The organism is Rothia uropygialis (assembly GCF_004137765.1).
Taxonomy (GTDB): Bacteria; Actinomycetota; Actinomycetes; order Actinomycetales; family Micrococcaceae; genus Rothia.
The window spans coordinates 461,372-576,714 of the sequence record NZ_NOIS01000002.1 but is presented as its reverse complement, the minus strand read 5'-3'; the positions used below and the strand labels follow the sequence as shown (position 1 = coordinate 576,714).

Here is a 115,343-nt window from a genome sequence, read left to right as displayed (position 1 = left end):
CGTGGCTCTCGGCTTTCTTCATCGTCATCGCAAACTCGTGGATGCAACACCCGGTTGGTTACGAAATCGTCAATGGCAGGCCGATTCTCAACGACATCGTCGCAGTACTGACCAACAACACCGCGATCGTTGCTATCATCCACACGCTTTTCGGCTCTCTGGCCGTCGCTGGCTCTTTCCTTCTCGGCATCGCCTGGTACAAGCTCTGGAAGCGACGGGCTAAGGGTATTGACACGGTCGACGCCGAGGGTCGAGTCGTCGTCGGCGATTCGGGTCACGGGGCCCAGGATAAGAAGGACCACACGGTGTGGTTCCGTTCCCTGCGCGTCGGAATCCTCGTCGGCCTCATCGGATTCTTGGGTACAGCGTTCAGCGGGCACATCCAGGGTCAGCTGATGTTCGAACAGCAGCCGCTCAAAATGGCCGCCGCAGAGGCGGCGTGCCACGACGGCACTGCCTTCTCCGTAATGACAATCTCCGATCTGGGATCTCAGAACTGCGACGACGTCAACACGTTGATCGAGCTCCCCGGGTTGCTGTCCTTCCTCGCTCACGACGACTTCACGACGAACATCCCGGGTATCACGACGCTGATGCCCGAGTACCAGCACATGTACGGGACCAACCTCGCCGATAAGTCGCTGTACGGGGACCGTGCAGGATCGGAGATCAGTTATCTTCCGCTGATGGAGGTCACCTACTGGGGCTTCAGAATCATGATCACCTTTGGCGGTCTGGCGGCCGCGTCCTGCGTCTTCGCGTGGTGGGTAACGCGCAAGGGCACGGTTCCACAAGCCAAGTGGCTCATGCGTCTCGCCATCTTTGGAATCTTCGCGCCCTTCGGTGCAAATATTGCCGGTTGGATCTTCACCGAAATGGGCCGCCAGCCCTTCGTCGTGGCGCCCAACCCCGATTTGCCCCTGAGTCAACGTATCTACATGTTCACTGAGGCGGCGGTATCGCCCAATGTGTCCGCGGGCGAGCTGTTGTTCTCGCTCATTGCCCTGGTTCTGATCTATGCCGTGCTCATGGTTGTGGAGGTCTTCCTGATCTCCAGATACGTCAAGACCGGCGTCGTCGCTGCTATGCCGGAACTGGTCAAACCTCACAAGGACAACGACGACGACCCCGACGACCACAAGAACGACGACGTTCTGGCTTTCGCCTACTAGGAGCGACCCATCATGTTCGAAGAATTTGTTGGCCAACCCGGCTTGCCGACCCTGTGGTTCCTGGTGGTCGGGGTCCTGCTCATCGGTTACGTCATCCTCGACGGTTTCGACTTGGGTGTCGGGATGTTGATGGGTCGGATCTTCTCCCGCAATGAGAAGGAGCGACGCCTGCTGCTCAACACCATCGGGCCCGTTTGGGACGGCAACGAGGTGTGGCTGGTGACGGGCGGCGCGGCGATCTTTGCGGCGTTCCCCATGTGGTATGCCGCCTTGTTCTCGGCCTTGTACATTCCGCTCACGTTGATTCTGCTGGCACTGATCCTACGGGCCGTCTCGATCGAGTACCGCGGCAAGCTGACCGGTCCCCGGTGGGAACCTCGATGGAACGCTCTCATGTCCGTGGCGTCGTTCTTTATCGCTTTCCTCATCGGTGCCGCTCTGGCCATCACGACGACGGGGCTCCCGCTGAACAGCAACGCCGACCGAATGGGCGGGCCTTTCGCCTGGCTGACCGTTCCTGCAGTGCTCGGTGGCCTGGGCATGGTCGGATTCAGCCTTGTGCACGGTCTGGCCTTCTTGGCGCTCAAGACCGACGGCGAGGTTCGGCATCGTGCACGGAAGATGATGGTGCGAGCGCTGCCGATTGCCCTGCTGCCCATGGCGGCCTGGGCGATTTGGCTCCAGTTCATTGGGGCGACTCCCTTGTCGCTCACGCTGCTTGTCCTGGCAGTCATCGCGGCCATCGTCTCCTGGGTCATGGCCGCCCGTGGCCGCGAAGGCGTGGCTTTCGCCGGGATCGCGGGGTTTGCGCTCTTCGGGGCTCTTGCGATCTTCATGGCCGCCTACCCCAATGTTCTCCCGACCACGCTTGCGGACGGCACGACCTTGACGATCAGTAACGCCTCATCGTCGCCGTACACCCTGAAAATCATGACGATCGTGGCCGCCATCGGTTTGCCGGTTCTTTTCCTGTACCAGGGATGGACGTACTGGGTGTTCAGGAAGCGTCTTTCGGCGGAGCACATACCCGAGGCCCACAGCGTCACGGACCTGGCCAATCATCCGAACGCGAACTGAACCAGCTCATTGAGCACACACCCCAAGAAACCGAGGACTCAGCGCCGGAGCAGTCAGCCTCCGCCGCTGGGTCCTCATGCTCGCCGGGTCATCCCTGTGCTTGGGCTCATCAGCGCCCTCAGGGCAGTCGGTTTGGTGGGATTCGCCGCGGCCGTGGGTTCATTGCTCGCGGCCCTCGCGAAGGCCGCGTTCGACGCGATCTCGCGCGGTCATGGCAGCGAGGCTTCGTCGGGCTGGGCCGATTTTGTGGGTTCCAAGTCGGCCGGCGTGGACGGACTGTTCCCGCACTGGTTGCTCGGCGGGGACGGGGGAGCATGGTCCTGGGGCGTGGTCGCGGTCGGGCTGTCATCGCTTGCGCTTCGTGCCGCCGCTGACTGGGGGTTGTCCGTCGTCTCACAGAGAGCCGCTACGGAAACGAAATCCACCATTCGGCGAGGGCTGCTCGAACGTGTCCTCTCCGCGCCTCGGGGTTCTTCCCCGGACGGGGAAACAACAGGCGACGGCGCCGTGGCAATCCTGGTATCGAGAGGCCTCGATGCCCTGGACGACTATTACGTCAAAACCATCACCGCCTTGGTCTCTACGGGCGTGATCCCAGCGATCCTGCTGGTCGTGATTCTTTGCGCCGACCCGTTGAGTGCACTGGTCCTCGTTCTCACGTTGCCGCTCGTGCCGATTTTCATGATCCTGATCGGGAAGACGACACAGAACGATACGCGAGAAGCGCAGTCTCAGCTGCTTCGACTGTCGCAACATATCGTGGAGCTTTCCCGGGGCCTGCCGGTTTTGTTCGGGCTCAAACGGGAGAAAGCACAGGCTCAAGCGCTCTCCGAACTGGGCGAGCAATACCGCCGTCGGACCATGACGACGTTGCGATCGGCTTTCCAATCTTCTCTAGCCCTCGAGCTCATTACGACGATCTCGGTCGCGTTGGTCGCCGTGTTCATCGGACTGCGACTCGTCCACGGTGAGATCGGCCTCGATACCGCGCTGCTGGTCCTCTTGCTGGCCCCGGAATGTTTCCAGCCCCTCCGCGATGTCGGAACGGCCTTCCACCAGTCACAGGACGGCGTGGAAGCCCTTCGTCGTTCCGAGGAACTCCTCGACGAGCCCGTCGGCCGATCCGTGGTGACCAAGCACGGCTTCGGTTCCGTATCCGTGGACGGGCTGACCGTCGGATACCCGGGCCGTGGTCAGGTTCTCCGGGACATTTCCTTCACACTCGCCGCCGGGACGACGACCCTCCTCACCGGCCCCTCCGGAAGCGGGAAAACCACTCTACTCAAGGTCCTGGGTGATCTGGTACGCGCTGAGCGCGTCGGACCCGACTCGAAAGGACCAACCATGAGCGGGAGTATCTCGACGCCGGGTGCGGTGGCGTGGATCGGACAGTCTCCCCATTTCCTGGCCGCGACCGCCGCCGACGAGGTAGGTCTTTACATCGATCCCGAAGACGCAGAGATCTGGCTCCAAGACTTCGAAGCCGAACGAGGTCCTGGCCAAAGCCCGAAGGCAGAAAAGCTCCGATCCAAATGGTCTCCCGTCATCTGTTCCGCTCTGCGATCAGTAGGTCTCGAGGAGCTAGAGGCCATCGCCCCAACGGCGTTGTCTGCCGGGCAAGCACGCCGTCTGGCCATCGCACGGGTACTGGCTGCCTCAAGGGTCCGGCTGTCCGATTGCTCGGATTCGGGGAACTCCAAGACTGGTCAACTGATCCTGGTCGACGAACCGACGGCTCATCTTGATGCGGAAGCGGCCGACAAAGTCACCGGCGCGTTGCAGGAACTCTCAGAGGGTGGGGCCACGATCCTGTGGGTGACTCACGATGTTTCCACAGGCCCTTCCGGTGCGGGACGAATCGTCCTGGACAGAAACGGGAGGATCACCCGACGTGAGCTCTCCTCCACATCGGATGAGAGCCTGCTCTCCCGAGTCCGCTCGGGAGGAGAGCCGGCAACGCTCCGGGTCCTGACGCGCCGACCTGACCCTGAAAAATCGATCGTTGACGGAGGCGCGGAGCGCGAAGACGTCAAAGCACACGGCATCCGGGAGACTCTGGCGACGGTGAGGCGGGCTACCGGCGTGCGCTGGCGCCAAGCACTGGGCTCCGTGGGCCTGTCCTTCCTAACGGTCGCTTTCGGAGCGTCACTCACGGCGCTATCCGGGTGGTTGATTGTCCGGGCCTCGCAACAGCCGGGAATGATGTATCTGATGGTCGCGATCGTGGGCGTCAGATTCTTCGGTCTGGGACGTGCCGTGTTCCGTTACCTCGAGCGGTTGCTCACGCACGACACCGTGTTGCGCGCCGCGAACCGTTTGCGCATGAATGCCTGGAACTCAATGGGGGAGTCAGCGCTGAGCCTCCGCTCGCTGTTGCGAGGAGGAACTTTCTTGGACCGGCTTGTCGGAGATGTCGACGAACTGCGCGACGCCATGCCGCGAGTCCTGCTACCCATCGCCACAATCGTCCCGACGATGATCGCAGCCGTAGTAGCTACGGTCTGGACCGTCCCGTCCGCCGCGTGGCTGGTTGCCGTTGCCGCGTTCGTGACCTCGGTGATCATCCCTAGGATTGTCCTCGTTGCCGACCGGCATGCGGACACCGTGAGTCGCGCATCCAGCGAGAGAACGCTGAGAGGCGCTCTCGGAGCCATGGAATCTTCCGAAGACCTCAGGGGCAATCGTCTGAGCGACGCCGTGTTGTCTGCACTTACCCGCCAAGACCGCATAGCTCTGCGAGCCTCCCGGCGATCCGCATTCGCAACCGGTCTGGGCAACGGGCTCACGCTCGCCACATGGTGGGCCACGGCGCTGGGTATTGCCGTTCTCGCGTGGGGTCCTGTGACCGACGGGGAGATCAGCGCGCCGATGGCCGCTATCCCAGTGCTCTTGTGCACGGCACTCGTCGAGCCCTCGACCCAAGCCATTGAAGCCATCCGTTCGTGGCCAACTTTTTCGCGCCTCGTAGCCAAGATCCGTCGTGGGCTGGACACCACACCTCGTGGTTCGGCGAACACGGCGAAGGAGGGCGAAGAGGCCGAATCCTCGGAGACGAGTCTGATGGGCGCGAAGGCCCTGACCCTCGACAATCTCTCGGCACGATGGCCGGGAATGGACCGCCCCGCGGTCAACGGACTGTCCGGTCAGGTCAGCCGTGGCTCAACCTTGGGGATCACAGGTCCCTCCGGCTCCGGAAAAACAACCACCCTCGCGATACTGCTCGGCTTCCTGACTCCCGAAAGCGGTGAAATCCGCGTCGATTCGGAACAGGTGACATCCCGAAGACTCCGCGGGGCCTCGGCATGGTGCCCGCAGGACGCCTACATTTTCGACTCAACCGTCCGGGGTAACCTGTCTCTCGCCCGCCCGCGGACGGCCGCTCCGTCCGATGAAGAACTCGAATCCATCATGCGCCGGGTCGGTCTGGGGCCTCTCCTCGACTCATGGGAATTCGGGTTGGAGACGCGCGTTGGAGCTGGAGGTTCAATGCTCTCCGGAGGGCAGCGGCAGCGCCTCGCGATGGCCCGAGCCCTTCTGACCGAAGCTCCATTTCTACTGGTGGACGAGCCGACCGCTCACCTCGACGAAGAAGCCGCGTTGTCTCTCATCGAGGAACTGGACCGAGCCACGCGCACTTCCGCATCGGGCACCAACGCTCCGGGTACGATAGTGATTTCGCATCGGCCCACCGATCTGGTGCATTGTCGTTCCGTCATTTCTCTCGAGGGCTGCTCGGGCCGGTAACCCGTACGTCGCGGCTGAGCCGCACGTCGGACCCCAAGCCGCTTGAGTGGACGGAAAACCGGACGAGTCACTCGAACAGCTCAAGCCCTTCGAAGGAGCACCACAGCACATGCGCAAAGCCCTCAAGCTTGCTTCGGTCCTGTTTCTGCTCCCGCCGCTTTACCTGGTGTTCGTGCTGGCAACTCCATGGTTGGTGGCCCAGGGGACGGGGATCGCCGCCCCGTGGACCACCCGGCTCGTCTTCGGTCAGGTCTTGGCTTTCCCCGTGCTGGCAGGTGGCGCAATGGGGCTCTTGTTCTTGCTGTGGGCCTTGCTCGGCTGGATATTTCGATGCATCTCGCACGAGCGCTGCACCATCAATGTGACGCCCCTGCTCGGGATCCTGCTCTCGGCCGTCTGCGTTGTCATGGCGATCAATCCGGTGTCCGGGACGCAGACGGGCCCGTCCGAGGGCGAAACCCTTTCCGTGGTGAGCTGGAACGTCCATGATGAGCTGAACGCGAATGATCTCCGCGACCTCATCGCCGACGACCCGGAAGTCGTGGTCCTGCCGGAGGCGAGTACCGGGCCGCTCGAGACTCACCTGGCTCAACTGGGCAAGAGCGAGCAATACCAAATCTTTGCAACGGAAACCAAAGCCGGGGTTTCCCCGACGACGGTCATGATCTCGAAGAACATGGGGCAATACCAGGTCCGGGATGGAGCGGAGACCACATTGGGCACATTGACCGTGGAACCGCGCGACCAGAATTCTCGAAAACCGGTCATCCTCGGTGTGCACACCGCTAGTCCTGTTCCGAATTGGATGGACTTGTGGGACTCGGATGCCGGGAACGTTCTCAACGCCGTGTGCTCTCCGCAGCACGAAGATGAACGCCCCGTCATCGCCGCGGGTGACTACAACGCCAATCCGTGGCACGGTCACATGGCGAGCATTCCCTCACGTGAGGGATGCTCGGATGCGCTTCCGTCATCGGGCGTGTCCACAGGAACCTGGCCGAGCGTTGCCCCGGCGTGGGCCAGAACTCAGATCGACCACATCGTGGTCAATGAGGCCGTCCGTGTGGAAGACGGCAAAGTCATGTCACTCGAGGGGCCCTCCGACCACGTGCCAGTGACAGCAACCCTGCGATACTAGCGGATGCACCGAAACCGGTGTGTTCGGAGTTGTCCGCCCCACCGTGTGGGAGCCTGGCCAGCGCAGTGGTCCGGTTACTAGCTTGCCGTGATGTCGACCGAATCATCGGCGTCGTCTCGCACGGAACCGTCCTCTGCACCGGATCCGAGGGCGGGTCCGATGGCATCGATCGACTGCGAGAGCTGAACCCCCGAGCCGTCCCGGGCACCGTATTCGGTCGGCAAGGACCGAGCGACGCCGGCCGATGAGACGGCCTTGGCCGGGCCCCTGCCGGCCCACGCAAGCCGGAGAACCGACTCGCCCTTGAGGAAACGGTGAGCGCGCACACCACCGGTAGCTCGCCCCTTGGACGGGTACTCACTGAACTCGGTGATCTTCGCCGATCCGGCCACAGTCCCAGGCAGTGCCTCGCCCGAATCGGAAACCGTCACGACGACCGCGGGCTCGCCCGGTGCGATGGCGCCGAAATACAGAACACGGTCTCCTTCTGCCAATTTGATTCCCGCGACCCCTCCTGCGGTACGACCCTGCGGGCGGACCTTGGCCGCGTCGAAGGAAAGAAGTTTGGCCTCGCGAGTGATGAAAACCAGGTTGTCATCATTCGACGCGTGCGTGACTCCCACCAGCTCGTCGCCGTCCTTGAGCGAAATGATGGGCCAGTCGTCCCTGTTCAACGGGTAATCCGGATTGACGCGCTTGACGACGCCTTGAGCCGTACCGAGCGCGATGATTTGATTCAGCGGCGCGAGGCCGATCAACGACTCGCCCTTCTCCAAGGTCAGGAAGTCCTTGACCCGCACACCAGTGCCGAGGTTCGGAGCGCTTCCGGAGAGCTCCAGCTGCGGTATGTCCATGACATTGACACGGACCATCCGTCCCGAGGAGAGGACGGCCCCGATCTCGCCCCGGGCAGTCGCCGGCACCAAAGAACGCAGGGCGTCGTGCTTGATCCGTTTCCCGGGGTCCTCGAAGGACTCCCTGCCGCCGGGCCCTCCTGGAGTTCGTCCGAGCTGCCCTGACGTGGAAAGCGCGACCCAACACGGGTCGTCCGCGATCTCCAGAGCAAGACCCAGCCCCTTCTTTGCAGTTTTCGCTCCCGAATCCGTGACGGCGGAGGCCAACTTCGCCAGATCGTCCGAGCCTGCCAACTCGGTGCGGCGATCCGTTCCGTAGCGTTCGGAGACCTCGGCCAACTCGTCCGAGACCACGGCGCGCAATTTGGCGTCGGATGAGAGGATCGACTCGAGCTCCTCGATTTTCGCGCGGAGCTCGTCGCGCTCGGTTTCCAACTCGATGCGGGAGAACTTAGTCAATTGGCGCAGGCGCAATTCCAGGATGTGATTGGCCTGGGCCTCGCTGAGGTCGAAGACCATCATCAGTCGCTCACGTGCCTGAGCCGTCTGATCCGAGGAACGAATGATCTCGATGACTTCATCGATGTCCAGAATTGCAACCAGAAGGCCCTCGACCAGGTGCAACCTGTCCTTGGACTTGCCCAAGCGGAAGGCAGTTCGGCGACGAACGACGTCGATCCTGTGCCCGACGTAAACCTTCAACAGGTCCAAAAGACCCAGTGTCCGGGGCTGGCCGTCGACCAGCGCCACGTTGTTGATCCCGAACGAGTCCTCGAGCGGCGTGTACTTGTACAAGGACTGCAGGACAGCGTGGGGGTTGAACCCATTCTTGAGCTCCACGACCAGCCGCGTACCATTCTTGCGGTCCGTCAGATCCACGACGTCGGAGATGCCCGAGAGCTTCTTCGACTGGACGCCGTCCTTGATTTTCTCAATGACTTTCTCCGCGCCCACCAGATACGGCAGCTCGGTGATCACGAGGCCCTGTTTCCGGGCCGTGACCTGTTCGATGCTGACCTTGGCACGGGTCTTGAAGGATCCACGGCCCGTCGCATATGCATCCTTGATTCCGTCGAGTCCGACAATACTGCCGCCCGTCGGAAGATCCGGACCAGGGATGAACCTCATGATCTCTTCGAGGGTCGCATCCGGTTGCTCGATCAAATGCCGGGCTCCCGCAATGACTTCCCGAAGATTATGTGGGGCCATATTGGTCGCCATGCCCACGGCAATGCCCGAGGAACCGTTGACCAGCAGATTCGGGAATGCCGCAGGCAGGACGCCCGGTTGCGTGAACTGGTTGTCGTAATTGGGCACGAAATCCACGACGTCTTCGTCCAGATCGCCGGTCAGAGCGAGAGAAGCAGGTGCCATACGGGCCTCGGTGTAACGGGCGGCCGCGGGACCGTCGTCGACCGAGCCGAAATTCCCGTGCCCGTCGACCAAGGGCAAGCGCATCGCGAAAGGCTGCGCTAACCGAACCATGGCGTCGTAGATGGCGCTGTCCCCGTGAGGATGCAACTTGCCCATGACCTCTCCGACCACGCGGGCAGACTTCACGTGGCCCCGATCCGGGCGTAGTCCCATTTGGGTCATCATAAAGAGAATGCGCCGTTGCACAGGCTTGAGACCGTCCCGTGCGTCCGGAAGCGCACGGGAATAGATCACCGAATACGAGTACTCGAGGAAACTCGTTTCCATTTCGGACGACACATCGATATCGACGATGTTCTCGACGACGTCGAGCGGGAAATCCTCGGGAGTATTCGACGACTTACGGCGGGGGGCCATCTATGGATCCTCACGGTCTGACGGTTCTGGGCCTCACCAGTCTAGAACAATAGGCTCCTGTGACTTGCGCTACTAGACTGGGAGCATGGCCGAAGAGAATGTATACCCCTCCCACTGGGAAGCCGACGTGGTGTTGCGTGACGGCGCAACCGCCCACCTCCGTCCCGTTCTCCCGACCGACCAGGATGCGCTCGCCGCGATGTATTCCCGTCAGTCGGAACGAACCATCTACTTGCGGTTCTTCACCTACAAATCGTCCTTGAGCGCCAAAGAGCTCGCTCGATTCACCACCGTCGACCATCATGACCGCGTGGCTTTCGTGATCATGCTCGGAAAAGAAATGATCGGCATCGGCCGTTACGACCGAACGAACGATCCCCACGAGGCGGAAGTCGCGTTCTTCATCTCGGATGCCCACCACGGCCGGGGCATAGGATCGATTCTCCTCGAGCACCTCGCTGCAGCAGGGTTGGAGAGGGGAATCACCAAATTCTCGGCGGAAGTGCTTCCGGAGAACCGAAAAATGCTCAACGTGTTCTCGGAGGCCGGGTTCGAGGTTGCGCGGGTATTCGACGACGGCGTCGTCATGGTCAATTTCAACATCGACCCCACCGAAAAATCACGAGAGGTCATGGCGTCCCGCGAGCACCGCGCCGAAGCGAAATCCGTGTCCTCCTTGATCGCTCCCAGATCGGTCGCAATCATCGGGGCCTCCCGTGATTGGAACCAGGTCGGACACGAGATCCTCGTCAACATCGTCGAGGGCGGGTTCACGGGCCCGGTCTACGGAATCAACCCCGAGGCCTTCGAACTTGCAGGCATGAAAGCGTACCCAAGCATCGCAGACGTCCCCGAACCCGTTGACCTCGCGATCATCACCGTGCCGATCTCGGCCGTCGCGGGCGTCGTCGAGGAATGCGGCAGCGTGGGCGTACGCGGTGTGTGCATCGTCACGGGCGGATACGCCGACGACGGTGCGCGAGGGAGGGCTCGTCAACAAGCTCTCGTGCGCACTGCCCGAAGCTTCGGGATGCGAGTGATCGGGCCGGCCTCCTTGGGGCTCATCAACACGGATCCGGCCGTGAACCTCAACGCCTCCCTCGGCGAAGCCAGGCCCCAACCCGGAGATCTTGGACTCTTCAGCCAATCGGCGGCTATCGGAGTGCTGCTGTACACATCGGCACGCAGACGCCAGCTGGGGTTCTCTTCGGTCCTCTCCGCCGGGAATCGCGCCGACGTCTCCGGAAACGACATGATGCAGTACTGGGAGGACGACGGCGAAACCACCGCGTGCTGCATGTACCTCGAATCGATCGGCAATCCCCGCAAATTCTCCCGGATCGCCCGTCGCCTGGCTCGAAGCAAACCCGTCGTGGTCGCGAAGTCGGATGTTACCGGTGTCCAATTGCCTCCCGGACATACGGGCCGCACGAGTTCCGCTCCGCCGGAAGCCCTCAATGAAATGTTCCGCCAGTCCGGAGTGATCAGAGCCGAAACCTCCGAACACCTTATGGACATTGCACAGTTGCTCGTGTCCCAACCTCTGCCGCGAGGCCGGCGGGTCGCGGTTTTCTCCAACGCCTTCGCCCTCGGTCAGGTCATCGCGGACGCCTGCACGAGCCACGGCGTCGAGGCCAAGCACACCGAGCACGTGCTCGACACTGCCAGTCCCGACATCGATGCTCTGGACATGATCCGGGACTCCGTGCTCACTGCATTGCGCTCCTCCGAAGTCGACGCAGCTGTTGCCTCGTTCCTGCCTTCTCCTCAGGTCGGGCAGGACGAAATAACCGAAGTCTTGGCGGATTGTGGCGTCGAAACAGGCAAACCCGTGCTCGCCGCCTTCACCGGCGTCATGGAGCCTACCCCGTATCAGCGCGGAATTTATCCGTGCCCTCGCGAATACCGAGATGCAAGAGCCGCCGAGTCCTGCAACTACCCGGGCGTTCCTTGCTACGAGAGCCCGGGGGCCGCCATCGGTGCGCTCGCCGCGGCGATGGATTACGTGGCGTGGCGGGCCCAGGAAGACGTTTTCGTCGAGGACATCGAGGGCGTGAACGCCAAAGCGGTCGAGGAAAGGATCGAGGAGCTTAAACCCAAGATCCCGGGAGAGGGGCTGTTGGAACTGGATCCGCGTCGAACCGCCGAACTGCTGGGCGCCTACGGAATCACCGTCCTGGAATCGGTGCCCTTCGAGACCAAGAACGAGGCGTGCCAGGCCGCCGAGAAACTCGGCTACCCCGTTGCGCTCAAAGCCATCGATCCGACCATGCGACATCGGTTGGACCTTGGGGGAGTACGGCTCGGAATCGAAGACCAAGAATCGCTCGTGAGGGACATCGATCTGATGCGACGCACGCTGGCGACGTACGGGGACTTCGACCTCGAGGTCCAGAGCATGGCTCCCACGGGGCAGAACTGTGTGATTCGTGCAATGGAGGATCCTCTGCTCGGTCCGGTTGTGTCTTTCGGCATGTCGGGGGACTCGGTCAACTTGCTGGACGACTGGGCGCACCGTGTTCCGCCATTGACACAGAGGGACGTCGAAAAGCTCGTCCGATCGCCCAAGGCATCCAGAAAGCTCTTCGGCTACGATGGATTGCCTCCGGTCCGGGTGGATCTCCTCGAAGACCTCATCCGTCGGGTGGCCGAACTCAAGGACAGGCACCCGGAAATAGCTCTGGTCGAGCTCAACCCGATCATGATTTCCGGTCAGACCCTCACCGTCCTGGACTCCACCGTGAAACTGGGCAATCCGCAGCAGAGAACGGACAGCGCTCGTCGGACGATGTCACGCTCATGACGGAAGAAGGCTGCCCGGCCAGGGCATCGGTCGTAGAATAGATGAAGCGCCCTGATCTGGGCGAGGAATTACCCTGCTGAGGGGCCGGGCGGTCAACACGCCGTCAACATCGACCATCGGAAGCGAGTGCATGGCTGAGTCAGGAAACAACGGGCAGAACCTAGACCGCGATATCGTCAACGCGGGATTTTACCCTCAGTTGGTCAGCGACGTGGTGCGGGATGCCTTGGATGGGCAGATCCCATCCTCACACTTGGTTCACCTGGAGACTCACTTCGACCAGACCGAAGTTCACCGCCACGTGACCGTGGTGGCCTTGGCCGGGGAAATCGTTCAGATCACGCACGTTGATGACCAAACCTTGGACGAAGACGGAAGCCAGGTTGTCGCCCACGTCTCGACCGAGACCGTGCCCATTCGGAATCTCACGTCGGTCACACTCTCGTATGCCTACAGGCAACCGCAGAACTACACCTCTGATGCGCTGGCCGCCGAAGTCACGCTGATGATGTCCTGGACCGGAAGCCATCGCCTTGATCTTCAGCCGGCCGGTTGCTCAGACCCCCAGTGCGACGCCGACCACGGCTACACCGGCGTCGCGGCGAGGGAAGACGTCGTTCTGCGCATATCCGCCGAGGCGGACGGGCAGCAGGCAGTGCAAGATGCCAAAGAATTCGCGCGGGCACTGCGTCGGGCCAACACGGCACTGTCCGGAACCGTCCACTCCTGATGTCGGACCCCGGCATGAGCTGCACGAACCCTCGTAAGGATCTTTCGGGACAAGCGTTCCCGGCGCCACCTCGCTACGGGGAGGCCTCGATCGCCGACCTCATGACCTCGGCAGCGTCCCTGTACAGACCGGTCGCGGAATCGGAGCGGAGAACCGAATTCCCGGACTCGTTGGATCTCGGGGGGCGCCTTGCCGCAAACGGCAAGGGACGAGGGCCTTATCGTAACGTGTGTGTGGTGCTCGTGGACGGTTTGGGGAGAAGCTTGCTCTCTCGACACGGCGGACATGCGCCTCACCTCCGGAAATCCCTCGATCTGGGCGAGCTCGATTCTGCCTTGCCGTCGACGACCGCGGCATCCCTCGCCGTACTCGGAACCGGCATGCCGACGGGGCAGACGGGCATGGTCGGCTACGACGTCGTCGATCCCGACCGGGGCGTCGTCGTGAACCAGCTCTCCGGATGGGACCCAGCCGTGGATCCGTTGCATTGGCAACCCCATCCGACGGTCTTCGAGCGGCTCAACGGTCTCGGAGAAGCCGTCACCGTGTCCATGTCCGCATACGAAGACAGCGCTCTTACCCGTGCGGCACTGCGCGGGAGCCGTTTCGTGGCAGCCGGATCGACGCTTGCCCGCGTGAGCCAGGCAGCGGATATCCTCAAGACCCGGAACCCGACGTTCATGTACCTCTACTGGGGAGAATTGGATCAGACCGGCCACAAATACGGTTGCACGTCAGAGCGTTGGCTGGAAGCCCTTGAAGAACTGGACAACGGGCTCAAGAGGCTCTCGTCTCGAGTTGGCCCCGATACCTTGATTCTCCTCACGGCCGATCACGGAATGGTCGACATCCCCGAGGCGGACCGTGTGGACTATTCGAGTATTCCCGAGCTGGTGGCGGGCGTCCGGCTCACGGCTGGTGAGCCGAGAATGGTGCAACTGCATCTCGAGGATCCTTTAGACGCCGCTGTTCGTGGTCGTCTCGTTGAAGCCTGGGCTCATCATTTCGGAGATCGTGCGTGGATCCTCGACAGGGAGGAGCTGATTTCCGCCGGATACTTCGGAGACCGTATACGGCCCGAAGTCAGGCATCGCATCGGGGACATTATCGTTGCCGCCCACGGTTCGCTGGCCCTGTACGACGTGCGACGCACCAACACCGGCGCGCTCAAGATGGTCGGACAACACGGTTCGTGGACCGAGGAAGAGCGGTCGGTTCCCCTCAGGGCCTGGGTTGGTGCCGGGGGCTAAGGGGTAAGCCGTTTTGCGAGGACAAACCCGTTCCTCGAGCCCACGACGTCTCGGGACCATTGGGGACCGGACTCAACGGCCGGGGGACCCGGAGGCTCCTGGATTGTCCTCTTGCTCTGGTTGCCCGGCGTTCCCAGCTCCCTCATCGGCAGCCGTACTCCCAGTCTGCGCGGGGGCCGAAGACGGAGCCGGCGGCGTCGGTTGTGTGGGTTGCACGGGAGATTCCCGGCTCGGCTCCTGCGTCGGCTCCTGCGTCGGCGCCTGGCTCGGCTCCTGCGTGGGCGCCTGGGTCGGCTCCTGCGTGGGGTCCTCGGTCTTTTCCGACGTCGTCGGGGCAGGCTGCGTTGGTTCGGCAGAAGTGGGCGCGGGGGCTGTGGGCTCCTGAGTCGGAGGAGCCTCGGTCGGTACCACCGGCGCAGGCGCCTGCGTCACATCGCCGTAAGGGTCGGTCGGCTCGGGCTGTTGCTCGATGACCGTTGGCGTGGGCGGAGGCGCAGGACTCGACCAAGCAGGCTTTGACGAGGAACTCGAGGAGCTGGAAGAGCTCGAGGACGTGGAAGAGGAATTGCCTGAGACCTTTGAAGAGTCGTCGTCGTGGTTGATGAATGCCGCCGTAGCGCCTGCACCGATCACGGCCACCGCGAGAACCGCCGCTCCAGCCCACAAAAGCGGTTTTTTGCCGGACGAATGCGATGGGTCGGGATCGGTTTCAGAAGCAGGGCCGGAGCCTGGAACCGTCGATCCCGCGGCCGTGCCGGAATTCCTCGAAGGGGTGGAGTCTTCCTGTCGAATCCACCGGGTGGAACTCGCGCCGCTAGCCGGGGCCACTGGGCCGGTCGGTGCCGTCGTCGGATGAGCGCTTGCGGTACCTGCAACGTCAGCGGCTCCTGCGGTTCCTCCCCGTGCGGCGACGTCGCGGCCGGGCTTGCCCTGCGTTTGACGTGCCGATTCAGCGGCCTGACGTTCTCTGCGTCGTAGTTCGGCGGCCGCGGCAGCCCGGCGCCGTTCCTGTTCGCGACGCTCGCGTTTGGTTTGGGGAATCTTCGCATCGGCGAAGAGCTCGTCATTGAGGCTCTGGAGCGGTTCCGTTTCGGACGAATAAACGTTCGGTTGCTGCCCGACGTACTCGTATCCCGGAGCGAGGCCCTCAGTCTCTTCCGCGGCAGGATCATCTGTGCTCTGAACTGAGGATTCCGTGCCGTCGGTGGAACTTTTCGAGGTGGATTCTGCCTTCCCCGTCTGGGAACCTGCGGGCTGTGCTTCCGTGCTTCGCTCGCGGCTCGACGCGTCGGAGCCAGGGGCCGATGCGGCTGCGTCCTCTGCGGACGAATCCTTCGGCTCCTGATCGTTGTGGGGGAGTGCAGAATGAGTGCCGCTCCCCGGACGTGTCTTACGACGCTTTTTCCCCATGAAAACCTTTGTGCATAGCGTGCGGTATCAGGTCGTTGACTACCTGTAACACCTCAAAATACCGTTACTGCGTCCCCGTGGCGAGTCGTGCGCCGGTTTCGTCACACTTAGTCTTTGGGACGGTGTTGGCCGAAGACGATATCGTCCCAACTCGGTACCGACGGGCGACCGCCGCGTGAGCGATTGCCGCGTTGATCGCTGTCGGTCGCGGCGTCGTGCTTCGCGGTCGAGGAAGCATTGTCCTCGTCTGCGTCGGTATCGGGTTCGGGAAATTTCTCGGTCAGGCCTGTGATGTGCTGATCACTGTTCGGATCGCTCCCGGACGCGGTTCCCCGACGTGCCTCGAGCTCGTCCAGGAGCGTCTCAGTGGCAGTCGGCTCATCGGCTGCGACCGCCCGCAAATGCTTCCGCGATGGGGCCGAGGCTTGGTGCCCGGCTTCCTCGGGCGCCGGTGCTCCCGATGCGTCTGACTCATCCTGGTCCGCGGAAGAAACAGCCTCGGATCCCGTACCTGCGTCTGCCGAATCGGACGGCAAGGTTGAGTCTTCGGCGGACCCGCCGGGCGAGCAGGCCTCCGCCAAGCCTTCGTTTGTTGCGGAAACGAGGTCCTCGGCATCCTCATGCGGCTGTCCGAACAAGAACTCAGCGACGGCGTTGCCGGCGACCACGGTCTGGTTCGCGGGGTTGTACACGAACCGGGCCGGGAAATCGGCGCCGGAAGGAATCTGGGCGAGGGCCGGCTGAGAATAATTGACCGAGACTGTGACGTTCCATTGCCCGTCTTCGCGTTGCCACGAGTTCCACTGGGCATCGCCCTCTGCGAAATTCCAGTCCTCGCGCACCGCCACGACCTGGTCGTTGAGCGTCTTGCGTCCTCGAGAGCGGGGATCGAGGGACCTCACGACGACGTTGCGCGCGGCGGTGACGATGTGCGCCCGTTCGGCCAGGATCGGCCATTCGTAGCGGCGCACTCGCTCGGGCTTCCACCCGGACTCGGCGACGATTTCGTCGACAGTTGCCCCTTGACGGAACCGCGTCTGAATATCACGTGGACCGTAGTCCCCGCGCCCGCTCAGGCCGCGTGGGGCCTGAGCCCGCCGGGCCTTCACCACGGCATTGCGCAGGCCGTTGTCGATGCGAACTTGGTATCGCTGCTCGCCGTCCGCAGACTCGAGAACGAGGTGTTCGCCGTCGTCTTGGACTCCCACGAAGGTCAGCCGATCCATCAGTTCTCCTTATTGATTCCGCTCCGACGCGTTCGCGACCAGTGCTTTCGCGCCCGTTTCTCCACAAAGAATACCGCTTCGGGACCCGAGGTCGGGACACCCTGCACCTCGTCAAATCCGCTGACAGTAAAATCGGCTGGACACAACCGGGCTCAATAGTGAACAATCATCGCGATACCGGCAGGCATTGAGTTCGACGCATACTTCATAACGAGGTCAACGGGTGCACAAGCTGGTAGCAGAACCACACGATGATCGGAAGGCTACGTGGGCCTACCGAGAAATACCGACGAAAGCGTGACACACACATGGCTACCGATTACGACGCCCCGCGCAAGCAAGATGAAGAAAGCAGCTCCGATTCCATCGAGGAGCTGAAGTCGCACCGCAGCGACCAGCAGTCCAACGTGGTCGATGAGGACGAGAACGCCGCGGCCGAAAGTTTTGAACTCCCCGGTGCGGACCTGTCCCATGAGGAACTATCCGTGGTCGTGCTTCCTGCGCAGCAGGATGAATTCACCTGTGCTTCGTGCTTCTTGGTTCGTCACCGTTCCCAGATTGCTCGCGAAGAAGACGGATTGTTCTACTGCGTGGAGTGCGAGGCCTGAGACGACGGCAGCTGCGCAACGTGGGCGGCCCCATCGCAAAAAGGAGGAACTCGAGTTCCTCCTTTTTTGTGCTCTCACGGGACGCTCCGTCGCCAAGAACCATTGTGGACTTGGTGCCGCGGATGAGTCAGTGCGCCAACCAATATGCTCCTGGGCGACACGCCGACAAGGAGCTTGTCCGAATAAACGACGCTTCCCGGGACGCGTTCCCGACCGGCGTGAGGCTCCTCAGCTTCACCCCTGGGCCGAATCCTCGTCCTCGGGCTCGACGACCACCTGATTGACCGAAGGCGTGCGGTTCTCCTGCAATTCCGGGTCCGTGCCCAGAGCCAAGGCCAGCTCTTCCGGGCGGCGCGAATTGGTGAGCCAATATGGTGTGGGGTCGGCCGGGTCGACCAAGTGAATACGAGCCACGGGGGAAACCCAGGGCCGGAAATTCATATAGGCTCGGCCGTCAGCGGCGGGTCCGCAGGCAATGCGCGCGTTCTCCCCGCGGAAGATCTCGACCTCTCCCACATATTCGCGCTCAATATGCGCGCGACCAACCTGAAGGGAATCCTCGGTCACCTCGAGGACTGGCGATGAAGCGTACAGGATGAGACCCAGGGTCGCGGCGAGAACGATCGCCACCAGAATGGCGATCGGAATATTGATCGGCGCGCCCACGGCAAAGCACGCAAAGCCGAAGACCACGACACAGACCCACACACCTGGAGAAGGATAGAGCTTTTCGTGGAATTCGACGGCCGAGGAAGAGCCGAACCCGGCGTCGTCGGCGTTCGGGGAGACGGAGTCAGACATAACGTCAAGAATACGCGTCGCGGAAGGCGGGCCGGAACTCGCATGTGGCCGGAAAGCTTCATCAGGCAGCAGAGACCGTGAGTCGGGGCACCATGAGCCCGGTCCGGGGCCGCGGAATCCCACGGAAACGCGGATCTTGGCCACAGACCCGGGTGGTAACCATGCCGAACCGTTACAGTGTCTAAGGACGAGCGAGTTCCAGGCGGACCAACCGCTGAACCCACCGTTCATTTCAAACCAGCCACCGATCCAGGAAAACGTCTCATGCAATCGACCGTCGACGTCAAGATCACCCTGTTGGACCCGGAACTGCCGGCCCCCGCGTACGCGCAACACGGCGATGCCGGTGCCGATCTCCGTTCCAGCCAGGACGTCGTGCTGGCCCCGGGAGAAAGGGCCCTGGTGCCTACCGGAGTGGCCATCGCTCTGCCGGATGGGTATGTGGGCCTGGTGCATCCGCGGTCGGGACTGGCCGCGAAATTCGGCATCACGATCGTCAACGCGCCGGGAACCGTCGATTCGGGATATCGCGGCGAACTCATGGTCACTTTGCTCAATACGGACCAGAATGAGCCATATGAGGTCCACCGAGGCGACCGCATTGCGCAGCTCGTGATCCAGAAATACGAGCATGCGACTTTTGATGTGGTTGAGGAACTGCCGCTCTCGGAACGAGGCGCGGCAGGATTCGGCTCGACCGGAACTGACTAGAAAGGACTATCGTGCTGGGATTCGGCAACAAGAAGAAGGCCAGCGAGGCCGAAGAAGAAACAACCCCGCAGGAGACGGATACCGCGGAGAAAAAACCTGCGAAAGGCCGCACGGTGAAGACCGAGGACGAGAGTCGGCCTGATCGCGATCTGATCAACGCCGAGGACGACGAAGACATCGACGAGGCCGAGCAGGCGGCGACTGCGGCCGAGGAAGCAATCGCCCACGAGCCGGACCGCTCCGTCACGGGCCCGTTCGACGTCACCGAAATCGAAACCGATGACTCCTATATCGATTTGGGCGGCCTCCGGATCAAGCCGGATGAAACCGTGGACATGCGCATCGACGTAGATCAGAGAAACCAGTCAGTGGTCTCGGTAACGTTCCAGAAGAACGGAGCGATTCTGCAGGTGCAGCCGTTCGCGGCGCCCAAGAGTCGAGGACTGTGGTCCGAGATTCGCACCGAACTCGCGGCTTCCGTGCGCGAGCAGAACGGCGTCGTCGACATCCTGGACGGTGCCTTGGGCCGTCAGGTGATCGCCAAATTGCCCGCTTCCATGCCCAACGGCGACCGCGGATACCGCGTTGCGCGGTTCGTGGGCGTAGACGGCCCCCGCTGGTTCCTCCGCGGGGTGTTCTCGGGTGACGCTGCCGTCAAGAGGAGCGCCGCACGCGAAATGGAACGAATTTTCCGCGCTCTCGTGGTGGTCCGGGGCCAGGATCCGATGGCTCCGCGTGACTTGTTGCCGTTGAAGATACCCGACAACGCCGTGCGCAGGGACCCCAACGAAGACGAAAAGCGCACCCTGAGCAGCGATGTGCCGGAGCGAGGACCGGAGATCACGCAGATTGGCTAAACCCTTGCCGGTTCACGGTTCGATGGATCATTCGGACCAGGGGGCGCGGCGCATTCGGGTGCTCGTCGAGGGGCGGGTCAACGAGGTACACATCCAACCCGTCGACGCGCTGCCACAATACGAAGCCGAAGTCGATATCACCGCGAGCTATCGCACCGTTTCTTCGGATGCTCGCCACAGGCTTCCCAAAGGCTCCTTTGCCGCGCCCACTTCGGCGATTGCGATGGACATGCCGCATTTCGAGGATGCCGATGCGCCGCTCGGTCCGGGAACGCACGTGCGACTGATCTGGCACGGCCAGAGGACCGTTCCAGGGATCGGCGCCGGGACGCGACTGCGGTGCTCGGGCATGCTTGCATTCCTCGGCGGCGTCCCGGTCATTTACAATCCGCGGTACGAGATCGTATCGCGGCATCAAGAGCTTTAGACCAACTGGAGAGCATCAACACGATGGAGCAACGGGACGCAAACGGTTCGGAGCGTCGACCGGAAAACCGAGGCCATGCCGACGGCACGCCGTCCTTCGGCCAGCAGATGGCCGCGGCCTACGGAAAATCCGGGGCATTTCGGCGGGACGAGAGTGGACAGATCGATGTCATGCACGCGATCGGGGGAGTAAGAGGCCTCGTCGAAGCCGTCTTGCCGTCATTGGCCTACCTGACGTGTTTCATCATCACCTCTTCTCTGTCCACGTCGCTCGTAATCGCGATCGGCCTCGCCGTGATCATCTCGATCATCCGATTCATCACCGGAGGGCAGAAGATTCAAGCCTTTTCCGGTGCGGTCGGCGTTCTCATCTGCGCTTTCTTCGCACACGCCGGTGGGAAACCGATCGACTATTATCTTGTCGGCTTCTGGACCAACGGGGCCTATGCGGTGGGTCTGGCAATTTCGATGGCCGTCCGCTGGCCCCTGCTCGGCGTAGTCTTTGGGATGCTCCGTGGGGAGGATATGAACTGGCGACGCCAGCCCGGCAGACTTCGGGCCTATCAAATGGCCACGGGAATCCTGGTCGTGATGTTCGTGGTTCGTTTGGCGGTCCAGTTGCCCTTTTTCTTCGCCGACAACGTGACGGCACTGGGCATCAGCCGGTTGATCATGGGAATACCGCTCTACGCGTTCTGCCTGTGGCTCGCCTGGATGATGACTCGCCCCGCGGAGACCAGGTCTCAGAGCGAGACAACCTCCTAAGAAACGTCGGCCACGACCTAGAGCTCTTGGCCGTGGGCCGTTTCGTCCAGGCCGGGCTCCTCCGAGACGACGTCGTCATCGTGCTCATCCGTTGCGCTCTCGGTCTCCGCGTTGAACAAGGAGCGCAGGTCCTGCTCTCCCTGCGGCGTGGTGATGAGGAACAGTTCGTCCTCTCCCTCGAGTACGTCGTCTCCGGTCGGCGTCACGGGGATCCCGTCGCGCAGGATTGCAACAAGGGTGGTTTCTGCGGGCCACTCGACGGACTCGACGGTCCACCCGACGAATGCATGGTCCGTCGGAACCGTGTATTCGATCAGCGTCGCTCCACCGGTTTGCAGATTGAGCAGCCGGACGACGTCGCCGACTTCCACAGCCTCCTCGACCAATGCCGTCATGAGACGCGGGGTGGAGACCGCGACGTCCACACCCCATGCATCGTCGAACATCCATTCGTTCTTGGGGTTGTTGACGCGGCCCACGGTCCGCGGGACGCCGAATTCGGATCTGGCCAAGAGGGATACGACCAAATTGGTTTTGTCGTCCCCCGTCGCCGCGACGATCACGTCGGCGTTCTGGGGCTCGGCCTGACGCAGAATGGACAGCTCACAAGCGTCGCCGATCAGCCACGTTGCCCCGCGCAGATCCGACCTGCCGATGGCCTCAGGCTTTTCGTCGAGAATCGTGACGTGATGTCCGTGGCCCAGTAGCTCGAATGCGATGGACGAGCCCACGGAGCCCGCGCCCACGATCAATACCTGCACGTTATTCCTCTCCTTCGCCGCGTTGAAGCCCTGATTCTCCGGCCTCCCGCTGGCTTTCGCCCGTATCGGTTCGCTCGACGGTCGATGCGGGTTTGCCCCACGCCCGCTGGCTGAGCCGCGGTTCGAATGGTTCGTCCTCGAGCTCGGCCGGCGGCGAAGAAAGGATTCTGGCGACCGTATTCATCTCCTGGGTGCGAATCATCGCATGGACGACGTCGCCCTGCTGAAAACTCGTGTCCGAGCCGGGCAACATTCCCTCGCCGAACCTGGTGATGAATGCGATGCGCACGTCGGCCGCCTCCTCGATATCGCTCAGAGGATGCCCCGTCCAGTCCTCGTGCAGCTGCAATTCGGCCAGGACCAGACGACCTGAGGCTTCACGGTAGTCACCGGTCATCGATTGCTCGGGCAGAATTCGGCGCAGGACCTGGTCGGTGCTCCACCGGACCGCGGCGACCGTGGGAATGCCGAGTCTTTGGAAGAATTCCGCGCGGTTGGGATCATTGATGCGGGCGACGACGTGCGAGACCTTGAAAGTTTCGCGGGCTACGCGGGAGGCCAGAATGTTCGAGTTGTCGCCATTGGACACCGCAGCAAACGCATAGGCGCCATCGATGTCTGCGCGTTTGAGGGTTTCGCGGTCGAAACCGACGCCCTTGACCTTTTTGCCGGCAAAATCCTTGCGAAGACGCCTGAAAGCGCGTTCATCCTGATCAATGATGGCCACGGTGTGGCCCGCGGCCTCAAGGGAATGGGCGAGCATGACTCCGACTCGCCCGGCGCCCATAATCACGAAGTGAGGCACGGTGCAATGGCTCCTGACGTTTGCCGGGACTGTGAAAGTGCTCGATCGTCGATCCAGCGGGTCTGATCTCCAGGGTAATGCACCGCGACCCCCGTGGGGGTGTGGGGTAGCCTATGGCATTGTGCAATCACTTCCTACGAGCGCGCGGCGGGCCCTCCTCGGGGCGCCCAAAGAGACGGAGCAAATCCGTAGTCTGGCCTTGCCCAAACGCGCGGCGCTGCCGGTTTTCGGCGCGGACGGGTTCTCGGCGATTGCTTACGCTCCGGACGAGATCATCATGGTCCTGGCCCTTGCCGGTTCGGCGGGCGTGGTCATGTCACCGTGGATCGGCTTGGGCGTTGCGATCGTCCTGCTCCTGGTGATCGGCACTTACCGCTACAACATCCGCGACGTCGCCGTCTCGGGTGGCGATTATCACGTCGTCAGCGATCGTTTGGGGCCCAGAACCGGCGCGGCGGCTGGAGCCAGCCTGTTGTTCGACTTCGTCCTGACCGTGGCCGTCTCGGTCTCGTCAGCATCTTCATACCTGACAACCTTGATACCTGCCCTAGCGGGGCATCGAATGTGGGTCGCGGCCGTCTTGGTGATCCTTCTGACCTTCCTGTACATCCGCGGACTGCATTTCATGGGGCGAATCGCTCTTCTGCCTGCATTGTTGTTCATCCTGTGCCTAGGGATGGTCCTGTCCGTCGGCATCGTGGAGTCCTGGTTCGGGGTCCTCGGTCGGGCACCTAGCGCAGAGTTCTACGTCCGCCCTGAGACAGTGGAATCCAACTCTTTGACCGGGTTCGGCTTGCTGCTCCTGGTTGCCCGATCTTTCTCATCCGGCGCGGTGACGTTGACGGGAGTCGAGTCGGTCAGCAATTCGGCTCGATTCTTCCGCGCCCCCAAGGCTCGCAACGCGGCGCGGAGTCTCGTGACGATGGGGCTGTCGACGGCCGTCGCTCTGGTGGGGATCCTCTACCTGGCACGGACCAGCGGCGCGGTCGTGACACTCGAATCGACGCAACTCGTGGTGGCCGGTCACGCCATGCCGGCGGACTTTCACCAGATCCCGATTCTGGCGCAGGTGGCGCAGGCCGTGACCGGAGACAATCTGTTCTTCGACGTATTTCTGGTCAGCACCGTGCTGTTCCTCCTGCTGGCTCCGGCGGCCGCGTACGCCGGATTCCCCATCCTGGCGTCGACCATGGCCGAACAAGGGTATTTGCCCGTCCACTTCAGGGCACGAAGCAACCGTTCGTTGTACGCCAACGGGGAGATCGTGCTGGGTGCGGGCGCACTGGTCGTCACCTTGGCCTTCCGAGCGGACGTCAACGACCTCATCCAGCTTTACGTGGTGGGCGTGCTGTTCTCGATGTCTTTGACTCAGGCCGCCGTTTTCCTCAAACGCCGCAACGACATCCGGGTGGTGTTAGACACTCAACCACGTCGGCGACTCATCCGGGATCAGATCGTCACCACGATAGGCTTGGTGGCGACTGTTCTGGCTACGGTCGTGGTCCTGGTCACCAAGCTGGCTCAGGGCGCGTGGGTCACCGTCCTGGTGGTCGGCCTGGTTACGTTGGCGACTCTTGCCATCAAGAAGCACTACCGGAAAATCGACCAGGAGCTTGCCGTGAAGCAGAAGAACCCTCTCAAGGCCCTTCCGTCGCGGGTGCACGCCATGGTCGTCGTGCCTCGCCTCCGAAAGCCCGCGCTCAGGGCACTGGCGTATGCACGGGCGACCCGCCCCTCGACGATCGAAGGACTCGTACTCAACGTCGACGAGGCCGGTACCCGGAAAATCCGTGAATTGTGGGATCGTTACGAGGTACCTGTGCCCCTGACCATCCTGGCATCTCCCTTCCGTGACCCCGTGACTCCGGTGATCGAACACGTGCGAGAAGTGCGTAAGGCCTCACCGCGTGACGTCGTGATCGTCTACGTCCCGGAGTACGTTTTGGAGCACTGGTGGGACAAGTTTTTACATCACCGTTCGGGAAGCAAGATCGCGGCGGCGCTACGGAAAGAACCCGGGGTGGTCACGGCAATGGTTCCGTGGCGCCTCGGACACGAAGACGAGGAGAATCTGCCGTGATCCAACCTGGAGACGAATTCGAGGTCACGACCAACGCGATTGCGCACGGCGGTGCGAGCGTCGGCCGGCACGAGGGACAAGTGATCTTCGTCCGCGACGCCGTGCCCGGCGAACGACTGCGTGTCCGGGTGGACTCGATGGGCAAGGGCAATCGATTCGCCCATGCTCATGTCCTCGACGTGCTCGAACCCTCCTCGAACCGCAGAGACCATCCATGGCCGATGGCCGATGCGCTCGTGCACGAGCAGCCTGTCGGGGGCGCGGACTACGGGCACATCCGCCCAGAGGCGCAATTACGCCTCAAATCTCACGTCATCACGGAGCAACTGACCCGCTTGGGCGGCGTGGACCAGGATTCCCCCTTGCTCAGGCGCCTCACGGTCGAACCTCTGGACGCCGGGACCGGTGGAGGTTGGCGCACACGGGTGCACTGGGCCGTGGACGAGAAAGGCCGCTTGGGAATGCACCCGTACCACGGGTCGGAGATCATCCCGGTCAGCCAGCTGCCGTTCGCCGTTCCGGAAATCAACAACCTGCACCTGTGGGAAGGCGAATGGCGCAATATCCAGAGGGTCGACGTCGCCGCTCCGGCAACAGGTCTTCCACCCCTCATCCTCTTCACCGCCGAGGAGGGAATCGTGCCCGAGGAGATCGTCGACGACATCGACGTCGAGTTGGCGACGTGCCTCCCCGCAGGAATTGAGGCCTCGGCTGTGATTGTGCCCGCGTCCGTCCCAGGACGTCAGCAAGGTGAAAAACCGGATTCCGAACTGGTCCGGGGAGGATCCGAGGTCTACGAAGAAGTACCGTTCCCGGACGGAACGGTCGCCGCTTTCCGAGTCGGCGCGGGCGGGTTCTGGCAGAACCACAAGAATGCTCCGCAACGACTGGCTCGAATCGTCGAGGAAGCCAGCGATCTGCAAACGGGCGAGACGGCGTGGGACCTCTATGGGGGAGCAGGTCTGCTGACCGCTGCCCTCGCCGACAGGGTCGGTGAAGGCGGGACCGTGTGGAGCGTCGAAGGTTCACCCGTGACCGCCGCGGATTCCGAATTCAACTTCGGACCGGAGGGCGCTTCACGGACGCCTCGCGCACGCGAAGCGAATGTGGTGGCCACGAAAGCCGGCGTGGAACAAGCGCTGAGAAAGTGGGATTCCGGGGGCACGGGGCGGTCTCGTCGAGATTCTCGCGGCGGGCGGATACCGCAGGGACGACCGGACGTCATCGTGCTGGATCCGCCCCGCCAGGGCGCAGGACGGCGGGTTATGGAAGCGCTCGCGGAGATCCGGCCCCGACGGATTGTGTACGTCGCGTGCGACCCGGCGGCTTTGGGACGGGACACGGGCTATCTGCGTACTTCCGGCTGGGAACTGACCGACGTTCAGGGGCTGGACATGTACCCGGATACGCATCACGTGGAGACGATCGCGGTCTTCGAACCTCACCGCAACTAGACCTTTCGTCACGGGCTAAAGGTGTCGTCACATGAGAACACCGTCGAGCACAGAAGGTAGACTTCTGAAGAGAAGGCTTAGTGTCACTGTGTCTCTAAAGGTTTGCATCACACCTAACAATTGCGCTCATGCTGAGCGCGCAACCGCTAGGACTCACCTAGGGACGCGGAACTACGCCTGGAAATGACAGTGGCGAGAGGAGTCCCAAGCAATGAGCACTGTGGACAGCTTCGGTTCCAAGGGCGCGTTGGACGTCAACGGAACCGAATACGAAATTTTCCGACTCAGCAAGGTCGAGGGTGCAGAGAAGCTGCCTTTCAGCCTCAAGGTTCTGCTCGAGAACCTGCTGCGCACCGAAGACGGTGCGAACATCACCGATGAGCACATCAAGGCCCTGGCTAGCTGGGATCCCAAAGCCGAACCCGACACCGAGATCCAATTCACTCCGGCTCGCGTGATCATGCAGGACTTCACCGGCGTTCCCTGCGTCGTTGACCTCGCGACCATGCGCGAGGCCGTGAAGTCCCTCGGCGGAGATCCCACCAAGATCAACCCGCTGGCTCCTGCCGAGCTCGTGATCGACCACTCCGTGCAGATCGATTCGTTCGGCAACAAGGATGCCATCGAGCGCAATATGGACATCGAGTACCAGCGCAACGGCGAGCGTTACCAGTTCCTCCGGTGGGGACAGACTGCATTCGAGGATTTCAAGGTCGTTCCTCCCGGAATGGGCATCGTGCATCAGGTGAATATCGAATACCTGGCACGCACCGTCATGTCCCGCGAGGTCGACGGCGTCCTGCGTGCCTACCCGGACACCCTCGTCGGAACCGACTCCCACACGACCATGGTCAATGGCCTGGGCGTTCTCGGCTGGGGCGTGGGCGGCATTGAGGCCGAGGCCGCGATGCTCGGCCAGCCCGTGTCGATGCTGATCCCCAAGGTCGTCGGATTCAAGCTGACGGGCAAGATCCCCGCCGGTTCGACCGCGACCGACGTCGTACTGACGATCACCCAGATGCTCCGCGAGCAGGGTGTCGTCGGCAAGTTCGTCGAGTTCTACGGCGAGGGCGTGACAGAGGTTCCGCTGGCCAACCGTGCGACCATCGGCAACATGAGCCCCGAGTTCGGCTCGACCGCTGCGATCTTCCCGATCGATGACGTAACCCTCGAATACCTGCGCCTGACCGGTCGCAGCGAGGACCAGGTCGCCTTGGTCGAGAAGTACACCAAGGAACAGGGCCTGTGGCACGACCCCAGCGACGAGGCAGCGTACTCCGAGTACATCGAGCTGGACCTCTCCACCGTGGTTCCCTCGATCGCCGGTCCGAAGCGTCCGCAGGACCGCATTGCACTGACCAACGCCAAGAACCAGTTCCGCACTGACCTCGACAACTACGTCGATCAGAAGGAGCCCGAGTCGGGCGAAGAATCTTTCCCGGCTTCCGACGCTCCAGCCGTGGACGATTCGCCCGAGGTGACCGAGGAACAGCGTCCGCGCCGTGTTTCGGCCGCTGCTTCGGCTCATGGTCGTCACTCCCACCCGGTCGAGGTGGACATGCCGGACGGCCGTGAATTCGAGCTGGACCACGGTGCGGTTGCCATTGCATCCATCACCTCGTGCACCAACACCTCCAACCCCTCCGTCATGATGGCCGCAGGCGTGCTCGCACGTAACGCGGCCGCCAAGGGTCTCAAGGCGAAGCCGTGGGTCAAGACGTCAATTGCCCCGGGCTCCAAGGTCGTCACCGACTATTACGAGAAAGCCGGCCTGATGTCGGAGCTCGAGAGCGTCGGCTTCTACATCGTCGGTTACGGTTGCACCACGTGCATCGGCAACTCGGGCCCGCTCGAGGATGAAGTGTCCAAGGCCGTCAGCGACAACGATTTGTCGGTTACGTCGGTCCTGTCCGGCAACCGCAACTTCGAGGGCCGCATCAACCCGGACGTCAAGATGAACTACTTGGCTTCCCCGCCGCTCGTCATCGCTTACTCGCTGGCCGGGTCGATGGACTTCGACTTCGAGAACGATCCCCTGGGCCAGGACCAAGACGGCAACGATGTCTACCTCAAGGACATCTGGCCGGATCCGACCGAGGTCCAGCAGATCATTGACGCCTCGGTCTCGACCGACCAGTACAGCACCGAATACGGCACCATCTTCGACGGTGACGATCGCTGGAAGAACCTGGATACCCCCACAGGAGACACCTTCGAGTGGGACGAGAACTCGACGTACGTGCGCAAGCCACCGTATTTCGATGGCATGACCATGGAGCCGGACCTCGTGGAGGACATCGAGAATGCTCGAGTCCTGCTCAAGCTGGGGGACTCGGTCACGACCGACCACATCTCTCCGGCCGGCTCCTTCAAATCGGACACGCCCGCAGGCAAGTACCTCATCGAGAACGGCGTCGAGCGCAAGGATTTCAACTCCTACGGTTCGCGCCGCGGTAACCACGAGGTCATGATCCGCGGAACGTTCGCGAACATCCGCATCAAAAACGAGCTCCTCGACGGCGTCGAGGGCGGTTTCACCCGCGACTTCACCAAGGGCGGCGAACAAAGCACTGTTTACGATGCGGCGCAAAACTACGCGGCAGAAGGAACTCCGCTCGTGGTTTTGGGTGGCAAGGAGTACGGCACCGGTTCCTCCCGCGACTGGGCGGCAAAGGGCACCCGTTTGTTGGGTGTCAAGGCGGTCATCGCCGAATCCTTCGAGCGCATTCACCGTTCGAACCTGATCGGTATGGGCGTTCTTCCGCTTCAGTTCCCGGAGGGCGAGTCGCACGCGTCGCTCGGCCTGGACGGTACCGAGTCGTTCACCATCACCGGAGTCACCGAGATCAACGAGGGCAAGACGCCCAAGACGGTCCACGTGACGGCAACATCGGAAGAAGGCAAGAAGACCGAATTCGACGCCGACGTCCGAATCGACACCCCAGGCGAGAGGGAGTACTTCCGTAACGGCGGTATCCTCCAGTACGTCTTGAGGAACCTGGTGCGGAACAACTAAGTTCTTCACCGAGAAGGTGCGGGAGGCTCATGAGCCTCCCGCACCTTCGTCGTTTAATGCTGGTTCCTGCACACGGCAGCCACAGCGATCCGCGGGTCGTTCAAGCCTTCCGGTGCGACAACGCCGATTACCCGGCGCCTTGCCGCCTCACCACCTCACCGCGGAACCGCGTCAGCTGAGCTTGATGCGTCCGTTCTCGACCTTGACCGAGTACTCCGGAAGCGGTTTCGGCGCTGGGCCGCCCTGCACGGAACCGTCCCGAATCGAAAACTGGGACGAGTGGCACGGGCAAGAAATGGCCTGGTTCTGGACATTCAGGGAACAGCCCTGATGCGTACATGAGGAACTGAAGGCCCTGAACTCGCCCTTGCTCGGCTGGGTCACCATGGCGGTCACTCCGTCCGCGGAAGCTTTGATGGCGTCTCCTTCGGGCACCTCATCCACCGCAGCGATGTCAACCGGCTTATTCGGGTCAATATCGGCTGCCTCCGCATCGTCAGTGGACCCCGACCCGCACGCGGTGAGTACGGCCGCGGACCCGGCAAGTATTCCCGCCCCGGCAATGGCGCGGCGTCGCGAAGTTCCCTCCACAGCTGCCCGTCCCGCCGTTTCATCGGCCGAGGAGATGCGGTCGCCGTCGGTCGTCGGCTCGGCGAGGGGTTGCTGCGAACAGGGGGAGTGGTGAGACATTCTGACCTCATTCATGGATGCGGGGTGCCGTGAATCCTGAGCTCCACGGCCGAGTTCTTCTAGGAAGACCGGGCACACCAAAGCCCGGGTCTGGGCGCGGCATCGCGGAACAGGGCCAACCCCTGAACACATCGAACACCCGACCCTGACCCGGGCTCTCGGTGGTCACATGGTATGGGTCAGCGCGTCCGCTCGAAAGCTCCGACACGGTCCAGGTACCGGGTGAGACCACCATTGAAGAACGGCCAACCGGCTCCCAGGATCATGGCCAGATCTATGTCCTGCCGATCCGGTACCACGCCCTCATCCAGCATACGAGAAATCTCCGAGGCCAGCGCGCCCTCGACATTCGCCCGAATGTCCTCGACCGTTTTTCCTTCCCCCTCGCATGCCACGATGTCTTGGGCTTCGGGGCTCAGTCCGCCCTCCTGATTCGAGATGGGGGAGATCTTCGACTCGTTCAGCTTCTTGAAGTTCTCAGAGACGTGAAAACGTTCGCCCTGGTACTTGTTCAGCGACTCCAGGAGATGGACGCCGATGGGCAATCCCACCAGGTCGATCAGGGCGAAGGAATCCATGGGGAATCCCAGAGGTTGGAAAGCCTCGACGATCCGTTCGGCAGGGGCGCCTTCGTCAAGCGCGCGTCCAGCTTCGGAAAGTACGACGCCGAGCACGCGGTTGACGATGAAGCCCGACGAATCCTGCGCCCCGACCGCCGTCTTCCGAAGCTTCTTGGCCAGGGAAAAGGCTGTGGCAATCGCTTCGTCTGTCGTCGACGTCGTGCGAACGATTTCCACCAGAGGGAGCACGGCCACCGGATTAAAGAAGTGGAAACCGATGACGCGCTCGGGATGGTCGAGACCCTCAATCATCTCGCCAACCAGCAGTGAGGACGTGTTGGTAGCGAGAATGCAGTCGTCCCTCACGGATTTCTCGAGATTGGCGAACACTTCCTGCTTGACCTTGGTCTCCTCGAAGACCGCTTCGATCACGAAGTCGCAATCGGCGTATTCGGAGGTGTCCGTGGTCCCGGAGACCAGCTGGCCCAGTCGGTCGGACTGGTCCTGGGTCAGCCGACCCTTCTGGACGTTCTTGGCCAACTCGTCGGTGATCCACTTCAGGCCCTTGTCGACGCGGGCCTGCTCGACATCGCTGATGAGCACGGGCACCTGGAGACGCGTCAGGAACAGCAAGGCCAGCTGGGACGCCATGAGGCCGGCCCCGACGACGCCGACCTTCTTGATCTCAGCGGGCTCGGTCTCCGGTGGAACCATGGACGGACGCTTGGCCCTGCGCTGGACCAGTTCGAGCATCGAATAGACGCTCGCCGAGAACTGGTCGCCCCGGGCGAGAGAGTCGAGGACATCGATTTGTCGCCGACGGGAGTCGTCGCGGCTCTCGACCGGTCCCTTCCGGAAGATGTCCAGGGCGACCCAGCATGCTTCGCTGGCGCCGGACGTCTTGCGGCGGATCAGGCTGTCCGTGGCCGCGGCGACCTCGTTGAAGCGTTCGCGTAGTTCGCCGCCGTCGCCTTCCTCCGACCACAAAGGATCGTTCTGATCGGTCTCATGAGGGCGCTCAACGGACACCTGTTCGTGGATGACCTTCCCGAACCAGTCGATGGCTTCCTTGCGTGCCGCGGCCTCGTCGGCCTTCGCCTGGGTCAATTCGTCCAGAATTCCGATTTCGCGTGCTTGTTCCGAGGTGAGCATCTTGCCGTTGTTCAACGGATTCTGGAAGATCACGCGAGCGGCGTTCTCGGGACCGATGAGGCGAGGAAGGGTGAAAATGCCCGTCCAACCAGGGATCAGCCCGAGTCGGATTTCCGGGAGACCGATATTCTTGGTTCCTGGGTGTCCCACGCGGTAGTCGGCGGAAAGGGCCAATTCCAGGCCACCGCCGAGAGCGGTTCCGTTGACGCGAGCACACGTCGGGACGGGTAGTGACCGGATGGATTCCACGAAATCATGACCCATCTGCCCGACGAGGTTCAGCGGCGAATCAGGATCACTGGCCAAGGTATCGACGAGGGTCAGGTCGACGCCGGCGGCGAAAGTCGGCGCGGTTCCTTCGATCATGACTCCGTCCACCGAACCCTCGTCCGCGAGCTTTCTGACGTCGTCGATCGCATGGAGCAATTCCTGGATCGAGCGGGGGCCGAGAGTCTCGGGGCGGCGTTCGGCATCGTTGTGCAACGTCAGGACGGCGATCTTGCCGTCTTGGGGGAGACCCACGATCTCCCGGGAGACGTGACTGACTACCTCGTCAGGGCAACGATCGGTCAAAACGGAGTAGTCGGGACGTGAAGCGGTCATGGTGTTCCTCTCGAGGGAATGTTTCTCACCACGTTACCTATAGCGTGAGTCACAATCTACTCGATACTCCCGGTATCACCAGGCGTGTCTTATCGGCACGAACTATTCCTCGAAGACTTGGCCCAGGACAGGGGACACGAGCTCGATCTGCCATGCGCGGGCCCCATAGCTTTCGAGCAATTCCGGGATTTCATCGGAGGATGCGAAGGGATGGTCCCAACAGAGCCTCCGGAGATGCTCGGGCGTCAGGAGATTCTCCTGGGGGAGGCCGTACGAATCCGCGAGCTCGGCGACGGCGTCCTTGGCCGGTTTGAGGATCTCGGCCGAGTCCGGACGTTTGGAGGCCCATGCCTTGATCGGCGGCGGCGAATCGCTCGGAACGTTGTACGGAACCTCCTCCTGCCCTGTAGCCGCGTTCCGGATTGCCTGGACCCAGCGGACCGATTCACGTCGGATCAATTTGGCGTGGAAGCCGGGAATTCTTTGCAACTTCGGAACGGTCTGAGGCATCGTTTTGGCGGCCGTGATCAAAGCGGAATCCGGAAGCAGTTTCTTGGGCGCGATGTCCTTGCTCTGGGCCAGCGAATCCCGTTCATACCAGAGATTACGGAGGGCGGTGAGTTGGCGGGCGGATCGAATCTGGCGAATGCCTTTGGTCTTTCGCCAAGGATCCGGTTTGGGCTCGGGATCCGGTGCGGAACAAATGGCGTCGAATTCCTCGATGGCCCAGGAGAGCTTGCCCTGTTCGCGCAAAACCTCCGACACGGCCTCCCGAAGATCGACCAAGAGCTCAACATCCAGGGCCGCATAAACGAGCCACGGTTCCGGCAACGGCCGTTTGGACCAGTCCGCTGCGGAATGTTCTTTGGCCAGGGTATAACCGAGAAGTTCTTCGGTCATGGCTCCGAGGCCGACGCGGGGCAGACCGGCCAAACGCCCAGCCAGCTCGGTATCGAAGAGCGCATCCGGATTCATGCCCACCATTCGCAGACTCGGGATGTCCTGCGTGCTCGCGTGAATGATCCATTCCGTACCGCGGAGAGCATCGTCGATGAGCGAAAGGTCATCGAATGCTTCCGGGTCGATGAGGAAAGTGGGCGAGTCGCCCCGTTTGAGCTGCACCAAGAACGGACGTTGGCCGTAGCGAATGCCGGATGCTCGTTCGGTGTCGATGGCAACGGGGCCATCGGCCTCGCTCAGGCTCTCGGCGGCCCGCCGTAGTCCCGCGGGGGAGTCGATGACTCCGGGGACTCCACCGGCTGGTTCATTCAGCTTGACGGTAGGCGGAATCACCAGTTCAGGGGTGAGCCCGAGGTCGGACGCGACCAGATCGTCGGACTCGACGGACTGGGCTTCCGTCTCGCCGGCGCTGAGCCCTTCTCCATAAAGTATTGGTTCCGTACCGTCCTGGGTATTCGCCGAACTGTCTTTCATGGCGCAATCACGGGTAGGGAATCCATTCTTCGTGTAGGGGACGGGGCCGTAAGCACCCGCGCGGTTCATTGTGCCCGAAGGCAAGTGCACAAACAGTCTAGTTCACGGGCCGGACAGGCTCGCCTCGACCGGTTCTGGGTGCAGTCGATACGTGAGTCGTCTCAGATCCGGCCGCCCGGAAATCGGGCGACATCCTCCGGCAACGGAGGTAAGCCCGCGTAGGTGCAGACCATATCGGCCCATGCCTCGAGGTGCCGTTGCATGTCTGGCCCCCGCGGAGTCCACGATGCTCGAAGCTCGATTTCGATACGTTCACTGTCTTCTTCGAGGATCCCGAAGCCCTGGGAGAATGCGCGGGTGGCTGTTCCTCCGGCCCTGTTGTGTCGGGCTTCCTTGCGGTCGAGGGCTTCGAGGAGCCAGTCCCACGCGACAGAGGACAGCATCTGTTCGGCCGCGACGTCGGGCTCGACGGTCGCCCGGATATAGCTGACGACGCGGAAGTCGCCTTCCCAGGCCTCTGGGCACCGAGGATCGTACAGAAGCATGAACCTCCCCAGCGCAAGTTGCTGATCGTGGTTCGACGGATCCGTGACGCCCGCGCCGAGGCCCACACCATAGGGCGCGAGATGGGTCGGGGCGTCGATGCTCGAAAGCGACAATTCGGGTTGGAAGCGAGCACGCCGAAGCGAGCTCAGGGCTTCCCTGAACTGGATCGGCGCGCTTTTTTCGTCCTGACTAGCCGTCACGTAAGTCAGGCTACGGTGGTCCGCCAAAACCTTGGATAAGGCGCGCCGGTCGAGCCCGGTGTTCCGGGGACGTTACGCGTCCTCTAGGAAGCGGGCGTGAATTTCAACGACACGGAGTTCATGCAGTACCGGAGATCGGTCGGCGTTCCCAGCCCCTCGCCCTCAAAAACGTGTCCGAGATGCGAATGGCAGTTCGCGCACTGAACCTCAATGCGTTCCATCCCCAGAGCCGTGTCCTTGATGTAACGGACACGATCCTCTGCCAAGGGAGCAAAGAACGAAGGCCAACCGCACTGGGCATCGAACTTCGTGTCGGCGGTGAACAATTCGGCACCGCAGGCGCGGCACGAGTACGTTCCCGAAGAGAACTCGTCCCAGTATTCGCCGCTGAAGGGCCGTTCGGTACCGGCTTCGCGGAGCACCGAGTACTCCTCGGGCGAAAGGATTTCCTTCCACTCGACTTCGGTACGGTTCGCGGAGGTTCCATCTGCCGCGACGCTCGAGTTGGCGCCATCGGTGTTGAGAGCTGAGCGTTTGAATGGATTATTAATCATCGACATGTCCTGTGCCCCAGTACAGATGCAAAACCGGCACCCCCAGGGTCTTTTCCGCTTCGTTGGACCAATGGATATTCAGTGTGTCTTCGACGGGATGGGGCTCGGTGATGATGAGTACCTGGTCGATACCATCAGCAACTTCCTCCCGCATGGCTTGGAGAGGATCGCCTGCGACGACCCTGCCCCGGGCAGGAAAACCTGAATCGCTCAGGGTCTGCAAGGACCCTTCGAGAATCTTTTCGGCATCCGCTTCTAGCGTTGCGGGCCCCTTCTCGGCGTGAGAGACCACGTGAAATGCTTGCTCAAAGTCCAACAACGCGAGCTGGTCCAAAAATTCCAGCCACAATCTTTTGTTGAGAGCCGTCGGGACGATGACACGGACGTCGTCTTGAGGCGTTGAACCTTCCTTGGGCGCCACAATATTGATGTTGTCGATCTCTGTCTGCCCGAGTATTGCCTCGGTAACCACCAGCAAGTTGCTCATGTCCCCGATACTACTAGGGAAAACAACGGCCATTGGGAGTTGTTTGACGGGCCGAGGGGCACAATGATGAAGAAGGCACGCAGACGAAAGGCCGGTAGATTCACGTGAGAACGAGCGACTTTCGGGCGCGATTGCTGCCCACCTCATCGCGGTGGCGGCCCGGTTCTTCCCCAGCACCGGTCGAGGTCCGTCGCCCGTGGGTGTCCGGGTTGCGTACGGGCCTGGTCGCGGGTGCCGGCGCCGCTGGATTGGCCGTTGGCTTGGTGGCAACCGTAGCGGGCTTCTACGCCCGAACCATCGTGACGCCGCCAAAGCCTGGCAACGAATCGTTGCGGATCCTCGGCGTGGGTTATGGGACCGCCGAACCTGCGGCAGGGATGCCACCGTCGACGGTCACTCTGCCGGCCAATGAGGAAACCCTTGTGCCCGGACGCTACATGCTGTTCTTCGACGGGGGTCGCGGTCATGCCCTTATCGGCGACGTCGTCTCCTATTCGCCTCGACTGGAGACTGTGACCCGAAGCGTGGAGGATGTCCGCGAAGGCGACCTGTCCGTGGCCAAACGCGGGCGCTGGTCCGGCGCGATCTATGAGACCCCCGCGAGTGCGGGCTTTGACTACACCGAAGTCACCCTGGAGCTTCCGGTTGGCGAAGCGCCGGCCTGGGTGGTTCCGGCGCCGGCCCACTCGACCTGCCGGACATGGGGGATCATGATTCACGGGCGGGGTGCGGGGCGCCAGGAAACGCTGCGTTCGCTCGAATCGACCCAGGACCTGGGCATGCCGACCGTCCATATCTCGTACCGGAACGACAGGGATGCTCCGCCTTCGGAAGACGGACGGTACGGTTTGGGCTTCACCGAGTGGGAGGATGTCGAGGTCGCGATACGTTACGCGCTGGACAACGGAGCGCGCGACGTCGTGCTGTTCGGCTGGTCCATGGGCGGCGCGATCGCGCTCCAAGCGACCGACAAGTCGCAGTACCAGCACTTGATCCGGGCCCTGGTGCTCGACGGCCCGGTGGTCGATTGGTTCGAGCTGATTCGCTATCACTCGCGGATGCAGCGTCTGCCGTTGCGGGCAGGCCAACTCGTGGCCGACCTCTTGGCGGAACCGCGAGCCGCGATGATGACTGGCCTGGATACCCCGATTCTGCTGTCCGACCTCGACTGGCTCTCCAGAAGCGGTGAGCTCCTGACTCCGACCCTGATCATTCACTCCGTGGACGACGAATTCGTTCCGGCGAACACGTCGGTGGAACTCGCCTCGAGGAACCGGCTGGTGAGCTTGGTCCCTTTCCACAAGGCCCGGCACACCAAGGAGTGGAACGTGGATCCGGCCCGATGGAAAAAAGCGGTCACCGAGTGGCTTCCGAACTACCTGTACTACGAGAAGCAATCGACGGAGCCTGCCGAGGGGGAGTCTCCCGTGGAGCTGTCGAAGCGCCAAGCCGACTACTGAGTTGCGCCGAGAGAATTTAGTCGGCTCCGATGTCCGCGTAACGTCCCTCGGTGGCGCCCAGCAGATCGGCGGGGGACAACTCGACGTCGAGACCGCGCTTGCCGCCCGAGACCAGGACGGTGGGGTAGAAGGCGGCGCTCTCGTCCAGAAGCACAGCCACGGGGGTTTTGTGGCCCAGAGGAGAAATACCTCCGACGACGTATCCACTGCGTTTTTCCGCGACGGCCGGATCCGCCAGGGACGCCGATTTCCATCCCATGGCAGCCGCAGCGTGCTTGAGATTGAGCTTTCCAGACACCGGAACCACGGCCACCGCGAATTCCTTGTCATGCGTGATCATCAGGGTTTTGAAGACCTGACCTGCTTCGCGTCCGAGTTTTTCTGCGGCCTCGGATCCGAACGACCCCGCGGCGTCGTCGTGGTCATACGGATGCACCTCGAAAGCGATGCCGGCCTCCTGAAGGGCTGCTACCGCGGCCGTCGGGGCGGCGCCTGTCGACGGGGAATTCTTTTTCCTGGACAAGGCTAAACCTTTCTCGAGGAACTTGAGTTCTGTGTTCATGGTAGGCAACCAGTAGTCGCCATGGAGGTAGTCACTGCGTTCTTTTGCTCTCCCGATATTGAGAAACGTGTCACGATCGCCCCGCCGTGCGTGCACGGATCCGGTCGTCGGGTGCTCAATACCTCGGTGGAGGCTGAAGGCGAGGTTCTCGGCGGCTACACTCGCATTTGGGCCATGACGCTTCCGTCGTGGCTTCGCTGGGAGGTCGTCTCTGGGGAGACGGCGCCGAGCAACCGCATTCGAGAAATTGTTTAAGGAGCAAGGTGCCCGAAGCCTCCATCCGTCTGGTCGATCGTCGTCCGAGCGTGTCCGCAGAGGAACTCCTGAAGGGGTTCAAACCGTCCGAGCGTTTCGGTGAAGTCTCCTTTGACACGTACATTCCGGACCCGAACCAGCCCTCGCAGGCTCATGCCGTCGAAGCTCTGCAAGAATTCGGGCGATCGGTCGGAGGAGCAAAACAGGGCGGGGGGTTGTTATCGAGGCTCTTTGGCAAAAACGCACCGAAAAACGACAAAGCGGGCATCTATCTGGACGGTGGCTTCGGCGTCGGCAAGACCCACCTCTTGGCTTCGCTCTTTCACCAGGTTCCCGGCCCGAAAGCCTTCGGCACCTTCGTCGAATACACAAATCTGGTGGGAGCCCTGACGTTCCGTAAAACGGTCGAGGCGCTCTCCGATTACAACTTGGTGTGTATCGACGAGTTCGAACTCGACGACCCGGGGGACACGGTTCTGATGTCGCGGCTGATGCGCGAACTGTCGGATGCGGGCGTCAAGCTCGCTGCGACGTCGAATACTTTGCCCGGTTCTCTCGGCGAGGGCCGATTCGCGGCAGCCGACTTCAAGCGCGAGATCCAGGTCCTGTCCGACCAATTCGACGTTATCCGTATCGACGGCGAAGACTATCGTCACCGTGGATTGCCGGAAGCCCCACGCCCGGTGGACAACGAAGGATTCGATGACGCCGTGGTCGCCCGCTTCGGCCGAGACCACAAGGTCGCTGTCGACGATTTCGACCAGCTCATCGAACACCTCTCTCAGGTGCACCCGAGCCGTTATCGGCAGCTGATCGAAGGACTTGAGGGCATTGCCTGGCGTAACGTCAGGCCCATTACGGCTCAGGCGGTGGCTCTACGTTTCGTCGTCCTCGCCGACCGGTTGTACGACAAGGATCTGCCGATCGTCTCTTCTGGGGTTCCCTTCGACCAGGTCTTCACCGAAGAAATGATGGCCGGCGGATACCAGAAGAAATACTTCCGTGCCGTCTCACGCCTGACGGCATTGGCTCGTGAGGGAATGCTCGAAGAACCCGTCGAAAAGTAGAGGCTCTCGAGACCGGAGAAGGTGAGTCCCTCATGCTGTGGTTGATCCTCCCGGCCGTCTTGCTGGGGACAGTTTTGCAACGGATTTCGGGGACCGGTGTCGGCCTCGTGGTCGCTCCGGCCTTCGCGATTGCGCTGGGCGGTTCCAATGGTGTCTTCCTGACCAATGTCACGACCACCGTCTCTGGATTCCTCCTGACCTGCGCGCTGTGGCGCATGGTCAATTGGAAACAATGGTCGATCCTGTGCGCGAGCGCCCTGATCGGCACGGTCCCGGGCGCCGTGATCGTTCGGCTGACTCCGGGCCCGATCCTGCAACTGGTCGTAGGTCTCGTGGTGTTACTGGGGATGGTCGTAATTCTTGTTGGCAACCAGGGAAGCGAACGGTACGGCAAAGGTCTCACGGTCGCTTCCGGTGCGGCCGGCGGTCTGCTCAATGTCACGGCGGGGGTTGCGGCACCGGCGATGGTCGTCTATTCCCGGGTCACCCGATGGAAACAAGCCGAATACTCCGCGACCATGCAGCCCGTCTTCATGACACTGGGGGTCACGTCTCTGGCGGCAAAATTCTTGGCAGGGGCCGTCCAGCACGCGTCCACGCCGACGCCGTGGCTCTTCGTCGGCGTTGCCGCCATGGTCCTGTTGGGGTTAGGAATCGGCACACCGCTGGTGAAAAGGGTGCCGGCGTCGACCGCGAGGACGCTCGCGCTGATCCTGGCCGGTTCGGGGGCGGTTCTGGCGATCCTGAAAGGTGCGCTGGGGCTCTTCGGCTAGACATGTGGGTCGGCGCGATCTCTCGGGGCAGTTATTCGTGATCGGATCGCATCCGATGGGCCATCCCGTCGTCGGACGCACAAAGGCCCCGGTTCCGTAGAACCGGGGCCTTATCTGTGCGCGATACTGGGATCGAACCAGTGACCTCTTCCGTGTCAGGGAAGCGCGCTACCGCTGCGCCAATCGCGCTGGATACATATTTTATTATGTACTGCGAGGTGAGGACGGGATTCGAACCCGCGTTCACGGCTTTGCAGGCCGCTGCCTAACCACTCGACCACCTCACCATGTCCTGATCGAAGGACTCAGGGCCTATGCCCCACGATGTGAAGCAATCTGCGAGCGGTTGACGGGATTCGAACCCGCGACATCCACCTTGGCAAGGTGGTGCTCTACCAGCTGAGCTACAACCGCATGTTCAACGACCTCAAATTTTACAACCTGAGCTTCGGCGGGCTTTCCTTCAGTCCGTCGCGCTGACAGATGAATACTCTACACATCCTTGAGAGCGATGCAAAATCCGGATTGCCGCCGCACTATACCCCCGGAGTCCCGCGGAATTCCGCGGGATTTGTGTCCTCTGGCGACACAAACCCCTCTCCAAAAAATTTGTGTTGTGTGTCACCGGCAGGCTCGAGCTCTCAAATTGACTCGATTGGCCGGTGTCCCTAAACTGAATCGAGTGCTGAGCGCGATTGGCGCAGTGGTAGCGCGCTTCGTTCACACCGAAGAGGTCACTGGTTCGAACCCAGTATCGCGCACGTAGAGCGCTGGAGACAGCTCGTATCAGGCCCCCGCCGGAAGCATCCGGGCGGGGGCCTTTTGCGTGACATGGGCCCGCATGGGTCGTCTTAATGCGCGGCGAGGGGGCTTCCTAGCGGCAGACTGGCATGAGGCGGCCCGAGGGCATCGTGCACCGGCACTGTCGGCCATGCCCAGTGGAGTCTCCGCCTGATGATCTCAGGGGCCATCACAACGTAAGCGAGAAGGACGGTTTATTTCATGACCCAGCCGAGGCTTGCGACCCAGACCGAATATGGGCGCATGTATGCACGCTCGGTCGAGGGTGACCCCGAAGTACCGTCGATCACCACGGTGATCGGGCAGTACGCGCAGGACCTCGGAGGGTGGCATGGTTACATGGCGGCCAAGGCCGCTCTCGAGGACGACCGTGCCATGCGTGCCTCCCGTTCCGTGGGCCTCAAACATGCCGTGATTCGCGATGCCGCGGCCGCGGCCGAAAGGTACCGCGATCAGGCCGCCGCCCGCGGAGACCGTATCCACAATTATTGCGAAAACGTAGCCCTGCGAGTCATGGGACAGGACCACGAAGCGGACGAGGCCAGGGAACATCTGCGCCAGTACGGAGAGACCGCGTGGGCCGACCGGTTCGATGAATGGTGGGACCTGTACCGGCCGGAACCCCTGGCCGCCGAGGTCACCGTCTGGAACCAAACCGTGGGCTACGCCGGTACCCTCGACCTGGTCGCGAGGATCGGTGGGCGTGTGTGCATCATTGATTACAAGACCAAGGGGACAGACCGTAAGAACCGGGTCAAGCCTCTGGACACCAAAGTCATTATGCAATTGGTCGCCGGGGTCAAGGCCGAAGAGGCGTTGGTCGACGCGGAAACCGGAACGTGGGGACCGTGGGAATTCGGGGACGCACCCGTACTTCTGGGCGTCGCCCTGGGAGAGACCGAGGTCAAGCCTCAGCAGGCCAATCCGGACCTCCTCAAGCACAACTGGTTCAAGTTCTGCGCCCTCCGTAAAGTGTGGGAATACCACCGGTCGGTGGATCTGGCTCTCACAGAAAGTGCTCTCCAGCCCTTGATGCCGGTGGTCCCGCCGCCGCCCCGGATGCATATTCCAGAACAAGACGCCAGCTAGAGAAAAACCGAAGGAATCCGATGACCGTTCTCTCCGTCCGCACGATCGGCGATCCCGTGCTCCGGACCGTCTGTGAGCCCGTGACCGAATTCGACGCGGAACTCTCACGACTGATCGACGACATGATCGAGACGATGTTCGACGTCGACGGGGTCGGTCTCGCCGGCCCGCAGGTAGGCGTGGCACTTCGCTTGTTCACGTATGGCGTCGAAGGCCCGCAGGGCGAGGTGGGCCATGTGATCAATCCCGTCATCGAGTTGGGGGAGGAGCCTCAGGAAGGCGGTGAAGGCTGCCTTTCCGTCCCCGGGCTGAACGGGGACGCACCACGGAGGCAGTGGGCCCGGGTAACGGGCGTGGACCGGAACAACACCCCGATCGTCGTCGAAGGCGAGGGCTTGTTGGCTCGGTGCCTCCAGCACGAGACGGACCATTTGGACGGGAAACTGTACATCGACCGCCTCGTCGGCGAGGACAAGAAACGAGTCATGCGGGCGATTCGTTCCGCAGACTATGGCGAGGTCTCCGCGGGAGTGCAGCGGCGCCGTGCGAGCAACGTGTCCAGCGGATTCGGAATCGGTTCCTCTTTCGGATCCGGTTCTTCCTTCGGCGCCGCCGGAGGTGCCTGATGATGCGCGTGCTCTATGCCGGAACCCCGGATGCAGCGGTCGAACCGCTCAATGCATTGATCGACGCAGGCCTGAACGTGGTCGGCGTATTGACCAGACAAGACGCGCCCGTTGGACGGAAGCGGATCATGACTGCCTCTCCCGTCGCCAAGCGGGCCGAGGAGCTCGGGCTCCCCATTATCAAAGGGAATCGGTACGACGACTCCGTTCACGCTGCCGTTGCGGATCTGGCACCAGATGTGGCGGCCGTGGTGGCCTACGGAGCGATTCTGCCGCGTCGGGCCTTGGACCTCGTCCCTCATGGATGGGTCAACCTCCATTTCTCGACCTTGCCCGGTTGGCGCGGTGCCGCCCCTGTGCAAAGAGCACTCATGGCCGGTGAAAAGGAGTTGGGAGCCTCGACCTTCCTCATCGAAGAAGGCCTCGACACCGGTCCCGTGTACGAAACATTGGTTGAACCGGTAGGTGCGGACGACACGGCAGGGACCATGTTGACGGCTTTGGCCACCAGCGGTGGAAGACTTCTTGCCGAGACCCTCAGAAACATCGGTTCCGGGACCGCCGTCGCGACCTCGCAGATCGGTGAACCCAGTTTCGCTCCCAAATTGAATATCTCAGATGCCCGCATCGATTGGACCGGAAGTGCCTCCGACGTTGAGGCCCATGTCCGGGGAACCACGCCGGAGCCGGGCGCTTGGACGGAGCTGAAGGGGCAACGCGTGAAAATGGAAGGCCTGCACGCATTCGACCCTGGCGACATGGCCAGTAGCCGTGTTCCGGGAGCAGCCAGGTTGGAAGGAAAGAACGTCGTGGTCACGTGCGGGGAAGACGAAGTCGTCGTCGATCGCATCCAACCCGCCGGGAAAAAGATGATGAACGCGGCCGATTGGGCGCGGGGCGCAGGAAAAATCGACCAGGAGACCGTGATCTTTGAATGAGTGAAAGCAACAATCGCCGCGGTAACCGAAGCGGGCGCCCGGACACGAGGAATGCACGGCGCGATGCCCAGGGACGGGAAAGAAACCGGAAGGCCCAGGGAAAGCGCGAATTCTCGGCATCGGCACCGAGCGGACGACGCAGGGTCGCGGACCCGGATCGGCTGGTCGCGTTCGAAGTGCTGCAAGCGGTCGAAAGTCAGGACTCCTACGCCAACCTCGTGATGCCTCAAGCGATTCGCAAGCACCGCTTGGACCGGAGAGACGCCGCCTTCGCGACCGAACTGGCATACGGAACGCTCAGGGAACGCGGAACCTATGACGCCATCTTGTCGCGCTGCCTCGACAGATCCCTCGACAAGACGGATCCGAAAATCGTCACGGCCCTCCGTCTCGGGGCCCATCAGCTTCTCGGAATGCGCGTGCCGAATCACGCGGCCCTCAACCAGACCGTCGGACTCGCCCGGGGTGTGATCGGCGCCGGTCCCGCAACACTGGTCAACGCCGTGCTTCGGCGGGTCAGCGAGAAGTCTCGGGAAGACTGGATCGCGGAGCTAACGGCCGACGTCACGGACGACATCAAGCGCATGTCGATCGAAGAGTCGCATCCCGTATGGATTGTCCGCGCCTTCAGGCAGTCACTTGCGGCCCACGGTCGCGTCCCGACCGAAATCCAAGACCTTCTGGCGGCCGACAACGCGAGCCCCTCGGTTCATTTGGTTGCATTGCCAGGATTCGGCGACCTGCGCGAGGCCCTCGAGAACGACGCGAAACCCAGTGAGCTCGTCGAAGGTTCCGCGACCTACAGCCACGGCGATCTGGGGCGCTTGGAATCGGTGCGGTCCGGCACAGTCCGGGCGCAAGACGCCGGATCCCAGCTCGTCGCCCGCGCCCTGGCCGCCGTCGAGTTGGAAGGAACGGACTCGGCATGGCTCGACCTGTGCGCCGGCCCCGGTGGCAAAGCCGCACTTTTGGGCGCGCTCGCTTCGGCGCGGGGGGCGGCGTTGGTGGCCAACGAATCGTCGGAGCATCGAGCCGAATTGGTCAGGAGCGCTCTGAAACCCCTCCCGGAGAACGCGTATTCGGTTCTGACCGGTGATGGACGGGACATCCACCAGAACCTGTTGAAGGCCGACCTTCCCGAGGAGATAAGCCTCGCGGTTGAAGCGTTCGGCGAGGGCGGAGAAATCTTCGACCGTGTCATGGTCGATGCTCCGTGCTCGGGACTGGGCGCCTTGAGACGTCGGCCCGAAGCCCGGTGGCGCAAGAAACCGGGCGACATCGCGGATCTCATGTCCTTGCAGCTCGAACTGGCGAAGTCGGCGATATCGGTCACTCGTCCGGGCGGCGTCGTAGCATACGTCACTTGTTCTCCGCATCCGGCCGAAACCCAGAATGTCCTACTCGATATTCTCGAGACCGGCGACGTCGAGCTCCTCGACACCGCCTCAGCCGTTCGGGCGGTCGCCAAACCGGGCGTCCTCGACGGCGATTCCGCGCCCGGCACGAGGGTGCCAGGCATCGAACCCGCGGAAGGACAGGATGACGCGACCACGGTTCAGCTCTGGCCGCATATTCACGGAACGGACGCAATGTTCCTGGCGCTCTTGCGCAAAAAGTAGGAGCTCCACAGCCAAAGTTCCGGACCCGTTCTCGGGTCCGCGCTCGCACCCGGACGAACCACATCAGAGGGAATTACTGTCACGTGAGAACCGCATACCGCATCAAACCCCGATTCGGGGCGAGGGCCTGGTGGGCCATAATCGGCATCGCCGTGATCCTGCTCGGAGCCCCCGCCGCGCTCAACGCCGCGGTCACGGATGCGGACCCCGTGATGTCTCAGGTCGAGCTCGGTTCGGAGGACTACGGCTGGACCATAGGAATGCATGACCGAGACGGTTCCGAATTGGCGTGCGAACAGCACTTCGATGACCCTATGACCGAACGCTGGACCTGCGGCGATACCGAGATCCGTACGACGGTGGTTGAGAACGCCGAAGACCAGGATCTGGCCTTGCGCAGAATCATCCGGGGAGTCGGAGTCGGCTGGAGGGTCCTCGACCAGAATGCCCCTATAAGACACCGAGCGGAGGCCCGCCAGATTGAGGACACCGCCGCCGATGCGACGGCGATCTCGCTGGAAGGGGCAGACGAACATCGAGATCAGACCGTCATGGTCGTCGTCTCAGGACCGGATCGCATGAAGTATTCGGACCTCGTGTGGCACAACGTGACCTCGGGAGGCCGGTCATGAGCAAGATATATCCCGTTTCATTGTGGATACTGATCGGCCTCGGAAGCCTGGTCTCGGCCGCATTCGTGCTGATCTCCTCCCTCACATCACCCAGCGGGACGGCGGTCGGACTTGCCTCGGCCGTGGTCCTCTCCGCAGTCCTGATCCTTCTGTTCCGTCTCCTGCCGACCTGGCCTCGCGCCGGTTTCGGCTGGTCGGCCGCCAGTTTCCTCTGGGGCGGCAGTGTAGCCGTCAGCCTGGCCCTCGCCTCCGGGCCAGGGCTGAGCGGCTTGGTCCAGAAAATCGGATGGTATCCGTTGGACGCGTCCCTCTCGGGCGCGTATCCCGAAGAATTGGGCAAGGCACTGGGCGTTCTTCTGATCCTGTTCAGCTTTCGGAAACTCAATCGACCCTGGCACGGGCTCATGACCGGTGCGATGATCGGCCTGGGTTTCGAGGCCGTGGAAAATATTCAGTACGGTGCTATCGGCGCGATTCTGAATCCCAACGGCGACGCCATCGGTTCCCTGGAGATGTGGGGCAACCGAACTCTCTTCGGAATCGGTCTTCACGTGGTTTTCACGAGCCTTTCCGGGTGGGGGATCGGACGAGCGCTCTTCCTGCGAGACCGCACGACCGGCAAACGCTGGCTCACCGGTGCCGTCTGGGTTCTCGTGGCGTTTCTGTTGCACTTCGGGTGGAACATACAGTGGGGTGACAACCAGGTTCAGCTCATCGCGCTGATCGTCACGGCCGTGGTCGTGTACGGCGCATTCCTCTGGGTCCTGATTGTCGCTTCTCGCCAGGCACGAAGAGACCGCTTGGATCCGTCCACCGTGTCGGTGATTCTTCAGCGGGGGAGCCGAATCCCTCCGATCGTCGCGGTCCTGCCGTCCGAAAATGAGGTGCGTCCCTTCATCGAGCAAGCGATCGGGAGGTATCCGCACACGACGTTCACGTCGGAGACCCTGAGATTGGGATCGAACCTCTTGGGCGACGGCGACGACCCGCAGGCTCCCGGAGTCCACGAGGCCAATGGCATCGCCGAAGAAGACGCCTTGCGAGTTCCTGCGGGGCCGATCGGGGAAGTGTGGCTCGTGACCAGTCGGCAGTATCCCGGCCACTATGTGCTCGGCGCCTTCGTCGACGAGGAGATTGCCCGTATGGTGGCCGAAAGAATTCGGCGGTCCTCAGGGGACACGTCGGTCGAATGTGCCCCGCATGCCGTAACCCGCACCTGATGAGAGCTGCCCGGTAGGCTGGAGAGCAACCCGACCCAGGGCGGGTCCGGTAACCATACTCAGTGTTGTGCAATCAGGAGGCCCACGTGAGTCATCTCCACATCAACCCGTCGATTCTTTCCGCGGACTTCTCTCGACTGGGCGAAGAATTGCAAGCGATCGAAACCGCGGACGCGGCTCACATAGATGTCATGGACAATCATTTCGTGCCGAATCTGACCTGGGGACCGGCTGTCGTCGAACGGTTGCACGAGGTCTCACCGGTTCCTTTCGACGTTCATTTGATGATCGAGGACGCAGACCGCTGGGCGCCTCGATACGCCGAAATCGGATGCGAATCCGTAACTTTCCACGCGGAGGCGGCTATAGCCCCCATCAAGTTGGCCAGGGAACTGCGTTCTCAGGGCGCCCGGGCCGGGATGGCACTTCGCCCGGCCACACCGGTTGAGCCATATCTTGAAATGCTCGACGAACTGGACTTGTTATTGGTCATGACGGTCGAGCCAGGGTTCGGAGGACAGAAATTCCTTGACCTCACCCTGCCGAAACTGCGTCGCGCCTCGGAAGCAATCCGCGGATCCGGGGGCAGGGTGGCCCTCCAGGTCGACGGGGGAATCTCGGAAGAAACCATCGGCAGAGCCGCGGAGGCCGGCGCGGACGTTTTCGTAGCCGGATCGTCTGTTTACGGAGCGGAGGACCCGGCTGCCGCGATCGCCGGATTGCGTTCCGTTGCGTCCCGTGCCGTCGGGGATTCGACGCGGAACGCATTTATGCCATAATCAATGTCACGCAATCGTGCTCCGGGGGTCGGTGAAATTCCGAACCGGCGGTGAGAGTCCGCGACCCGCAGTCCACTCGAATGAGTCTTGGAACCTGCGGCCGAATCGGTGAAATTCCGGTACCGACAGTACAGTCTGGATAAAGGCGCACGAGCAGAACGCGGCACACGCCGAGGAACAGTCGTTCTCCTCGAAGATCGATTTTCTCGCCGGACGTGGAGTCGTTCGTTGTGTTCTCCCCGGAGCCTCCGCAGCTCGGAAGGAGAACAGTGAATATTCTGCGGTGGCTCTTCGACGCTCAGCTGACTATCGGCGGAGGTTTTATTCTCTGGCGCGAGGTTCTGGGCAACCTCTTCGGCCTCGCGTCCGCCCTCGGCGGAATGCGTCGCAAGGTTTGGGCGTGGCCCATCGGCATTGCCGGCAACCTCTTGCTCTTCACGGTATTCCTGGGGGCCGTCTTCGGCTCGCCGCACCCCGTCAACCTCCTCGGCCAAGCCGGTCGTCAAATCATGTTCATCATCGTCTCCGTCTACGGCTGGTACCAGTGGAAAGCCGCGAAATCCCAAGGCCACGCAGCCGTTTCGCCTCGGTGGGCCTCGTGGAAGGAACGACTGGTCCTGGTTGTCGCCCTGTTCGGGGGCACCGCACTGCTGACCCCGGTCTTCAGAGCGCTCGGCTCCTACGAACCCGTGTGGTCCGACGCATGGATTTTCATGGGCTCTCTCCTTGCAACATGGGGCATGGCCCGCGGCTGGGTCGAATTCTGGCTCATCTGGGTTGCGGTCGACATTGTTGGCGTACCGTTGCTTTTCTCGGTCGGCTATTACGCTTCAGGTCTGATGTATCTCTTCTACGGTTGCTTTACCTTGACTGGTTTCTTTATCTGGTGGCGCACGAGAAATCGTGAGCACAGGGTCCAGGTCGAAACCCGCTTCCCGGATCCCACCGTCGACGTCGACAAGGATTCCAAGTGATGGCCCCGGAATTCAGCACATCGGATCATCAGGCCATGACGACCGCCCTCGACGTCGCGCTGTGCGGCCCACGGGGTGCGAACCCCCTGGTCGGGGCCGTTTTGGTCGACGAAACCGGCCGGATACTTCACACCGGCCGGCATCTGGGCACCGGGACGCCGCACGCGGAAGCGGATCTGATCGCCTCGGCGCGAGCGGAAGGGACCGACATGCGGGGAACCACTCTCTACGTCACGCTGGAACCCTGCAACCACGTGGGCCGAACCGGTCCGTGCTCGCACGCAATCCTCGACTCCGGGATTCGCACGGTGGTCTACGCCGAACCCGACACCACGAGCAATGCTTCCGGAGGCGGGCAATTCCTTGCTCGTCACGGGGTTGACGTCCGGTCCGGTCTGCTCGCGGATCAAGCCCATCTCCTCAATGTCCGCTGGTGGGAGGCCCAGAGGACTGGACGCCCCTTCGTGACTGCCAAAGTGGCCGCGACCCTGGACGGATTCGTGGCGGCCCAGGACGGCACGAGCCAATGGATCACGGGTCCAGAATCCCGCGACCACGGGCACCGGATACGCAACCGTGTCGACACGGTTCTCGTCGGTACCGGTACCGTGCTTGCCGACAATCCTCGACTGACAGCGCGAACACCCGATGGCGTGCTTGTGGAGCATCAGCCGCGCCGGGCCGTTATGGGACGCAGGCACGTGCCGGAGGACGCGGCAATACATCTCGACGCTGGGTTCACCAAGCTCGACACCAGGTCCCCGCGAGAAGCCCTGGAACGCCTTGCCGGAGAAGGCGCGCGGCATGTGCTTGTCGAAGGCGGTCCCGGAATCGTCTCTGCATTCCTCGCCGAGGACCTGGTCGACGAAATGTACTGGTACACGGCCCCAATGCTCTTCGGTTCTGGACGATCCGCCGTGGGCGGCTTGGAAACCGCGACTCTGGGGGACGCCCATTCTCTGGCGGTGGACGCCGCCGGTTCCGAGGCCGACGGAACCACCTCCGGGATTCGGCTTCTCGGACAAGACACCCTCACCCACCTCACCGCCTCGCCTGCGGTCAACAGAAAGAAGTAGACATGTTCACCGGAATCATCGAGTCCTTGGGAACGGTCGAGAAGATTGAAAAGCACACGGATTCCGCGGTCCTTCACGTACGTGCCGGCCGCATCGCCGCAGATCTGCCGGAAGGGGGATCGTTGGCCGTCAACGGCGTATGCCTCACCGCGACCCGGACCGACGCCGGAACGGACCTCTTCGTCGCCGACGTCATCGGAGAAACACTCGTCCGCACGAATCTGGGTGCGTTACGGGAAGGGTCACGCGTCAATCTGGAAAGGTGCCTTCCCGCCGACGGACGCTTCGACGGCCATATCGTCCAAGGACACGTGGACGGGACGGGGACCGTAGAGTCCATCGAGGAGCATCCCGACTGGTCGGTGATTCGCGTGACCGTGCCTGCTGGCCTCGCCCCGCAGATCGCGGAGAAAGGGTCCATCGCACTGGATGGCATCTCGCTCACCGTCACCGCAGTGAGCCGTCCCGACGAGCAGCAAGCCTGGTTCGAAATCGGTGTCATCCCCACGACGCTGCGCGCTACAACTTTGGGCACGGTCCAACAAGGAGACACCGTCAACCTCGAGACCGACGCCGTGGCGAAATACCTCCTGCGAGCTCGTCAGTTCGAGACCGCGCCGGCGGAGACAGGAGTCGCTTCTTCCCCCTCGCCGCTCGGCCGAACCCAGGAGACATTCGATTCGATTGACGACGCCATCCGTGTGATTTCCAGGGGAGGACTCGCGGTCGTCGTCGACGACGAGGATCGGGAAAACGAAGGGGACCTCATCGGCGCGGCCGCTTTGGCCGACCCAGCTCGCCTCGGATTCATGGTGCGGTATTCGTCGGGCGTGGTGTGCGCTCCGATGACGACCCAGCGTGCCGACGCCCTCGAGTTGCCGCCAATGGTGGCTCACAACGAGGACCCCAAAGCCACCGCCTACACCGTCACCTGCGATGCGGCCTACGGCGTCGAAACCGGGATCAGCGCTCAGGACCGAGCCAAAACCCTCAACGTTCTGGCCGGATCGAGCTCGTCACCCGACGACCTGACCCGGCCCGGCCATATCCTTCCGCTTCGGGCGGTCGACGGTGGCGTGCGAGCCAGAGCAGGCCACACCGAAGCTGCCGTGGAACTGGCCCGGCTCGCGGGACTGCCGGAAGTCGGATACATTGCCGAGCTCATTCACGACGACGGCACGATGATGCGCTTCGACGATCTGCGGGCCTTCGCCGATCATCATGGTCTGCCGATGATCTCGATCGAGGCATTGGCCGCCCGACTGAACCAGATGGATGCCGAAAGCGTGGAGGCATAATGGCCGAGCTTCCACACGACGACGACCCCGTCGACTCATCGCGTCCCGTCGTCGTACCCACACCTCACGGGAACTTCTCGATGCGTGCCTGGTCCTTTCCGGATCAGCACGAGTTGCTCAGCGCGACCGCCGTGGACGACCAGGGTCGCGCAAGAGACGGAGAAAACCCGACACCTCTTGTCAGGATCCACTCCGAGTGCTTGACCGGCGACGTCTTCGGATCTTTCCGGTGCGACTGCGGACCCCAACTCCATCAAGGCCTCGAACAGATCTCGGCCCAAGGTGGAACGCTTATTTACGTCAAAGGTCATGAAGGCCGGGGGATCGGGCTGGTCAACAAGCTCAAGGCCTACGCTCTGCAGGATGAGGGCATGGACACCGTCGAAGCGAACCTGGCTTTGGGGTTCCTTGCTGATGCACGGGCCTATCGGCAGGCGGCCCGTGTACTCCGGGAATTGGGGATCACGCATCTGCGTCTGATCACCAACAACCCCGCAAAAGGCGAGGCGCTCGCGGAGCTCGGGCTCACGGTTCAGTCTTTGGAAGCCGACGAGGTTCCTCCCCGGCACGAGAACGCCCGTTATCTCGCGACGAAACGCGATCGGATGCACCATCGACTGGTGCTTGTTCCCCCAAACCTCGACGGGGGTGCGCCTCGGGACTCCGACGGCCTCCCCAACCAACCAACTGAAGACCTCTAAGGAGACATCATGAGCGGAATCGGATCACCCAGCACGGAGCTCGGGCAACTTCAGACCGAAGGACTGAAAGTCGCCGTAGTCGCTGCATCGTGGCATGAGCAGGTCATGAATGGCCTCCTGGACGGGGCGCAACGAGCCCTCCGCGATGCCGGCCTCGACGAGTCGGCGACACTCGTTCGCGTACCGGGGTCCTTCGAACTGCCCGTTGCCGCGCGTCGTCTTGCGGACAATCACGACGCCGTCGTGGCACTCGGCGTCGTGGTCCGGGGAGGGACCCCTCACTTCGAGTACGTGTGCGCCGCGGCGACGGAAGGCCTGACCCAGGTCAGTGTCCAGACCGGCACACCCGTGGGTTTCGGCGTTCTGACGTGCGACGACGACGAGCAGGCCCTCGACCGTGCTGGTTTGGAGCACTCGAGTGAGGACAAGGGTTACGAAGCCACGGCCGCCGCGGTGCAGACAGCGGTAACACTCGCTCATGTGTGATGGCCGCGGGGTAACCTGGGCAAGTGAAAACCTTTGAAGACCTGTTCTCTGAACTGACCACCAAAGCCACCGATCGGCCGACCGGTTCCAAGACCGTCGCCGAACTCGATTCCGGGATCCACGGGATCGGGAAGAAAGTGGTCGAGGAAGCCGCCGAGGTCTGGATGGCCGGCGAATACCAGACCGACGAGGAGCTCTCCGAGGAGATCTCTCAGCTGATTTACCATCTTCAGGTCCTGATGATCGCCCGCGGGCTCAAACCCGAAGATATTTACAAGTACCTCTGAACCAGCATCGGACCACGGGAACGATCGTTTCCGCAAGGACTTAAGGACTTTCATGTTGCGCATAGCCGTGCCCAATAAGGGCGCTCTTTCTCAGGCCGCACAGACCATGCTCTCCGAAGCCGGATATCTCCAGCGACGAGACACTCGTGAACTGGCCATCGTCGATGAGGTCAATCAGGTCGAGTTCTTCTACCTGAGGCCTCGGGACATTGCGGTCTATGTTGGGCACGGGACCCTCGATGTCGGAATCACCGGCCGGGATCTGCTTCTGGATGCGGAGGCCGATGCGGACGAGGCGCTCGGCCTCGACTTCGCTCGTTCGACCTTTCATTTCGCGGGGCCCGTGGGACAGTTCTCGTCGATCGAACAGTTGCAGGGAAAGCGGGTCGCGACAAGCTATTCCAGCCTGTTGCGCAATTACCTGGCCGAAAAGAAAATCGACGCGTCGGTCGTTCGATTGGACGGCGCGATCGAATCGTCCATTCGTCTGGGTGTAGCCGATGCCATTGCGGACGTCGTCGAAACCGGAAACACCATGCGCGCGGCGGGCCTGGAAATTTTCGGAGAACCCATCATGCGCTCAGAAGCCCTGCTCATCAAGAGACGCGGTCTCGAAGACGCTGCGGGCTTGGAGGTTCTGTCCCGCAGGATGCGCGGCGTGCTCGTCGCCAGGCAGTACGTCCTGATGGATTATGACGTGAGCGAAGAGAACCTGGCCGCGGCCACCGCGATCACCCCAGGTCTCGAGGCGCCTACGGTCTCGCCCCTGCAACGCCAGGGCTGGTACGCCGTGCGGTCGATGGTTCCCCAGCGCTCGACCAACCAACTCATGGACAGTCTCTACGAGGTCGGAGCCCGTGCCATCCTGGTGTCACCGATTGCCGCGGCCCGGCTCTGAACCGCCGCTTGTCGGAGGAGGAAAAGCAACATGACTGTAGCTGTGAGAGTGATTCCGTGCCTGGACGTCGACGCCGGACGTGTGGTCAAAGGAGTGAATTTCGAAGGGCTTCGGGACGCCGGAGACCCGGTCGAGCTGGCGAAGCGTTACGACGCCGCCGGAGCCGATGAACTGACGTTCCTGGATGTCACGGCGTCCTCGTCCGCACGCGAGACGACCTATGACATCGTGGCCCAGACAGCCGAGCAGGTCTTCATTCCGCTCACCGTCGGCGGAGGAGTCCGCACGCCCGAAGACGTGGATCGGCTCCTGCGCGCAGGAGCCGACAAGGCCTCGATCAACACCGCCGCCATCAACAATCCCGAGGTTATCGATGCCATCGCCGAACGCTTCGGAAACCAGGTGCTGGTGCTGTCGGTCGATGCCAAACGCACCGGCCAAACCTCATCCGGTTTCGAAGTGACGACCCATGGCGGACGACGGGCCACGGGGATCGACGCTCTGGACTGGGCCCGCGAAGCGGCCGAACGCGGGGTCGGGGAGATCTTGCTGAACTCCATCGATGCCGACGGCACCAGGGACGGATTCGACCTGGAGATGATCCGGGCGGTCAGGGGCGTCGTGGACCTTCCCTTGATTGCTTCGGGCGGAGCCGGCGAACCCGCGCATTTTCCGGAGGCCATACGGGCCGGGGCCGACGCGGTACTGGCCGCGTCGATCTTCCATTTCGGGCCGGACACTGCGATTCAGGACGTCAAGACCGCGATTCGAGAGGCCGGGTTCGAAGTCAGATAAGCGGGTGAGAATCCGTTCAGTATTCGACCTTGACGTCGGCGGCCTCGCGGCGGCCGAATAGATACAAAAGGATTTCAAGGGGCGTTCCCGTAATCGTGACCGGTTCGCCCGTACTCGGAGCCTTGACGACCTTTTGCACGAGCCCGCTGACTCTGGAGGCCTCGGCGGGCTTTCGGAGCGTTTCCCGTCCGAAAACTGGTGAGCCCTGATCGTCGGTGCCGACGATCGTCAGGCCGTCGGGGTAGCTCTTGGAGAACACTTTTCCCTGCGAAGACAGCGTTTTCCAGATCTTTTCGTCCTCGTGATCCACCCGGGACTCGCCACCGTTCATTTCATTCGCAGCCGGGGACCCTCGGAGCACGTCTTCTCGATGGACCACGTACTCGACGTAATTCATTCCCGCGTCCACGGTTCCGTGCATTCGGTTGGGAGCTTTCGCCTGTGCGAATTTTTCCACCGCTTCCATGTACAGGCGACCGTCGGTCAGCTTCTCGGCAAGTTGTTCGGTCTTCCTTTCGGTTCTCGCTGCCAGCGGGGACAGAACGATTCCTGCTGCGATGTCGGGCCGGGTCTCGCGGAGGAGCAAGTGCGCCACCATGTGCTCCGTGTTCCACCCTTCGCACAGTGTGGGCTTTCCCGGACCGGTCTTTTGAAGGACTTCGACGAGTTGGTTTCTGAGATCTGTGATCGCGCTCATGTCCTCATCCTAAGACCGCCGGGTGCCAAAGGGACACCACACGGTAGAGTAAAGGCTTGATGATGACTCAGTCGCGCGCCCAGGACACGGCGCTCTCCGCAGAGATCGAAGAGCGCCTCAAATACGATGCACAAGGATTGGTTGCCGCCATTGTGCAGCAGCATGATACCGGAGAAGTCCTCATGCTTGGCTGGATGGACGCCGAAGCGCTCCGTCGGAGCCTGACCAGCGGACGCGTGACTTTCTGGTCGCGGTCCCGCCAAGAATATTGGCGCAAGGGAGACACGTCCGGACACCGCCAATACGTCAAGTCCGTGGCTCTCGACTGCGACGGAGACGCACTATTGGTGCGTGTGGACCAGATCGGGGCCGCATGCCATACCGGAACCCGCACTTGCTTCGACGGGCGTGAGCTTCCTGCCGTGGTCGGAGACACGGAAGCCTGAGCCCTCAACACCAACTGTTGTAAGGACGCAACCATGACCAGTCAGCAACAAGAACTGCCGGGGCAGATTCGCCCCACGAGAGAGGAATTCCGTGAGCTCGCGGCTCAGCGTCGCGTCGTCCCGGTGAGCATCAAAGTCGTCGCCGACTCGCTGACGCCCATCGGAATCTACCGTTCGCTCGTCGCTCGGGACGGGCGGGCTAAACCTGGGACTTTTCTCCTCGAATCCGCAAATGCTGGGGCCCAGTGGTCGCGATATTCGTTCATCGGCGTCTCCTCGAGATCAACGCTGACCACCAAAGACGGTAAGCCGTTCTGGCAGGGCACGGTGCCAGAGGGCGCGAGGACAACCGGCAGCCCGGTCGATGCCATACGTGACACGTTGGAGATGCTCCACACCGAACCCTTCGAGGATTTGCCGCCCCTGACCTCGGGTCTGGTCGGGTACTTGGGCTGGGAAACGGTTCGGTACTGGGAGAAACTGCCGCACCCGCCGACCGATGACCTCAACCTGCCCGAATTCGCCCTCAACCTGGTCTCCGATATGGCGATCCATGACCACAAAGACGGGTCGGTGACCTTGGTCGCCAACGCGGTCAACTGGGACGGCACCTCCGAACGGGTGGATTGGGCCTACGACGACGCCGTCTCCCGCGTCCGCTCCATGTTGAAGCATCTGGCGGAGCCTTTGGGACGAACCACCGTGTCATACCTGTCGGACAACGACGCTCCGGCCAATCCGTTCGCGGAAGACGTCACCGAAACGTGGAGCCGTCAGCAGTACATGAACTCGATCGTCGAGGGAAAGCACGCTATCCATGACGGCGACATCTTCCAGATCGTGATTTCTCGACGATTCGAAGCCGAGACCGATGCCCTGCCCCTCGACGTGTATCGCGTCCTGAGACAGACCAACCCCTCGCCGTACATGTACCTGTACACATTCGAGGATCCGGAAGGGGAACCGTACTCGATCGTGGGGTCCTCGCCGGAGGCCCTTGTGACCGTCAGTGGTGACAGAGCAACGACGCATCCGATTGCCGGGTCGAGGCCGCGAGGAGACACGCATGCGCACGACGTCGCGCTTGCTGAAGAGCTCCTGGCGGACGAGAAAGAACGCTCGGAACACCTGATGCTCGTGGACCTCTCCCGCAACGATCTGTCCAAAATTGCTTCTCCGGGCACCGTAGCGGTGACACAATTCATGGAAATTGAGCGCTTCAGCCACATCATGCACATTTCTTCGACGGTTGAGGCCCGGATACGGGAGGACTCGAATGCCTACGACGTCCTGAAGGCCACGTTCCCGGCGGGTACGCTCTCCGGAGCGCCCAAACCACGGGCCATGCAATTGCTCGACGATTACGAACCTCATCGCCGAGGCGTCTACGGTGGCGTGGTGGGTTACTTCGATTTCGCCGGAAACATGGATATGGCGATCGCGATCCGCACCGCGCTGCTCAAGAACGGGCGTGCGTATGTACAAGCCGGGGCCGGTATCGTGGCAGATTCCGTACCGGATACCGAGGCCGATGAAACCGTCAGCAAGGCTGCTGCTCCGTTACGAGCCGTGCTTCGAGCTCGTAACCTCACGAGCCTGGCAGAGGAGGACCGAATATGAGCGAGGATCCCGCCGAAGGGTCTAAGACCACCGCCGAAGTGGCCGGGAACACCGATGAGAACACGAAGAAGGCGGGCTCCGGGCGCATCATTTTGACGAGCCTTCTGGTCCCGATCCTCGCTTTCATTACGACCCTGTTCCCGTGGATCCACGCCAATGTCTCGAGTGTCCTTTCGCAGGTCAACGTGGACGTCAAAGGAACCGATGCCGCCCCAGCGGTTTCCGCGCTCGGCCTGGTCGCCCTCGCGGGCGTTGTCGCGGTCCGGATTGCGGGCAAAATTTTGCGCGCCGTCATCTGTGCGGTCATCGCTCTGGCCGGTGCTGGCATGGCGATCGCAGCCCTGACCGCGGCGATCAACCCTCAGGACGCGGCAATGACGAAGGTCGGTGAAGCGACTGGGACCAATGGTCCCGGCGGAAGCTACGTGGTGACGGTGTGGCCGTGGCTGACCTTCGTCCTCGGACTCGCCACGGTTCTGGTCGCGGCCTGGCTCTGGTGGTCCAGCCGCCATTGGAAGACGACCTCGCGTCGGTATGAACGCGAGTCGCAACATTCGGTCCAGAAGGGTGAGAACCCTCACGCAGACGATATCGACACTTGGGATTCGCTCTCCGAGGGGGAAGATCCCACGCGGTAGCGGAAGCGAAACATCGTTTGACTGTGCGCCGGATGGCATAGAATGGCACCGTAGTGCGCGTTTGTACCGCGCTGATTGCTTCACCAAAGGAGGGCCAGTGAGCTCTGAACAACAACTCGAACTCACACCGATCGCCGTTGAGGGTCACGGCAACACGATTTCCGCATGGGCCCTGGTTGTGCTGGTCGTGGTCGGTTTGACCGTCGGTTGCGTTGCTTTTGTCGTGGGGAATACTCCGTGGGTGATCGTCGGCCTGGCCATCATCGTCGTGGGCTTTATCGTCAGCGGTGTGCTCAAGGCTGCCGGATTCGGCAAACTCGGCTCACGGACCAAGAGCCACAAGTAAGCATTGAAGTCAGACAGCGCTCCCTGATACGTCAAATCATCAGAGGGGCGCTGTTCTCTATGATCAGCGTGGCAGCATGCCACGAAGCGCAGTAGACCGGAGATCACCGCTTTCATGACAGTTTTGGACGACATCATTGCCGGAGTCCGCGAGGACCTCGAGGAGCGCCGTCGGACGGTGAGCCTCGATGAGTTGAAGGACAAAGTATCCTCGGTTTCTCCCGCCAGGGACGCCGTGTCGGCTTTGCGTGGTCCCGACCGAGAGACCGTCGAGATCATTGCGGAGGTCAAGCGTGCAAGCCCCTCCGCGGGAGATCTCTCCCGAATCGCGGAACCTGCCGAGCTTGCGCATGAATATGAAGCAGGGGGAGCGGCCGCAATTTCTGTCCTCACCGAATCGCGGCGTTTCAAAGGATCATTGGACGACCTCGACGCGGTTCGCACCGAGGTTTCCATCCCGATCCTGCGCAAGGACTTCACGGTCGATCCGTACATGATCTGGGAGGCCCGTGCACACGGCGCCGACCTCGTCCTCCTTATCGTCGCCGCCCTGAGCGACGACGAATTGCGTGATTACCTGGAACTGACCCACCGCCTCGGAATGAACGCGATCGTCGAGGCCCACACTGTCGAGGAAATCGAGCGCGCGGTGGCCGTCGGGGCTCGGATCGTCGGTGTGAATGTCCGCAATCTCAAGACGCTGGAGACGGACAAACAGCATTTCGCGAACCTTGCATCCCACCTTCCGGAGGGCCCGGTCATCGTGGCTGAATCCGGTGTGGCCGAGCCGAGTGACGTTGCAACCTACGGAAGCCAGGGTGCAGAAGTGGTCCTCGTGGGCGAAGCACTGGTCAAGCATTCCGACCCCCGGGAGGCAGTCGGCGAGTTCAAGAACCAGGGACGCAAGGCACGCGCCGCTTACCTGGGAGAAAAGGAAGCAGAACATGGCGAATAACCCAGCATCCGAACAGGACCGAGACCTGGCGGAGACATTCCTGGAGGCCCCTTACGGCTCGTTGAAGAACGCGAGCGGCCCCTATTTCGGGCAGTTCGGAGGCCAGTGGATGCCTGAGTCGCTCATCCGAGCAATGGACGAGCTCGAGGAAACTTTCGAAAAGGCCAAGGCCGATCCCGACTTCCTCGAGGAGTTCCAGAGGTTGTCCCGGGAATACTCGAACCGGCCCTCCTTGTTGACCGAGGCCGAACGGCTGAGCGAGCGCGCCGGAGTTCGTATCTTTCTCAAACGCGAGGACTTGAATCATACCGGTTCGCACAAGATCAACAACGTTTTGGGACAGGCCCTGCTGGCCAAGAAGATGGGCAAAACCCGTCTGATTGCCGAAACCGGGGCCGGCCAGCACGGAGTTGCCACGGCCACCGCGGCGGCGTATTTCGGCATGGAATGCGTCGTTTACATGGGCGAGGTCGATACCAACCGCCAAGCACTCAACGTGGCCCGCATGCAGCTGCTCGGGGCCAAGGTCATCGCGGTGCAGAACGGTTCGCGAACCTTGAAGGACGCGATCAATGAGGCATTGCGGGACTGGGTTGCCAACGTCGAGGACACTCACTACCTCCTCGGTACGGCCGCCGGTGCGCATCCTTTCCCGGCAATGGTTCGGTATTTCCACGACGCCATCGGTACCGAAGCACGTCAACAGCTTCTCGAGCGGACCGGTCGTCTCCCGGATGCGGTTGCCGCCTGCGTGGGCGGCGGATCCAACGCCATCGGAATGTTCCACGCCTTTTTGGATGATGAGTCGGTTGAGTTGTACGGGCTGGAGCCGGGTGGAGAAGGTCTGGACACGGACCGTCACGCCGCTACGATCAACTTGGGTCGACCCGGGGTCCTCCACGGTGCCCGCACGTACCTCATGCAGGACGACGACGGCCAAACCATCGAATCCCACTCGATTTCGGCCGGACTGGACTACCCGGGAGTCGGACCCGAGCACGCGTACCTTTCGGATATCGGCCGCGCATCGTATCAAGCCGTGACCGATACCGAAGCGATGGATGCCTTGCGCACGCTGTGCGAGACGGAGGGCATCATTCCGGCCATCGAGTCTGCTCACGCTCTGGCGGGAGCTCTGCGTCTGGCCGAACAGTGGAAACAGGAAGACCCGGAAGCGGCCCGCGAGAAGATCATCGCCGTATGCCTTTCCGGGCGCGGGGACAAGGACATGGATACCGCGGTCGAATGGTTCGGACTCGGTAAAGCCATCCCCAGTTCAGAAGTCAACGCCGCCAACCTCAGGAGCCAGGAATCCGGCAACGGTCAGGACGAGGCCGCGGAGGAGCAGAAATGACCGCAACATCTCCCAAGAACCCGAACCGGTATAGCGCTGTGACGAAGACGTTTCCGTTGCCCAATCCTGACTCGAAGGTACGCGCACGCATCCAGGCTTGCCGGGCAGAAGGCCGTCCGGCCCTCATCGGTTATCTTCCCGTCGGATATCCGACCGTTGAGGATTCGATTCGAGCGGGGATCGAGCTGGGGCGCAACGGCGCGGACATCATCGAATTGGGAATACCCTATTCGGACCCGGTGATGGATGGTCCGGTGATCCAGGATGCAACGGCCGAGGCCTTGAGCAACGGCTTCAAGGTCAACGACGTTTTCCGCGCCGTTCAGGAGATTACAGACCAGACGGACGCGGTAGTCGTCGTGATGACCTATTGGAATCCGGTCATGCGCAAGGGTGTCGACGAATTCGCCCGGAAGCTGGCGGAAGCAGGTGGTGCGGGCATCATTACACCGGACCTCGTACCAGACGAGGCAGGGGAATGGTTCGAAGCCAGCGAGGCCCACGGGCTGGATCGGATATTCCTGGCCGCGCCATCGTCGTCGGCCGAAAGATTGGACATGGTCGCGCACGCATCCAGCGGGTTCGTCTACGCTGTCTCCGTCATGGGGGTGACGGGCGCAAGGTCCTCGGTTTCGGACGTTGCGGAACAACTGGTTTCGGACATCCGCACGGCCGGGGCTGAGAACGTGTGCGTTGGATTGGGAGTTTCCCGACGCGAGCACGTCGAAGAAATCGGAAAGTACGCCGACGGAGTCATCGTGGGTACCGCCCTGGTACGTGCCCTGGGGGCCGGCGGTCCGGCGGCCGTCGGAACCTTGACTCGCGAATTGGCCGGCAGCAGCGACATGTCCGTATGAGACTCGTGACGCCGATCGCCTCCATCCCTTCACCGACGTGGTCGGGGTTCCACCTGGGGCCTTTGACTATTCATGCATATGCGTTGTGCATCTTGTTGGGCATCGTGATTTGCCTGTGGCTGACGTCCAAACGATGGCAGTCCCTGGGCGAGGACCCCGAGAGGATCTGGGACATCGCGATCTGGGCCATTCCGTTCGGCCTGGTCGGAGCGCGCATGTATCACGTTCTCATCACTGCCCCCGGTGACTATTTCGGCCCCGGCAGAAATCCTGTGGATGCCCTCAAGATCTGGGAGGGCGGAATCGGAATCATGGGGGCCGTGACCGTCGGTGGGCTCGGGGCGTGGATCGCGTGTCGGAGGATGGGGCTTTCTCTGGCCAAATTTGCCGACGCCGCGGCGCCGGGCATCCTCATCGCCCAAGGCATCGGGCGCTGGGGCAATTGGTTCAACCAAGAGCTGTTCGGGAAGCCGACCACGCTGCCGTGGGGTCTCGAAATCAACCCGATGAGCCATAACTTCCCGGCCCAGTATGCGCCGGGGACGCTATTCCACCCAACCTTCCTGTACGAATCACTGTGGGACATCATCGGTGGATTGATCTTGCTGTGGCTCTCCCAACGGGTTATTCGCACACGCGGGCAGGTCTTTTGGGCGTACGTCATGTACTACGGAATAGGACGCTTCCTGATCGAGCTGTTCCTGCGGATTGATGAATCCGATGTGTTCCTGGGCCTGCGCATTCACGTGTGGACCTCCGGATTCCTGGTGCTGCTCGCACTCGTGATGCTCACGGTCGTGTCCCGGCGACGACGCCGGCGAACAGAGGAGATACGCCCTTCGGAGGAATCCGACGCGCTGAGCCAGTAGGCGAAACGTGACTACCTGCGGCTGAGCCCGCGGGCAGAGGGTGTTTCTGTTGTTCTCTTCAAACCGTCACGGAAGGTTTCCTCGGATGTTTCCTCCTCCTCCTGAGGGTGACCTTCCGTGGTTGCGGGTCGAGAGGGAGGGTCGTGCGGACCGGAGTGTTCTTGGGTGGGGGTGCCTGCTCGTGAGGCGTTTTCCATCGTTAGGCGGGTGTTATACCCCCCTCCTCATGCGGGAAACCGGCACCGGACCGGGTAACCACCGCCTAACGCGGGGCCTCGCTGGGCGCCGCGGGGACTGGAGCGTCCCCAGGGAGAGTCCGTTTTCTCGGGTTCGCGACCAGAAAACGGAACCGTTTTTTCCCGTAACACATTCCAAACTGTGGATATCTATGATGCCGCCCACCCTCGGCGTGGTAGTTTTGCGAGACAACACATAGGCAAGTCGTAGTCCCTGCCCCTGCATCACAGGCGGGAACTTTTATCGATCCGGCGCCAACACACCGAGAATGCCGGTATTGTCTCGTGATTGCTGCAATGAAGCGGCCACCGTTGAATCGTTGGGCGATGCCCAGGTGAAGCGCTCGTTGCGGACACGATGAGCACCTTTCTTTTCCTTGACGGTGTCATAGCTATACCCAAATGCTTGGCCCGTTTTCCTTCAGGAACCGATTCTTCGAGCCGCTGATCGTGGTTCCGCGTATTCCGCTGCGCGAGCCCAGGAACTCAAGAGGGCCAAGGCCTACTCTTGAGTTCACGGACTGACACGAGGAGGAGAGGCTTCAAGCATGACTGGCTTCGAGATGACCCGTTCCGTCAAGGAACACGGCCACGCGCGCTCACCGTTCACCACGTTCGCGGACACCCCTGAGAAACAGGGGCTTTACGACCCGGACTTCGAGAAGGACGCCTGCGGCCTGGCGATGATCGCAAGCCTGACCGGCGACGCGACCCACGACGTCGTAGACAAGGCACTGACGGCCCTGCGCTCGCTCGAGCACAGAGGAGCCGTCGGCGCGGACGAAGGCACGGGAGACGGCGCCGGGCTTCTGACCCAGGTGCCCGATGAATTCTTCAGGCAGAACGTAGACTTCTCCCTGCCCGAGCCCGGCAAATACGCGGTCGGAACGGCATTTTTGCCGACCCACGGTGTAAACGCCGATGACCTGCAGGAAGCCTTGGCCGACATGGCAGAGGGCGAAGGGCTGCAGGTGCTTGGTTGGCGCGTGGTTCCCGTCGACGAAACCGTCGTCGGCGCTTCAGCACGCGCAGTTATGCCCTATTTTGTGCAGATGTTCGTCTCCGAGGCGGTCACGGAAGAGACTGCGGAAGCGTTCACGGGGCACATCCCGCTCGTCGACTTGGACCCCGAGCAGGAACGTCGCCAGCTGGATCAAAAGGCTTTTCGCGTGCGGAAACGCTCACAGCACAAACTGGGGATCTATTTCCCGTCGTTTTCGACGCGGACCATCACGTACAAGGGCATGCTCACGACCGCCCAGCTGGAGCCGTTCTACCCGGACCTCTCTGATCCGCTGTTCACGACTCGCCTGGCGATCGTACATTCGCGTTTCTCGACGAATACGTTCCCATCATGGCCTTTGGCACAGCCATTCCGGGCGATTGCGCACAACGGCGAGATCAACACGGTCAAAGGAAACCGCAACTGGATGCGGGCACGGCAGTCTCAACTCAAGTCCCCGGTACTGGGGCGGCATCCGGAAGAGTTGTTCCCGATCTGTTCGGTGGGAGCGTCGGATTCGCAGTCCTTCGACGAGGTCGTCGAACTCCTGATGCTTTCGGGTCGCTCGATGCCGGAAGCGATCATGATGATGATCCCGGAAGCCTGGGAGAATCACGAGACAATGGATGACGACCGGCGCGCCTTCTACCGGTACCACGCGACACTCATGGAGCCGTGGGACGGCCCCGCAGCAGTAACGTTCACGGATGGTGACCTGGTTGGTTCGGTTCTGGACCGGAACGGACTGCGCCCGGGCAGATACTGGGAGACCGACGACGGTCTGGTCATCTTCGCTTCCGAGGTGGGGGTCGTTGACTTGGGAGACACCAAAATCGTGTCCAAGGGTCGGGTTTCGCCCGGGACCATGTTCTTGGTAGACACCAAGCAGGGACGAATCGTTCCTGACCGGGAGGTCAAAGACAATATCGCCAAGCGCAATCCGTGGAAGGAATGGGCGAAGCAGAATATCTTCACGCTGGATGACCTTCCGGAACGTGAGCACCGCAACCCCTCGGCGCAATCGATCCTCGTTAGGCAGCAGATTTTCGGCTACACCCACGAGGAGCTCAAGTCCCTTCTGGGCCCCATGGCCGCCAAGGGAGCCGAGCCGATCTACGCCATGGGCACGGACACGCCTATTGCTGTCCTCGCGAAGCGGCCGCGGCTGCTCTTCGACTACTTCATCCAGTCCTTCGCTCAGGTCACGAATCCGCCTCTGGACTCCATCCGCGAAGAACTCGTGACGTCGCTGCGGAGCTCGCTGGGCCCCAACGGCAATTTGCTGCGCAACGACTACGTCCGGACACGGCAGCTCGAACTCGACTTCCCGGTGATCGACAACGATCAGTTGGACAAAATCATGCACATCGAGGACGAGGACGGTATGTCCACGGCCCTGAAGGTGCGTGGGCTGTACAACCCGGCTGGAGGAGCGGCGTCGTTGCGGTCCCGACTGTCCGAAATCTGCGAGAAGGTCTCGGCCGCCGTCAACCGCGGCGTCGAGTACGTGATCTTGTCGGATCGCAATGCAAACGCCAATTGGGCTCCGATTCCGTCGCTCCTGTTGACCGCGGCAGTTCACCATCACCTGTTGCGTTCTGCAACGCGCACGAAGGTCGGCTTGGTCGTGGAGGCCGGCGACGTGCGCGAGGTCCACCATGTCGCGGCACTCGTGGGCTTCGGCGCTTCGGCCGTGAACCCTTACCTGGCCATGGAGTCCGTGGAACACCTGGTCCGCACGGGAGATCTGAAGGATGTGACCGCCGAACAGGCGACCCGCAACCTCATCAAGGCCCTGGGCAAGGGACTGCAGAAAATCATGTCCAAAATGGGTATTTCGACCGTGAGTTCGTACTGCGGCGCTCAGACTTTCGAGGCTCTCGGGCTTTCTCAGGCGCTCGTGGACGAATACTTCACGGGCACGCACTCCCAAATGGGCGGAGTCGGGCTGAGCGTCATTTCGGATGAGGTCAAGGCGCGGCACGATCGCGCTTATCCTCAGGACGGAGTCAAAGTTCCGTACCGTGACCTGGAGACCGGGGGAGAGTACGACTGGCGTCGTGACGGAGCACCGCACCTGTTCAACCCGCACACGGTATTCAGGCTTCAGCACGCGACCAAGACTCGTCGCTACGACGTCTTCAAGTCCTACACCAAGCTCGTGGACGACCAATCCAGGGACCTGATGACTCTGCGCGGACTCCTGGACTTCAACGGGCGTCGCCAGCCGGTGCCGCTAGAAGAGGTCGAATCCGTCAGTTCCATCGTGAAGAGGTTCTCGACCGGCGCGATGTCCTATGGTTCGATCTCCCAAGAGGCCCATGAGACCCTCGCGATCGCCATGAACCGGCTCGGCGCCAAATCCAACACCGGTGAGGGCGGCGAGGACCTGGAGAGGCTGCTCGACCCCGAGCGACGTTCCGCGATCAAGCAGGTCGCTTCGGGGCGTTTCGGCGTGACGAGCCTGTATCTGACCCATGCCAAGGATATCCAGATCAAGATGGCGCAGGGTGCGAAGCCTGGAGAAGGCGGACAGCTCATGTCCGCCAAGGTCTACCCGTGGGTTGCGCGGACCCGACACGCAACACCGGGTGTTTCCCTCATTTCTCCACCCCCGCACCATGACATCTATTCGATCGAGGACCTCGCGCAGCTGATCTATGACCTCAAGCGCGCGAATCCCGAGGCTCGAGTGCACGTCAAGTTGGTCTCCGAAATCGGTATCGGGACGGTCGCCAGCGGCGTGACCAAGGCAAAGGCCGACGTTGTACTGGTTTCCGGTCACGACGGCGGTACGGGAGCGGCCCCCATGAACTCCCTCAAGCATGCCGGCGCTCCTTGGGAGCTCGGTTTGGCCGAGACGCAACAGACGCTGCTGCTCAACGGCTTGAGGGATCGGGTGGTGGTCCAGGCCGATGGCCAGATGAAGACCGGGCGGGACGTCGTCGTGGCCGCGCTTCTCGGCGCCGAGGAATACGGTTTCGCTACCGCGCCGTTGGTCGTCGAGGGTTGCATCATGATGCGCAAGTGCCACCTGGACACGTGTCCGGTGGGGGTCGCGACGCAGAATCCGAAGCTGCGGGAGCGGTTCCAAGGCAAAGCTGAACACGTCGTCAATTTCTTCGAATTCATTGCCGAGGAAGTGAGGGAATACCTCGCCGAACTGGGATTCAGAAGCCTTGACGAAGCCATTGGCCATGCCGAGGTTTTGGATACTCGCAAGGCCGTTGCGCATTGGAAGGCCGAGGGCCTGGACCTTCGCCACATCCTGCGTTCGACGGCGGACGAATACGGCAACCAAGGCATTCGCAATATGCGTCCTCAGGATCACGAGCTCGAGAAGCACATGGACAATGAGCTCATCCGTCTTTCCGAGGCGGCCTTGACCGAACGTACACCGGTGTCCATTGATCATCCGATCATCAACACCGACCGTGCGATCGGAACGATGCTCGGCAACACGGTGACCAAAACCTTTGGTCCCGATTTCCTGGACCATGACACCATTACGGTCAATTTGCACGGGCAGGCGGGACAATCGTTGGGCGCGTTCTTGCCGCAAGGTATCACCCTGAGGCTGACCGGGGACGCGAACGATTACACGGGCAAAGGGCTTTCTGGCGGACGCATCATTGTCCGGCCCGAGGCCGATGCCCTGTTCAACGCCCAGGACAACGTCATCGCCGGAAACGTGATCGGCTACGGCGCGACGAGCGGTGAGCTGTTCTTGCGCGGACAAGTGGGAGAAAGATTCCTCGTGAGGAATTCGGGCGCGACCGCTGTTGCTGAAGGAATCGGCGATCACGGGTGCGAGTACATGACCGGCGGCGTGGCTCTGATCATCGGGCAGACCGGCCGTAACTTCGGTGCGGGAATGTCCGGCGGTGTCGCGTACGTGCTGGATCTGGACCTTGCCGACGTCAACAAGGCGGCTCGGGAATCGGGCGAACTGACGTTCTCCGGTTTGGACGAGGATGACGAGAAACTCGTGACCCAACTCCTCGAAAAGCACTACGCCGAGACCGGATCCGAGGTGGCGCATACGATGCTCGCGGATCCGGAAGGTTCCATGGCACGGCTGACGCGTGTGATGCCGCGTGATTTCGCGGCCGTTCAGGACATTCGGTCACGGGCCGAAGCAGAGGGCAATGATCCGGATGGAGATCCGGTCTGGCAAGAGATTCTGGAGGTGACCGCGCATGGCTGATCCCCGCGGCTTTCTGAAGTACGAACAACGTGTGGACCGCCCCAAGCGGCCGGTTCCGGTACGCATCATGGACTGGAAAGAAGTCCAGGTTGAACAGGACTCGGCCACGCTGAAACAGCAGGCGTCCCGATGCATGGACTGCGGCGTTCCGTTCTGTCATCAAGGTTGCCCGCTAGGCAATCTGATTCCCGAGTGGAATGACCTCATGTGGCAGGGACGGACCGCCGAGGCGGTTCAGCGGATGCACGCGACCAACAATTTCCCGGAGTTCACGGGCAGGGTTTGCCCGGCACCGTGCGAGTCCTCGTGCGTGTTGGGCATCAATCAGCCGGCCGTTACGATCAAACAGATCGAGTACACGATCGGCGAGAAAGCGTTCGACGAGGGGCTCATCGAGCCTCACCTGCCGGAGCGGCTCGTGGACAAGACGGTGGCCGTGGTCGGCTCCGGGCCTGCCGGGCTCGCCGCAGCACAGCAATTGACCCAAGCCGGCTACACCGTGGCTGTCTACGAACGGGAGGACCGGATCGGGGGACTGCTTCGTTACGGGATCCCGGATTTCAAGATGGAGAAGTCCGTCCTGGACCGGCGACTGGACGTTATGCGCGCCGAGGGCACTCGTTTTCGCGCGGGCGTCGAGATCGGCAGGGACATCCCCTGGGACCAGTTGCGGCGTCGGTATGACGCCGTCGTGGTGGCTACGGGCGCGACCAAACCGCGGGATCTGCCGATTCCCGGACGCGATCTCGACGGTGTCCATTTCGCGATGGAGTACCTTGTGCAGTCCAACCGGGTTGGTGCCGGCGATGAGGTTCCGGACCAGATCAACGCCGAAGGAAAGCACGTGGTGATCCTGGGCGGCGGCGATACCGGCGCAGACTGTATCGGTACCGCGAATCGGCAGAAGGCCGCTTCGGTGACGACGTTGGCCATTGGTAAGAAGCCGCCGGAGGAACGTGCCGGGCACGAGCCGTGGCCGATGTTCCCGAACCTCTTTGAGGTCGCGAGCTCGCACGAAGAAGGCGGCGAACGCAATTACCTCGCCTCGACCATTGAATTCGTGGGCGAGAACGGCCGGGTCACCGGCATCAAGGTTGCTGAAACCGAGTACAAGGAGGACGGGAAACGGGGGTCAAAGGAAGGCACCGAGAGGATCATCCCGGCGGACCTCGTGTTCCTGGCCCTTGGGTTCACGGGGCAGGACTCCGAGGCGATCGCCGAGCAGGCCGGAGCCGAAATGGATCCTCGTTCCAATGTGGCTCGGGATGATGAGTACATGACAAACATCCCGGGCATCTTCTCGTGCGGGGACGCCGGTCGGGGCCAGTCGTTGGTGGTGTGGGCCATTGCCGAGGGCAGGGCATGCGCTGCGTCGGTCGAACGCCATCTGGTTGGCAGCACGTTGCTGCCGGAACCGGTGGCTCCCACGGATCGTCCGATCGATCTGCTGTAACGAAACCCTGGTCCTACTACGGGAGAGCCCCCGAAACCACGCCGTGGCTTCGGGGGCTTTTTCTGGATTTCCGCGGGGTCTCGTTCCGGGGACAGACGAGTCAGAGTGCTTTGACGGCTTCGACGAAGGGAGCGACGGCAGAGCGGTCGCGGTAGTCGGCCGACCCGCCGTAGCACTCGACCATTTGACGGTCGGTCACCGTTTTGTTGGGTTTGGACTTGAGGAAAGTCTTGACACCCATCATGGCCGTCTTGTGGGAGCGGGACAGTACCGAGTAGTCCATACCACCACGGAAATGCGCGGTGGGGGCACCCTGTCGATAAGCGTCTCCCAGATTCTTGGCAAGGACCCCGTCGAGCTTCTCCTTCGGCTGGGAAACGTCCCCTGAGAAGGACACGGTGAAGTACGCCAGCTTTTTCTCGCGCAGGTTTTCCGCGAATTCGTGCACACGATCCGCGCCAGTGAGCTTTCCGGCGTAATCACTGGCTCCGATGATGACGGTCTCCGCTGCTTCGACGGCGGAAGGGGTGGCCTCGTCCAAAGCTATTGCGCGCCCACCGGTGTCTTCCGCAATCCATTCGGCGTAGGAGCGAGTGTATCCGTAGTGCGATCCGTAGAGCACAAGGGTCGTGGTCATGAATTCTCCTGTATCTGCGCCTGAGTCGGACGTATATCACCCCTGCGAAGGCCCCTGGCCCATGCAGCGGAGCAAAATAGTGCTCCTTCAAGACTAACTATTCGGGCCCGGATCGCCCGGAGCGGCGTACCGGAACGCCTGTCCTAGCGTGTGGGACAGTGTGGGATTTTTGGGTTCGGTGGTCGATAACGCCGAAGGCCTCCGATGAAGTGGATTTCGGGCTCCCTACTCTATTTTGCCCTGAATATCCAGGGGTGGGAGGCGTCGTTCGTGATCTAGGTCTACATCACGGGCTCGGGACGAGTAAAGGGGACTCGGGCGAGTCACGAACCGGGCCTTACTGTTCATGTGGCTTTAAGAGAACTACAGTTAACGTCATGAGACGCGCAAAAATCGTATGTACCTTAGGACCCGCCCTTTCCAGTTACGACAAAGTCTCGGAGGCCATCTCCGCAGGACTCAACGTCGCCCGCTTGAACATGAGCCACGGCGACCACGACGTCCACACCCAGAACTATGACAACGTGCGCCGCGCCGCGGACACTCTCGGTAAGAACGTCGCGATCCTGGCCGATATCCAGGGACCGAAGATTCGCCTTGAGAGCTTCGCCGACGGTCCGGTGGATCTGGCCCAGGGTGACACGTTCAAGATCACCATTGAGGACGTTCCCGGCAATCAAGAGATGTGCGGAACGACCTACAAGGGTCTTCCGGGGGATGTTCGCCCCGGTGACGCCCTGCTGATCGACGACGGCAAGGTTCGTCTCGAAGCGACACAGGTTGACGCGACGACCGTGACCACTCGTGTCGTGGTCGGCGGCACTGTCTCGGATCACAAAGGCATCAACCTCCCGGGTGTTGCCGTGTCGGTTCCGGCACTGACGGAGAAGGATGAGCGGGACCTCCGCTGGGCGCTGAACACTGGCGTCGACATCATCGCGTTGTCCTTCGTTCGTTCGGGTGACGACATTGTGCGCGTGCACGAGATCATGGAAGAAGAAGGCCTGCACTTGCCGGTCATCGCCAAGATCGAGAAGCCGCAGGCGGTGGAGAACCTTCAGGACATCGTCGACAAGTTCGACGGCATCATGGTCGCCCGTGGTGACCTCGGCGTCGAGTACCCGCTCGAAGAGGTCCCGCTCGTGCAGAAGCGCGCGATTACGTTGGCCCGCCGTTGGGCAAAGCCGGTTATCGTCGCAACCCAGGTTCTCGAGTCGATGATCAGCAACCCGATGCCGACCCGAGCCGAGGCTTCGGACTGCGCCAACGCTATTCTCGATGGCGCCGACGCTGTGATGCTCTCGGGCGAGACCTCAGTGGGCAAGTACCCGATCATTACGATCCAGACGATGGCTCGTATTGTCGAGTCGACCGAGCAACACGGCATGGATCGTGTGCCCGCGCTTGGGTCGAGCCCGCGCACCCGCGGCGGTGCCGTGACTCTGGCGGCCGTGAATATCGCGGACCAGCTCAACGTCAACTACATCTGTACGTTCACTCAGTCGGGAGATTCGGCTCGCCGTCTGTGCCGGCTCCGCCCCTCCAAGCCGGTCCTGGCTTTCACCCCGGATCCCAAGGTCCGTGCATTCATGGCGCTTTTCTGGGGCGTGGATGCAGCCTTGCAGGAGGAGCACAGCGATACGGACAGCATGACGGAAGCCGTGGACCGGTATCTTCTGAACCGTAATTTGGTCAAGAAGGACGAATTGCTCGTTCTGACCGCCGGTTCGCCCCTGGGGGTCGCCGGTTCGACGAACATGGTCAAGGTCCACAGGGTCGGGGACGTCGACGATGATGGCGCCCGCACCCCGGAGAGCCGTGAAAAGCTGGGTCCCTACCAGCACTAAGCGCCCAACGCCTCCGATGACTCGCGCGACGGCGGGGCGGGCGATCCGTTCTCCCGCCCCGCCATCTCATCCGCGTTGCGTCACCGTGAACGGCGATTTCACGTTGAGGGCCTGATTGTGTAAAGTAATCCTGGTTCGAAGGTGACTTTGAGGGTCGCCTCGACGAAAGCCCAAGTGGCGGAATTGGCAGACGCGCCGCACTCAAAATGCGGTTCCTCACGGAGTGTGGGTTCAAGTCCCACCTTGGGCACTTCTCTTTAGTTATGCGGGCCTTACGTGGTACAAATGGTACTACGTAAGGCCCGCATTTTTTATTTAAGTTAGTCACGTCGTTAGTCACGCGCCTACTCACCGAGTGCCCGATCCATCGCTTCGGCGGCCGCTTCTGACAGCTTTGCCACCACACGCGAGTATGTGTTCATGGTCAGCTGGCTTGTTCAATGTCATCAAAAGTCTCCATCACGACACCGGGGGGGTACCACCGCGCTGGTGGCGACGAGGCTGTACAGCGCGCAAAAATCCGGCCGAGTGAAAGCTGGTGTGTTGTTGATACAGAAGCAGAACAAGGAAACGAGGACGGAGATCATCGTATTTGCCACCGTCTGCGGAGGAGGCTGCACTGCCTGCTACCGTCCCGGTGGCGGATGTGGTCGCAGAGGCTGTTGTGTCGAAGGTCAACACGAGCATGGACCGGCCCGCGACCACAAATTTGTTGGTCAGCGCGGTGTGAGGGAACCTTCCTCCGGCGTGAGCTTTTCGCCGTACAACTGATCATAGATGCCTTGTTTGGCCATGTGCATCGCCTTTGAGTACCCTTCCCCCCTTTTTTCAGCGCCGACTTGTATTCCCTCGGAACCGACCCGGCATCGCCCGACCGAGTCGATTCCTCACTCGGTGTACTGGCTTCCCTGGTCGCCTCGGGGGCTTTCTGTTTCATCAGAGAGCGGACTGATCTTGTGTCTGAGCAGATGACGGGGGGGGGGGGGGGGGGGGGGGGGGGGGAGGGAGGGAGAGAGATCGTCGGATTCTCGGACGTAGAGCCAGCCGTCGATCTTGCCGGTTTGAAGCCATTCAAAAACAATTTCAGTCACCGACGAGATGTCTGGAGCGAGGGGCCAATTTTCCCGCCGGCCCGATCTGATAGCGGCGATTGTCCGTTCGAAGAAGTACGTGCCGAGGTTCGCGGCGGCGTCTCCCAGGTTGTTCAGCGCATCCTCGGTGAGATCGTGATCTAGCTTCCGCTTTCCTTCGACCGCCAGCTCTTGGCGCGGTTGCGGGTCGCGCCATGGATCTGCGACGCGGTGGAAGTGACGACCCCGGTGGAAGCGATGGACATCGTTGCTCTTCTCTGATGCGCGAAGATTGTGATGGCTACTCTCGGCAATTTAGGCCGACCACCCGGCAATGTACAGAACAGGAATCGTTTTCTTAAAATTCTGATTGCTAAATAACTAAATTTCCGGGTAATCCAGGACACAATGCGGATCCTCTGATTATGGGGTGTCAGGGGTACGTATTCGGGGTAGGTTGCGTCCGGGAAGTCTAGAATCGGGACTCGTAGGCTTCGCTGTTGCTCATACCGTTAATATTGGGCTGTCAGTTTCCGTGTCAGAGGAAGAAAGGCGCTCGCTGGCCCATGCGGGTAAACTCCGAGGTCGGCTGCGCGTCGGCGCGCCACGGGGAGGGAAATGACGACCGCAAGGTCGATCCGCCATGCTGTTCGATTGCCCGAATACCTTCTAGCCCGTTCGCCCCTTGGGTTGTATGTCTGACCGAAACTCGATTTGGGAAATTATATGTCGGAGCCAGAGGCCAGTTTCGTGCAGGCCTCGTGCTCCGACAAACGGACCGTAGCGATATGGTGATTTGTGGAGTCGTACTTTCCTGAAATACGCCTATTTGTGGGACTAAGTAAGTGTGGTCTTTGTTTTTTTTGTGCGCACCACTCCGTCGACTTTGACCGATCTTATGGCGTGTATATTTACTGTGGCCCTGCAAAGGTTTTGAGGTCCATTGGCCACGAAATCCATCCCGGAAGTGGTCAATAAGATGCGGTTTTTTCCGTCGTACCCCCAGGTCCCGGTGTAGGTGGTGGTATAGGCTCTGAATCCATTAATTGTGGGTGCAGTGGAATCGTAAGCCGGGGTCGACCATAAACCATTGTTTCGCTGCGCTCTCCACTGAAGGCCGCCGAGGTTCGTAGGGAAGTAGAATGTTATCTTGGCGTCAGTGGCTTTGCTTTTGGCTTGAGCCTCCTCGACCCAAAATCCCCCTCTGGGGTAGTTCGCGACGTTGGAAATCCGGATGATGTTCTCGGTATTGGAGAAGCACTCACTTTTTACCTGCATATTCCCGCTGACACGTGGGGTGGATTGTGCGTTGGAAACTGCGTGACTAGGCACAAAAGCTGTTGTCGTCATTACGGGTGCTGCCCACATCGCCCCCTTCGCTAAGGCCCTTCGGGAGACTATATTTTTGGCACGTGTTTTCATGGAATCCTTCCAGCGGTATTCACCTATATTGGCGAATCTACTTTACGGGAGAAATTTCGATACTCAAAAATTTAATAGCTATACGATCAAATGCTGAATATATAGATATGCAATCAAAAGCACTCGCTGGGTCCCTGTTTTCCTCCGCGAAATCCTCCGAAGAAGGCGATGGGCCCCCCATGCCACCAGGAGAAATGCAGTAGATCAGCCTTTTGTCTCGCATGCGACACCGTCGCCGTCGCGGTCCAGGGCAGGTCTGTATCCGGGGGAGTCGGCGTACAGGGGAGCTGCTCCGGCAGCTCGAGCCGCCGTGCAATTCGCGTAGTAGGCGCCCTCCTGAGCGGGTGCCGCAGGTGCCGCAGGTTCCGCGGGTTCCGCGGGGGCAGCCGGTTCCGCGGGGGCAGGCGCGGCAGGTGCGGCAGGTTCTGCAGGCGCGGCAGGGGCAGGCTCACTGGTGACCGGTCCCTCGGTGACGGGCGCTGGGGCCGGTTCGTTCGTCGAGGGCGCTGGCGCCGTGGTCGGCGAGGCCTCCGGTGCAGGTTCGACCGCTGGAGGCTGGGATCGGGAAGGCAACTGTTCACCCGGGCAACCTTGCAGGAGTCCCGAAATTGCGTCCTTCTCCGCCTGCGTGACCCAGAGGTGGTAGGTGGCCTTCACCGCAACCTGCCGAGCGACGTAATCGCATCGGAACTGTTTGTTGGACGGGAGCCAGGTCGCGGCGTCGCCGTCGCTCTTGCCCTGGTTGGTGGGGCCGTCCACGGCCAGTAGATTCAGTGGATCGTTGGCCAGGTTTGTTCTGTCGGCCTTCGAAAGCTGTTGCGCACCCGTCTGCCAGGCGTTTGAGAGGCTGACCACGTGGTCGATCTGAACCGCGCTGCTCGTGGACTTGCCGGCAGTAAAAGCGATGTCCTTGCCGGTGTAAGGGTCCACCAGGCTGCCCGAGGTCACCTTGCAGTCCTTGGTGCCCGGCTTGTAGGACACGGCGGATAGGTCGCGGCGCAGGACATCGTTGCGGGTATCGCACCCATTTCGATCGGTATCCATCCAGGGGGAGCCGAATTGGTTTCTTTCATACCCGGTTTTCGGCGCCTTCCCCTTGACCGGCAGCGAGTTCAACGCTGCCATGGCGTCCCCGGCCTGAGGGCTCGATGCATTGATCGGCTCGACCGACTCCCCTTGAGGAGAATCAGAAGGCGACGGTGACGTCTCCGCGGGACCGTCTGCGGAGGCCCCCGAGCTTGGTATCGAGGACGAGGCACTCGATGAGGAGGTTACGGGCGCGGAGGCGGAACCGGAAGAGCCTGCGTTTTGTCCGCAACCACTAATGGCAATGAGCACGACAGCACCCGTCGCTACGAACTTAACGGCCCGGGAACAACGACGTGAACCGGTTGGAAAAGAAGAACCGAAGAAAGACATGAGGGAACTCCAAAGGGAAAAGTGATTGACCCTCGGATCTTAGGCTCCGACAACGCGTTTTCGGCCTCCAGACACGTTTTCTCCGCAAACAATTCAATAGTGAGTCCATGCACGAAAGCGAAGTTGGCGCAAGCTGCGAATCAGCTCTTGGCTGATCGTCAAGCGTGGTGGCAGCCACTAGGGTTGATGGTGTCCAGGTTTCCGCCGAAGGTTATTCCGACGCGGCAGCCACTGCAGTCAAGCAGAGGAGAACCAATGTCTGAGACGACTTCGATTACCGTTTCCCGCTCCATCGACGAGCCATCCGACAAGATCTTCGACCTCCTGAGCAATCCGGAGCGCCACCACGAATTCGACGGATCCGGCTACGTCGTCTCCGACGACAAAACTGACCGTATTCAGAAGACGGGCGACGTCTTCCGCATGAACATGAACGGCCCGCACATGGGCGGGGATTACAAGACGGACAATTACGTCACGGGATTCGACGAGAACAAGCTCGTGGCCTGGCAGACTGCGCCTGCCGGTGAGGAACCCCCGGGCTGGGAATGGACCTGGAGCCTCGAGTCCACGGGCTCGTCATCGGCCGACGTCTCACTGACCTATGACTGGTCCAAGATGGATCCCAAGGCGGCCGAAGAGCTGGGCATGCCCTTGGTTTCTCAGGAGCAGTTGGAAGAGTCCCTCGAGCAGCTTGCTAACGCCGTCTCCGGGGAATAGACCCTGCTGACCCAAGTTTTTGGGTAGGCTCACGAGCCCGGTGCCGCTTCGGACGAAGCGGCACCGGGCTCTGTTTTCTGCCCCGCGGCGTGAAGCAATATTCACAAGCGGCCACTTCGACGAGCACGGATTGACCAGTTGGACGTAAACTAGCGTTTGAGCAAGGACTTTAGGCCCGAGCCGCGAGGCGGCGCGGACAACTACGTGACGTCAGAGGAGAACAAGGTGACAGAGCCGACGCCCGATCAGGAGAATCTGGACCTCGAAGTGCCCGCTCCTGAACAGGAACAGGTCGAGAAGCGCAGGGTCGTCGTCGCAGAAGACGAAGCTCTGATCCGGCTCGACATCGTGGAGATTCTCAAGGACCATGGGTTCGACGTCGTTGCCGAGGCCGGCAACGGGGAAGAGGCTGTGGAGCTGACGAAAGTCCATGAGCCCGACGTGGTGCTCATGGACGTCAAAATGCCCAAGATGGACGGCATCAGCGCCGCCGAAGTGATTGCCAGGGAACGTATCGCCCCCGTGGTGCTGTTGACCGCCTTCAGTCAGAAAGAACTGGTGGATCGGGCCACGGAAGCCGGGGCAATGGCCTACGTGGTCAAGCCATTCACCGAGAATGACCTGATTCCTTCGATCGAAGTGGCAGTCAGCCGCTTTGAGCAGATCAAGGCACTCGAGAAAGAAGTCACCGGCCTCAAAGAACAATTCGAAACCCGGAAGCTGGTCGAGCGGGCCAAATCGTTGCTCACCACCAAAATGGGCCTCAGCGAACCGGAAGCATTCCGGTGGATCCAGAAGACCTCGATGGATCGCAGACTCTCGATGCGAGAAGTTGCGGAAACCATCGTTTCCCAGGTCGCTTGAGCCACCTGATCAGCGACCGCCAGTGCCGCAACCAGCTATGCCTCAAGCGCCTGTGCGATCTAGGTTCTAGCGGCGGTCGACCAACAAGTTTGTGACCCGTGCCGTCGAGAGGCGACGGCCGGCATCGTCGGTCATCACGACCTCATGAATACAGAGCGTTCGCCCGACATGGATCGGCGTGCACGTGCCGGTGACCCACCCGCTCGAAGCGGCGCGTTGGTGCGTGGCATTAATATCCACGCCCATGGGCTGTTTGCCCTCTCCTCCTGCCAAACCTGACGCGACAGAACCAAGAGTCTCCGCCAGAATCAAATGCGCCCCGCCGTGGAGCAGACCAAACGGCTGCTCATTGCCCTCAACTGGGAACCTGGCGACCATGAGGTCCGGCCCCATGGTTTCGAAGACGATCCCCAACTTCTCCGCCAAACCGCCCAAACCGTTCCGAGCGAAGCGTGAATGGTACTGTTCCGGCACTCCAGCCCTGATCAGAGAATCGGTATAAGGATTATTCGTCATCGTCTCGCTCAAACTCGTCACTGCCTGTGATTAGGATTGGTAGGTGACTTCCGCATCCGAGACAACGCCCGCCGAGGAGGCCACCGTGGCCGAGCATACCCCTGAACCCGCCGATCCCGCCGAGAACGCAGGGGAGCGCAAACGACTCCTCATGATCGACGGCCACTCCATGGCATTCCGTGCATTCTTTGCGGTCCCCGTGGATCGTTTTTCCAACTCCGCAGGGCAGCACACCAACGCAATCCACGGCTTCACGTCGATGTTGCTTACCATGGTCCGCCAGCTTCAACCCACCCACGTGGCCGTGGCCTTCGACCTGAGCGGGCCAACGTTCCGGTCCGAGGAGTACACCGAATACAAAGACGGACGCGCCGAGACCCCCGAGGAGTTCTCCGGACAGATCGAGTACATCCAAAAGGTTCTGGACACCTTGAACATCCCGTGGATCACGGTCGAAGGGTTCGAAGCCGACGACATCATCGCAACCGGCTCCAAAATGGCCGAGAACGCGGACGCCGATACCGTCGTCGTCTCGGGAGACCGGGACGCCTTCCAACTCATCTCGGAGACCACGCACGTGCTGTACCCGACCAAGGGGATCTCCGACATCCCACCGAGGACGGCCGAGGACATCGAGGAGAAATACGGCGTAGGACCGGACAGGTACCGCCACGTGGCCGCGCTGGTGGGGGAAACCGCAGACAATTTGCCGGGCGTTCCGAAGGTAGGTCCGAAAACGGCCGCCAAGTGGATCAACCAGTACGGGGATTTGCAGTCCGTGATCGACCACGCGGACGAGATCGGCGGGAAGGTCGGAGAAAACCTCCGTGCCCACCTCGAGGACGTCCGTCGCAACTTCCGACTCAACGAGCTCAAGCGCGACGTCGACCTGCCCGTGACATTCGCCCAGATGGAGCGTCGGGAGCCGGATCTCGAGGCGATGGATCAACTCTTCGACGAGCTCGAATTCAACCGTCTCCGCGAGCGGGTCCGCGTGGACCTGGTCAAGGCCGAACCGGAACCTCAGATCGAGATACCCGGGCGTCGTGACATCCTCACCTCGGACGAGCTCGCTCAGGTCGTCGCGGGGCCGGGAACGGCCGTGGCCCTGACGCTCGAGCAGGACCATCGGGCAGGCGACGTCCTGTTCCTGGCCACGCGGGAGTCCGTCGGATCCGTGCGGCTCGAACAGGCCGATGCCAACCTGAGTGAGGCTCTGTCTTCCACATTGAAAGACCGCGCGGGCGACCTGCTGGTCTCCGACCTCAAAGAGCTGATCAAAGCGTTGAGAGAGCTCGGTTACGAACTCCCCGACGCCGGTCGGGACCTCGCGCTCGAAGCCTTCGTCCTGCGCCCCGGCGCACGCGGATACAGCCCTCAGGAACTCGCCGCCGAATTCACGACCTATGACTTCGGCGCCAAACTCAAGAAGCCAACCGCCGCGGCGCTGAAAAAGGAATCCGAGGAAGCCAGGGAGAAGAACACCTCGGCAAGCCTCGATCGATTTGCCTCCGCGGCCTGGCTGATGCACGAAGCCGCAGACGCGATAGCCGAGCGCCTGGCCGAGCACGGGTGGGCCAAGAAGATCTTGGACGAGATCGAGGTTCCGTTGTCGCGCGTCCTGCTCGACATGGAAACCAACGGGATCGCGATGGACGTGCAAGAGCTGGACACGTTGCAGGGGAACTTTCAGGCTGAGATCGACACGGCGCAACGCAACGCGGACCAGGTAGTCGGAGAAGCCGTCAAGCTCTCCTCGCCCAAACAATTGCAGACGGTCCTGTTCGAGACCTTGGACCTGCCCAAGACACGGAAGATCTCTTCGGGCTACACCACGGACGCGTCGTCGCTGCAAGAACTCATGACCAAACTCGAGCCGGGCACCAAGGGCCACGACTTCATGGGGTATCTCCTGCGCTACCGCGAGTTCACCAAGCTCCAGCAATTCGTCACCGCGCTCAAGGACGCGACCACGGCCTCGAACCGCGTGCACACGACCTTCGGCCAGACCACGGCAGCCACGGGACGGCTCTCCTCGATCAATCCGAATCTCCAGAACATTCCGGTCCGGACGGCAGAGGGCAAGCGGATCCGCAATTCCTTCGTCTGCGGTGCCGAATACGAGACTCTGTTGACGGCGGACTACTCCCAGATCGAGATGCGCATCATGGCGCACCTGTCCCAGGACGAAGGCCTGATCGACGCCTATAAATCGGGAGAAGACCTCCACCGATTCGTGGGGTCGCAGGTATTCGGCGTCGCCCCGGAAGACGTCACCTCGGAAATGCGCTCGAAAGTCAAGGCCATGAGCTACGGTCTGGCCTACGGCCTGTCGAGTTACGGCCTGTCGAAGCAACTGAACATTTCCGTGGACGAGGCCCGCGGTTTGATGAGCAACTACTTCAAGCGTTTCGGTGCGGTGCGCACCTACTTGCGTGAAGTGGTCGATGAGGCCAAGAAGGTCGGCTACACGGAGACAATGTTCGGCCGCAGACGCTACCTTCCGGACTTGGATTCCTCCAACCGTCAAGTGCGGGACAATGCGGAACGTGCCGCGCTCAACGCCCCGATCCAGGGTTCGGCCGCCGATATCATCAAGATCGCGATGCTCGGTGTTGACCGGCGATTGCGCGAGGAAAAGCTTTCGACCCGAATGGTCCTTCAGATCCACGATGAACTGATCCTCGAAGTCACCGAAGGGGAGTACGAGGCGGCGGAGGCCATTCTCCGCGAGGAAATGTCCAACGCCGTCACGCTCCGCGTGCCCCTCGAGGTTCAGGTTGGCCACGGACGCTCCTGGAACGACGCCGCCCACTAGTTGATCCGTCAACCGAAGAGGAACCACATGAGTTTGAAGCCTTTTGAGATCAGAGAAGCACTCGGTCCCGATGGCAAAGCCACCGAGACCTACCGGCGTTTTCACGGGCGGGTGCAACGCGGCTTCCACGAAGACCCAGGAACGCGAGGCGTGCAAGACTACCTGGCACAGGAGTATCAGCACGAAGGTTTTGTCTACCGAGGATTCGAAGAGACTGAGCCGGCGCCCGAATGGGCCGGTACGACCCCGCGGCCCGTTTCGACGATCGTCGGTTTTCCACGGGCCATGAACGTAGGCGCTGCGACCGTTGGAACGTGGGCGATTTCGGGCGTAGGCGTTGCATCCTCGCATCGGCGCCGGGGTCTCCTGCGGACGATGATGACCGAAGAACTCCGCACTGCCCAGGGCGAAGGCTTTGCTCTCTCGGCGCTGACCGCCTCGGAAGGCGGAATCTACGGACGCTTCGGGTACGGGGTAAGCACTAGGTCCTGCGACTACGAATTGGACATACGCCGTAGCCCCCGAGTGCTGCCCAGCGCATTAGAATCGACCGGAGCGATCCGCGGCAGCATCCTCGAGGCCGAACCACTCAAAATGTTGGGGCTCGCAGAAGAGCTGGCGCAAAGGATAGCGCGGAATCGACCGGGCCAGATGAACCGGCTTCGGACCCACATCAAGAACAATCTGGGAATCGTCGATCTGCACAACGACTCGATCGAGGCGGTGCGCAACCGGGAAGCCTTCGTCTATTGCGGTGTTTCGGGCCCCGAGGGCTTCTTGGTCCTTGAGCACCAGGGGTATGAATCGGACCCTCCCAGGGCGAAGATCGTGGACTTCCAGGCCGCCACCCCTGCCGCTTCGGTCGGGCTGTGGAACCACCTGTTCACGGTGGATCTGTTGGACGTCGTCGACTTCAAAGACGCCCCGGGGATGGCACTGTCTTCGATCTTGCAGGATCCCAGGGCTGTGAGGTCCAAGGGCGAAGCCGATCTCATCTGGACTCGCATTCTGGACGTGGTCAAGGTCCTCGAGGCACGTAAATACGGCCGTGACGGCAAGATCGTCCTGCTGGTTGATGACCCACTGGGTCTGATCACCGGCGCTTATGCACTCGAAGTCCGCAACGGTGCGGCGAAGGTCACTCCGGCCGACGGCCTGGGGGCACCGGGTCGGCGTGGGGACCATGCAGTGGACGATTGTGCCCTCTCGCCCTCTGCCACCAGAGTACGTTTCCCCGCGGACCGGTTGGCCTCCGCGGTCTTCCGGGGCTGTGCTCTCGAGGCTCAGTACGGAGTGGTGCTCGGAGAAGGCGCCGAAGAAGCCGCAGAAATGTTCGCGGTCAAGAGCGAACCGTACTGCGATTTCGGTTTCTGACGGCGCCCACGGGACGGATCCTTCTCGCGGAAAGCAATCATTCGGTGAAACCTCCGAGAGGTTGCGCAGACATCGGCGTGTTTTGGGCTTTTACGCGTTGACCCGACTTGCGTCAAGCCATAGACTTAGTGGGCGCACCATGTGCGCACAGTCCAATAAATGTTCGGCTTCGTCCTTAGACCGCCGCAAGGTGGGTCGGAGTCGACCGAGTAAGTAATCTATCCACATCGGAGCCCCTACTACATGACCACCAACACCCCGCAGGTCGCGATCAACGACATCGGAACCGAAGAAGAGTTCCTCAAGGCCGTTGACGAGACCATCAAGTACTTCAACGACGGCGACCTTGTTTCTGGCGAAGTTGTCAAGGTTGACCGCGACGAAGTTCTGCTGGATATCGGGTACAAGACCGAAGGCGTCATCCCGTCCCGCGAACTTTCCATCAAGCACGACGTCGATCCCGGTGAAGTTGTTGCCGTTGGTGATGAGGTTGAGGCTCTCGTCCTGACCAAGGAGGACAAGGAAGGCCGTCTGATCTTGTCCAAGAAGCGCGCTCAGTACGAGCGCGCCTGGGGCGACATCGAGAAGATCAAGGAAGAGGACGGCGTCGTTACCGGTACCGTCATCGAGGTCGTCAAGGGCGGCCTCATCCTGGACATCGGTCTCCGTGGCTTCCTCCCCGCATCCCTCGTGGAGATGCGTCGCGTTCGCGACCTGGCTCCTTACATCGGTCAGGAGATCGAAGCCAAGATCATCGAGCTGGACAAGAACCGCAACAACGTGGTCCTTTCCCGCCGTGCATGGCTCGAGCAGACCCAGTCCGAGGTTCGCTCTTCGTTCCTCAACAAGTTGGAGAAGGGACAGGTCCGCACGGGCGTTGTCTCCTCCATCGTCAACTTCGGTGCATTCGTGGACCTGGGCGGCGTGGACGGACTCGTTCACGTTTCCGAGCTGTCCTGGAAGCACATCGACCACCCCTCAGAGGTCGTCGAGGTTGGCCAGGAAGTCACCGTCGAGGTTCTCGAGGTGGATCTGGACCGCGAGCGTGTATCGCTGTCGCTCAAGGCAACCCAGGAAGACCCGTGGCAGACCTTCGCCCGCACTCACGCGCTGGGCCAGGTCGTTCCCGGTAAGGTCACCAAGCTGGTTCCCTTCGGTGCGTTCGTTCGCGTCGAAGACGGCATCGAGGGCCTCGTGCACATCTCCGAACTGGCTGTCCGCCACGTGGATCTGGCCGAGCAGGTCGTCTCCGTCGGAGACGAGCTCTTCGTCAAGGTCATCGACATCGATCTGGACCGCCGCCGCATTTCGCTGTCCCTCAAGCAGGCCAACGAGGGCGTCGACCCCGACGGCACCGAGTTCGACCCGGCCATGTACGGTATGGCCGCGGAGTACGACGAGCAGGGCAACTACAAGTACCCCGAGGGCTTCGACCCCGAGACCAACGAATGGCTCGAGGGCTACGAGACCCAGCGTGCAACCTGGGAGCAGCAGTACGCTGACGCTCAGGCTCGTTGGGAAGCTCACAAGGAGCAGGTCCGCAAGGCCCTGGCCGAAGACGCCGACGCAGCAGCAACCGCCGCAACCGGTTCGGCTTCGTCGTCCTCGTCGTCGTCCTCCTCCTCGAACGCAGCTCCGGCTCCGTCCAGCTACTCCTCCGAGGTTCCGGCAGCCGATTCCGGCACACTGGCTTCGGACGAGGCACTGGCTGCACTGCGCGAGAAGCTCACCGGCAACAACTAAACCGGTAAAGTTCCCGTAGCGGGATTGTTGAGACGAATGGCCCCTCACCTTACGGTGAGGGGCCATTCGCGTTCCGGGGCAACAACACGCAACAACGGCAGGCGGAAGGGACGGTCTCGCCTCTGTCTATTTCATCGGGTCCGTCTTCCATGCGAGTAAGCGGTCGCTGTGCGAAGGACGTTATCTACCGGTCGACCCATTCCGTGCCGCCCCACACCAGACTCAATTCCCCTGACGATGCGGATGCGAGGAGGTTTTCGGCCCCGTGAAGGTGGGCCTCTGCGTCAGTGACCGCGATGTTCAGTGTCGCATGGGACGGGCCGTAGTCGGTTCCCAGAACCGCTACTGCCGATGCGCGAAGCTCATTTTCGAGGCGGCCGGCCTCCGCGTGGGGCATGTCGATCCGTCCCCGCCGAAGCCTCTGCCTGGAAGCGAAGTGGCCGGCGTCGAGCGCCTGCACGGTCGAGTCCGTATAAGCCCGAACCAAACCGCCTGCGCCCAATTTGATGCCGCCGAAGTACCTGACCACCACCGCGCACACGTCGGAGAGATCGGTCACCGACTCATCGTCCTGGCTGGTTCGGTGGGAAATGAGTGCCTGGAGCATTGGGATCCCCGCGGTGCCGGCAGGTTCACCGTCATCGGAGGAACGCTGGATCTCACGGTCCGCTCCGATGACGAAGGCCGAACACACGTGCCGTGCATCGTGGTACCGCCTTCTCAACGATTCGATGTACGCGCGGGCCTGCTCCTCCGATTCGACGCGGGCCACGTGTCCGATGAACTCGCTCTTCTTGACCTCCAGCGTGGTCTCGACCGGCCGGTTTCCGGACAAGACGGTGTACGTGCGGGCGCGGGTTTCGAAAGAATCGGTCACTCATCCAGTCTATTCCGGTCGATGCGGATTACCGTCTCCCGCCGGCGGATAAGGTAGGGAACGCAACTACGCGGTATGAGAGGAAGCGACCAATGACAGATTCGGTCAAGCATGTGGGCCTGACGGGCGGCATCGGTTCTGGAAAGTCGACCGTCGCGCGATTGCTGACGACCCACGGGGCGGTCTTGGTCGATGCCGATGCGATTTCACGTGAGCTCATGGTCGCCGGTTCGCCGGTTCTGGACGAGGTGGCACAAGAATTCGGCTCTGACGTCCTGGACGACTCCGGTTCACTCGATCGGGCCGGGTTGGCCCGTATCGTCTTCGGCGACGACTCCGCGCGCGAACGCTTGAACGCAATCGTGCACCCTGCGGTCCGGGCCGAATCGAAACGCCTGGTCGATGAGGCGACGAACAAAGCCGGGTTCTCGGGCGTCATCGTCCAGGACATTCCGCTTCTGGTTGAGACCGGCCAGGGGGACAAATTCGACGGCGTGATCGTGGTCGAGGCCCCAGAGCCCGTGCGGATCGAACGGTTGGTTTCGGACCGTGGAATGAACGAGGACGACGCCCGAGCACGCATCAGGTCCCAGGCGACCGACGACCAACGGCGGGCCGCAGCGACCTGGATCATCGACAACTCAGGAAGCCAGGAAGAGACGGCCGCGCAGGTGGATCGGCTGTGGCGGGAGCTGACCGACGGTTAGGATTCAGCGGCCCCGCTCGCGGAGCATCTGGTAGACCACGGAGTCGTCCTTGCGGCCGAGCCCCTCCCTTCGACCTCTCAAGTACACCTGCTCCGCCGCCGAAGCGAGCGGAACCGGCTGGTCTGCGGCCCGGGCCGCGTCGGTCACGAGCCCCATGTCCTTGACGAAAATATTCAAGGCGGACCGGGCCTCGTCGAACTCCTCATTGACCATCCGAGACCCGCGATCCTGGAACATGAAGGATTGAGCGGCCCCGCCATTGAGCACTTCGTGGCACTGGGCGACGTCGAGCCCCATCGAATCCGCGAGAGCGAGGGCTTCTCCCGCGGCGGCGATGTGCACTCCGCACAACAATTGGTTCACGACCTTGAACTTCTGGCCGTCGCCCGGCTCAGGCCCGACCACCGGGCAATTCGACCCCAGGGCGTCCAGCAGCGGCTTGATGGAAGCTACGTCTTCTTCGCTGCCGCCCACCATGATGAGAAGATCTCCCGTGCCGGCGCGGGCGACGCCGCCGGAAACGGGCGCGTCGACGATGTGTTGGGTCACCGGTTCCAGAGCCAGGGCAGCACGCTGCACAGCGGCCAGGCCGACCGTGGACATGATGAGGAGAGTGGCCCCAGGCGAAAGAACATCAGCGATGCCATCCTCGCCGAAGAGCACCGCATCCAATTGGGGCCCCGTCGCGACCATGATGACGACGACGTCCCTACCCGTGGCAGCCTCACGGGCCGAACCCGCGGTATCAACGAGGGGTGCTACCGATTCGAGCACGGCCGGATTCAGGTCGAATGCCGTCACCGCGTGGCCCGCTCGGGCCGCGACCGTGGCCATGGGGGCGCCCATCGCGCCGAGTCCAATCCAACCGATGGAGTCTTTCTGAGTCATGATGTCCGTTCTGTGATTCGTGGCGATTGTTCAGCGTGAAGCGGCCTGGAGGCGCTCGATGACGTCCGCGAGAGCCTCGCGGCTGCCCACGTTTCCGGGGAAGACCACGTACGGGCAGTCTCGAACATTCTCGGGAGCGTGTTCCGGTTTGAAGAGTGAAATCTGACCGGGGAAGAATTGGCCTGCAACCCTCGCGAGACGGATACCCAGGCCTCGATGCGCGACTTCGTGGGAGGTGATTCCTCCTTTGGCAACGATCCAGGCCGGCAGAGCATCGCGGCTTCTTTCCACGACCTCAACCACCGCGTCGGAGACGCTTCTGGCGATGTCGAGAGACTCGGCCGGATCCGAAGTCGAGATGAGTTTCCGGCTGGTGTAGACGGCGACGTCGTTATTCTTCAGGCCCTCTCGGATCGCCTGGACCGTCCGGTCCAGGTGGTGGTCCCGTCGGCCCGCATTGAGGAGCTGTTCCACATCGATTTCGATTTCGGTCAGGCTCCCGCGTCGCTGAACTTCCTCGAGCTGTTGCGTGGTGAGTCCGACGTGGGAGCCGACCACCACGAGACCGTGACGTTTTCTCTCCCCGCTCAGGGAAATATCCGAGGGCTTGAGAATGCGGGGGCCGGTTTGACCGGCGAGGGGACGCACAAATGACGGACCGCACCGTGTGACGAAGTGGCGTCCACGTGCTTCCAGCTCGGTCACGGCGTCCACGACGACCTCCATGTCCGAGTAATCGGTAGCGTTGACGACGACCCACGTCCTGTTCGAAGCTCCCGCGAGAATCTCCGAAACCTTTTCCCGTCCTCCGGAGCGGATGTCGTCGAGCGAGAGGCGGAGGACCTCGGAAGCCTTGACCGTACCGCCGGATTTTTCCTCGAGGAACTCCGTGAGGTCGGAATGGTGGTAGCCGAACGTCGCGTCCCGTGCGAAGTCGGTGTCCTCGACTCTTCGCGCAGCCCCGTCGACCATGGCGTAGTGGATATTGCCTTCCGTGAAGCGGCCGGCTTCGATCATCGCGGGGCAGAACAGGAACGCGTCGACGTCCACGCCGTGCTCGGAGAGAACGTCGGCCAGTGCATTGGGCTCTGCAATCACGTGACCCCTGAGGGTGGAGTCCGACCGGGAGACCACGTGCAGAGGCGCCTCATCACTTTGGGGCGATGCTTCCAAGAATTCACTCAGAGTCCTGCGGTTCAGCGAGACCGCCGCGTTCTCGTCCAGGGCTCGAGTATTGGTGAGCGTGAAGCACGTGGAACCTGGCTGCTCCAAAGACTCCGTGAGGATTCTGGGGTCCTGTTCGAAGGCGACGGGAACATCGTGGACGCACTGCGAACCGGTGGGGTCGTCGTCGAGAACGAGCAATCGTCGGGGCGAATTAAGCATGGTGAAACTCCTTCGGACAAGAAATCAGGCGATGGCGGAGACCACCGGCCACATGACCAGGGCGACGAAGAAGCCGACGATCGATGTTGCCGTGGTCAGGACCGTGTAGGACTTGAGTCCCGTTGCGGTGTTGACCTGGTTGTATCTAGACCACACCCAAAACAGGGAATCGTTGACGTGGGAGAGGGCCATCGAACCGATGCCGATGGTGACCGCCACGAGTGCTACCTGCAACGGAGCGAGACCGAGCGATGTTACCAGGGGCGCGACGAGCGGCGCGGTGGTCAGGGTCGCCACGGTCGCGGACCCCTGGGCAGCGCGAATCAAAGCCGACATCAACCACGCCATCACCAGGATGTGCAGACCCGTACCGGCCAGGGCATCGGCGACGGCGTCGGCGACCCCGGTTTCTTGGAGCACATGCCCGAAGGTGCCACCGGCTCCGGTGATGAGGATGACCGCGGCCACGGGAGGAAGAGACGAGTTGATGACGTCCTCGGCCTGGGTCAGCCCCCAACCTCTCCGGTAGCCGAGGACAACGGTTGCGACGACCACACCGATGACGAGAGCCATCGGAGAGGCTCCTACGAAGGAGAAGAACTGAACGACACCGTTGTCCGCAGGCAGAGTCATGGAGGTGATGGTTTGGGACATGATCAGAACCAGCGGGATCAGGATCATGAGGATCACGACCCAAGCGCGCGGCGGATTGTCGACCTTCGGGAACGACTGGGTCGATTCCTCGTCGAAATCCTCACCGGCTTCCTGTATCTCCGCTGCCGAAATGGCCGGGACGGGAGAAAATACGCGGCGGGTGATGAACGGGATCATCAGTTGCGAGGCGAACCACATGATGATGGCCGGAACCAGCCCCAGGAGGAGCACCATGCCGATATTCGCCCCCATGACCTGGGCTCCTCCCACGATCCCCGGGTGCGGAGGAAGCACCACGTGGACCGTCAGGAGGCCCATGACGGTGGGGAGGGCGTAATTGAGCATGTTGCCCTGAAGACGGCGGCCGACCGACAAGATGATCGGCATGAGGACGATGAGGGCGACATCGACGAACACGGGGATGCCGAAGATGAAAGCAGCGGCACCGAGAGCCCAGGGGGCTTTGTTCGGACCGAACTTGGCGAGCAGCATCTTGGCCAGGACATCGGCTCCGCCTGAGACTTCGATGATGCGGCCCATCATGGCACCGAGCGTCACGATGAGGGCAACCGACCCGAGGGTCGAGCCCATGCCGTCTTCCAGCATGGGGACGATCTTGTCCAGGGGGACTCCGGCGGCCAGTGCCAGGCCGACCGAGACCAGGAGCAATGCGAGGAACGGGTGGGCTTTTGCCTTGATGATGAGCGCCAAGATGACGACGACAGCGGCCAAGCCCAAAAGGACGAGAGTTACCGGGGACATGAAATCTCCATCGACTTCTACTTCCGGCCAGAGTGACGGGGGCCATCACTGGCTGTGATCAGATATCTGATAAGTGTAGCTTTTTGTGGCATACTGTCAACCAGTTCACACATGCGTCTTCCAAGGAGTCACCAGTGGTGAAAAACCTCGCCGACCACGTCAGCCGATCGATCCTGGACCGGATTGCCCAGGGCGTCGTGTCCGTGGGGGACGAATTGCCGCCCGAAGGGGTCCTGGCCGACGAACTCGACGTCTCGCGGCTGACCATTCGCGAAGCGATCAAGACCCTCGCCGGGCGAGGAGTGATCACGGTGAAACACGGCAAACGAAATCGGATTGCACCCGTCGAGAACTGGGATCTGCTGAACGTGGAGCTGATGGAACTGCGCGGTCGAATGCGCGGCGAGAGCAGAAACCTCGTGGAGCAATTGACCGAGGTCCGCGAAATCGTGGAAATCGGAGCAGCCGAACTCGCGGCCTCGAGGATCACCGACGAACAGCTGAAGCTCATGCGGAAGCAGGTCGAGATTATGGTCGAGGTCGAGAACAGCGACGGTGAACCCGATGTCGCTCGCGCCGTGGAAGCGGACATCGCATTTCACGGGGTAATCATTGAGGCCGCAGGCAACGAATATCTTGCCGCAACCTACCGTCCGCTGGAAGAGGTTCTGCGCGCGGTGCGCATGGAGACCTCGTCGACGCGGAAAGTGCGCAACGACGCGATCCATTGGCATACAGAGATTTTGAAAAAGCTGGAAAACAAAGACAAAGAGGGCTCGCGCGAGGCCATGAGGTCGCACATGCGCCAAACAATGGGAGCCGTCAGAGAGGAAACGGAATGAAGATTGTTGTGACCGGAGGCGCAGGATTCCTTGGGAGCAGGGTCATCGCGGAACTGCTGAAACGGCAGGATGCCGGGAACCTTGGGTTTCGTTTCGATCGCATCGTGTCTCTGGACTTGGCCGAGAACCTGAGCGATGACGCTCGGGTGAGCTCGGTGGTCGGGGACCTCGCCGATCCGGACTTGCTGGCCGAGATCATTGGCGAGGACACCGTTGCCGTCTATCACCTGGCCGCGGTGTTGTCGGGCGGGTCAGCAGAGAACTTCGATCTGGCTCTGCGGGTGAACCTCGACGGGACACGCGAACTGTTGGAGGCGGCCCGGAGGGCAGGCAATCGACCGCATTTCGTGTTCACGAGCTCATTGGCCGTCTTCGGCGGTCAGATGCCGGAAATCGTCGAGGATACGTGGGCAGAACAACCCGATTCTACGTACGGGGCGTTCAAAGCCATGGGGGAGCTGCTGGTCAATGAGTACTCGCGCAAGGGATTCGTGGACGGCCGGATCTGCCGTCTGCCGACCATCTCGGTCCGGCCCGGTAAGCCGAACTCTGCGGCGTCGTCCTTCGCTTCGGGAATCATTCGGGAACCATTGAACGGAATCGAGTCCGCGTGCCCGGTGCCTCATGAAACCCGGATGTGGCTCTCCTCTCCGGATGCGGCCGTATCTAACCTCATTCATGCGCTGGAGATCTCCGGGGAGGAGATCGGCGCGTGGCGCGGTATGAACATCCCCGGCATCTGTGTGACGGTCTCCGAGATGCTCGCTTCGCTCGAACGCGTCGGTGGTTCGCAGGCCAGGGCCCTGGTTGCTGATCAACCCGACCAACAGGTTATGGACATCGTGTGCTCCTGGCCGGGCGAGTTCGCGGTGGATCGTCTCCTGGAACTTGGCTTCGTCCGGGACGATAACTTCGACGACGTCGTCCGACAGTACAAGCAAGAATTCATCGACCAGAGCTGAGCTCAGGCTCTGCCCCGGAGCCGAAATGCCGAGTGCAAAACCTTGTTTGCTCTAATCCAGGACCTGGCTCCGTCATGTGGTGTCCCCATGTTCGATGCCGGACTGTGTGCCGGCCGCTGCCTTTGGCCAAGATGCTTGCCACAGGGCGGCGAATGGCCTGGGGAACTCCCAGCAAATACACTGGTGGCATGCGTGTTTTGCAGAAAATAGCCGTCCCGTCCCTGGCTGTTCTCCTACTTGCCACCGGGTGCGGTGGCTCGACAGGTTCCGGCTCTTCTGCGTCGCCGGCCCAGGAACCGGCCTCGTCGAGCGAGTCTTCCTCGACTCCGGCTGAGACTCCCTCCCCGACGGGGTCGTCGGAATCTGCGCCGGCAGGCCCGGGCTCGTTGACCGTGACTACCGGTGGTGGTGAACAGCAGTTCACTCCGAACGTGGTTCATTGTGCTTCCGGCGATGGCCGTATTCGACACCTGATGGCCAGTGTTGACAACCAGCCACCGTTGCTCAAGGTCGAGGACGAGGGCGGTTTGTTCGTGATGTACAAACCCCAGCAGCAGGGGAGGCCATATAAGGCCAAGCAGCCGGAGGGGATTCAATACACCGCTGACGGGGTAAAGGCTGATCATGCCAACGTTGGCGGTGCCACGATCAACGGTCAGGTGCACTGTACTGACGGGGTATAGAGCTGGATAACTCACTCCGGACTCATTGAGTACTTTCTTAAGCCCGTCCATTGTTGTCCCCTCCAGCCCACGAAAGGCCGGTCCCTGATCAGATACTGGCGAAGCTTCGGTGGGTTGGGGCCGGGTCCGCGCGGACCCGGCGGACCATCACTTGATGACCTTGTTCGGAGACTCGAACAACTTCTGGCCGCCGTCGATCTTCCCCACGATCAACCCTCGTGATCGATTCGTACTCGAGTCGCATCGCTCGACACCGTGGACCACTGGCTTCCGGCCGTCGTCGATCCTGACGGTGATGTACTTCTGGGCCATTGTCCGCTTTCCTTCGCTTGAGGGCGTTTCCGGTTCTCACGCGGCTAGTTACAGGGGAGGGGCGTGACTAACAAGAGAAAACTGACCTAGGAAAGGTAAGACAGCAGTCTCAGCCGGATCTATCGAACATTCTTACGAATCGGAGTAACCTTGAGCATATGAGTCTGGCACAGGAGATCAACCGCGTCGTCGCCCCATTTGAGGTCATTTCCGATTACAAGCCCGCCGGTGATCAGCCACGAGCCATCGCCGAATTGACCGAAAGGGTTGAAGGCGGCGAGAAGGACATCGTCCTCCTGGGCGCCACGGGTACCGGTAAGTCGGCGACGGCGGCCTGGCTCGTCGAGGCGGTCCAGCGGCCTACGCTGGTCATGGTCCAGAACAAGACCCTCGCGGCCCAGCTGGCTAATGAACTCCGTGAGCTCTTGCCCAATAACGCGGTCGAATACTTCGTTTCATACTACGACTACTACCAGCCCGAGGCCTACGTCCCGCAGACGGACACCTTCATCGAAAAGGACTCTTCGGTCAACGACGAGGTCGAGCGTTTGCGGCACTCCGCGACCAACGCGCTGCTGACCCGACGCGACGTCGTCGTGGTCTCCACGGTCTCCTGCATATACGGTCTGGGTACGCCTGAGGAGTATGTCAACCAGATGGTGACCCTTCGCCAGGGGGACGAAGTCGACCGCGACGATCTTCTCCGTCAGTTCGTCAACATGCAGTACGCACGCAACGACATGGACTTCCACCGCGGTACGTTCCGTGTTCGCGGAGATACCGTCGAAATCATCCCCATGTATGAGGAGAATGCGATCCGCATCGAATTCTTCGGGGACGAAATCGAGTCGATCCATACTCTTCATCCGCTCACGGGCGAGGTGCTCCGGGAAGAGAACGAGATGTACGTTTTCCCAGCCTCGCACTACGTGGCCGGTGCGGAGCGCATGGCCCGTGCGGTCGAAGACATTAACAACGAACTGGGCGAGCGTCTCAAAGAACTCGAGGACCAGAACAAGCTCGTCGAGGCGCAGCGCCTGCGGATGCGCACGACCTACGACCTCGAGATGATGGAGCAGATGGGCTTCTGCAACGGAATCGAGAACTATTCGAGGCACATCGACGGCCGAGGGGCCGGCTCCGCACCGCACTGTCTGCTGGATTATTTCCCCGACGATTTCATGCTCATCATCGACGAATCCCACGTGACCGTGCCCCAAATCGGTGGCATGTACGAGGGCGACATGTCCCGCAAACGGACACTGGTGGAGCACGGCTTTCGCTTGCCGTCCGCGATGGACAACCGTCCCCTCAAATGGGACGAATTCTTAGAGCGCATCGGCCAGACGATCTACATGTCTGCGACTCCGGGCAAGTACGAGATGTCCCAGGCGGACGGGTACGTCGAACAGATCATTCGCCCGACCGGCCTCGTGGATCCCGAAATCGTCGTCAAACCGACCAAGGGGCAGATCGACGACCTCCTGGACGAGATCAGGCAACGCGCGGACCGGGACGAACGCGTCCTGGTGACGACGCTGACCAAACGGATGGCCGAGGATCTCACGGATTACCTCGTCGAGCACGGGGTCAAGGTCCAGTACCTGCACTCCGACGTCGATACCCTCAAACGCGTCGAACTCTTGCGTTCCTTGCGCCTGGGCGAATTCGATGTCCTGGTCGGCATCAACCTTCTCCGTGAGGGCCTGGATTTGCCGGAAGTATCGCTCGTGGCGATCCTGGACGCGGACAAAGAAGGGTTCCTGCGCTCGACGACGTCGCTGATTCAGACCATCGGTCGTGCCGCCCGTAACGTGTCCGGCCAAGTCCACATGTACGCGGACAAGATCACCGATTCGATGGAGACGGCGATCGAAGAGACGAATCGTCGCCGGGAAATTCAGGTCGCGTTCAACAAGGAGCACGGAATCGATCCGACGCCCCTCCGCAAACGCATCGCGGACATCACCGATCAGATCGCCCGCGAAGAAGAGGATACCCAGGAGCTCTTGGCCAAGCGTGCCGCGGCCAACGATCACACGGCTCCGGTCAAGGGCAAAGGCAAGAAATCCAAGGGCGCCGAGGCCGATCGGGACAACGCTACGTTGGCAGCGGTCGAGAAAATCCGCAAGGACGGTCTGGCTGCGGCCCCTGCCGAGGACCTGCTGGAATTGATCGAGCAGATGAACGAGCAGATGCGCAACGCCGCGGCCGAGCTCCAATTCGAATTGGCGGCTCGATTGCGTGACGAGGTCTCCGACCTGAAGAAAGAACTGCGTCAGATGCAGCAGGCGGGCCACGCCTGATCCGGCGGCGGGGTCAAGCACGGGCGTCTTGAGGGCCGGTTCACAAACCTGGCCCTCAAGAGGCTCGTCGGAGAACGCTCGGGCGGTGCTAGTTCGCCACAGTGAAGCGTTTGCCTTGATGAGACTGGGATTCGGCCTCGTCGACGATCGCGACGGCGAAGTCCTCCGCGGATACCGAGTCCCCCGCAGGCCGGTCCAGATCGGTCTTGTAGGTACCGGTTCGCTCGCCCGGCGCGATCATCGGCGCGGGAGCCAGCATCGTCCAGTCCACACCGTGTGAGGACACGTAGTCCCGGTAGATCTCCGCGAAGGCGTCCGCTTCCGTCTTGAACTGCGCCGGGAACCCTTCCGTGTCCTTGAGCATAGTGTCCCCGTCGGCGTAGAGAGCACCGGCGCCTCCGACCACAAGGTACTTGCCCTCCGGCCCGGCCGCCAACAGATTGCGGTGGTTCGTAACGTCGTCGGCGTAGTCGCCGGTGCGGCCGCTGACCACGGTGATGACCGTGTAATCGTGGCCGGTGATGACGTCGGTGACCGCGGAGGTGTCCGCGAGATCCAGTGCGTGGGCCGACTGGGCACCTTCGACCCCCTTGCCGCTGCGCGAATACGCATCCACGGTGTGTCCCCGTTGAGCGGCTTCCGCGACGGTTCGGCTCCCGACCATTCCGGTGGCTCCGATGATTGCGATCTTCATGATTCAATCCCTTGCTGGTAGGTGTGCCGGCGGATCTTGCCGGCCGAATAACCAAAGAGTATCTTTTTGATACTGAGTACCTCAAGGAAACCATGGAAGGAAATTTTTGGCTGCGAATGTCTCGTCCTCGGAACGCGAGTTCGACATCATGGACCCACACTGCCCATCGCGGACCGTGCTCCGTCACGTAACCGATCGTTGGACACCCCTCATCGTCACCAGCCTGGGCGGTGGGCGGATGCGGTTCACGCAGTTACGGGACAACATTGGGGGAGTGACCCCAAAGGTACTGACTCAGACCCTCCGATCGATGGAGCGAGACGGCATCGTCACGCGCCATGCGAGCGGATCCGTACCTCCACGGGTCGACTACGAGCTGACGGAACTCGGCCGGAGCCTGGCCGAGCCCATCGACGCCATGCGTCGCTGGGCGGAGAGCAACGCGGAGGCCATCATCCGATCCCGGGCGCACCACGACTCCTCGGAGACGTGAGAACTCTCCGTCTCGCCCGGCCCCCCGTGCTGCTCGCGAGCGCGCTAGATGGCTACGAGGAGGTCAACGTTGCGATCCTCCCGTGTGCCCTCCGCGTGCAGACCACCGACGGAACCTGCGTCGTTCGCGCCGAGCTCCCGATGCAACGCCGCCAGGTTTTCGAGCCCACGCGTGGAGGCCGGGGACTCGGGGACCTGAGAGTCGATCATCGTCGTCCGGATGCGCACCACTGCTTCGGATACGAAGATCTGAACTCCTCGGAATTGCACCGGCCACTCCGAAATAGAGGCTGTGGAGACTTCCCAGAATCCGCCCTCGGGCGTGCGTCCGGGGCGCGGTGTCACCTTGTTGACGTGCGTGTGGCCGGAGAGCCACAAGACCACGTTCGGATAGTCATGAAGCAGCGCCTCGACATCGTCCGCCAGATGCAACGTGCCTCGCGAGTCCCCGACGCCGTAGTCGTTATTCAGCGTGGACAGTCCGTGGTGCGACGCCAGAACCACGATCCGGCCCTCGGTGGCGGACGCGTCGAGCTGGTCCCGGAGCCACCGGAACTGCGTATCGTCGATGCATCCGTCGACGTGACCGGCGGTATTGGTGGTGTCCAGTACCAGGAGCCGCACGTCGTCATTCGGATCGTGGGCGTAATAGGTCACGCCGTCGTGCAGATTGGCGTCCGTGAACCCGTGGCCGCGCGGCGAACCAGGAGAGTCGAGGTGCGCTCTGACGTAGTCAGCTTTGCTCCACACGGTTCGGCCGTCCAAAGGGTCGATGTCTTTTGTCGGTCCGCGCGTGGACCACATCGGGTCGTTGACGTACGCCGGGGTTTTGGGGCCTTCCGGGACCGACGCACCGTCGAGCTCGACCGGTTTGTGGGACCCCTTCAGGAAATCATCCAGACCAACGGGAAGTGACGCCCGTCCTTGGACCAAGCAGTCGTGGTTTCCGAAACAGGTCAACCAGGGCAGATCTAAACCGTCTGTCCCGAAAGACCTCGTTGCTTCGGACAGCGCGCCCGGAGCGTCGGGAAATCCGAATTCGGTCTTGTACCTGTCCCGGGAAGAAGGCTCCGGGTTGTAATATTGCGGATCCTCCATCCCGACCGGCGCATCCTGGAACTCCCGTGACCCTGCGGCCGGTTCGACGACGCCGCCCGTCAAGGACCGCAGGTAAGCCTCGATCTCATTGCGTTGCGACGAATCGGAATTGTCGCCGGTCGTGATCGCCAGATCCCAAACATCCGGCTGGGCTTCGGCCAGGGAATTCATCGCTCGAACCATGCCTTCGATCGCCTGGTATTGCAAGAACTCCTGAGGCCGGTAGGCGGGAGTCATTCCCTTCCAGTCGGCCTGGCCGTCCCGCTTCTGCAGGAATTCGAGTCGTGCAGGAGAAGCCAGGTCCGCCAGCTGAAAGTCTGTGAAATGAACCAGACCCAGGATCTGCGTGCCGCCGTCGGGCCATCCGGCACCGGTCGGCATCAGGTCCGTGCGCCCGGTATGCGGCTCGCCCGGGCCGGCGTGAAGACGGCGGAAGGGAGCAGCCGTGTCCGGAACGACCCGTCGCGAACTGGTGGTCGCGAATTCCTCCGACGTTCCGGTATTTTCCCGGTCAGACATGTGCTTGCTCCTTACGAGTTGATTTCTTCCAGGCCGCGGTTCTTGGTCTCGGGGGCCATGAAAACGCAGATCAGCAGTCCCGCCAACCCTACGGCCGCGAAGACCCACAGGGCCGCGTTGTTGCCCCACGCGGCGACCATATTCGGAAAGGCGACGACGCCCAGAATCGAACCGATACGGCTTACCGAGGTCGCCAATCCGGATCCCGTGGCTCGAAGCTCGGTGGGGAAGAGCTCCGTCGGGTAGACGAAGTTGAGGATCCCGCCGCCGGAATTTGCGAAGAGGACCGCGACACTGAACAGGACGATTAGGAAGATCAAGTGCGGGTTCACGGTCAGCGCCAGGACCGCAAGGGACACCGTCAGGCCGGCAAAGGACGTGATGATCAGAGGGCGCCTTCCCCATGAATCCACGAGGTTCATGCCGATGACGGATCCGACCAGCCCCAGCACGGCCACGATTCCGGAACCCACGATGACTGCGACCTGGTTGCCCTGGGTGAACGGGGCAAGGATGGTCGGGGTGTACATCGAAATCCCGTAGTAGGCCGTGGCATAGCAGAACCAGAATCCGCAGACGAACAACGTCCTGTTCCGCTGGCGACCAGTGAAGAGGCTCACCAGACGTGCCGTGCGGGCGGGGGCGTGAGCAGGGCGGGCAGCCTCGGCCTCGACCTCATTGTGACTCGGACGCACCCCGGTGACCTTCTCGACCACGTCCTTGGCGTCCTCGAACCGGCCGTGGGCGACCAACCACCGCGGAGATTCCGGGAGTGTCACACGGAAGACGAAGACGACCAGGGCGAAGACTGCGCCGATCAGGAGCATTGCTCTCCACGCGAAGTCGCCCAAAGGCAAAGTCAGGAGCCCGACGAGGTAGGCGACCACGGCCCCGACGAACCACATGGCCCCGAGAGATGTCGAGAGCTTGCCGCGTCCGTTCTTCGGCGCGAACTCGGAAACGAGGGTCGCGGAGATCGGGTAGTCGGCGCCGATGCCGATGCCCAGAAGAAAACGGAAGACGACCAACCACCAGAGGCTCGGGGAAAATGCCGTGAGGACGGCGAACAGGACGAATGCCAGGAGGTCGATGACGTACATGGCCTTCCGCCCGAACCGGTCCGTCAGGTTTCCCAGCGATACGGCACCGATAAACGAACCGATGATGGCGCTGCTGGTCAGGATGGATTTTTCGCCGGCTCCGAGACCCCATTCCCCGGCGATCATCGGCATCGCAACGGCGATGATCGTCAGATCGAAGCCATCCAGGAACACCCCGCCCGCAGAGAGGAGGGTGACTTTTCGCTGGAATCTGCGTGTTCTCGGGCTGTCGAAGCCATCGAAGTTCATCGGCGTTTCCTTTGAATCGGGGAGTGCGCTGGTTCGCACCTGACGTGGTGAATGCTAGGGGCCCGCCGGGGCCGGAAGTGGAGCCGGCATCAAAGAGGAGGTACCGGCTTCATGAATTGTTGGTGAAAGCAGGTGAGCCTCGAAGGGCTCGCACAGCGTCATCAACCCGTATAGTTGAACAAAATTTAGGGCGTGGGTCACATCATAGGTGATTCGCGTGGCGCCGAGGAAAGGGGCATCGTTGCTCTACGGACATCCATCAACCATGGCTGACAACTACCAGCTCAACGTAACGACCATGCTCCGGCATGCGGCACGGACCTTCCCGGAAACGGAAGTCGTCTACAAGGGTGCGGACGGCACATGGGAGCGTTCGAACTACGCGACCGAAATCAAGCGCGTATCCCGAATGGCGCACGCTTTGGCCGAAGCAGGGGTTCAGGCGGGCGACGTCGTCGGCGTCATGGACTGGAACTCCCGACGGCACATGGAACTGTACTTCGCCCTCCCCGGACTCGCGGCAACCCATCTTCAACTGAACCTCAAGCTCTCGCGTGAAGACTTGACGTACGTGGTGAAGCATTCGGGGGCGCAGTGGGTCGTCGTCGACGAATCCCTCCTGCCGATCGCCGAAGGAATTCAGGGGGCCGAAGACGTCAGGGGATGGATCATTCTCTCGGATCGGAGAGGGCCCGAGATATCGACGAATTTGCCGAATCCGATTTACCTCGAAGACCTCATGTCCAGTCAGCCCGAGGAGTATGCGTGGGAGGAGGTCGAGGAGACGACCGCGGCCTATGCCGGATACACGACAGGAACAACCGGACGCCCGAAAGGGATCTTCTACTCGCATCGCGCCGTCTGTCTCCACGCTTGGGCGCTCCACACGTCGCTGAGTTTCACTCATCGGGACTGTTTGATGCCGGTGACTCCCATGTTCCACGTCATGACCTGGGGATTCCTCCACGCGGCCGTTCTGGCGGGCTCGAAACTAGTGATGCCCGGACAATATGCGGCGACCGACGTCGAAGACCTCGCCGAAGCGCTCGTCCTTGAGGAGGTGACGATCTCCAACGGTTCGCCCGCGATCTGGACCCCGATTCTCGAATACTTCCGGAACCGCCCCGAAACCGTGGATCTGGAAGGGCTGCGTGTGGTCGTGGCCGGTTCCGAACCGGCGCTCGCACTCATGAAGGGCTTCCAGGAAACCGCGAACGCTGACATCGTCCATGGTTACGGTGCCTCGGAGACCTCGCCCATCGTGGCGATCAACTGGATGCGCAAGCGTTCGCTCGAAGGGCTGAGCGGCGACGAATGGTGGGATCTGAAGCGTTCGCAGGGCCTGCCGAGCGCCGGTACGGACATCAAAATCGTTGCATTGGACGGCACGGAGCTCCCGCACGACGGCGAATCCGCAGGCGAGGTCTATTACAAAGGCCCGTTCATCACGCAGGAGTACTTCAACCGTCCCGAATCTGCGGATTCATTCGCCGACGGCTGGTGGAGATCCGGTGACGTCGGGGTGATCGACGCGAACGGATACCTCAAACTGACCGATCGCTTGAAGGACGTCATCAAATCCGGCGGTGAGTGGATTTCTTCGATCGATATGGAAAACGCGATCCTGGACAATCCGCGCATTGCAGAAGCCGCGGTGATCGGGGTTCCGGACGAGAAATGGGATGAGCGCCCCGTGGCGTATGTGGTCCCACGCGCCGGAGAATCTGTCGAGGCCGATGACGTCCGGTCCACGCTGTTGGCCAGATTCGCCAAATGGCAGCTCCCGGACAAGGTCTTGGTCGTCGACGAACTTCCCAGGACCTCCGTCGGCAAGCTCAACAAGAAGAAACTTCGGGCCGATTACACCTCGTGACCTGCGCAAGAGGCGGGTGGAATAGTTCGGTACGCTCACGGTTGAGATGTAGATACGCACTGTTTCCGGTTCTCAAGGAGTCGCATGCCTGCCAACGGTTCTCCCCTCAAACACCTCGGATTCCTCCACATCGCTCCGTTCAGCCCGGAGAACCCGTCCCAGGGGTTCACCGATGCGATCGACCTTTTTCGCCACGCCGAGACCCTGGGGTTCGACTCGGGGTGGTTGCGTACACGCCACATGCAGTACGGGGTCACGGCACCCGGCGTCATGCTCGGTGCGTTGTCGCAGGCCACGGAGAGGATCGAGCTCGGAAGTGCCGTGATTCCCCTCGAATTCGAGAATCCGTACCGGTTGGCCGAGGACCTGGGGGTTGCTGATCTTCTGACCGGCGGGAGGCTCCGTCCCGGGCTGAGTGTTCACCCGCCGCGCTTCGATGACGCGGTGAACAGGACCGTATTCGGCCCGGGCTGGGAAACGGATGATTACGGGTACGAGAGAATCATGCGTCTGATCGGCTTTCTCCAAGGGGAGAAGGTCCGCGACGTCGGGCCGTATGAAGGTTTTGGCGGGAACTTCGATTCCGAGACGGTTCAGCCGCTCAGTCCGGGCTTGGTGGAGAGGCTCTCGTACGGTTCAGGGTCGTTGAAGTCCGCACGGTGGGCGGGTGAGACGGGCCTGGGCTTGTTGGTCAGCAACATCGGTTCGGCGGAGAACGGCATCCGCGATTTCGACGCCGCTCAGGCCGCTCTGATCCGTGCGTATCGAGATGCCCTGCCGGAGCAGAGACCAGGTCGGGTCGCACAAGCGCGCGTCGTCGTCCCGACCGATGAGACCTCGCCTGAACAGCGCGCTCGCTACGAAGAATACGTCCAACGTCGCACGCCTCGAACCCGAAAGGTCTTGGGGGAGAAGACGATCATAGCGGTGGACCGGATGGGAAGCACCGGAGAAATCGTCGAGCAACTGAGATCTGACCCGTCGTTCGAGGTAGCAGACGAATTCATCGTGGAGCTGCCGTTCGAGCTCGAGCCCTCGGACTGGCGGCACATCCTCGAACAGTGTGCGACGAAGATCGGCCCGGCGCTGGGTTGGGAGCCACGACTCTAGCGGAGGGACCTCAGGGTCGTAAAAACACCCAGGAGGGGGGTGACTGCTTGTGAGGCGTTTTCCGTCGTTAGGCGGGGGTATATACCCCTCCTCACGCGGGAAACCGGCACCGAATCGGGCAACTCCCTCCTAACGCGGGGTACCGCGGGGACGGGGGTTTCTCGTGCGTTTTGTCGGAAGGTCTATTTGGACAGCTGTGCGCGATCGGCGCTGTGGGAGCCCTCGATGGCTTGGAAGTGCTGCAGTTCTTCCTTTTCGGCGCGGGTCGGTTTGGCGGCGGCGTAGATTCCGGCAATGACCAGGAGCACGGCCCATACGAGTAGGAAGCCGATGGTCCAGTCAACGAACTGACCGACGGTTCCGTCGCTGGGAATGCTCCACACGAAGAATGCGGCTCCGGCGACGAAAATTGCTCCGATGATGTAGCGGCGGGCGCGGATCCAAGGAGTGCTCATGGGACTGGTGACCTTCTCTCGAAATCGGTGGGTGACCTCGCTATATAGGGTACCGAATCATTCCGGATGCGGCGTACCCGAGCCGAAAACCTGCACGGGAGCCTAGAGGATGCCTGTACAGTTGCACTCTGAGCAAGGGAGTATCCCCTCGATCTCGTGAACGTCAGCACGTCAGGCGCCGAAGCCTGGCCGGGCACGAGGCTGCGGCATCCGTGATACGGACGCGAGCGGCGGGAGAGACTTGTGAGGTTTTCCGTGCCCACAAGGAGGCTTTGTGGAAGTTTCATCCCTTCAATGGATCGTGACGATCGTCGTGATCCTAGCCCTGCTCGCGTACGACTTCATTTTCCACGTTCGCAAACCTCACGAGCCCTCGATCAAGGAAGCCGCCCTGTGGACCTCGTTCTACGTCGCGGTCGCCCTCCTCTTCGGGCTCTTCGTCTTCTTCTGGGACGGTGGAGACTTCGCCGTTCAGTACTACGCAGGATTCGTCACGGAACAAGCATTGTCCGTGGACAATCTGTTCGTCTTCCTGATCATCATGGCCTCTTTCAAGGTCCCTCGGGCGGACCAGCAGAAAGTCTTGCTCTTCGGCATCGTCGTCGCACTGATCGCGCGGACGCTGTTCATTTTCATCGGAGCCGCGGCCATCGATCGATGGGCCGCACTGTTCTACGTCTTCGGCCTGTTCCTGATCTATACCGCGGGGAATCTGGTCAAGGACGAGGTCAAAGACGGCGGGGACAGCGACGAGGCCAATAACGTGATGGTCCGTTTGGCGAAGCGCTTCCTCAAGACAACGGACGAGTACGACGGCGACAAACTTTTCACCGTCGAAAACGGCAAGAAGGTCATGACGCCGATGCTTCTGGTCATGGTCGCCATCGGCTTGACCGACATCATGTTCGCCTTGGATTCGATCCCTGCGATCTTTGGTCTCACGCAGGAGACATACATCGTCTTCACGGCCACGGCCTTCTCGCTCATGGGTCTGCGTCAGCTGTACTTCCTCATCGACGGGCTCCTGGATCGTTTGATCTACCTGTCCTGGGGGCTTGCCGTGATTCTCGGTTTCATCGGAATCAAGTTGATGCTCCACGCGCTCCATGAGAACAACCTGCCGTTCATCAACCACGGCGAACCGGTACACGTCTTCGAGGTCACCACGGGGATCTCCTTGATTGTGATCGTGGGCGTGCTGGCCATCACGGTGCTGGCGTCGCTCTACAGCCCCAAGGGCAGGGCCTTGCGCCGGGAGGCCCGAGAGAACCCGGCGGAATGAGATCGTCCGGGAGGGGAGGCGCGGAGCACATGGACTAAGGACCTGGCCTCCCGTAGGGTTGTCTAGTGAAGCAAGGGAGTATCCCTCAAGACCGTGCACGTCAATACGTCAGGCGCAGAAGCCTGGCCGGGCACGGACCACGTCACAGGGCGGCATCGGCGGTCGGCCCACGTGGGGGAGAGACTTGTGCCGTTGAACGTACGCACAAGGAGTTCCTGTGGAGATTACCGCTATTCAGTGGGTCGTGACCCTCGTGGTCATTCTGGCCCTGTTGGCCTATGACTTCTTTTTCCACGTGCGCAAGCCGCACGAACCCACGATCAAGGAAGCGGCCGTATGGTCCGCGGTCTACGTGGGCATTGCTCTGCTCTTCGGGTTGGTGATCCTGGCCTTCGACGGTGGCCAGTTCGCCGCAGAATACTATGGCGGGTACATCACCGAGAAAGCACTGTCGGTCGACAACCTTTTCGTATTCCTGATCATCATGGCCTCGTTCCAAGTGCCCCGAGCCGATCAGCAGAAGGTGCTTCTCTTCGGCATCGTCTTCGCCCTGATCGCCCGGACGGCCTTCATCTTCGTGGGTGCGGCCGCGATCAACGCTTGGGCCTGGGTCTTCTACCTGTTCGGCATCATTCTGCTGCTGACCGCCGGGAACCTGATCAAGGGTGAGGTCGCGGACGCCGGAGACGACGACGAGGCGAACAACGTCATCGTTCGGCTCGCCAAACGCTTCATGCACACCAGCGAGAACTACGACGGCGACAAACTGTTCACCGTCGAAAACGGCAAGAAGGTCATGACGCCGATGCTGCTGGTCATGGTGGCCATCGGCGGCACCGACGTCTTATTCGCTCTTGACTCGATCCCCGCGATCTTCGGTCTCACCCAAGAGCCGTACATCGTCTTCACGGCCACGGCCTTCTCGCTCATGGGTCTGCGTCAGCTGTACTTCCTCATCGACGGTCTGCTCGATCGCCTGATCTATCTTTCGTGGGGCCTGTCCATCATTCTGGCGTTCATCGGTGTGAAGCTCATTCTGCATGCGTTGCACGAGAACAATTTGCCCTTTATCAACGACGGCGAGCCGGTACACGTGATCGAGGTCGGTATCGGAATGTCGCTGGGTGTGATCATCGGGGTCCTGGTGCTGACGGTCCTGGTTTCGTTGTACAGCCCGAAGGGTCGCGCATTGCGAATCATCAGCGGGACCGAGAAAGCCGCGAGTGACTATCTCGAATTGCCGGAGGATGCCTCGGAGAAAGAGCGTTCGGAGCTGCACGGGCGGCTCACGGAATACCAGAAGAAACTGGCGGGGCTTCCTGACCGCACAAAGGACCAGCTGATCGAGTCCGAAACCAAATTCCAGGATCTGGTGACCCGGGCTCATGGGCGGCACCAGGACCACCTGGAGAATTAGACCGACCGTTGCGGGTTCGCGTGGGCGGGACGGGATTTATCCCGTCCCGCCCACGTCGTGTCGGGGTAATAATTGCTCTGCTACGGCGAGGCATTTCTGTCGCCGCACCCCTCCTGCTTAGTCTGACTATGTTTCAGATCACGATTCGAGGAGGCGCAGTGGTTGCGCAGAGCGTCGTCGCCGACGTAGAAGAGACGAAGAAGTCCGCCCAGCGAACCGCCCAGGGCGTTTCCGACGAGGTGCTGTCCTTGAGCCACAGCATCCATGCGGAACCGGAGGTGGCTTTCGAAGAGGTCGAAACTTCACGGAAAATGGTCGATGTCCTGAAGGACCACGGATTCTCGATCGAAACTGGAGTCGCTGACCTGGAGACCGCCTTCGTCGCCAGCTACGGCAGCGGCGATCTCGTCGTCGGCATTTGCGCCGAGCTCGATGCGCTGCCCGGAGTGGGGCACGCTTGCGGGCACAACATCATCGCTTCCGCAGGTGTGCTGGCCGGTTTGTCGCTCGCTTCGGTTGCCGATCGGATCGGAATCACCGTCAAGGTTTTCGGGACCCCTGCCGAGGAATTCGGCGGAGGCAAAATCTTCATGCTGCGCGCGGGAGCATTCGACGGCGTCCACGCCGCCATGATGGTCCACCCCGGGAGCGAGGAACACGCCAGCCACCTCACACGGTCCGTCGTGGATCTGGAAGTGACGTACACCGGCCGTCCTGCTCACTCGGCCATGGCCCCCTTCCGAGGCATCAACGCTGGGGATGCCGCGACCGTGGCGCAGGTCGCCATCGGCCTGTTGCGCCAACACCTCAGGCCCGGTGAACTCGTGCACGGGATCGTGACTTCCGCGGGCGATGCGCCCAACGTGGTGCCCCACCACTCGTCGCTGCTGTACGACGCTCGCGCCAACACGATCGCAGAGCTCGAAGGCCCGGGCGGGGTCAAGGAGAAATTGATCCGCTGTTTCGAAGCCGGAGCCGTGGCCACAGGCTGCGACGTCGAAATCAAAGACGAATGGCCTGCGTTCTCGGAATTCCGCAACGACGATCCCATGGTTGCCGCCTACCGGCGCAACGCGGAAGCCCTCGGACGGGTTTTCACGGACGCCCCGATGGACCAGCGTATCCGGGAGGCCGGATCGACCGACATGGCCAACGTATCCCTCGAGATCCCGGCAATACACCCCAGCATTTACGTTGAGGCGGACGGTGCGACATGCCACCAGCCCGAATTCGCCCAATACTGCGTCAGCCCCAGCGCCGACCGGGCCGTGATCGACGGCGGTACGGCGATGTGCTGGACCGTGATCGACATGGCCACCGATCCCGATCAGCGTCAACGTCTGTTGACCGCGCGAACGGATTCCCGATGAGCGCCCCCGAACAGGCCACGGCGGAGCGTCGGCGGAAAGCATCGACCGGTCGCAAGACACTGTGGTGGTGCGTGTGTCTGGCTCCCGTGCTCGCCGCGTTCGTCCTCCAATGGCTCCCCATCCTCAACGGACCCCATTTGTTCCTCGGCTTGCCGACGATCATGTGGTGGACCTGCATCCCCGGAAGCCTGATGATCAGTCTGGTCTTAGCGATCGTGGAATTCACGCGGACGGATTCTTCCTACGAAGAACTCCTCGACCAGCAAGCCATACGGCGTGCGGAAGCACGGGAAAATCGGGGTGAGCGGTCATGAGCACCATCGCATGGGTCGCCTTGGGCGGAATCCTCGTCATCGCTCTGCTCGGTTTCATGGGTCGACGCAAACCCGATCTCGACCTCGCGGAGTGGACCGTCGGCGGGCACAAATTCGGCGTGGCCACCACCTGGCTGCTGCAAGCCGGCGAGGTCTTCACTACCTTCACTTTCCTGGGAACCGCCGGCCTCGTGGTTTCCGGAGGGGCGGCATCGTTCTACTCGATGCCCTACGTCCCGCTGGGCTATCTCGCACTGTATTTCCTGGCCCCCAAGATCTGGCGCATAACCCGCGCTCGCGGGCACCTCACGCAAGCCGATTTTCTGGAAGACGCGTATTCCTCACGCGCCCTGGGAATTCTGGTGGCGATTTCGGGCGTCGTTTTCTTGTTGCCGTATCTCCAGCTTCAGATCACGGGGCTTGGCCTGATCGTCCAGCTGGTCACGGGCAACCATTCGATGGGTGCGTGGTCGATGGTGATCGCTTTCGTCCTGGTCGTGGCATTCGTCCTGTGGTCCGGGCTGAGGGGAGTGGCGACCACCGCGTATTTCAAGGACGTACTGATGATCGTGATGCTCTTCGTCATCTGCATTGCGGTTCCCATCCACTACACCGGCGGCTTCACCAACGCTTTCGAGGTAGTTCGGGAAAAGATGCCGGAGATGCTTTCGGTCCACGGCACGCAGGAATACGGGATTTTCTGGTACATCTCCAACATGGCGATCAGCGCCATCGGTGTGGCCTTTGCGACCATGCCGCACAACTGGCCCCCGATCATGTCCGCGCGGAATTCCACGGTGCTCCGACGGAACTACTTGTGGCTTCCCTTCTACAACACCTTGATCGTGATGCCCCTGGTCGTGGGGTATGTGGCTCTGGTGGTTCTGGGAAGCAATGCGGATCCGGACAGTTCTCTGCTGGATCTGGCCTCGGGAATGTTCCCGGATTGGCTGATGGGCGTTGCGGCCGTGGCCGGAATCGCGACGGCGATGGTCCCTTCGGCCTCGTTGCTCATTGCCATCAGCACACTGGTTTCCCGGAATCTGGCGCGTGCCCGATCCGAGAAGGCTCAGTTCACGATCACGCAGATCACGGTCGTCGTGGCGACCGGTTTGGCCCTGTTCCTCTCGATCGTGATGCCGGACCTCTTGGCGAATCTCTTGCTCCTGACCTTCTCAGGTCTGGACCAGCTTGCCCCCGCGATCGCGGCCGCGTTGCTGCTCCGGAAGAAGATCGGCGCCTCGTCGATTCTGGCGGGCGCGGTCGTGGGGCTCGCGATCGTGATCGGGTACACCTTCTGGTGGACACTGCCTTGGGCCATCAGCGAAGGAATCATCGGTTTGGTAGCGAACGTCCTGGTGGTCGCGGTCTTCGAAGCCATCCGCCGGAGCACCCGCAAGACCCCTGCCGAGGCACCGATCACGAGGGTCTCGGAGGTCCTGGAAAGCTGACCCGCTTAAGTTGTCAGTCACCCTTCCTAGGATTCGAATATATATTCGAATAAAAGCTAGGAGGCGTTGTGCTCAACACTCAGGTTATGACGACGGCGGCCGGGCAGCCCCTGCGCGTGGAGATCGACGGTCATCGCTACAGGGTCGCGGCCAACCCAGTCCGGTGGTACGAGCGGCGGGCGTGGTGGACCGAGGTTGATCGCGCCCCGAAAGATTTGTGTCCGTACCTGGTGGATCGAGAGATGTGGCAGGTCCAGGTGACGGTGGACCTCCCGGTTGGGGCTCGGCGTCGTCGGGGCGCCGTGAAGGATGACGAGCTGAGGACCCTGCAACTGGAAAGAAATCGCGTCACGGGTGGATGGAACGTGGTAGAGAACCTGTAGCCTGAAACGGAGTTTTCTGTCACGTGAGGTGGTTGAGCGATGAAATTGGGGCGCGCGTACGTCGAGAGCCTGTTCGATCAGCAGACCGGGTTGTATACCTGGGTGGAGGTCGCGGGCAAGCGCTATTATCTGCGGGATGTCGGTCCCGCCAGCGTGGTGGACAGCAGCCTGTTCAGAGAAGGCTCAGACGAGGCCCGGGAGAAGTTCTATTCGAATCTCGGCCAGGGCGAATTGCCTCATGTGCGTTCGATGACCGATGTGCTGCCCATGCAACCCGGGAAGATTCTCTGCGTCGGTCTGAACTACCATGATCACGCCGAAGAAGTCGGGGCGGAATTGCCCCAATATCCCACCGTATTCACCAAATTCTCGAATTCGCTCGTGGGACCGGATGACCCCATTGCGATGCCTCCGGAGTCAACCAAAATCGATTACGAGGCCGAGCTCTGTGTGGTTGTCGGTCGGTCTGTGCGACGTGTCAACGAAGAAGACGCGCTCGGGGCCATCGCCGGATACACGCTGCTCAATGATGTCTCCGTCCGCGACTGGCAGGGCCGAACGAGCGAATGGTTCCAGGGGAAGAATTGGGACTACAGCACGCCCTTCGGGCCGCATATCGTCTCCAGGGACCAAGTTGATCCGGTTGAGGGGCTCAAGATTGAATGCCTCGTGGACGGGGAGGTCATGCAATCCGGCACCACCGCCAACATGATTTTCACTCCGGCCCAGATCGTCTCGTATCTCAGCACCTTCATGACTCTGGAGCCCGGGGACATTATCGCTTGCGGTACCCCCGCGGGTGTGGGCATGTCCAAGAAGCCCCACCGATTCTGGCTCAAGGCTGGTCACGAGGTCACAGTTCGAGTGGAAGGCATCGGGGAAATCACCAATGAGTGCGTACCCGAGCCGGAAACCGTGGAGCACTTCAAGAACAAGGCCTGGTGGGGCCCAGGTGTTGCTTCCGCATCACGGGGTGCCCACTGACCCGCGGTTGAGTCCTACGAGGAGCTCTTGGGTGGTTGACGGGTTCCGTTGCGGCCGTCGGGGGAGTCGTCGTTTTCGTCGAGGAAGCCCAGTTCCGCTTGCAGGTGCAGTTAAACGTTGACTGCGGGGTCATGCCCGAGGAAAGAGGAGTTCATCGACTGGCACGAGTGCAGAAGTTCTTGCCGGTTCGTGGCCACCTCTGCCTGCAACCGGCCCCGCGTGTCCGGAACGTAGTGGTGCGGCTAAAACACGAGAAAACGACGCCCCCCAGTCCAACAGTGGAGAGGGCGGCGTCGTTCGTTCGAGCCTAGTGTGCTTTCCGGAAGCCGCTGCTAGGAAGCGGAATCGGATGCGTCCGCGGCGTTGGAGGAACGAGTTTCGGAGGAATCTGAGGTTGCACTGCCTTCCGCTGCGCGCCCGCGTGCTTCCCGCTTCTTTGCGGAGCGCCCGATGCCGAAGCTCGCCCCGAATAGCGCGAGCAGAGCGACCAGGATGCCTACGATGATGAATGCCTTGCCGCCGATGCCGAGCCAGCCAAGGTAGAGGCCAATGACGCCGTAATCCGAATCGCCGAAGGTCGCGTTCGCGTTACCGATGTCGCCGAGTAACGGTAGGAGCAGTAAAGGAACCAGCGTGATCAGAATGCCGTTGGCAAAGGCACCCAGAACCGCACCGCGGCGTCCGCCGACGGCGTTACCGATAACGCCCGAGGCGCCACCGGTCATGAAGTGCGCGACGATACCGGGGATGATCACGGCGGTCCCGAGCATGCCCAACACCCCCATTCCGATCAGGCCTGCTACCAGCGAAGACAGGAATCCCACCATGACCGCGTTCGGCGCGAACGTGAAGGTGATGGGGACGTCCAGAGCGGGCTTGGCATCCGGCACCAATTTCTCCGAGATCCCCTTGAAAGCCGGGACGATCTCGGCCAGGATCACGCGGACGCCGGCCAGGATAATGAACACGCCGGCGGCGAACTGACCGGCCGACATGACCGCCCAGAGGATGTAGTTCTGTCCGTCCGAGATGTTGTCTTGCACGTAGCCGGGCCCGGCAAACAGCGCCACAACGATGAAGATGATGCCCATCGACAGGGCCACGACGACGGTCGAATCGCGCACGAAGCCCAAGGACTTGGGTACCTTTAGCTTCTCGGTCGAATTCTCCGGGTCACCTTTGGTGAGTCGCGCAACGAGGCCTGAGAGCGCGATGCCGAAGCCACCGGTGTGGCCCAGCGCCACGGTGTCTTTGCCGGTGACTTGCCGCATAAAGGGTTGGACGATCGCGGGCGAAACGGTGGTGATGATGGCCTCTGCAATCGAACCCCACAGGATGGCCTCCCAGGTGCTGAAGCCCGCGACGATCAGGATCACCGCGATCATGGCCGACTGGTACAGGGCCACGTGCCCGGACAGGTAGATGTACTTGAACCGCGTTATCCGAGCCAGAATGACGTTGACGACCATACCGAAGAAAAAGATCAACGCGGCGGCGGTGCCGTATTCCTGCAGCACCGGACCGACGATCGCCTCGTTATTGGGGACGATGCCTTGAACCCCGAAGACTTCGGAGAACATGTCCCCAAAGGGATCGAGAGCAGCGACGACGACGGCCGCGCCAGCCGAGAGGACCAGGAAGCCGACGAAGGTCTTGACCGTGCCCTTCATGATGTCTGCACCAGGTTTGCGTTGCAGAAGGAGCCCGACCAACGCGATCAGCGCGACAAGGATGGACGGTTCAGAGAAGATTTGGACGAGTACATGGAGCGTGCTGTTCATAATGGAATCCCTTTCACGCCTAGTCGCTTAGCGGTATGCCAAGTCGAAGGCACGTTTCCTTGACCTTTCGGTCGAGTTCGTCCTGATCAATGATCGAATCCAGGATGACGACGTCGTCGAAGCCTGAAACCGAGTTTTCGAGGTCCTTTCCAACGAAGAAGACATCGGCGTCCGTCGGACCTGCCGAGCCGAGGTCTGCGTGATCGACCTCGACGTCTTTGGCCCCGATCTTGTCGAGTGCCGCCTGGATGTTCATTTCGACCATGAAAGAGCTGCCCAAACCGGAGCTGCACATTGCCATGAATTTCATCGTGATGTCCTTTCGTAGGTGGGTTGGCCGTTTAGTTGGCCGTCAGGAGATTTAACATTTCGTGTGGATCGCTAGCGTGCGTCAGGCCGTCACGCCTGTCCTCGTCCCGCAGGATCGTCGCGAGATCACGGAGGGCTTCCTGATGCGCGGAATCGTCGGCCGCGACGAGGAAGACGACCGTGCGGACGGGGTGTGCCTCGTCGTCATTGAGGTTCACGGGCTCACGGAGAGTCAGCACCGAGAACGCGGTCTTGAGGGCACCTGCTTCGGGCCTGGCGTGGGCGAGGGTTATGCCAAAACCGAGGTCCATGTAGGTCCCGCCCGGTTCCTGAACGTTCGCGATGATCTGATCAATGTACGATTCGCGAATGGCCCCTGCCTCGAGGAGAGGCTGGCCCGCCCTGCGAATCGCATCCTGCCACGAGACGACGTCGTCGACGAGGACCCGATCGAGGGTGAGTTCTTCCTTGAGCATCAGATAATTCCTTCCGGGTTAAGACCTGCTAATGAACAGGAACTGGGGAGAAGCCTGCTTGTCGGCGTAGATCGTTTCGGTGCAGACCTCGGGCGTCTCATTGTCGGCGTAGAAAGTGATGAAGGTGCGCAATCGGGTATCGGCTGCCTGAATGCCAAGGTGCTCGGCTTCCTCCCGGGTCACGTCGGTGAGCTGGGCATTGGCCCTTCCCCAACGTGGGGTAAAACCGAATTCCTCGGAAAGGACAGCCTGCAAGGATTCTCGGGCGAAGTTATGGTCGAGGATTCCGCGGTATTTCCGAGCGCTCATCCAGCTGCGTGTCAGATGGTCGATGCGGCCTTCGACCGAGCGAACGCGATCTAGGCGAAGGAGGGGCTCTTGGGGTGAGAGGCCCAAGGAATTGGCCAGGCCACTCAGTGAGGTGGTGATTCCTTGGAAGAGGACCTTGGACGTGACTTTGATGCCCTGGCCCGTCATTTGCGCATAAAAGCCCTGGGAATCGACTATCTCGGGCGGGTGAGTTGGTGAAGTACCTTGCGCGCTCACGAAGGTTCCGCGGCCGTGTTGCCTGGTCAGGAGGCATTCATCGACGAGTTCCTCTATCGCCCGACGGATGGTCACTCGGCTGACCTCGTATTGTCGGCACAGCTCGGCTTCGGAAGGGAGTGAAGTGCCGGCGCGGAGTTGGCCGTAGTCGCGGCGAATGGCCTGTTGCACTCGCTGATACTTCTTTGCCGCGACCATCATGAAGCCTCTCCATCGACGTACTTCAATACAAGTCATCATAATGACTCGTATGGCCTTTGGATAGGGCTTTACCAAACCGGTCGGAGGTGTTCTGACGCAGCGCCTGAGAGGGGCGTGGTTTTCGTCAAGCCTTCACGGCGGGTTAATTCGGATGTTTTTCCGGTTCCTGGCGGTGTTCTTCCGTGAGCGTGGGGTGCGTCAAGCTCCAGGTTGGTGATTTCGAAGTTCTGGTCGACGCCGGAAACCAGAGCGGCGGATATTTGCATGGCGATGCTCGCTTTATGTAGGGAGTATGAGCTCGAAACCGGCCACAACCGGAAGGGACTCCAGCCTTCCGCGCGGTGGCCCGTTGTGCTCATTGACCCGCGCGTCCTGTTTTGACTTAATATTCGAATATATGTTCGATTGAGGCGTGAAGTTCCCGCACTTGATCACCTACAGCGCATACAGCGCGCACTATGGCGTCTCCGCACCCGCGGAGCTCGTCGCTGCAGCCGTGGGACACGGTGCAACTCACCTCGGACTGACCGATCGGGACGGTCTCTACGGGGCCGTCAAGCACGTTCGTGCCTGTATGGACCACGGCGTCACACCCGTCTTGGGCGTGGATCTCGCGCTCGCAGACCCCTCGGACCGGAAAATCATCGGACGCGTAGTGCTCTTGTCCGAAGGGCACGATGCCGGGGCAGGGTACGGGGATCTTTGCCGGCTCATCACTCGGGCTCACCGGAGTCGGGACCATACCGGACGCGGCACACTGGGGGACAGGCCCCGTATCACCGCTGCAGACCTTGGCCGCGCCGTCGCACTGGACGAGGGACACTTTGTGGTTCTTCTCGGACCGGAATCCGACTACGGGCGTTTGGTCGCGGCCCGCAAATACCGTTGGGCGAGGGTCAGCCTGGGCGACTGGGTGAGACTGGTCGGCGGGTCCCGGGTTCGAGTGAACCTCGTGAACCACCTGACTCGCCCGGGAGAACACCGAAGTATTTCGCACGCCGCGCGCATGTTGGGCATCGCCGCGGAATCCGGGGTAGGTGCCGTCGTCAGCAACGCGGTCCGGTACGCCACCGAGGACCAAGCCGTCACCGCGGATGTCCTCGATGCCGCCCGCGGGCTCACGGGGCTCGGGGAGGGAAGCCAACAAGCCAATGGGCAAGGGTGGCTCAAGCCCCCGCAGGACATGGGCGCAATAGCCGCAGAGATCGCCCGCGCGGCCGACGCCGGCACCACCGCCTCGGAACTGTCGGCCCTCACCGCGGAGCTGGCCCACCACTGCGCCATCGACCCGGCCATGGACATGGGCTACGGGACCCCCACCGTCCCTGAGGCGCATCTGACAGGAGTGACGCAAGCCCCCGCCGCCGAGTTAAAAGCCCGATGCGAAGCGGCCCTCGAACGCGTTTATGGTCCGGAAGCGGACCAGACAGTCCATGGCCCCGGTCTGGCCCGGAGCGACGGGGAAACCCCGAGGCAACGCCTCGACCGCGAATTGGAGACGATCCGAAACCTCGGATTCTGTTCTTATTTCCTGACCGTCGGTCACGTCTCCACCCTCATCGATTCCCTGGGAATCCGTCACGCCGCCCGTGGATCCGGCGTATCCTCCCTGGTCAACTATCTTCTGAACGTTTCCGTGGTCGATCCACTCGAATACGGTCTCGTCTTCGAACGCTTCCTCTCCGACAAGCGTTCGACCCTGCCGGACATCGACATCGACGTCGAATCCGCCCGCCGCCACGAAATCTACCGTGCCGTCTTCGAACACTACGGCGACCACAGGGTCAGCCTCATGTCCATGCACAACGGTTATCGGGCTCGCGGTGCAGTCCGCGATGCCGCTCGAGCGATCGGACTTCCCCCGGCACAAACAGATCGCATCGCCAAAACCATCTGGCGCGTTCCCGCCGGAGAACTGCGCGAACTCCTCGAAGTCAAACCCGAACTTGATGAGCTACGCCGAGAAGCCCAGGAGGATCCAGCGGTCAATCTCCTCATCGACCTCACCGAAAGACTCGACCGCCTCCCTCGTCACCTCTCCATGCACCCGTGCGGGGTCATCCTGTCCAACGCGTCGCTCCTGCGTCGAACCCCCGTGCAACCCTCAGGCATGGGCCTGCCCATGAGCCAATTCGACAAGCACGACATGGACCCCATGGGCCTCCTCAAACTCGATATTCTCGGCGTGCGCATGCAATCTTCCATGGCGTACACGCTCCAGGAAATCGAGCGCACCGAAGGGCACAAACCCAATCTCGAAGCCATCGACACCCAAGACCGAGCAACCTTCGACCTCATCCGCTCGACTCGGACCCTTGGCTGTTTTCAGATCGAATCTCCAGGCCAGCGCGAGCTCATCGGCAAGATGCAGCCCGCGAGCGTCGGCGACCTCATCATCGACATCTCGCTCTTCCGTCCAGGCCCCATGCAATCTGACATGGTTCGGCCATATCTGGAATCCCGCCACGGATTCACAACCCCCCATTACATTGAGGAAGACCTCATTCCCTACCTTAAAGAAACCGCCGGGGTGATGGTCTTCCACGAACAGATCCTCAACGTCTTCAGCGCCATGACAGGATGCAATCTTGCCTCCTCGGACGAGTTCCGTCGTCAACTCGGCGGCCCTCGCGAAGGTGAAGTCGAAGAATATTTCCGGCTCCACGCCAGGAGAAACGGTTACTCCCAGGATGTCATCGAGAAAACATGGAAAGCGCTCGCCGCATTCGGATCCTTCGGATTCTGCAAAGCCCACGGGGCCGCATTCGCGATTCCCACGTACCAATCCGCGTGGCTCAAAACTCACTACCCGGCGCATTTCATGACGGGGCTCCTCGAACACGACCCCGGAATGTACCCCCAGAGACTGATCCTCGCCGAAGCCAGACGCATGGGGATCACACTCCTGCCGCTGGACATCAACAGGTCCGGACGGAGTTACCGAGTGGAACATATAGGGCGTTCCGGACGGTGGGGGATCAGACTTCCCCTCACTCAGCTTTCGGGAATCAGCCGAGCCGAGATCGACAGGATCATCGCCCGAGCCCCTTACACCTCCGTAGCGGATCTCATCGCACGCGCCCGCCCTCACAAACCGACCCTGGACCGACTCGCAGCGGTGGGTGCCCTCGATGCCGACGTCTTTCACGGCGTACGGCACCAAAGCAGAGAATATCCCGCCCTCGATCGCGGCTCGCACCCGGACGGGGAAAGCGCCGTTCCGATCCAACTGGCGTTACCACTCGGCGCTCGCGTCGAAACGCCGTATGCGGACCGGGACACGAGCGACGTGACCTCAACGGTGCGCACCGAACTGGACCTGCTGACCTTGGACGTTTCTGCGCACCTGATGGCCGGCTATCGGGAGAGGCTCAGGTCGTGGCCGTTGACTCGGGCCGCGGACCTGATCCGGCTGCGCAACAAATCCGAAGTATGGGTCGTGGGCGTGCGAGTCTCAACCATGACACCGCCGATGAAGAACGGGAAACGAGTGGTCTTCATATCCCTCGACGACGGCACCGGCTGCGTGGATGCCGCATTCTTCGACGAAGCCCAGAGGCTCTCAGGGCCGGACCTGTTCGGTACACCCATGATGCTGATCCGGGGGATCACCCGCCGCACAGGACCTCGGGGGATTTCCTTGACCGCGGAGCAAGCATGGGACCTCACCACAGTGGTGGAAGGAAAAATACCACTGCCTTTTCCTCCC

Annotated in this window: 96 protein-coding genes, 5 tRNA genes, 1 pseudogene and 1 riboswitch (2 of these 103 running past the window's edge); of the genes and pseudogenes, 68 read left to right on the top strand and 34 right to left on the bottom strand. The window is 61.6% G+C overall.

Going from position 1 to position 115,343, the window contains the following annotated elements:
• From EWV35_RS06170 to EWV35_RS06155, 4 genes are all read left to right on the top strand, one after another.
• Positions 1–1,172, top strand: the 3' portion of a protein-coding gene (locus tag EWV35_RS06170) for a cytochrome ubiquinol oxidase subunit I (protein ID WP_129659133.1). Its footprint begins 406 nt before the window's first position; only the last 1,172 of its 1,578 coding nucleotides appear in the window; the start codon falls outside the window, past its left edge; its stop codon occupies positions 1,170–1,172.
• A 12-nt stretch (positions 1,173–1,184) separates the two neighbouring features.
• Positions 1,185–2,249: a cytochrome d ubiquinol oxidase subunit II gene (cydB, locus tag EWV35_RS06165; protein ID WP_129659130.1), complete on the top strand. Its 1,065-nt coding sequence runs from the start codon at positions 1,185–1,187 to the stop codon at positions 2,247–2,249.
• Between the two features lie 9 nt (positions 2,250–2,258).
• Positions 2,259–5,993, top strand: a complete 3,735-nt coding sequence (gene cydC, locus EWV35_RS06160; protein WP_129659127.1) for a thiol reductant ABC exporter subunit CydC — start codon at positions 2,259–2,261, stop codon at positions 5,991–5,993.
• A 109-nt stretch (positions 5,994–6,102) separates the two neighbouring features.
• Positions 6,103–7,131 (top strand): endonuclease/exonuclease/phosphatase family protein, encoded by a 1,029-nt coding sequence (locus EWV35_RS06155; RefSeq protein ID WP_165168379.1) that lies wholly within the window; start codon positions 6,103–6,105, stop codon positions 7,129–7,131.
• A gap of 77 nt (positions 7,132–7,208) precedes the next feature.
• Here EWV35_RS06155 and EWV35_RS06150 read toward each other — a convergent pair whose 3' ends face one another.
• A complete protein-coding gene (locus EWV35_RS06150; RefSeq protein ID WP_129659121.1) occupies positions 7,209–9,776 on the bottom strand; it encodes a DNA gyrase/topoisomerase IV subunit A in 2,568 nt (855 codons plus the stop codon).
• 85 nt (positions 9,777–9,861) lie between these two features.
• Between EWV35_RS06150 and EWV35_RS06145 the strand changes: the two genes are divergently transcribed.
• From EWV35_RS06145 to EWV35_RS06135, 3 genes are all read left to right on the top strand, one after another.
• The gene (locus tag EWV35_RS06145; protein ID WP_129659118.1) at positions 9,862–12,579 is read left to right on the top strand and encodes a bifunctional acetate--CoA ligase family protein/GNAT family N-acetyltransferase; all 2,718 of its coding nucleotides are present in this window, start codon (positions 9,862–9,864) and stop codon (positions 12,577–12,579) included.
• Positions 12,580–12,709: 130 nt separating this feature from the next.
• A complete protein-coding gene (locus EWV35_RS06140) occupies positions 12,710–13,309 on the top strand; it encodes a DUF5998 family protein (RefSeq protein ID WP_129659115.1) in 600 nt (199 codons plus the stop codon).
• 14 nt (positions 13,310–13,323) lie between these two features.
• A complete protein-coding gene (locus tag EWV35_RS06135; RefSeq protein WP_129659112.1) occupies positions 13,324–14,559 on the top strand; it encodes an alkaline phosphatase family protein in 1,236 nt (411 codons plus the stop codon).
• 72 nt (positions 14,560–14,631) lie between these two features.
• Here the strand turns inward: EWV35_RS06135 and EWV35_RS13165 are convergent, their stop codons facing one another.
• Both EWV35_RS13165 and sepH read right to left on the bottom strand, forming a co-directional pair.
• On the bottom strand, positions 14,632–15,969 hold the full coding sequence (locus tag EWV35_RS13165) for a hypothetical protein (protein WP_165168377.1): 1,338 nt from the start codon (positions 15,967–15,969) through the stop codon (positions 14,632–14,634).
• 107 nt (positions 15,970–16,076) lie between these two features.
• Positions 16,077–17,195: a septation protein SepH gene (gene sepH, locus EWV35_RS06120; RefSeq protein WP_129659101.1), complete on the bottom strand. Its 1,119-nt coding sequence runs from the start codon at positions 17,193–17,195 to the stop codon at positions 16,077–16,079.
• A gap of 308 nt (positions 17,196–17,503) precedes the next feature.
• Here sepH and EWV35_RS06115 point away from each other — a divergent pair, with 308 nt between their 5' ends.
• The gene (locus tag EWV35_RS06115; RefSeq protein WP_129360910.1) at positions 17,504–17,803 is read left to right on the top strand and encodes a DUF4193 domain-containing protein; all 300 of its coding nucleotides are present in this window, start codon (positions 17,504–17,506) and stop codon (positions 17,801–17,803) included.
• Between the two features lie 234 nt (positions 17,804–18,037).
• On the opposite strand, the gene EWV35_RS06110 is transcribed toward EWV35_RS06115, so the two are convergent.
• Positions 18,038–18,604 carry a DUF3093 domain-containing protein gene (locus EWV35_RS06110; protein ID WP_129659098.1) on the bottom strand — a complete coding sequence of 189 codons (567 nt, stop codon included), beginning with the start codon at positions 18,602–18,604 and terminating at the stop codon, positions 18,038–18,040.
• A gap of 264 nt (positions 18,605–18,868) precedes the next feature.
• Between EWV35_RS06110 and dut the strand changes: the two genes are divergently transcribed.
• From dut to EWV35_RS06090, 4 genes are read left to right on the top strand one after another with little or no spacing between them, the layout of a single operon-like run.
• Positions 18,869–19,315, top strand: a complete 447-nt coding sequence (gene dut / locus EWV35_RS06105) for a dUTP diphosphatase (protein WP_129659095.1) — start codon at positions 18,869–18,871, stop codon at positions 19,313–19,315.
• An 11-nt stretch (positions 19,316–19,326) separates the two neighbouring features.
• On the top strand, positions 19,327–20,172 hold the full coding sequence (locus EWV35_RS06100; RefSeq protein WP_238654192.1) for a DUF3710 domain-containing protein: 846 nt from the start codon (positions 19,327–19,329) through the stop codon (positions 20,170–20,172).
• On the top strand, positions 20,165–20,599 hold the full coding sequence (locus EWV35_RS06095; protein WP_129659092.1) for a hypothetical protein: 435 nt from the start codon (positions 20,165–20,167) through the stop codon (positions 20,597–20,599). Before EWV35_RS06100 ends, EWV35_RS06095 begins: the two co-directional genes overlap by 8 nt.
• A gap of 23 nt (positions 20,600–20,622) precedes the next feature.
• Positions 20,623–21,363: a DUF3159 domain-containing protein gene (locus tag EWV35_RS06090; protein ID WP_129659089.1), complete on the top strand. Its 741-nt coding sequence runs from the start codon at positions 20,623–20,625 to the stop codon at positions 21,361–21,363.
• A 17-nt stretch (positions 21,364–21,380) separates the two neighbouring features.
• Here EWV35_RS06090 and EWV35_RS06085 read toward each other — a convergent pair whose 3' ends face one another.
• Both EWV35_RS06085 and EWV35_RS06080 read right to left on the bottom strand, forming a co-directional pair.
• Positions 21,381–22,124 carry a potassium channel family protein gene (locus EWV35_RS06085; RefSeq protein WP_129659086.1) on the bottom strand — a complete coding sequence of 248 codons (744 nt, stop codon included), beginning with the start codon at positions 22,122–22,124 and terminating at the stop codon, positions 21,381–21,383.
• Position 22,125: 1 nt separating this feature from the next.
• Positions 22,126–22,929, bottom strand: a complete 804-nt coding sequence (locus EWV35_RS06080) for a potassium channel family protein (RefSeq protein ID WP_129659083.1) — start codon at positions 22,927–22,929, stop codon at positions 22,126–22,128.
• A 121-nt stretch (positions 22,930–23,050) separates the two neighbouring features.
• Between EWV35_RS06080 and EWV35_RS06075 the strand changes: the two genes are divergently transcribed.
• The 3 genes from EWV35_RS06075 (at position 23,051) to acnA (ending at position 29,479) form a co-directional block, all read left to right on the top strand.
• Positions 23,051–25,009 (top strand): APC family permease, encoded by a 1,959-nt coding sequence (locus EWV35_RS06075; protein ID WP_129659080.1) that lies wholly within the window; start codon positions 23,051–23,053, stop codon positions 25,007–25,009.
• Positions 25,006–26,463, top strand: a complete 1,458-nt coding sequence (locus EWV35_RS06070; RefSeq protein WP_129659077.1) for a class I SAM-dependent RNA methyltransferase — start codon at positions 25,006–25,008, stop codon at positions 26,461–26,463. The genes EWV35_RS06075 and EWV35_RS06070 overlap by 4 nt, the downstream gene beginning before the upstream one ends.
• Positions 26,464–26,674: 211 nt before the next feature.
• On the top strand, positions 26,675–29,479 hold the full coding sequence (acnA, locus tag EWV35_RS06065; protein WP_129659075.1) for an aconitate hydratase AcnA: 2,805 nt from the start codon (positions 26,675–26,677) through the stop codon (positions 29,477–29,479).
• A 171-nt stretch (positions 29,480–29,650) separates the two neighbouring features.
• Here acnA and EWV35_RS06060 read toward each other — a convergent pair whose 3' ends face one another.
• The 6 genes from EWV35_RS06060 to EWV35_RS06035 all read right to left on the bottom strand — a co-directional run bounded on the left by EWV35_RS06060 (position 29,651) and on the right by EWV35_RS06035 (position 35,705).
• A complete protein-coding gene (locus EWV35_RS06060) occupies positions 29,651–30,169 on the bottom strand; it encodes a Rieske (2Fe-2S) protein (protein WP_129659073.1) in 519 nt (172 codons plus the stop codon).
• Between the two features lie 179 nt (positions 30,170–30,348).
• Complete coding sequence (locus EWV35_RS06055) at positions 30,349–32,484, bottom strand: 3-hydroxyacyl-CoA dehydrogenase NAD-binding domain-containing protein (RefSeq protein ID WP_129659071.1); 2,136 nt, start codon at positions 32,482–32,484, stop codon at positions 30,349–30,351.
• 102 nt (positions 32,485–32,586) lie between these two features.
• On the bottom strand, positions 32,587–33,918 hold the full coding sequence (locus EWV35_RS06050; RefSeq protein WP_129659069.1) for an HRDC domain-containing protein: 1,332 nt from the start codon (positions 33,916–33,918) through the stop codon (positions 32,587–32,589).
• Positions 33,919–34,079: 161 nt separating this feature from the next.
• Positions 34,080–34,664, bottom strand: coding sequence for a DUF3000 domain-containing protein (locus EWV35_RS06045; protein ID WP_129659067.1), 585 nt, complete (start codon positions 34,662–34,664; stop codon positions 34,080–34,082).
• An 83-nt stretch (positions 34,665–34,747) separates the two neighbouring features.
• Entirely contained in the window at positions 34,748–35,224 is a 477-nt protein-coding gene (gene msrB / locus EWV35_RS06040) for a peptide-methionine (R)-S-oxide reductase MsrB (RefSeq protein WP_129659065.1), read from the bottom strand.
• Positions 35,211–35,705, bottom strand: a complete 495-nt coding sequence (locus tag EWV35_RS06035; RefSeq protein WP_129360895.1) for a hypothetical protein — start codon at positions 35,703–35,705, stop codon at positions 35,211–35,213. Before EWV35_RS06035 ends, msrB begins: the two co-directional genes overlap by 14 nt.
• 104 nt (positions 35,706–35,809) lie before the next feature.
• Between EWV35_RS06035 and EWV35_RS06030 the strand changes: the two genes are divergently transcribed.
• Positions 35,810–37,165 carry an alpha/beta hydrolase family protein gene (locus EWV35_RS06030; RefSeq protein ID WP_129659063.1) on the top strand — a complete coding sequence of 452 codons (1,356 nt, stop codon included), beginning with the start codon at positions 35,810–35,812 and terminating at the stop codon, positions 37,163–37,165.
• A gap of 16 nt (positions 37,166–37,181) precedes the next feature.
• Here EWV35_RS06030 and ybaK read toward each other — a convergent pair whose 3' ends face one another.
• Entirely contained in the window at positions 37,182–37,727 is a 546-nt protein-coding gene (gene ybaK / locus EWV35_RS06025) for a Cys-tRNA(Pro) deacylase (protein WP_129659061.1), read from the bottom strand.
• Between the two features lie 21 nt (positions 37,728–37,748).
• Here ybaK and EWV35_RS06020 point away from each other — a divergent pair, with 21 nt between their 5' ends.
• The 3 genes from EWV35_RS06020 to EWV35_RS06010 are packed head-to-tail and all read left to right on the top strand — an operon-like array spanning position 37,749 to position 39,822.
• Positions 37,749–37,982, top strand: a complete 234-nt coding sequence (locus EWV35_RS06020; protein ID WP_129659059.1) for a hypothetical protein — start codon at positions 37,749–37,751, stop codon at positions 37,980–37,982.
• A gap of 8 nt (positions 37,983–37,990) precedes the next feature.
• Complete coding sequence (gene zapE / locus EWV35_RS06015) at positions 37,991–39,049, top strand: cell division protein ZapE (RefSeq protein WP_129659057.1); 1,059 nt, start codon at positions 37,991–37,993, stop codon at positions 39,047–39,049.
• A 32-nt stretch (positions 39,050–39,081) separates the two neighbouring features.
• A complete protein-coding gene (locus tag EWV35_RS06010; protein ID WP_129659055.1) occupies positions 39,082–39,822 on the top strand; it encodes a TSUP family transporter in 741 nt (246 codons plus the stop codon).
• A gap of 117 nt (positions 39,823–39,939) precedes the next feature.
• Here the strand turns inward: EWV35_RS06010 and EWV35_RS06005 are convergent.
• The 3 genes from EWV35_RS06005 to EWV35_RS05995 all read right to left on the bottom strand — a co-directional run bounded on the left by EWV35_RS06005 (position 39,940) and on the right by EWV35_RS05995 (position 40,236).
• Positions 39,940–40,011 (bottom strand) — tRNA-Val (locus EWV35_RS06005).
• A 27-nt stretch (positions 40,012–40,038) separates the two neighbouring features.
• Positions 40,039–40,109: transfer RNA gene (locus EWV35_RS06000), tRNA-Cys, on the bottom strand.
• A 54-nt stretch (positions 40,110–40,163) separates the two neighbouring features.
• A tRNA-Gly gene (locus EWV35_RS05995) sits at positions 40,164–40,236 on the bottom strand.
• 275 nt (positions 40,237–40,511) lie between these two features.
• On the opposite strand from EWV35_RS05995, the gene EWV35_RS05990 reads away from it, so the two are divergent.
• The 16 genes from EWV35_RS05990 to hisF all read left to right on the top strand — a co-directional run bounded on the left by EWV35_RS05990 (position 40,512) and on the right by hisF (position 54,041).
• Positions 40,512–40,583: transfer RNA gene (locus EWV35_RS05990), tRNA-Val, on the top strand.
• A 241-nt stretch (positions 40,584–40,824) separates the two neighbouring features.
• Positions 40,825–41,712 carry a PD-(D/E)XK nuclease family protein gene (locus EWV35_RS05985; RefSeq protein WP_129659053.1) on the top strand — a complete coding sequence of 296 codons (888 nt, stop codon included), beginning with the start codon at positions 40,825–40,827 and terminating at the stop codon, positions 41,710–41,712.
• Between the two features lie 20 nt (positions 41,713–41,732).
• The gene (def, locus tag EWV35_RS05980; protein ID WP_129659051.1) at positions 41,733–42,338 is read left to right on the top strand and encodes a peptide deformylase; all 606 of its coding nucleotides are present in this window, start codon (positions 41,733–41,735) and stop codon (positions 42,336–42,338) included.
• A 2-nt stretch (positions 42,339–42,340) separates the two neighbouring features.
• Positions 42,341–43,276 (top strand): methionyl-tRNA formyltransferase, encoded by a 936-nt coding sequence (gene fmt / locus EWV35_RS05975; RefSeq protein WP_129659651.1) that lies wholly within the window; start codon positions 42,341–42,343, stop codon positions 43,274–43,276.
• Positions 43,273–44,895 carry a transcription antitermination factor NusB gene (locus tag EWV35_RS05970; RefSeq protein ID WP_129659048.1) on the top strand — a complete coding sequence of 541 codons (1,623 nt, stop codon included), beginning with the start codon at positions 43,273–43,275 and terminating at the stop codon, positions 44,893–44,895. The genes fmt and EWV35_RS05970 overlap by 4 nt, the downstream gene beginning before the upstream one ends.
• An 83-nt stretch (positions 44,896–44,978) precedes the next feature.
• A complete protein-coding gene (locus tag EWV35_RS05965; protein WP_129659046.1) occupies positions 44,979–45,527 on the top strand; it encodes a hypothetical protein in 549 nt (182 codons plus the stop codon).
• On the top strand, positions 45,524–46,747 hold the full coding sequence (locus tag EWV35_RS05960; RefSeq protein ID WP_129659044.1) for a PrsW family intramembrane metalloprotease: 1,224 nt from the start codon (positions 45,524–45,526) through the stop codon (positions 46,745–46,747). The genes EWV35_RS05965 and EWV35_RS05960 overlap by 4 nt, the downstream gene beginning before the upstream one ends.
• Positions 46,748–46,833: 86 nt before the next feature.
• Positions 46,834–47,526 carry a ribulose-phosphate 3-epimerase gene (gene rpe, locus EWV35_RS05955; RefSeq protein ID WP_129659042.1) on the top strand — a complete coding sequence of 231 codons (693 nt, stop codon included), beginning with the start codon at positions 46,834–46,836 and terminating at the stop codon, positions 47,524–47,526.
• A 13-nt stretch (positions 47,527–47,539) separates the two neighbouring features.
• Positions 47,540–47,680, top strand: a riboswitch (FMN riboswitch).
• Positions 47,681–47,795: 115 nt separating this feature from the next.
• Positions 47,796–48,500 carry a nicotinamide riboside transporter PnuC gene (pnuC, locus tag EWV35_RS05950; protein ID WP_129360884.1) on the top strand — a complete coding sequence of 235 codons (705 nt, stop codon included), beginning with the start codon at positions 47,796–47,798 and terminating at the stop codon, positions 48,498–48,500.
• On the top strand, positions 48,500–49,576 hold the full coding sequence (gene ribD / locus EWV35_RS05945) for a bifunctional diaminohydroxyphosphoribosylaminopyrimidine deaminase/5-amino-6-(5-phosphoribosylamino)uracil reductase RibD (RefSeq protein WP_238654229.1): 1,077 nt from the start codon (positions 48,500–48,502) through the stop codon (positions 49,574–49,576). Before pnuC ends, ribD begins: the two co-directional genes overlap by 1 nt.
• A 2-nt stretch (positions 49,577–49,578) precedes the next feature.
• The gene (locus EWV35_RS05940; protein WP_129659038.1) at positions 49,579–50,874 is read left to right on the top strand and encodes a riboflavin synthase; all 1,296 of its coding nucleotides are present in this window, start codon (positions 49,579–49,581) and stop codon (positions 50,872–50,874) included.
• Positions 50,874–51,575, top strand: coding sequence for a GTP cyclohydrolase II (locus EWV35_RS05935; RefSeq protein ID WP_129659036.1), 702 nt, complete (start codon positions 50,874–50,876; stop codon positions 51,573–51,575). The genes EWV35_RS05940 and EWV35_RS05935 overlap by 1 nt, the downstream gene beginning before the upstream one ends.
• A 9-nt stretch (positions 51,576–51,584) precedes the next feature.
• Positions 51,585–52,061, top strand: a complete 477-nt coding sequence (gene ribH, locus EWV35_RS05930) for a 6,7-dimethyl-8-ribityllumazine synthase (RefSeq protein WP_129659034.1) — start codon at positions 51,585–51,587, stop codon at positions 52,059–52,061.
• Positions 52,062–52,084: 23 nt separating this feature from the next.
• The gene (locus EWV35_RS05925; RefSeq protein WP_129659032.1) at positions 52,085–52,348 is read left to right on the top strand and encodes a phosphoribosyl-ATP diphosphatase; all 264 of its coding nucleotides are present in this window, start codon (positions 52,085–52,087) and stop codon (positions 52,346–52,348) included.
• A 52-nt stretch (positions 52,349–52,400) separates the two neighbouring features.
• On the top strand, positions 52,401–53,246 hold the full coding sequence (hisG, locus tag EWV35_RS05920; protein WP_129659030.1) for an ATP phosphoribosyltransferase: 846 nt from the start codon (positions 52,401–52,403) through the stop codon (positions 53,244–53,246).
• Positions 53,247–53,276: 30 nt separating this feature from the next.
• A complete protein-coding gene (gene hisF, locus EWV35_RS05915; RefSeq protein ID WP_129659028.1) occupies positions 53,277–54,041 on the top strand; it encodes an imidazole glycerol phosphate synthase subunit HisF in 765 nt (254 codons plus the stop codon).
• A 16-nt stretch (positions 54,042–54,057) separates the two neighbouring features.
• Here the strand turns inward: hisF and EWV35_RS05910 are convergent, their stop codons facing one another.
• The gene (locus EWV35_RS05910) at positions 54,058–54,738 is read right to left on the bottom strand and encodes a maleylpyruvate isomerase family mycothiol-dependent enzyme (protein ID WP_129659026.1); all 681 of its coding nucleotides are present in this window, start codon (positions 54,736–54,738) and stop codon (positions 54,058–54,060) included.
• 59 nt (positions 54,739–54,797) lie between these two features.
• Between EWV35_RS05910 and hisI the strand changes: the two genes are divergently transcribed.
• The 10 genes from hisI to EWV35_RS05860 all read left to right on the top strand — a co-directional run bounded on the left by hisI (position 54,798) and on the right by EWV35_RS05860 (position 68,721).
• The gene (hisI, locus tag EWV35_RS05905; RefSeq protein ID WP_129659648.1) at positions 54,798–55,184 is read left to right on the top strand and encodes a phosphoribosyl-AMP cyclohydrolase; all 387 of its coding nucleotides are present in this window, start codon (positions 54,798–54,800) and stop codon (positions 55,182–55,184) included.
• 33 nt (positions 55,185–55,217) lie between these two features.
• Positions 55,218–56,804, top strand: a complete 1,587-nt coding sequence (locus EWV35_RS05900; RefSeq protein ID WP_129659024.1) for an anthranilate synthase component I — start codon at positions 55,218–55,220, stop codon at positions 56,802–56,804.
• Positions 56,801–57,442, top strand: a complete 642-nt coding sequence (locus EWV35_RS05895) for a Trp biosynthesis-associated membrane protein (RefSeq protein ID WP_129659022.1) — start codon at positions 56,801–56,803, stop codon at positions 57,440–57,442. Before EWV35_RS05900 ends, EWV35_RS05895 begins: the two co-directional genes overlap by 4 nt.
• Positions 57,443–57,539: 97 nt before the next feature.
• On the top strand, positions 57,540–57,788 hold the full coding sequence (locus tag EWV35_RS05890; protein WP_129360872.1) for an HGxxPAAW family protein: 249 nt from the start codon (positions 57,540–57,542) through the stop codon (positions 57,786–57,788).
• Positions 57,789–57,902: 114 nt separating this feature from the next.
• Entirely contained in the window at positions 57,903–58,742 is an 840-nt protein-coding gene (gene trpC, locus EWV35_RS05885; protein ID WP_129659020.1) for an indole-3-glycerol phosphate synthase TrpC, read from the top strand.
• Positions 58,732–60,096, top strand: coding sequence for a tryptophan synthase subunit beta (gene trpB / locus EWV35_RS05880; RefSeq protein WP_129659018.1), 1,365 nt, complete (start codon positions 58,732–58,734; stop codon positions 60,094–60,096). Before trpC ends, trpB begins: the two co-directional genes overlap by 11 nt.
• Positions 60,093–60,953, top strand: a complete 861-nt coding sequence (gene trpA / locus EWV35_RS05875) for a tryptophan synthase subunit alpha (RefSeq protein ID WP_129659016.1) — start codon at positions 60,093–60,095, stop codon at positions 60,951–60,953. Before trpB ends, trpA begins: the two co-directional genes overlap by 4 nt.
• The gene (lgt, locus tag EWV35_RS05870; RefSeq protein WP_129659014.1) at positions 60,950–61,822 is read left to right on the top strand and encodes a prolipoprotein diacylglyceryl transferase; all 873 of its coding nucleotides are present in this window, start codon (positions 60,950–60,952) and stop codon (positions 61,820–61,822) included. The genes trpA and lgt overlap by 4 nt, the downstream gene beginning before the upstream one ends.
• Positions 61,823–62,606: 784 nt before the next feature.
• The gene (gene gltB, locus EWV35_RS05865) at positions 62,607–67,268 is read left to right on the top strand and encodes a glutamate synthase large subunit (protein WP_129659012.1); all 4,662 of its coding nucleotides are present in this window, start codon (positions 62,607–62,609) and stop codon (positions 67,266–67,268) included.
• The gene (locus EWV35_RS05860; RefSeq protein ID WP_129659010.1) at positions 67,261–68,721 is read left to right on the top strand and encodes a glutamate synthase subunit beta; all 1,461 of its coding nucleotides are present in this window, start codon (positions 67,261–67,263) and stop codon (positions 68,719–68,721) included. The genes gltB and EWV35_RS05860 overlap by 8 nt, the downstream gene beginning before the upstream one ends.
• Before the next feature lie 100 nt (positions 68,722–68,821).
• Here the strand turns inward: EWV35_RS05860 and EWV35_RS05855 are convergent, their stop codons facing one another.
• Positions 68,822–69,358, bottom strand: coding sequence for a flavodoxin domain-containing protein (locus EWV35_RS05855; RefSeq protein WP_129659009.1), 537 nt, complete (start codon positions 69,356–69,358; stop codon positions 68,822–68,824).
• 377 nt (positions 69,359–69,735) lie between these two features.
• Between EWV35_RS05855 and pyk the strand changes: the two genes are divergently transcribed.
• Entirely contained in the window at positions 69,736–71,205 is a 1,470-nt protein-coding gene (pyk, locus tag EWV35_RS05850; protein WP_129659007.1) for a pyruvate kinase, read from the top strand.
• A gap of 168 nt (positions 71,206–71,373) precedes the next feature.
• Positions 71,374–71,455: transfer RNA gene (locus tag EWV35_RS05845), tRNA-Leu, on the top strand.
• A 466-nt stretch (positions 71,456–71,921) separates the two neighbouring features.
• Here EWV35_RS05845 and EWV35_RS13650 read toward each other — a convergent pair.
• Both EWV35_RS13650 and EWV35_RS05835 read right to left on the bottom strand, forming a co-directional pair.
• Complete coding sequence (locus EWV35_RS13650) at positions 71,922–72,050, bottom strand: Ltp family lipoprotein (RefSeq protein ID WP_394342442.1); 129 nt, start codon at positions 72,048–72,050, stop codon at positions 71,922–71,924.
• A gap of 1,851 nt (positions 72,051–73,901) precedes the next feature.
• Complete coding sequence (locus EWV35_RS05835) at positions 73,902–74,822, bottom strand: GmrSD restriction endonuclease domain-containing protein (RefSeq protein WP_238654187.1); 921 nt, start codon at positions 74,820–74,822, stop codon at positions 73,902–73,904.
• 549 nt (positions 74,823–75,371) lie between these two features.
• Between EWV35_RS05835 and EWV35_RS05830 the strand changes: the two genes are divergently transcribed.
• Together EWV35_RS05830 and EWV35_RS05825 are read left to right on the top strand one after the other, a co-directional pair.
• Positions 75,372–75,836, top strand: a complete 465-nt coding sequence (locus EWV35_RS05830; protein ID WP_129659003.1) for an SRPBCC family protein — start codon at positions 75,372–75,374, stop codon at positions 75,834–75,836.
• Between the two features lie 255 nt (positions 75,837–76,091).
• Positions 76,092–76,700 (top strand): ANTAR domain-containing response regulator, encoded by a 609-nt coding sequence (locus EWV35_RS05825; RefSeq protein WP_394342441.1) that lies wholly within the window; start codon positions 76,092–76,094, stop codon positions 76,698–76,700.
• A gap of 66 nt (positions 76,701–76,766) precedes the next feature.
• Here EWV35_RS05825 and EWV35_RS05820 read toward each other — a convergent pair whose 3' ends face one another.
• Positions 76,767–77,237 carry a hotdog fold thioesterase gene (locus EWV35_RS05820; RefSeq protein WP_342210825.1) on the bottom strand — a complete coding sequence of 157 codons (471 nt, stop codon included), beginning with the start codon at positions 77,235–77,237 and terminating at the stop codon, positions 76,767–76,769.
• Positions 77,238–77,367: 130 nt separating this feature from the next.
• On the opposite strand from EWV35_RS05820, the gene polA reads away from it, so the two are divergent.
• The 3 genes from polA to rpsA all read left to right on the top strand — a co-directional run bounded on the left by polA (position 77,368) and on the right by rpsA (position 83,151).
• Complete coding sequence (gene polA, locus EWV35_RS05815; protein ID WP_129659639.1) at positions 77,368–80,034, top strand: DNA polymerase I; 2,667 nt, start codon at positions 77,368–77,370, stop codon at positions 80,032–80,034.
• Positions 80,035–80,061: 27 nt separating this feature from the next.
• The gene (locus tag EWV35_RS05810) at positions 80,062–81,408 is read left to right on the top strand and encodes a GNAT family N-acetyltransferase (protein ID WP_129659001.1); all 1,347 of its coding nucleotides are present in this window, start codon (positions 80,062–80,064) and stop codon (positions 81,406–81,408) included.
• Positions 81,409–81,651: 243 nt separating this feature from the next.
• Positions 81,652–83,151 (top strand): 30S ribosomal protein S1, encoded by a 1,500-nt coding sequence (rpsA, locus tag EWV35_RS05805; protein ID WP_129658999.1) that lies wholly within the window; start codon positions 81,652–81,654, stop codon positions 83,149–83,151.
• A gap of 184 nt (positions 83,152–83,335) precedes the next feature.
• On the opposite strand, the gene EWV35_RS05800 is transcribed toward rpsA, so the two are convergent.
• The gene (locus EWV35_RS05800; RefSeq protein WP_129658996.1) at positions 83,336–84,028 is read right to left on the bottom strand and encodes an IMPACT family protein; all 693 of its coding nucleotides are present in this window, start codon (positions 84,026–84,028) and stop codon (positions 83,336–83,338) included.
• A 92-nt stretch (positions 84,029–84,120) separates the two neighbouring features.
• Between EWV35_RS05800 and coaE the strand changes: the two genes are divergently transcribed.
• The gene (gene coaE / locus EWV35_RS05795) at positions 84,121–84,735 is read left to right on the top strand and encodes a dephospho-CoA kinase (RefSeq protein WP_129658995.1); all 615 of its coding nucleotides are present in this window, start codon (positions 84,121–84,123) and stop codon (positions 84,733–84,735) included.
• A gap of 3 nt (positions 84,736–84,738) precedes the next feature.
• Here coaE and EWV35_RS05790 read toward each other — a convergent pair whose 3' ends face one another.
• From EWV35_RS05790 to EWV35_RS05780, 3 genes are read right to left on the bottom strand one after another with little or no spacing between them, the layout of a single operon-like run.
• Positions 84,739–85,623 (bottom strand): NAD(P)-dependent oxidoreductase, encoded by an 885-nt coding sequence (locus tag EWV35_RS05790; RefSeq protein WP_129658993.1) that lies wholly within the window; start codon positions 85,621–85,623, stop codon positions 84,739–84,741.
• Between the two features lie 30 nt (positions 85,624–85,653).
• Complete coding sequence (locus EWV35_RS05785; protein ID WP_129658991.1) at positions 85,654–87,009, bottom strand: four-carbon acid sugar kinase family protein; 1,356 nt, start codon at positions 87,007–87,009, stop codon at positions 85,654–85,656.
• Positions 87,010–87,033: 24 nt separating this feature from the next.
• Positions 87,034–88,425 carry a GntP family permease gene (locus EWV35_RS05780; RefSeq protein ID WP_129658989.1) on the bottom strand — a complete coding sequence of 464 codons (1,392 nt, stop codon included), beginning with the start codon at positions 88,423–88,425 and terminating at the stop codon, positions 87,034–87,036.
• Between the two features lie 134 nt (positions 88,426–88,559).
• Here EWV35_RS05780 and EWV35_RS05775 point away from each other — a divergent pair, with 134 nt between their 5' ends.
• From EWV35_RS05775 to EWV35_RS05765, 3 genes are all read left to right on the top strand, one after another.
• Positions 88,560–89,267, top strand: a complete 708-nt coding sequence (locus EWV35_RS05775) for a FadR/GntR family transcriptional regulator (RefSeq protein ID WP_165168375.1) — start codon at positions 88,560–88,562, stop codon at positions 89,265–89,267.
• A complete protein-coding gene (gene denD, locus EWV35_RS05770) occupies positions 89,264–90,229 on the top strand; it encodes a D-erythronate dehydrogenase (protein WP_129658985.1) in 966 nt (321 codons plus the stop codon). The genes EWV35_RS05775 and denD overlap by 4 nt, the downstream gene beginning before the upstream one ends.
• Before the next feature lie 188 nt (positions 90,230–90,417).
• Entirely contained in the window at positions 90,418–90,912 is a 495-nt protein-coding gene (locus EWV35_RS05765) for a hypothetical protein (RefSeq protein WP_129658983.1), read from the top strand.
• 147 nt (positions 90,913–91,059) lie between these two features.
• Here EWV35_RS05765 and EWV35_RS13160 read toward each other — a convergent pair whose 3' ends face one another.
• A complete protein-coding gene (locus EWV35_RS13160; RefSeq protein ID WP_165168373.1) occupies positions 91,060–91,224 on the bottom strand; it encodes a hypothetical protein in 165 nt (54 codons plus the stop codon).
• A 158-nt stretch (positions 91,225–91,382) separates the two neighbouring features.
• Between EWV35_RS13160 and uvrB the strand changes: the two genes are divergently transcribed.
• Positions 91,383–93,530: an excinuclease ABC subunit UvrB gene (gene uvrB / locus EWV35_RS05760; RefSeq protein WP_129658981.1), complete on the top strand. Its 2,148-nt coding sequence runs from the start codon at positions 91,383–91,385 to the stop codon at positions 93,528–93,530.
• A gap of 88 nt (positions 93,531–93,618) precedes the next feature.
• On the opposite strand, the gene EWV35_RS05755 is transcribed toward uvrB, so the two are convergent.
• On the bottom strand, positions 93,619–94,224 hold the full coding sequence (locus EWV35_RS05755; protein ID WP_129658978.1) for an NAD(P)-dependent oxidoreductase: 606 nt from the start codon (positions 94,222–94,224) through the stop codon (positions 93,619–93,621).
• 106 nt (positions 94,225–94,330) lie between these two features.
• Between EWV35_RS05755 and EWV35_RS05750 the strand changes: the two genes are divergently transcribed.
• Positions 94,331–94,717, top strand: coding sequence for a winged helix-turn-helix transcriptional regulator (locus EWV35_RS05750; protein ID WP_129658976.1), 387 nt, complete (start codon positions 94,331–94,333; stop codon positions 94,715–94,717).
• Positions 94,718–94,761: 44 nt separating this feature from the next.
• On the opposite strand, the gene EWV35_RS05745 is transcribed toward EWV35_RS05750, so the two are convergent.
• A complete protein-coding gene (locus EWV35_RS05745) occupies positions 94,762–96,333 on the bottom strand; it encodes a TIGR03767 family metallophosphoesterase (RefSeq protein WP_129658974.1) in 1,572 nt (523 codons plus the stop codon).
• 11 nt (positions 96,334–96,344) lie between these two features.
• Entirely contained in the window at positions 96,345–97,682 is a 1,338-nt protein-coding gene (locus tag EWV35_RS05740; protein WP_129658972.1) for an MFS transporter, read from the bottom strand.
• Positions 97,683–97,947: 265 nt separating this feature from the next.
• Between EWV35_RS05740 and EWV35_RS05735 the strand changes: the two genes are divergently transcribed.
• Positions 97,948–99,555: a long-chain-fatty-acid--CoA ligase gene (locus tag EWV35_RS05735; RefSeq protein ID WP_129658970.1), complete on the top strand. Its 1,608-nt coding sequence runs from the start codon at positions 97,948–97,950 to the stop codon at positions 99,553–99,555.
• Between the two features lie 84 nt (positions 99,556–99,639).
• The gene (locus tag EWV35_RS05730; protein WP_129658968.1) at positions 99,640–100,665 is read left to right on the top strand and encodes an LLM class flavin-dependent oxidoreductase; all 1,026 of its coding nucleotides are present in this window, start codon (positions 99,640–99,642) and stop codon (positions 100,663–100,665) included.
• Positions 100,666–100,847: 182 nt separating this feature from the next.
• On the opposite strand, the gene EWV35_RS05725 is transcribed toward EWV35_RS05730, so the two are convergent.
• Complete coding sequence (locus tag EWV35_RS05725; RefSeq protein ID WP_129658966.1) at positions 100,848–101,120, bottom strand: hypothetical protein; 273 nt, start codon at positions 101,118–101,120, stop codon at positions 100,848–100,850.
• Between the two features lie 274 nt (positions 101,121–101,394).
• Here EWV35_RS05725 and EWV35_RS05720 point away from each other — a divergent pair.
• The 7 genes and pseudogenes from EWV35_RS05720 to EWV35_RS05690 form a co-directional block, all read left to right on the top strand.
• Positions 101,395–102,372: pseudogene (locus EWV35_RS05720) on the top strand (TerC family protein); the annotation flags it as partial.
• Positions 102,373–102,619: 247 nt separating this feature from the next.
• On the top strand, positions 102,620–103,819 hold the full coding sequence (locus tag EWV35_RS05715) for a TerC family protein (protein WP_129658962.1): 1,200 nt from the start codon (positions 102,620–102,622) through the stop codon (positions 103,817–103,819).
• A gap of 158 nt (positions 103,820–103,977) precedes the next feature.
• Positions 103,978–105,189: a M20 family metallopeptidase gene (locus EWV35_RS05710; RefSeq protein WP_238654186.1), complete on the top strand. Its 1,212-nt coding sequence runs from the start codon at positions 103,978–103,980 to the stop codon at positions 105,187–105,189.
• Positions 105,186–105,503, top strand: coding sequence for a hypothetical protein (locus tag EWV35_RS05705; protein WP_129658958.1), 318 nt, complete (start codon positions 105,186–105,188; stop codon positions 105,501–105,503). Before EWV35_RS05710 ends, EWV35_RS05705 begins: the two co-directional genes overlap by 4 nt.
• Positions 105,500–106,954: a sodium:solute symporter family protein gene (locus EWV35_RS05700; RefSeq protein ID WP_129658955.1), complete on the top strand. Its 1,455-nt coding sequence runs from the start codon at positions 105,500–105,502 to the stop codon at positions 106,952–106,954. The genes EWV35_RS05705 and EWV35_RS05700 overlap by 4 nt, the downstream gene beginning before the upstream one ends.
• A gap of 68 nt (positions 106,955–107,022) precedes the next feature.
• A complete protein-coding gene (locus EWV35_RS05695; protein WP_238654184.1) occupies positions 107,023–107,337 on the top strand; it encodes a hypothetical protein in 315 nt (104 codons plus the stop codon).
• A 39-nt stretch (positions 107,338–107,376) separates the two neighbouring features.
• A complete protein-coding gene (locus EWV35_RS05690) occupies positions 107,377–108,321 on the top strand; it encodes a fumarylacetoacetate hydrolase family protein (RefSeq protein ID WP_129658953.1) in 945 nt (314 codons plus the stop codon).
• A 332-nt stretch (positions 108,322–108,653) separates the two neighbouring features.
• Here EWV35_RS05690 and EWV35_RS05685 read toward each other — a convergent pair whose 3' ends face one another.
• From EWV35_RS05685 to EWV35_RS05670, 4 genes are read right to left on the bottom strand one after another with little or no spacing between them, the layout of a single operon-like run.
• The gene (locus EWV35_RS05685) at positions 108,654–110,102 is read right to left on the bottom strand and encodes a PTS ascorbate transporter subunit IIC (protein ID WP_129658951.1); all 1,449 of its coding nucleotides are present in this window, start codon (positions 110,100–110,102) and stop codon (positions 108,654–108,656) included.
• 19 nt (positions 110,103–110,121) lie between these two features.
• A complete protein-coding gene (locus EWV35_RS05680) occupies positions 110,122–110,412 on the bottom strand; it encodes a PTS sugar transporter subunit IIB (protein ID WP_129658948.1) in 291 nt (96 codons plus the stop codon).
• A gap of 31 nt (positions 110,413–110,443) precedes the next feature.
• Positions 110,444–110,887: a PTS sugar transporter subunit IIA gene (locus EWV35_RS05675; RefSeq protein ID WP_129658946.1), complete on the bottom strand. Its 444-nt coding sequence runs from the start codon at positions 110,885–110,887 to the stop codon at positions 110,444–110,446.
• An 18-nt stretch (positions 110,888–110,905) separates the two neighbouring features.
• Positions 110,906–111,634, bottom strand: coding sequence for a GntR family transcriptional regulator (locus EWV35_RS05670; protein ID WP_165168371.1), 729 nt, complete (start codon positions 111,632–111,634; stop codon positions 110,906–110,908).
• A 412-nt stretch (positions 111,635–112,046) separates the two neighbouring features.
• Here EWV35_RS05670 and EWV35_RS05665 point away from each other — a divergent pair, with 412 nt between their 5' ends.
• On the top strand, positions 112,047–115,343 hold the 5' portion of the coding sequence (locus tag EWV35_RS05665) for a DNA polymerase III subunit alpha (protein ID WP_129658942.1). Its footprint extends 24 nt past the window's final position; 3,297 of the gene's 3,321 nt are visible here — the first part of the coding sequence; it begins with the start codon at positions 112,047–112,049; its stop codon lies off the right edge, out of view.

What these genes read in the sequence shown, in the direction of transcription:
- cydB (WP_129659130.1), top strand. Translation starts at nt 1,185, where the DNA reads ATGTTCGAAGAATTTGTTGGCCAACCCGGCTTGCCGACCCTGTGGTTC.
- EWV35_RS06155 (WP_165168379.1), top strand. Translation starts at nt 6,103, where the DNA reads ATGCGCAAAGCCCTCAAGCTTGCTTCGGTCCTGTTTCTGCTCCCGCCG.
- EWV35_RS06150 (WP_129659121.1), bottom strand. Translation starts at nt 9,776, where the DNA reads ATGGCCCCCCGCCGTAAGTCGTCGAATACTCCCGAGGATTTCCCGCTC.
- EWV35_RS06145 (WP_129659118.1), top strand. Translation starts at nt 9,862, where the DNA reads ATGGCCGAAGAGAATGTATACCCCTCCCACTGGGAAGCCGACGTGGTG.
- EWV35_RS06140 (WP_129659115.1), top strand. Translation starts at nt 12,710, where the DNA reads ATGGCTGAGTCAGGAAACAACGGGCAGAACCTAGACCGCGATATCGTC.
- EWV35_RS06135 (WP_129659112.1), top strand. Translation starts at nt 13,324, where the DNA reads ATGAGCTGCACGAACCCTCGTAAGGATCTTTCGGGACAAGCGTTCCCG.
- EWV35_RS13165 (WP_165168377.1), bottom strand. Translation starts at nt 15,969, where the DNA reads ATGGGGAAAAAGCGTCGTAAGACACGTCCGGGGAGCGGCACTCATTCT.
- sepH (WP_129659101.1), bottom strand. Translation starts at nt 17,195, where the DNA reads ATGGATCGGCTGACCTTCGTGGGAGTCCAAGACGACGGCGAACACCTC.
- EWV35_RS06115 (WP_129360910.1), top strand. Translation starts at nt 17,504, where the DNA reads ATGGCTACCGATTACGACGCCCCGCGCAAGCAAGATGAAGAAAGCAGC.
- EWV35_RS06110 (WP_129659098.1), bottom strand. Translation starts at nt 18,604, where the DNA reads ATGTCTGACTCCGTCTCCCCGAACGCCGACGACGCCGGGTTCGGCTCT.
- dut (WP_129659095.1), top strand. Translation starts at nt 18,869, where the DNA reads ATGCAATCGACCGTCGACGTCAAGATCACCCTGTTGGACCCGGAACTG.
- EWV35_RS06090 (WP_129659089.1), top strand. Translation starts at nt 20,623, where the DNA reads ATGGAGCAACGGGACGCAAACGGTTCGGAGCGTCGACCGGAAAACCGA.
- acnA (WP_129659075.1), top strand. Translation starts at nt 26,675, where the DNA reads ATGAGCACTGTGGACAGCTTCGGTTCCAAGGGCGCGTTGGACGTCAAC.
- EWV35_RS06060 (WP_129659073.1), bottom strand. Translation starts at nt 30,169, where the DNA reads ATGTCTCACCACTCCCCCTGTTCGCAGCAACCCCTCGCCGAGCCGACG.
- EWV35_RS06055 (WP_129659071.1), bottom strand. Translation starts at nt 32,484, where the DNA reads ATGACCGCTTCACGTCCCGACTACTCCGTTTTGACCGATCGTTGCCCT.
- EWV35_RS06050 (WP_129659069.1), bottom strand. Translation starts at nt 33,918, where the DNA reads ATGAAAGACAGTTCGGCGAATACCCAGGACGGTACGGAACCAATACTT.
- msrB (WP_129659065.1), bottom strand. Translation starts at nt 35,224, where the DNA reads ATGTCGATGATTAATAATCCATTCAAACGCTCAGCTCTCAACACCGAT.
- EWV35_RS06035 (WP_129360895.1), bottom strand. Translation starts at nt 35,705, where the DNA reads ATGAGCAACTTGCTGGTGGTTACCGAGGCAATACTCGGGCAGACAGAG.
- ybaK (WP_129659061.1), bottom strand. Translation starts at nt 37,727, where the DNA reads ATGAACACAGAACTCAAGTTCCTCGAGAAAGGTTTAGCCTTGTCCAGG.
- EWV35_RS06020 (WP_129659059.1), top strand. Translation starts at nt 37,749, where the DNA reads ATGGAGGTAGTCACTGCGTTCTTTTGCTCTCCCGATATTGAGAAACGT.
- EWV35_RS06010 (WP_129659055.1), top strand. Translation starts at nt 39,082, where the DNA reads ATGCTGTGGTTGATCCTCCCGGCCGTCTTGCTGGGGACAGTTTTGCAA.
- EWV35_RS05985 (WP_129659053.1), top strand. Translation starts at nt 40,825, where the DNA reads ATGACCCAGCCGAGGCTTGCGACCCAGACCGAATATGGGCGCATGTAT.
- def (WP_129659051.1), top strand. Translation starts at nt 41,733, where the DNA reads ATGACCGTTCTCTCCGTCCGCACGATCGGCGATCCCGTGCTCCGGACC.
- fmt (WP_129659651.1), top strand. Translation starts at nt 42,341, where the DNA reads ATGCGCGTGCTCTATGCCGGAACCCCGGATGCAGCGGTCGAACCGCTC.
- EWV35_RS05970 (WP_129659048.1), top strand. Translation starts at nt 43,273, where the DNA reads ATGAGTGAAAGCAACAATCGCCGCGGTAACCGAAGCGGGCGCCCGGAC.
- EWV35_RS05960 (WP_129659044.1), top strand. Translation starts at nt 45,524, where the DNA reads ATGAGCAAGATATATCCCGTTTCATTGTGGATACTGATCGGCCTCGGA.
- ribD (WP_238654229.1), top strand. Translation starts at nt 48,500, where the DNA reads ATGGCCCCGGAATTCAGCACATCGGATCATCAGGCCATGACGACCGCC.
- EWV35_RS05940 (WP_129659038.1), top strand. Translation starts at nt 49,579, where the DNA reads ATGTTCACCGGAATCATCGAGTCCTTGGGAACGGTCGAGAAGATTGAA.
- EWV35_RS05935 (WP_129659036.1), top strand. Translation starts at nt 50,874, where the DNA reads ATGGCCGAGCTTCCACACGACGACGACCCCGTCGACTCATCGCGTCCC.
- ribH (WP_129659034.1), top strand. Translation starts at nt 51,585, where the DNA reads ATGAGCGGAATCGGATCACCCAGCACGGAGCTCGGGCAACTTCAGACC.
- hisG (WP_129659030.1), top strand. Translation starts at nt 52,401, where the DNA reads ATGTTGCGCATAGCCGTGCCCAATAAGGGCGCTCTTTCTCAGGCCGCA.
- hisF (WP_129659028.1), top strand. Translation starts at nt 53,277, where the DNA reads ATGACTGTAGCTGTGAGAGTGATTCCGTGCCTGGACGTCGACGCCGGA.
- EWV35_RS05910 (WP_129659026.1), bottom strand. Translation starts at nt 54,738, where the DNA reads ATGAGCGCGATCACAGATCTCAGAAACCAACTCGTCGAAGTCCTTCAA.
- hisI (WP_129659648.1), top strand. Translation starts at nt 54,798, where the DNA reads ATGATGACTCAGTCGCGCGCCCAGGACACGGCGCTCTCCGCAGAGATC.
- EWV35_RS05900 (WP_129659024.1), top strand. Translation starts at nt 55,218, where the DNA reads ATGACCAGTCAGCAACAAGAACTGCCGGGGCAGATTCGCCCCACGAGA.
- EWV35_RS05895 (WP_129659022.1), top strand. Translation starts at nt 56,801, where the DNA reads ATGAGCGAGGATCCCGCCGAAGGGTCTAAGACCACCGCCGAAGTGGCC.
- trpC (WP_129659020.1), top strand. Translation starts at nt 57,903, where the DNA reads ATGACAGTTTTGGACGACATCATTGCCGGAGTCCGCGAGGACCTCGAG.
- trpB (WP_129659018.1), top strand. Translation starts at nt 58,732, where the DNA reads ATGGCGAATAACCCAGCATCCGAACAGGACCGAGACCTGGCGGAGACA.
- trpA (WP_129659016.1), top strand. Translation starts at nt 60,093, where the DNA reads ATGACCGCAACATCTCCCAAGAACCCGAACCGGTATAGCGCTGTGACG.
- lgt (WP_129659014.1), top strand. Translation starts at nt 60,950, where the DNA reads ATGAGACTCGTGACGCCGATCGCCTCCATCCCTTCACCGACGTGGTCG.
- gltB (WP_129659012.1), top strand. Translation starts at nt 62,607, where the DNA reads ATGACTGGCTTCGAGATGACCCGTTCCGTCAAGGAACACGGCCACGCG.
- EWV35_RS05860 (WP_129659010.1), top strand. Translation starts at nt 67,261, where the DNA reads ATGGCTGATCCCCGCGGCTTTCTGAAGTACGAACAACGTGTGGACCGC.
- EWV35_RS05855 (WP_129659009.1), bottom strand. Translation starts at nt 69,358, where the DNA reads ATGACCACGACCCTTGTGCTCTACGGATCGCACTACGGATACACTCGC.
- pyk (WP_129659007.1), top strand. Translation starts at nt 69,736, where the DNA reads ATGAGACGCGCAAAAATCGTATGTACCTTAGGACCCGCCCTTTCCAGT.
- EWV35_RS05835 (WP_238654187.1), bottom strand. Translation starts at nt 74,822, where the DNA reads ATGGCAGCGTTGAACTCGCTGCCGGTCAAGGGGAAGGCGCCGAAAACC.
- EWV35_RS05830 (WP_129659003.1), top strand. Translation starts at nt 75,372, where the DNA reads ATGTCTGAGACGACTTCGATTACCGTTTCCCGCTCCATCGACGAGCCA.
- polA (WP_129659639.1), top strand. Translation starts at nt 77,368, where the DNA reads ATGATCGACGGCCACTCCATGGCATTCCGTGCATTCTTTGCGGTCCCC.
- EWV35_RS05810 (WP_129659001.1), top strand. Translation starts at nt 80,062, where the DNA reads ATGAGTTTGAAGCCTTTTGAGATCAGAGAAGCACTCGGTCCCGATGGC.
- rpsA (WP_129658999.1), top strand. Translation starts at nt 81,652, where the DNA reads ATGACCACCAACACCCCGCAGGTCGCGATCAACGACATCGGAACCGAA.
- coaE (WP_129658995.1), top strand. Translation starts at nt 84,121, where the DNA reads ATGACAGATTCGGTCAAGCATGTGGGCCTGACGGGCGGCATCGGTTCT.
- EWV35_RS05790 (WP_129658993.1), bottom strand. Translation starts at nt 85,623, where the DNA reads ATGACTCAGAAAGACTCCATCGGTTGGATTGGACTCGGCGCGATGGGC.
- EWV35_RS05785 (WP_129658991.1), bottom strand. Translation starts at nt 87,009, where the DNA reads ATGCTTAATTCGCCCCGACGATTGCTCGTTCTCGACGACGACCCCACC.
- EWV35_RS05780 (WP_129658989.1), bottom strand. Translation starts at nt 88,425, where the DNA reads ATGTCCCCGGTAACTCTCGTCCTTTTGGGCTTGGCCGCTGTCGTCGTC.
- denD (WP_129658985.1), top strand. Translation starts at nt 89,264, where the DNA reads ATGAAGATTGTTGTGACCGGAGGCGCAGGATTCCTTGGGAGCAGGGTC.
- EWV35_RS05765 (WP_129658983.1), top strand. Translation starts at nt 90,418, where the DNA reads ATGCGTGTTTTGCAGAAAATAGCCGTCCCGTCCCTGGCTGTTCTCCTA.
- EWV35_RS13160 (WP_165168373.1), bottom strand. Translation starts at nt 91,224, where the DNA reads ATGGCCCAGAAGTACATCACCGTCAGGATCGACGACGGCCGGAAGCCA.
- uvrB (WP_129658981.1), top strand. Translation starts at nt 91,383, where the DNA reads ATGAGTCTGGCACAGGAGATCAACCGCGTCGTCGCCCCATTTGAGGTC.
- EWV35_RS05755 (WP_129658978.1), bottom strand. Translation starts at nt 94,224, where the DNA reads ATGAAGATCGCAATCATCGGAGCCACCGGAATGGTCGGGAGCCGAACC.
- EWV35_RS05745 (WP_129658974.1), bottom strand. Translation starts at nt 96,333, where the DNA reads ATGTCTGACCGGGAAAATACCGGAACGTCGGAGGAATTCGCGACCACC.
- EWV35_RS05740 (WP_129658972.1), bottom strand. Translation starts at nt 97,682, where the DNA reads ATGAACTTCGATGGCTTCGACAGCCCGAGAACACGCAGATTCCAGCGA.
- EWV35_RS05735 (WP_129658970.1), top strand. Translation starts at nt 97,948, where the DNA reads ATGGCTGACAACTACCAGCTCAACGTAACGACCATGCTCCGGCATGCG.
- EWV35_RS05730 (WP_129658968.1), top strand. Translation starts at nt 99,640, where the DNA reads ATGCCTGCCAACGGTTCTCCCCTCAAACACCTCGGATTCCTCCACATC.
- EWV35_RS05725 (WP_129658966.1), bottom strand. Translation starts at nt 101,120, where the DNA reads ATGAGCACTCCTTGGATCCGCGCCCGCCGCTACATCATCGGAGCAATT.
- EWV35_RS05705 (WP_129658958.1), top strand. Translation starts at nt 105,186, where the DNA reads ATGAGCGCCCCCGAACAGGCCACGGCGGAGCGTCGGCGGAAAGCATCG.
- EWV35_RS05700 (WP_129658955.1), top strand. Translation starts at nt 105,500, where the DNA reads ATGAGCACCATCGCATGGGTCGCCTTGGGCGGAATCCTCGTCATCGCT.
- EWV35_RS05690 (WP_129658953.1), top strand. Translation starts at nt 107,377, where the DNA reads ATGAAATTGGGGCGCGCGTACGTCGAGAGCCTGTTCGATCAGCAGACC.
- EWV35_RS05685 (WP_129658951.1), bottom strand. Translation starts at nt 110,102, where the DNA reads ATGAACAGCACGCTCCATGTACTCGTCCAAATCTTCTCTGAACCGTCC.
- EWV35_RS05680 (WP_129658948.1), bottom strand. Translation starts at nt 110,412, where the DNA reads ATGAAATTCATGGCAATGTGCAGCTCCGGTTTGGGCAGCTCTTTCATG.
- EWV35_RS05675 (WP_129658946.1), bottom strand. Translation starts at nt 110,887, where the DNA reads ATGCTCAAGGAAGAACTCACCCTCGATCGGGTCCTCGTCGACGACGTC.
- EWV35_RS05670 (WP_165168371.1), bottom strand. Translation starts at nt 111,634, where the DNA reads ATGATGGTCGCGGCAAAGAAGTATCAGCGAGTGCAACAGGCCATTCGC.